The following is a 114,739-nucleotide window of genomic DNA, read 5'->3' on the forward strand; positions in this document are numbered from 1 at the left end:
ACCTTCACCGGATCACCGACCTTGATCCGCGGCAGTTTGGTTTCTTCGAAATACGCCTGTATGTAGAACGTCGAGTCGTCGACCAAGGCCATCACCGATTGACCGGCATTGACGTAGTTGCCTTGGGCCAGGCGCAAATTGGTGATATGGCCGCTGCGCGGTGCGCGGACTTCGCTGCGGGCCAGATTGATTCTCGCCACCTGCAGTTGTGCCTGAGCTTCGTGCAACTCGCCGCGGGCGATGGCGGCATTGATCTGGGCATTCTCGCGCAGCTCGGCGCTGATCGCTTCTGGCCCCAGCGCCACGCGCCGCGCTGCCTCACGCTCGCGCAGGCGCAATTGCTGGGCACGGGTGTCGGTGACCGCGCTGGCCTGGTCGAACGCGGCCTGGAAACGTTCGCGGTCGATGGACATCAGCAGCTCACCGGCCTCGACCGGCTGGTTGTCCCTTACCTTCAACTCGCGCACCCAACCGGATACATCCGGGGCAATCACCACGACGTCGGCTCTGACCCGCGCATCGCGGGTCCAGGGTGTGAGCATGTAGTACTGCCAGAGCCGATAACCGGCGAACACCGCGATGGCCACCACGCACAGGGTGACCAAGGTACGTACCGCTGCACGCATGGATTGACTCCTTACAAAGGTCCTAACAGATGTACCAGCAACGACAGCACGCAGACGAACAGTGCCGCATCGAACAATGCTTCATGCCAGATCCAACGCCCGAGCGAGGTGACCTGAACCAGCAGGCGTAGTGCGCCGGTAAGCGCCAGCGCCAGCAACACGTAGATCAGAAACGGACTGAGCAGCACGCCACCCAACGCCCATTCACGCAAGCCCATGAATCTCCTCCTGCCAGCGGCACCACTGGTGCCAGCTCTTCTGCAATTGCGCCACTGCCCCGATAGCCAGGCGCAAGGGATCACTCGACGGTTGGCCACGCAAGGCTTCGATGAAGACTTCGCTAGGCGCATCCAGGCGCTGCCCGCGACCCGGTGCCGGACCGCTGGCCAACACCGCCTCCAACTGCTGCAGATACTGGCGCTCGGCGCCGGCCAAGGGTGCCTGGGCCACCGCCAGGCACATGCGCAGGTGCACCAGCTCATCGCCGATATCCAGCCCCAGCAGACCATCGTCCCAGCGCTTGCGCTCGACCTCCGGCAGCTCACTGGCATGACGCGCCAGTTGCATCAGACGATCGGCCATGCGTCCGCCGAACCAACTGTCGGCGCCGCGCAGGTCACGGTGGGTCAAGCGCACCAGATCGCTCTGGGTAGCAGAACGCAACCGCCGCCCCAACCACTTCGGATGACGCAGCACCACCAGACGAAAGGCCAGCACCGCCGCCGACACACCGACCAGCATGGCCAGGGCACTGTTGAGCAACGTCGCCACGTCGTAGTGCATGACGTTGGCAGGCCCGACCAGCACGATGAAATGCAGGCAGAACGCGGTGGCCGTGGGTCCGGTGCGCGGATGTGCCATACCCAGCGCAGCGAAGAACAGCGGCAAGCCCATGGCCAGGGCCAGCAGGGCAAAACTGCTCCATTGCGGCAACAGGATCTGCCCGACGAAAAATGCCGTGGGAATCGCCAGCAGAATGCCGCGCAGGAAACTCAGGCCAATCTGGGCACCGTTCTCACGACTGGCGAACAAGCTGCAGACCACACAGGTCAGCACCAGACCACCCGGCGCCGAAGGCCAGGCCGTTGCCAGCCAGAAGCTGCTCATCACCAGAAAGGCCAGCGCACTGCGTGAGCCAAAAAGCAGCGCCAGGGTCAGGTCACGGTGAACGGCGAGTCCCTGGGAGACATCCTTGGGCGTGCGCCCTTGTTCCATATCCAGCAAGGCTTGGGTGGCAGCCATGGCGAAGTCCAGCAGCAGGGCCAGGCGCGCCAGGCAGAAGTGTTCCGCCGAGCTGATCGCCTCGTCCTGGGCCGCATCCCAAATGCGCTGGCGCAACAGCAGCAGACTGGCCAGCTCCGGACTCGCCAGCTGCCTGCGCACCTCCTCTAGCCAGGGCGCCAATCGTGCAGCCTGCGGCGAATCGAGCTGGCGCCACTGACGGCGGACCGAACGCGAGAGCCGAAGCAACACCATCAGTTTCTGGCTCAAGCCACGGATCGCCTTGGCGCGCTGCCGTCCTCGTGCGCCTTCGAACCATGCATGCTCGCGCTGCGCATCGATGGCCACCACCCGACCGAGGATGTCCAGCAAGCCTTTGCGTGCTTCATCCTCGCCGCCCAACATGGCGCTGGCGGTCTGCAATCCACTGCGCCACGCCTGCCGTGCCTGGTCGCCCAACTGCTGTTCGACACGCAGCGGCCAGACCAGCGCACTGCTGAGTGTGGCGCAGACGATGCCCAGGCAGATCTCGGTGCAGCGCGCCACGGCCTGGTCGAACACCTGAAGGGGATGATCGATCGCTGGGAGGGCAATGATCGCCACGGTGTATCCGGCCAGCACAAAGGCATACGCCCAGGCGCTGCGCAGTTGGGTCGAGGCGGCGGTGCACAACGCCAGCCACAGGGCCAAGGCCAACAGGAATAGCCATGGCGTCTGAGCGAACAGCCCTATGAACACCACTGACATGAAGGTACCGACCAGCGTGCCAGCCAGTCGCGCCAGACCCTTCTGCACCACCATGCCCGACAGCGGCTGGGCGACGATGAATGCCGTCATCAATGCCCACGCGGGTTGCTCGAGCCCCCAGCGCAGCGCCAGCCACAGCGCCAGCCCTCCTCCCAGGAGGGTCTTGACGGCAAACTTCAGCGCCAGGCCGGTGGGCGCGAACAGGGCCTGAAAGGTGATGGGCACGAAGCGGACCTTGCACAGACTGTTGAGTGAACGATAGACAACAGCGGCAAGAATAAAGTGTAACCAAACAATTAGCTAGCTAAGCATCTAAGCATTGGACAAAAAAATGGGCGACCGAAGTCGCCCTAAATGCCTTGCGTGCTCGTAGATCGGGAAGGATCAGCGCTACTTGCGCTTGTTCGCATCCTTCCAGATGAAAATCCCTAGACCGGCAAAGAACACCACCATCAATCCGACCGTCACCACACCGGCGATCACCACGTTGTCGAAAAACATGTCGGCCTCCCTGCCCGTTGCCGTTGTCCGATGTGGCCAAGGTAACCAAAGCGACGGCAGGGAAAATTGATCGGGGTCAATGCTGCCCGGGACCGGGCACAGGAGGGGGTGCAGGGTTGACCTGCATCAGTTTTCAGCGCTTCTTGGGCTTGCCTTTGCTTTTCTTCTTTTTGGCCGGAGCCAGGGGCATGGCCTGCTCGAAGGCCTGGCGCATGTCGTCCAGGCGCTTGTCCTTGATGTCGTGAATGCGTTTGGCGCGCTCGGCGCCGAAGTCGATGAGGTTGTCTTGGCTCATGGGCAGGCTCGGATGACAGCGGATGTGTCCATGATGGGGGCTGGAAGCAGCGGGTTTCAAGACAGACACTGCACGCAGGTGTCGTCAGATCTCGATATCCACCAGCAGACCCTGCCGGGGGCGCTCACCCAGCGGCGCGACCGGCACGGTATTGTCGGCGTTGAGTTCATCGCCTGGCATGGCGCTGTAGAGATCGGTCTGGTCGTCCTGGCGGCGCTGCTCACGACGCTGCTGCTGACGGCGCTGTTCTTCGCGCAGCAGGTAGGCCTGCTCCTCGGGATCGCGCTGATGCCGCAGGTCGATGGTGCCATCACTGGAGGCAGGCTGAGCCGGCACCACCGGAGGTATGTCCGGCGTCGGCTTGACCGGGTCGTGTTGCGAGGTCACGGGGGCAGCACTGAGCGGTACGATAGGCAGCAGCATGGGTCGGTTCTCCTGTAGCCCCTTTATCGGCCAACTGGCAATCGCCTTGAGCGCAGCTACACAGGTTTGTGCGGCCTGTCACAGGTCGCGTGTGGAGTGTAGACCGCGCTTACTCGCTTTCGTCATCGGAATCATCGTCGACCGGGCCGCTAGCGTCGCTCCAGGGACGTTTATAGACCTGCTGCCAGACCGCATCCAGGTGCTCACGCAGCACGGGCGGCGCATCCTTGAGCGAGGCACTGTCTTCGCGCTCGCCGCCGATCGGCTCTTCGCCTGCGGGGCTGATCAGCGACTGACCGTGGATACCGTAGACCGCCTGGCCCTGATGCATCTCGATGGTGATGTCGTGCGGGTCGATGCCACCGCCGCAGAACGCGTGGCTGGCCACGGTGACTTCAGCGACACCGTTGTTGTCCAGGTCCGTGACATCGCTGACATCGGTGTAGAAGTCGACATCCAGGTCGAGCCCCGGACAGGTGGTCTGCTGATCGATCTGCCAACGCGGCTTGAACGCCTCACGGTCGTTGTCACGGCCATACAGCGTGGCCTTGAGCACCACCTTGTCCACTTCTTGCTCGCTGCCCGGCTCGACGGCCTGACCGTCGAGCCGACTCAGTACCAGCAGCCCCTCGCCCTCACGGTCGCGGAAATGAACGCTCTTGAGCGGCGACTGCACGTCCAGCGCCTGGAGCTGGTCGACCGGCAACGGGGCCAGGATTTCGAAACTCTTCTTCTGCTCGCAGGCAGCGACCAGGGCCAGGCTGCCCAAGGCCAGGGAAAGATTCAACCAGCGGTGGGTGACAGGCATGTTGGCGCACGGCCCTCGTCGGCAAGACAGGATTCGTCGATGAAGTGGCTGAACGCTTTGGTCCGCCCGGGCGATCCGTTAAGATGGGCCGTTTTTTTCATCGCGGGAGTTCGGCAGTATGGCGCAGCAGTATCAACCGGGGCAACGCTGGATCAGCGACAGCGAAGCGGAGCTCGGCCTGGGAACCATCCTGGCGCAGGATGGCCGCCTGCTGACCGTGCTTTATCCGGCCACGGGCGATACCCGTCAGTACGCCCTGCGCAACGCACCGCTGACCCGCGTGCGCTTCTCGCCGGGTGACCAGATCACCCATTTCGACGGCTGGAAGCTCACCGTACAAGAGGTCGATGATGTCGATGGCCTGCTGGTGTATCACGGTCTGGACGGGCAGAACCAGGCCCGTACCTTGCCGGAAACGCAACTGTCGAACTTCATTCAGTTCCGTCTGGCCAGCGACCGCTTGTTCGCCGGCCAGATCGACCCCCTGTCGTGGTTCTCGCTGCGTTACAACACCCTGCAGCACAACAGCAAGCAGTTGCTCTCCCCGCTCTGGGGCCTGGGCGGCTTCCGCGCCCAGCCGATCGCCCACCAATTGCATATCGCCCGCGAAGTGGCCGACCGTATCGCACCGCGTGTGTTGCTGGCCGACGAAGTCGGCCTGGGCAAGACCATCGAAGCCGGTCTGGTGATCCATCGCCAACTGCTGTCCGGCCGAGCCAGCCGCGTGCTGATCCTGGTGCCGGAGAACCTGCAGCACCAGTGGCTGGTGGAAATGCGCCGACGCTTCAACTTGCAGGTGGCGCTGTTCGATGCCGAGCGTTTCATCGAAAGCGATGCCAGCAACCCGTTCGAAGACGCCCAGCTTGCGCTGGTGGCACTGGAGTGGCTGGTCGACGACGAGAAGGCTCAGGATGCGCTGTTCGCGGCGGGCTGGGACCTGATGGTGGTCGACGAAGCCCACCACCTGGTGTGGCATGAGGAGCAGGCCAGCGCCGAGTATGCGCTGGTCGAGCAACTGGCCGAAGTCATTCCCGGCGTATTACTGCTCACCGCCACTCCCGAGCAACTGGGTCAGGACAGCCACTTCGCGCGTCTGCGCCTGCTCGATCCCAACCGCTTCCACGACTTGGCCGCGTTCCGCGCCGAGAGCGAACATTATCGTCCGGTGGCCGAGGCGGTTCAGGAACTGCTCGACGAAGGCCGCCTGTCGCCCAAGGCCCATGCCACCATCCACAATTTCCTCGGCGCCGAAGGCGAAGCTCTGCTGGCAGCCGTGGCCGATGGCGACACCCAGGCCAGCGCGCGGCTGATCCGCGAACTGCTCGACCGTCACGGCACCGGTCGCGTGTTGTTCCGCAACACCCGCGCGGCGATCCAAGGCTTCCCCGAGCGTCAACTGCACCCCTACCCGCTGGCCAATCCCCTACAGTACAGCGAGCTGCCGGCCGGCGAGCGCGCCGAGCTGTACCCGGAAGTGGCGTTCCAGGCCCAGGGCGAGGGGGGTGAGGACGAGCGCTGGTGGCGTTTCGATCCGCGAGTCGACTGGTTGATCGACACCCTGAAAATGCTCAAGCGCACCAAGGTGCTGGTGATCTGCGCCCATGCCGAAACCGCCATGGACCTGGAAGATGCCCTGCGCGTGCGCTCCGGTATTCCGGCCACGGTGTTCCACGAAGGCATGAGCATTCTCGAGCGCGACCGCGCAGCGGCCTATTTCGCCGACGAGGAATTCGGTGCCCAAGTGTTGATCTGCTCGGAAATCGGCAGTGAGGGCCGCAACTTCCAGTTCGCTCACCACTTGGTGATGTTCGACCTGCCAGCCCACCCGGACCTGCTCGAACAACGTATCGGTCGCTTGGACCGGATCGGTCAACTGCACACCATCCAATTGCACATCCCGTACCTGCAGGACAGTCCTCAGGAACGCCTGTTCCAGTGGTACCAGGAAGGCCTGAACGCCTTCCTCAATACCTGTCCGACCGGCAACGCCTTGCAGCACCAGTTCGGCCCGCGCCTGTTGGCGTTACTGGCCGCTAGTGACAGCAGCACCTGGAATGCCTTGGTCGCTGAGGCCCGCGCCGAGCGCGAGCGCCTGGAAGCCGAGCTGCACACGGGGCGCGACCGCCTGCTGGAGCTCAACTCCGGTGGCGCCGGCGAAGGCGAGGCACTGGTCGAAGCCATTCTCGAGCAGGACGACCAGTTCGCCCTGCCCATCTACATGGAAACCTTGTTCGACGCTTTCGGCATCGACAGCGAGGACCATTCCGAGAACGCGTTGGTCCTCAAGCCCAGCGAAAAGATGCTCGATGCCAGCTTCCCACTGGGCGACGACGAAGGGGTGACCATCACCTACGACCGCGGCCAGGCACTGTCGCGCGAGGACATGCAGTTCCTCACCTGGGAGCACCCCATGGTGCAGGGCGGCATGGACCTGGTGCTGTCCGGCTCGATGGGCAACACCGCGGTAGCGCTGATCAAGAACAAGGCGCTCAAGCCCGGTACCGTGCTGCTCGAACTGCTGTACGTCAGCGAGGTGGTGGCGCCACGCAGCCTGCAGTTGGGCCGCTACTTGCCTTCGGCGGCGCTGCGCTGTCTGCTCGATGCCAACGGCAATGACCTGGCGGCGCGGGTGGCCTTCGAAACACTCAACGACCAGCTCGAAAGCGTGCCCAGGGCCAGCGCCAACAAGTTCATCCAGGCCCAGCGCGAGGTGCTGGCCAAGCGCATCGCCGCTGGCGAAGCCAAGGTACTGCCGGTCCATGATGAGCGCGTCGCCGAAGCGCAACGCCGCCTGAGTGCCGAGGCCGACGAGGAACTGGCACGCCTGACCGCGCTCAAGGCGGTCAACCCGAGCGTGCGTGACAGCGAGATCGATGCGCTGCGCCTGCAGCGCGAGCAGGGCCTGGCAATGCTCGACAAGGCCGCTCTGCGCCTGGAAGCGATTCGCGTGCTGGTCGCCGGCTGACATCCGTACCGCGCTCCCCTCGGCCAAGCTGGCGAGGGGACGCCTCGCCGCCCGTCCATCGTGGAATGAAGATGTTCAGGACCTTTGCCAAACTGTTGGTCATTGCAACGCTGCTGGCCATTGGCTGCCTGGTAGCGGGGTACTACGGCCTGTTCCAGGAAGAACGGGTATTGCGCAACTACCAACTGGCTGTGGAAATGGGCGGCAAGCGTTATTCGCCTCTGTGGCTGAGCGCAGGGCGTACGGCTATCAGCGAAAAAACAGGACACTTTTTCTGCCAAGCCGAAGACCTGAAGTATCTGATCGCCCTCGCCAAGGGTGAAGTGACGTTCAACGACAACCGCGACAACCCCTACCTCGACGGCACGGTCGACTACTCCTCGAACAAGGCTTACGTACTCACCTCCAGGCACTACCTCAACGTGGTAGACAGCGTCACGCGCTACGACATTATCGGTCACGACGCTGAAGTGGCTCATCGCTACGTTCCAGATACCGATGACCCTTACGCACGAGTGCTGATCAATGTGGGCATGACGCGCAGTTCCGCCGGTCGTGGCAGTTCCGTGGTCAAGGATGAGTACCTCGACGCCACGCGCCTGCTGCACGACGTGTACGGCGTGAGCGTGCGGTTCGACAAGGATGATGAGGCCAGGTTGGTCACCTTGCATTTCGACCGTTCCTCCACCATCGACCGATAGCCTGGGATCGTCTCCAGCCTGCTGCTTGGGCTGACATATAGCCATCGGCTATATGGCAAATGCCCAAATAATTGAAATCAAATCGCCATCAATCAGGAACGCGGTCAGCACCTTTCCTATACTCACGGCTCGATGGTCTTCTCCATGAGCGCAGAGGACCCCTGCGTACTCGACGAAGAGACAGGCAATGGAGTGGCTGGGACTTCAATTATTCGCCGAGCTGCCGGCGCACGGACAGGTCGTCCTCGACTGTCACCACAATCCTTTCCTTGTCGTGCTCGCCTACGTTGTCGCCGGCGCAGCCTGTTTCGCCACCCTGGACATGGCTGATCGACAGATCCACAGCGAGGAGCCACGCGCGCGTCGCCAATGGAAAGGCCTGGGCGCCTGCTGTCTGGCCAGCGGCATATGGGCCATGCACTTCATCAGCCTGCTGGCCTACCAGCCACCGCTAGAAGTGCATTACGACATGACGCTGACGGCGCTTTCCTTGTTCATAGCTTTGATCGCCGCCTGGTTGGCAATGAACCAGCTGGATCGGTTGCACATGCAACCGCGCCATTACCTCCAGGCGGCATTGGCCATTGGTTTGGGTATCGGCGTCATGCATTACGTCGGCATGGCGGCCCTGCAGACCAGCGCCCGACAGTACTATCAAACCCCGCTGGTGGTGGCCTCGCTGGGTATTGCCGTGGTCACCAGCCTGGTGGCGGTGTGGGTCACTCGCTACCTGGGCAGCGGCAGTGGTACGCGGCACCTGGCGATGAAGTATGGGGCAGCCCTGATCATGGCGGCAGGCATCGTCTTCACCCACTACACGGGAATGGCCGCACTGTCGCTGGTGATTGCCGAGGGCGACCCTGCCCAACTGCCCTCCGCCGACAACAGCTTGCAACTGGGCCTGAGCATCGGTTTCATCACCCTGCTGATCAGCGCCAGCAGCATCAGCGCAGCACTGGCCGACAAGAAGTTGCAGAGCAAGGAGCACGACCTGCGCAGGGTGAATGTGCTGCTCAGTCAACTCGACCAGGCCCGGGTTTCGCTGCAGCAAGCCGCTCACTACGACGCCTTGACCAATCTGGTCAATCGCAGGGGCTTCAACCAGGTCTTTGCCGAGCGCCTGGCCGAGCACGCGGTCACAGAAAGCCTGCTGGCGGTGATGTTTCTCGACATCGATCACTTCAAGCGCATCAACGATAGCCTTGGCCACGCCGCCGGCGATGAGTTGCTCAAAGTGATCGCCGCCCATATCCGGGCAGCGACCCGCAGTCAGGACTTGGTGGCGCGCTTTGGCGGCGACGAGTTCTGCATCGTCACCAGCCTGCACAACCGTGACGAAGCGCGCAAACTCGGCCAGCGGATCATGCAGCGCATGAAGGAGCCCATCGACCTGGGTGGGCGGCGCATGGTCATGACTACCAGCATCGGCATCAGCATTTTCCCGGATGATGGCCGCAGTGCTGAGGAACTGCTGAAAAATGCCGATCTGGCGCTTTATCAATCCAAGGATGGCGGGCGCAACAACCTGAACTTCTTCAACAGCAGCTTGAAGACCCGGGCCACCCTCGAACTGCAGTTGGAGGAAGAACTGCGCGTGGCATTGCTCGAGGAACGCGGGCTGTGCGTGTACTACCAGCCGATCTTCGATCTGCACGACGCCCGCGTGGCCAAGCTCGAAGCACTGGTGCGCTGGCACCATCCGCAACAGGGCCTGATCGGCCCTGACCGTTTCATCGCCATCGCCGAGGCCAACGGACTGATCGCCGAGCTCGACCAATGGGTGCTGCAGCGCGCCTGCCAGGACCTGGCCGACCTCACTCGGCGTGGCTATGGACATCTGAAGGTCACGGTCAATTGCTCGGCAGTCACCCTTGGCCGTGAGGAACTGGCCAGCGATGTCGAGATGGCCTTGTTGCAGGCCGGCCTGGCTGCCCGCCAACTGGAACTGGAGGTCACGGAAAATGCGCTGATGGGCGACATCCACCGTACCATCAACTTGCTCAAGCGCATCCGTGGCCAGGGCGTGGGACTGTCGATCGACGATTTCGGCACCGGCTATTCGTCGCTCGCCTACCTCAAGCGCCTACCGCTGGATGTGTTGAAGATCGATCGTTCGTTCATCCAGGACGTACCGGGTAGCCAGCAGGACCGCGAGATCGTCCAGGCGATTCTGATCATGGCGCACACCCTGCACTTGCAGGTGGTGACCGAGGGCGTGGAGACCGATGAGCAACTGGCCTTCCTGGCGACCCAGGGCTGCGACTTCGCTCAGGGCTTCCTGCTCAGTCGCCCCGTGGCACTGAGCGAGTTACCGACCGTGCTGGAGCGGCTGGATCGCATGGACAGCACGGTCATGGGCGAGTGCGAAACAGCTCGACCAGGGTTGCAGGGTCGTCCTGCAGATGTCCCTGGCCGCCGTGCAGGCGCATCAATTGCGCGGCGAGGCCGGTGATCGGTGTCGCCGAGCCTTGTTCGCGGGACAGCTTCACTGCCGTATCGAGATCCTTGAGCAAGGTGCGTACATGCCATTTGACGGGCGAATACTGGCTCTGCGCCATTTGTGGCGCGAGTATCTGCAAGGGTCGCGAATCGGCAAAACCGCCGGCCAAGGCTTGGGCGATGAGGCTGGCATCGACCCCGGAGCGTTCAGCCAGCGCCACCACCTCAGCGATCACCAGGGCATTGCAGGCGACGATCATCTGATTGCAGGCCTTGGTCACCTGGCCGGCCCCCACGCCGCCCATGTGCGTGACGCGTTGGCCGAGGGTGAGCAGCACTGCGCGCACGCGCGCCAAGTCGGCCGCCTCGCCACCGACCATGATCGCCAAGGTTCCGGCTTGTGCACCCGCAGTGCCGCCGGACACTGGAGCGTCAAGCCAGGCCATGCCACAGCGCGCCGCCAGTGCGGCGGCCATTTCACGGGTGGCGCCGGGCTCCAGGCTGGACAAATCGACCAGCAACTGACCTGGCTTTGCACCGCAGGCCACACCCTGCTCTGCGAATACGACTTCGCGCACAACCGCCGTGTCGGCCAGACACAGCATCACCACATCGCTGTCACGGCACAGTGCAGCCGGACTTTCGGCCAGTCGAGCTCCTGCTGCGACCAACTCCGCGCACTTGTGCGCGCTGCGATTCCATACCGTCAGCGAATAGCCTGCGGCGAGTAGCCGGTGGCACATCGGCAGTCCCATCAAGCCGATTCCGGCAAATCCGAGGGTTGGCATGGCTGTGCTCATGGACGACTCCTGACATATTCGATATAGACGCAAGGCCGGGCCGGCATTACGCAGGGCGTAAACTGTTACCGCAACGGCGCCGTCGAACCTCTTTTGTTACCGACAGCTACTGTATCGCAACCCGCGCAAGCACCATAAAGGTGCCGATTTACATCCAGCCGCACCAGAATAGATCAGTCGTTTTTCGCTGATTTCACTTGGATGAGGATGAACGGTGAGACCACCACGGCCCAGATCTGCGGATTGCGCGTCTGCATGTCTAGCGCCTGCTCTGCATCGACCGCCGCGACAGCGCCCTGCTCACGCCACGCAGCAACGAGATCACTGCGGTTTTCTGCCATGGCCTGGGCCACGGCGATCAAGTCCAAGGTAGGGTCGACCCAAATCAGGTCACCCTTGGCCCAAAAACGCTCCAAGGCGCTCCATTCGATAATCGCCGTCTCGCCGAGCAGTTTGGCATAGAGGGTGCTTGTGTGATCAGTCATGGGGATTCCTGCCAATGGCATGGCCAACTAAAAAGCCCGCATTTTTGCAGAAAAACCCACGTTTCAAATAAGTAATTTGCGCGACAGGTATTCGTCTCCACCAGAAAACCCGTAAATACAGGCATTTTGATGGCGCTTATCTGTATTTTCATGTCGAGCATGCGACAACCCGCAGAACAGGGACTTTTCGCCCGCTTTTCAAGCGCTCGGAGAGCGCTCTACACTGTACCGGTACAGTTCCGGGACATGTTCCGGGGGAAGGTGGGCTCGCGACATGGCACGAGCGTGCCGCGAATCTCGCCCGGTCTGTAGCCCTGGCCGCCAGGACTCTAAGAATTACAACAGAATGAGTGGAGCACTATGATCAAGATTTCCAAGCTGTTCGCCGCAATGGTTCTGGCCGGGGTAGCCAGCCATTCGATGGCCGCCGACACCATCAAGATCGGTATCGCCGGTCCCAAGACGGGCGCTGTGACCCAGTACGGCGACATGCAGTTCATCGGCGCCAACCAGGCTATCAAGGACATCAACGCCAAGGGTGGCGTCGATGGCAAGATGCTTGAGGCCAAGGAATACGACGACGCGTGCGACCCTAAACAGGCCGTGGCCGTCGCCAACAAAGTGGTCAACGATGGCGTCAAGTTCGTCATCGGCCACCTGTGCTCCAGCTCCACTCAGCCCGCGTCGGACATCTACGAAGACGAAGGCGTGATCATGATCACCCCTGCTGCCACGTCTCCGGAGATCACCGCCCGCGGTTACAAGCTGATCTTCCGTACCATCGGTCTGGACAGCGCCCAAGGTCCAGCGGCCGGCAACTACATCGCCGATCACGTCAAGCCCAAGGTCGTTGCAGTGCTGCACGACAAGCAACAGTACGGTGAGGGCATCGCCACCGCGGTCAAACAGACCCTCGAGAAGAAAGGCGTCAAGGTCGCCGTCTTCGAAGGCCTCAACGCGGGCGACAAAGACTTCTCCTCGATCATTCAGAAGCTCAAGCAGAACAACGTCGACTTCGTCTACTACGGTGGCTACCACCCAGAACTGGGTCTGATCCTGCGCCAAGCTCAGGAAAAAGGCCTGAAAGCCAAGTTCATGGGGCCGGAAGGTGTCGGCAACGACTCCATCTCGCAGATCGCCCAAGGCGCTTCCGAAGGTCTGCTGGTGACCCTGCCGAAGTCGTTCGACGCCGATCCGGAGAACAAGGCCATCGTCGACGCCATCAAGGCCGACGGCAAAGACCCGAGCGGTCCGTTCGTGTTCCCGGCCTACTCGGCCGTCGAGCTGATCGCCGAAGGCATCAAGGCTGCCAAGTCCGAAGACACCACCAAGGTGGCTGATGCGCTCCACGCTGGCTCCTTCAAGACCCCAACCGGCACCCTGTCCTTCGATGCCAAGGGCGACCTGAAAGACTTCAAGTTCGTGGTCTACGAATGGCACTTCGGCAAGCCGAAGACCGAAGTCTCCCCTCAGTAATACGCGTGACTAAATAGCTGACCGTAGAAGCCCACTGTGCGAGCAGTGGGCTTTGTTTTACGAGGTTCATGGGCCCGACTCCCGCGATCCGGGGGCGGGCTCACCTGAAAATCTTAAAACCGTCACCCGCGGTTTCCTGGCCGTTACCCCGGCCAGCGAAATGCACATCAGGTTTTTAGGAGCGCTGTAATGCCTGAGATCTACCATTTCTTCCAACAACTGGTTAATGGATTGACCATCGGCAGCACCTATGCCTTGATCGCCATCGGTTACACGATGGTGTACGGCATCATCGGGATGATCAACTTCGCCCACGGCGAGGTCTACATGATCGGATCCTACGTGGCCTTCATCGCCCTTGCCGGGCTGGCCATGATGGGCATTCACTCGCTGCCGATCCTGATGACCGTAGCCTTCGTCGCCACCATCTGCGTCACCAGCGCCTATGGCTACAGCATCGAGCGGGTGGCGTATCGTCCGCTGCGCAACAGCAATCGCCTGATCCCGCTGATTTCCGCGATCGGCATGTCGATTTTCCTGCAGAACACCGTGCTCCTGTCGCAGGACTCCAAGGACAAATCCATCCCCAACCTGATTCCGGGAGCCTTCTCCTTCGGTCCGGGCGGCGCGGAGGAAGTGCTGGTGTCCTACATGCAGATCCTGGTGTTCGTGGTCACCTTGGTGGCGATGACCTGCCTGACGCTGTTCATCTCCCGCTCCCGCCTGGGCCGCGCCTGTCGCGCCTGTGCCGAGGACATCAAGATGGCCAACCTGCTGGGCATCAACACCAACAACATCATCGCCCTGACCTTCGTCATCGGCGCCGCACTGGCGGCGGTGGCAGCCGTGCTGCTGAGCATGCAGTACGGGGTGATCAACCCCAACGCCGGCTTCCTCGTGGGGCTGAAGGCGTTCACCGCAGCAGTACTGGGCGGCATCGGCAGCATCCCGGGGGCCATGCTCGGCGGGCTGGTGCTGGGTGTGGCCGAAGCGTTCGGCGCAGACATCTTCGGCGACCAATACAAGGACGTCGTGGCGTTCGGCTTGTTGGTTCTTGTCCTGTTGTTCCGGCCGACCGGCATCCTGGGCCGTCCGGAGGTTGAAAAAGTATGAACAAAAATCTCAAACAGGCGCTGTTCAGCGCCTTGCTGGTCTGGGCCGTGGCCTTCCCGGTGCTGGGTCTGAAGCTGAGCATCGACGGCATCAACCTGGTCGTGCACAGCCAGGGCGAATTCACCCTCGCCGTGATCGCCGCGTGCTCGCTGCTGATGTTCCTGCGTGTGCTGTTCGACCGGCAGTGGAGCGCGGTCATGGGTAGCCGCACCGAACGCAAACTGATTCCGCCTTCGGTGAGCAACTTCCTGACCCTGCCCAAGACCCAGCGATGGGTCATCCTCGGCCTGATCGCGGTTGCACTGGTATGGCCGTTCTTCGGCTCACGCGGGGCGGTCGATATCGCCACGTTGATCCTGATCTACGTTCTGCTGGGCTTAGGGCTGAACATCGTGGTGGGCCTGGCCGGTCTGCTCGACCTGGGTTACGTCGGTTTCTATGCCGTCGGCGCCTATAGCTATGCCATGCTCTCGCATTACTTGGGCTGGAGCTTCTGGGTGTGCCTGCCGATCGCCGGCCTGATGGCCGCAACCTTTGGTTTCCTGCTCGGTTTCCCGGTACTGCGCCTGCGCGGCGACTACCTGGCGATCGTCACGCTGGGCTTCGGCGAGATCATTCGCCTGTTCCTGCGCAACCTCACCGACTGGACCGGCGGGCCCAACGGCATCAGCGGCATCGAGAAGCCGACCTTCTTCGGCCTGACCTTCGAGCGCCGCGCCGCCGAGGGGATGCAGACCTTCCACGAGTTCTTCGGCCTGGAATACAACTCGATCAACAAGGTCATCTTCCTCTACCTGGTAGCGCTGGTACTGGCATTGCTCGCATTGTTCGTGATCAACCGCCTGCTGCGCATGCCCATCGGACGAGCATGGGAAGCGCTGCGCGAAGACGAGATCGCCTGCCGTGCGCTGGGCCTGAACCCGACCATCATCAAGCTCTCCGCCTTCACTCTCGGCGCCAGCTTCGCCGGTTTCGCCGGCAGTTTCTTCGCCGCGCGCCAGGGCCTGGTGACACCGGAGTCATTCACCTTCATCGAGTCAGCGATCATCCTCGCCATCGTCGTGCTCGGCGGCATGGGCTCTCAGTTGGGCGTGATTCTCGCGGCCATCGTGATGATCCTGTTGCCTGAGTTGATGCGCGAGTTCAGCGAGTATCGAATGCTGATGTTCGGTGCGCTGATGGTGTTGATGATGATCTGGCGTCCGCAGGGCCTGCTGCCCATGCAACGTCCTCATATGGAGCTGCGTCGATGAGCCGCGAAATTCTGCAAGTCAGCGGCCTGAGCATGCGCTTCGGTGGCTTATTGGCGGTCAATGGCGTGGGCCTGACCGTCAAGGAAAAACAGGTGGTGGCCTTGATCGGTCCGAATGGCGCCGGCAAGACCACCGTGTTCAACTGCCTGACCGGCTTCTACAAGCCCAGCGGCGGCACTATCCTGCTCGATGGCCAGCCCATTCAGGGCTTGGCCGGACATCAGATCGCCCGCAAAGGCGTGGTGCGCACTTTCCAGAACGTTCGCCTGTTCAAGGAAATGACCGCGCTGGAAAACCTGCTGATCGCCCAGCACCGCCACCTGAATACCAACTTCTTCGCCGGGCTGTTCAAGACGCCAGGTTTCCGCCGCAGCGAGAAGGAAGCCATGGAACGCGCCCAGTACTGGCTGGACAAGGTCAACCTGACCGAGTTCGCCAACCGCACCGCTGGCACGCTGGCCTATGGTCAGCAACGCCGCCTGGAAATCGCCCGCTGCATGATGACCCGGCCGCGTATCATCATGCTCGATGAACCGGCCGCTGGCCTGAACCCTAAGGAAACCGAAGACCTCAAAGCCTTGATCGGATACCTGCGCGAATCCCATGACGTGACCGTGCTGCTGATCGAGCACGACATGAAGCTGGTGATGAGCATTTCCGACCATATCGTGGTGATCAACCAGGGTACGCCCCTGGCCGATGGCACACCGGAGCAGATCCGTGCCAACCCTGATGTGATCAAGGCCTACCTGGGGGAAGCGTAAATGCTGAAGTTCGAGAACGTTTCCACCTTCTACGGCAAGATCCAGGCGCTGCACAGCGTCAATGTGGAGATCAACCAGGGTGAGATCGTCACCCTGATCGGTGCCAACGGCGCGGGCAAGTCGACGTTGCTGATGACGCTGTGCGGCTCGCCGCAGGCGCATAGCGGCAGTATCCGCTACCTGGGCGAAGAACTGGTGGGCCAGCCCTCCTCGCACATCATGCGCAAGAGCATCGCGGTCGTACCCGAAGGCCGTCGCGTGTTCGCCCGTCTGACGGTCGAGGAAAACCTGGCCATGGGCGGTTTCTTCACCGACAAGGGCGACTATCAAGCCCAGATGGACAAGGTCCTGGCCCTGTTCCCGCGCCTGAAGGAGCGCTTCAACCAGCGTGGCGGCACCATGTCCGGCGGCGAGCAGCAGATGCTCGCCATCGGTCGGGCGTTGATGAGCAAGCCCAAGCTGCTGCTGCTCGATGAGCCGTCGTTGGGCCTGGCGCCGATCATCATCCAGCAGATCTTCGACATCATCGAGCAACTGCGCCGCGATGGCGTAACGGTGTTCCTGGTGGAGCAGAATGCCAATCAGGCACTGAAGATCGCCGACCGCGCCTATGTGCTGGAAAACGGCAAGGTCGTGATGCAAGGCACAGGCGAAGCCTTGCTGACCGATCCGAAAGTGCGCGACGCCTACCTCGGCGGCTGATGCTCGCGCGACAGGAGTGGCGCTTCGTCGCTCCTGTCCCCCTCTTGTGGACCGGACCTACGCTGGGTAACGTGAGCTCCCTCGACCCACGCGACCCCGGAGTCCACCCGATGCGCTTCACCTCCCCTCTTCTGCTCGCTGCCATGCTGCCGCTGTTCGCCGGCTGCCAGATGTTCGCCGAGCAACCGAGCGATCCCAACGTCGGCAGCACACGCTTGCAGGGCGAATTGAGCGCGGCCGACGGTCAACTGCTGTTCAAACCCTGCAGCGAAGCGCGCCACTTCGTGGTCAAGGACGCGGCCGGCACCGGCATTCTTCAGGAGGCGGCCAACCTGGCCGGCGGGCCAAAAGCCACCTTGTTCGCCGATGTTCGCGGGCGTCTGGCCGGCAGTCGCGCGGCCAACAGCGATGGGCAGTTGGAGGTGACTCGGCTGTACCGCGTAGAAGCGTCGGCCAACGCCTGCGAAGACCCGAACTTCAAGCAATTGACGCTACGCGCCGGCGGGCATGAGCCCGACTGGGACATCAAGGCCAGCGGCAAAGGTATGGTGATCAACCGCGCAGGCAAGGATCCGCTGCCATTGCCGTTCCTCGAAGAGCAGATGCCCGGTGGTGGCTTGAGTCTGTCCAGCGAAGCCAACGGTCAGCGTGTCGAACTGTGGGTGGCGCCGCAACGCTGCGTCGAGCGGGGTACGGGCGCCATGCGTCACCTGCGCGCCGAACTGCGCATCGACGGCCAGACCCTGCAAGGCTGCGCCTACTACGGTGGTGCGCGGGACAAGTGATCGCCGGACACTTTTATCCTGCCAGTCGAGGCGGCGAAGAGCTTATACTTGGCGGTTTGTTTAAAGCCGCCGGCCGCCCATGGCCGCGATACTGGACGTGCCATGCTACGAATCACCGAACTGAAGCTGCCCCTGGACCATCCCGACGAGGCCCTGCGCGAAGCCATCGTCCAGCGCCTGGGCATCCGTGACGATCAACTGCTGAGCTTCAACCTGTTCAAGCGCAGCTACGATGCGCGCAAGAAGAACAGTGAGTTGCTGTTCATCTATACCATCGACCTGGAAACCAGCAACGAAGACGAAGTGCTGCGCCGCTTCGTCGACGATCGCAATGTCGGTGTGGCGCCGGATGTCACGTACAAATTCGTCGGCCATGCGCCTGCCGAACTGGCCGAGCGTCCGCTGGTAGTCGGCTTCGGCCCCTGCGGTATCTTCGCCGGCCTGCTGCTGGCGCAGATGGGCTTCAGGCCGATCGTACTGGAACGCGGCAAGGAAGTGCGCCAACGCACCAAGGACACCTGGGGCCTGTGGCGCAAAAGCGTGCTCAACCCCGAGTCCAACGTGCAGTTCGGCGAAGGCGGCGCCGGTACGTTCTCTGATGGCAAGCTGTACAGCCAGATCAAGGATCCCCAGCATCACGGCCGCAAGGTGCTCCACGAGTTCGTCAAGGCCGGCGCGCCGGAGGAAATCCTCTACATCAACAAGCCGCACATCGGTACGTTCCGTCTGACCAGCATGGTCGAAAAGATGCGAGAGGAAATCATTGCCCTGGGCGGTGAGATCCGTTTCCAGGAAAAAGTCACTGACCTGTTGACCGAGGGCGAGCAACTCACGGGGGTCGTGCTGGAAAGCGGCGAGCAACTGCACTCGCGACATGTGGTGCTGGCGTTGGGGCATAGCGCCCGCGACACCTTCCGCATGCTGCACGCCAGGGGCGTGTTCATGGAAGCCAAGCCGTTCTCGGTGGGCTTTCGCATCGAGCATCCGCAATCGCTGATCGACAAAGCGCGCCTGGGCAAGTATGCCGGACACCCGAAACTGGGCGCGGCGGACTACAAACTGGTCTACCACGCCAGCAACGGCCGGTCGGTGTACAGCTTCTGCATGTGCCCGGGAGGCACGGTAGTGGCCGCCACCAGCGAGCCAGGCCGGGTGGTCACCAACGGCATGAGCCAGTATTCGCGCAACGAGCGTAATGCCAACTCGGGCATCGTCGTGGGCATTGATCCGGAGCGGGACTACCCAGGGGGTCCACTGGCCGGTATCGAGTTGCAGGAGCGTCTGGAGGCACACGCGTACGTGCTGGGCGGCAGCAACTACCAGGCGCCTGCGCAGCTGGTGGGCGACTTCGTCGCCGGGCGTGCGTCCACCGCCTTGGGTAGCGTGGAGCCTTCCTATAAGCCGGGCATCAGCCTCGGCGACCTGGCGCCTAGCCTACCCGCGTTCGCCATCGAAGCGATCCGCGAGGCACTGCCAGCGTTCGACCGGCAGATCAAAGGCTACAACCTGCACGACGCGGTACTCACGGGCATCGAAACACGCACATCCTCGCCACTGCGCATTACCCGCGGGCAGGACTACCAGAGCCTGAACCTCAAAGGGCTGTTCCCTGCCGGTGAGGGCGCAGGCTATGCCGGCGGTATTCTTTCGGCCGGCGTGGACGGCATTCGCATTGCCGAAGCGGTGGCCAGAAGCATGCTGGGTATCGACGCCTGATCGCGCTGTCCTGGGGGCAACGTCGCCCCCGGGGCTGTACCCATTTTTCGGAATTTTCGACGCCACGCAGAGACTTTTCGCTCAGCACTCAGCCTTTAAGACCTCTAGCCTTCCCCTACCCAAACGGCAACACGTTATAACAAAAAAGAATATAGTTTTTATTCTAAAGCATAACGCTGCACGCTAGGGTGTATCCCCTGTTCGCCCAAGTCGTGGAGCCGTTCATCCGTGCGCAGTCTTATCAATCGCTTCCTTCAGTTGGAATCCGCCAGCGGCCTGCTGCTGATCACTGCAGCGGTCATTGCCCTGATCGTCAACAACTCTTCCCTCTCGCACTGGTACGTCAGTTTCCTCGACGTACCGGTGGCCGTGCAGATCAGCGACCTGCATATCGCCAAGCCCCTGCTGCTGTGGATCAACGATGGTCTCATGGCACTGTTCTTCCTGCTGATCGGCCTTGAGGTCAAGCGAGAAGTCTTCCAGGGCCAGCTGTCCAAGCCATCGCAAATCATTCTTCCAGCGACCGCAGCCGTCGGCGGTATGCTGGTGCCCGCCTTGATCTACTGGTTCATCAACCGCGACAACCCTGCCACGTTGGCGGGTTGGGCAATCCCCACGGCGACCGATATCGCCTTCGCCCTCGGCGTGCTGGCACTGCTCGGCAAGCGCGTACCTGTGTCGCTGAAACTGTTCCTGATGACGCTGGCAATCATCGATGACCTGGGCGCGATCATCATCATCGCCCTGTTCTATTCCGGCGCCCTTTCGAGTCTGGCGCTGAGCCTGGCAGGCGCGTGTCTGCTAGTACTGCTGGGGATGAATCGGCTGGGGGTCAAACGCTTGGCACCCTACCTGATCGTCGGCCTGGTGCTGTGGGTCTGCGTGCTGAAAAGCGGCATCCATGCCACGCTTGCGGGCGTCATGTTGGCGATGTTCATCCCGCTGCGGGGCCGCGACGACAAAACCGCCTCGCCGCTGATCACGTTGGAGCATGCACTGCACCCTTGGGTGGCCTATGCGATCCTTCCCTTGTTCGCCTTCGCCAACGCCGGGGTTTCGCTGGTCGGTGTCACGGCTCAGAGCTTCATCCACTCCGTGCCGCTGGGCGTAGCCATCGGCCTGGTGCTGGGCAAAACGGTCGGTGTGTTCGGCCTTACTTGGGTCGCCATAAAGCTGCGCCTGGCTTCGCTGCCAGCAGGCGCCAATTGGGGCCAGGTTTTCGGTGTAGCGATCTTGTGCGGGATCGGATTCACAATGAGCCTGTTCGTCGGATCCCTGGCCTTCCCTTCAGGGGTGAGCGAATATGCGGGCGAGGATCGAATGGGCATTCTGACCGGCTCGTTCTTCGCGGCGTTGATCGGCTACGCCGTCACGGCGGCAGCCAGTCGCCAGCGGGATCCTGCAACGGCCACGCCCTGATCGCCAAGCGCAAAAAAACCCGACCGGCCGTGCCGAGTCGGGTTTTTCATACTTAGCAATCAGTGGGTAACGCGACTGGTGCCATCGACCGTCATGATGCGCACGCGCTCGCCAACGCGGAAGATCTCGTTCTGCTGCACTTGCTGCACATAGGCTCGCATGCTGCCGTCGTCTTCACGCACGGTGATTTCGACACCTTGAGTGCGGGTCAAGCCCTCTTCGGCGGCAGAACCCGCCAGGCCACCGGCCACTGCACCAATCACCGCAGCGACGATGCTGCCGCGACCACCGCCGACTGCGCTGCCTGCCACACCACCGACGATGGCACCTGCACCACCACCGATCGGCGTCTTGCTGCCTTCGATCTTCACCGGACGCAGGGATTCGATGGTGCCCATGCGCACGGTTTGCACACGGCGGGCCTCGTCACGGGAATAGCTGTCGCCGGTCAGGCTCGACTGGCAACCGCCGAGCAGCAGCGCCATGGTGGTGAAGCTGGCCATCAGCAGAACGGATTTACGCATGGGAAATCTCCATAAGTCAGGTGTCCATTAGACTCCGCGCATTGATGGGTGTCACGACACCCAGGCTATTAAATTGTTTTCATTCAGTTCAGGTACAGGCGATAGCCCATCGCCGCGCTTGAATACTGAGACCAATGATAGCCATGGATTACTTCATCGTCGCGGTGACCACCGCCGCCGGCCTGTACTTTCACGGCTGGCTATACCTGCGTATGCGACGCTGGATGGACCGTGACCTGGCGCTGTCACTGGCGGGCCAGGACGCCGCAAAAGTTGCCTATATGCTGCAACGATTGGCACAGGCACGAGAACAGAAGATCGCTCGAGGGCAACTGGCGGACTGGTTGAAGCGTGAGGCCGATGCCTACGCGAAGGAAGCTGCGTGAAGACGAGGGCCTGAACGGCCCTCACCGATTAAGGCGCCAGACGCTCTCGCTGCCACACACCGTCGATCCAGCGATAGTTCAAACGATCGTGCAAACGGCTCGAACGGCCTTGCCAGAATTCGATGCGCTCAGGCAGCAAACGATAGCCGCCCCAATGTTCCGGACAGTGCGGCTGAGTGTCGGAGAAGCGCGCTTCGGTAGCCTTGACCAAGCCTTCGAGCTCGGCACGGTCAGCGATCACCCGGCTTTGCGGCGACGCCCAGGCACCCAGGCGACTACCCAGAGGACGCACCTGATAGTAATCGTCCGACTCCTTCGCCGAAACCTTTTCCACTCGTCCCTCGATGCGCACCTGACGCTCCAGCGCAGGCCAGAAAAAGGTCATGGCCGCAAAAGGATTAACCAGCAGTTGCTGGCCCTTGGCGCTCTCGTAGTTGGTGAAAAAAGTGAACCCGCGCTCATCGAGCCCTTTGAGCAGCAACACCCGGCAATGCGGGCGCCCCTGACCATCGACCGTGGCCAGCGTCATGGCGTTGGCCTCCACTGGCGGCTGCTCGGTCTTCACCGCATCGCCGAACCAATGGTGGAACAAGGCGAAGGGCTCGGCCGGGGCCTGGTCTTCGGCCAGGCCATCACGGGTGTAGTCGCGCCGCATATCGGCCAGGGACTGGGTCATTGCTGCGTTTCCTTGACGATCAGTTGGTCTTCGCAGGGCTATTGGCGGCGACTTTCTTGTCCGTGGTGGTGGTCGCCTTTTTCGCGGCGGGTTTTGCAGCCGCCTTCTTAGCGGCGGGCTTGGCGGCAGCCTTGCTCGCAGTCTTCTTCGCAGCAGGCTTGGCGGCGGCCTTGGTCGCAGGTTTCGCGGCTGGCTTGGCCGCAGCGGCCTTGACTGGCGCTTTGGCATCCTGCGTAGCAACCATGGCCGCCGGAGCAGCCATAGGCGCTGGGGCTGCCTGCTGATACTTGGCGAGCAGCGCCAGCATGGTGTTCTGCGGGGTCAGCAGCATCTCGACACGGCGGTTCAGCGCCCGGCCCTCGACACTGTCATTGGCTGCACGCGGCATGACCGCACCCATGCCCTTGAGGTTGAGGCGATCACGCTGCAGGCCGCTCAAACGGAAAATAGCCGATACCGAAGCCGCGCGTTCCAGGCTGAGTTTCTGGTTGGCGACGGCAACACCGCTGGTATCGGCGTGGCCGAGCACCAGCACTGCGGTCTTGGGATCGCCTTCGACAATCTTGGCCACACGGGTGATGGGGCCGAGCGTGACGGGAAGCAGCATATTGGGTCGATCTGGGTTGTACGAACCGTCGACCGGCAGGATCACGACCAGTACATCTTCACGACGCTCGACCTCCAGCTTGCTGTCCTTGGCGGCCTCGCGCAGCTTGGGTTCGTACGCATCCAGCCAGGCCTGGGTGGCCTTCTGGTCGATCTTCGGTACGACTGGCGCTTCAGCCTGCTTCTCGCTCGAGCCAAACGGCCACCACCAATGACTGCCGCCCTCGGACTTGGCGTCAGCTTTCGCAACCTTCTCGGTGACCGCCGCTTTCACTTCCTGGTCAGCGACCTTGTCCGAACCAAACGGCCACCAGCTCAGGGCCGCGCTCTTGGAGCCATCCGGGGTTTGGCTGGCGCAGCCGGTCATGGCCAGGCACAGGGCGAGTGCTAAGGTTTTGTGTGAAGACATCGGCGATACACCATGAATTAGAAGAAGATTTTGCCCACCCGTGGTGGCGTTGGCATTGAGGATAGTCAAAGGAATCGGGCATTACCCGCATTACCCGATCAAAGGCAACTGGACAGTACCCGCACCAGTTTCTGCGCCCGCGGATCCATCAGCACGTAAGGCCCGAGGGTGTTGGTGACAAAGCCGAACGCCACGTCGTACTCCGGGTCGGCAAAACCGACCGAACCACCTGCGCCGGGATGACCGAACGCCCGTGCGCCCAACCCGAACGTGGCGTTGGCGACCTGGGGCTGGTCGAGCATGCAGCCCAGGCCGAAGCGGGTCTGGGTCAGCAGCGTCCGGTCCTGGCCAAGGCTGTGTTCGCGGGTCAACTCATCGAGCAGTTCCGATTCCAGCAGACTGCCATCGAGCAGACCGGCGTAGAAACCAGCCAGGCTGCGCGCATTGCCGTGACCATTGGCAGCCGGTTGCTGCATGCGGCGCCACTCGGGCTTGTTGGTGCTGGTGAGAATCGCCGGGGGATTGGTGAAAGCGCGGGTGGACAGCGCCTGCGGCTCACGCATCGTCACCTGCAGCAAGCGCTGGGCAGCGGCGTCTCCGGGGTTGCCCTTGCCGCGAGCGATATGCGCGACACGGTGAAATTCGGCATCGTCCAAGCCCACATAGAAATCCAGACCCAGAGGACGCGCTGTGCGGGCCACGATCGAGTCGCCCGGGCCGCGACCGTCGGCGCGCCGGATCAGCTCGCCGATCAGCCAGCCGTAGGTGATGGCGGCATAGCCATGCTCAGTGCCCGGTGTCCACCAAGGCGCCTCGGCCGCCAGGGTATCGACCATGAACGACCAGTCGTAGAGCGCCTCGGCCGGCAGCAGATGACGGATGGCTGGCAGGCCGGCACGGTGACTGAGCAGATGGCGCAGCGTGATGCCTTCCTTGCCAGACTGGGCGAACTCGGGCCAGTAACGGGCCACAGGGGCATCCAGTGCCAGCTTGCCCTCGCCGACCAACTGCAGCGCGGTTACTGCGGTGAAGGTCTTGGTACAGGAAAACAGGTTAGCAAGGGTGTCACTGTGCCAAGCCTGCTGCCCGTCCTTGTCGGCTGTGCCCGCCCACAGGTCGATGACGGTCTCGCCGCCCACCTGAATGCACAGCGCCGCACCACGCTCCTGGGAATCCTCGAACAAGGCGGCAAAGGCGTCGCGCACCGCTTCGAACTTCAGCTCATAGTGACCCTGAATGTGCACCCGCCCGCTCTCCGTACTACTTGCCAGACAAAGGCGGGCATTGTTTCAGTAGTTGGCGGATTTGCCTACTGAATGTGGCCAGAAGGTTGTCGGAAAAAGCCCAAGTTCCCCAACGACGCTCAGGGCGTCTTGGACTCCAGCATTCGACGCACCTCCTCGAGGGTTTCCCGATTGCTCTTGCGCACCGCTTCGACGAAGCCCGGATAGGCGACATCGGTGATGGCCACCAGCCCGAGATGGCCGTTCTCACCATCGAGCAGCCGACCACTGGCGGGCTGATCCAGGTACTGGAACCAATGCGCCCCGACGATCATTGGCTGGGCCAGCGCGGCCTTGAGGAAATTGCCGTAGGCCGGACCTCGATCCTCTTCCCGCGCCACTTCCAGCGGCCCAGGCCAGAACGGACCACGGTCGCGCGAGCCGAACTGGAATTCCGAGACCAGTACCGGCTTGTCCAACTCGGCCAGACGCGCGAAGTCGTAGCCGTCCTGGGGCTTGAGGGTATAGAAGTTGAAACTGATGACATCGCAGAATTCGGCGCATGCCTTGACCGCTTCCGGTGTGCTGATCGCATAGCGCCCACCCAGCAGCAGGTGATTGGGTGCATGCCACTTCAGGGCATCGGAGATGGTCTTGAAGTAGGTCTGGGCGAACACCTGCTGGAAGTACTGATAGTCACGCTCGATCTCCGGATGCTCGGCATTGGGCAGCGGCGCCTCGAAGCCTGGGTCTTCCATCAGTTCCCAGGCCTTGAGTTCGATGCCCCAAGCTTTCGACAGACCCTCCTGGTTGCGGTACTTGTCGCGCAACTGCTTGAGGAACGCGCGCTTAGCGGGCACATCGGTGGTCAGCCGAAGCGTACCGAAGGCCAGGCCATAACGCGCCTTGGGATCGTCGCCAGGCGCGGCCCAGGCCAGCTCGTTGTCGGCGAAATAGCCGATCAGCCAAGGATCGTCGCGGTGGTCGCGGGTCGCGATGGCCACCGCCCGCTCGGTGGCCATGGCAAAGCGCGGGTCGAACGGATCGGGCATGCGGCCCCACCAGTCCATGCCCGTACTAATGCTGGCGTAGTCACCGACAATCGACAGTGGCAGGGTGTAAGGCACCCGCTGTGCTTCACCCAACGCTGGATCGCTCCAATTACCCAAGGTATTGAAACCCCAGGCCAGCAACCGGTCGAGGCTATGGGCTTGCCAGCGCGTCGCATCGAAGGTCGCAGCCGCACAGTCGGCAGGCCCTTGGCTCTCGGCGACCGGCGTGCAGGGCTTGGCGTAGGTGCGCTGCAGGTTGGCCGCGTAGAAGTCGAACCAGCGGCCTTGCTTGAAGCCGCGTCCCTGGGAAGACGCGTTGCCATCGTCATTGCTGCCTTCACCATAGAATGCCGAGCGTGCCTCGCCCTGCGCCGGCAGGCCCTTGAACATCGTTTCCCGTCCAGCGACGTAAGTGCGCCCACCGTCCGCAGCCACGGCATTGACGCCCAGGGAATAGAACGCATGGCCTTGCGGCGTGACCAGATACCACCGCCCATCGCGCTTTTCGGTTCTGAAGAAGCCCTGGGCCTCAAAGGCCGGACCGGCGATCACGCCGCCATAAAGGTCGAGCGACTGTTGCGCGCGCTCGCCCAGCCAACGCTTGAGTTGCTGCTGTTCGCGGACGTCGGCTGCCTTGAGTTGCTCGTCGCTGGCGATCTTTTCTGGCCAGCGGCTGCGAGTGGACTGACCATAGGCATCGATCAACTCGCTGTAGGCCGCACGCACCACGCGGTCGTCGCTCTCCAGGCCGAGCTTTTCCACCAGCAGGTTCTGCGCGACTTTGGGCTGGGGAATGCTCAAGCTGACCGACGCCACCTGTTTGAGGTCCAGCTCGCCGCTGCTACTGGTCAACAGCAGACGTTGGCCGTCGTAACGCCAGGGCATCGGCGGGCCGGCGCGCATGCCCTGGCTGAGCGGCGAACTGGCCTTGAGCGGCACCATCACCGTTTGTGCCGGGCCTGCCGGGAGATCGATACGGCTGACCAGGCTGCGGCCGTCACTGCCCGTGACCGTCACATCCACGGTCAGCGCCCAGTCCTGGGCACTCTGCAGGCGCAGCGTCAGGAACTGCCCAGCCGACCAGTCCCACACGCCAGTCTGGGGACTCAGGCGCAGGGTAGGATGCGCCACCGGGTTGAACACCACACGCCGAAGCACCTCGCCCTCGGCCGTCTGTTCCGCATTGTATTGCGGCATGCCGGTATCTTCGGTGGAGACCGTCACCATCGAGGTCGGACGCACGAAGCTGAACAGCGTCTGCTGCTCAGCGAGCACGCCAGTGCTACACAACAGGGTAAGGACAACGGGCAGGGTGCGGCGGATCATGTGGACGGGGCTCTCCTTCAAGGCCCTCATGGGCCCGTATCGAGTCATGGACAACAGGCCGGAGCATCGTGCTCCAGCCGTTTACTGAATCTCCCGCCGGAAGGGCGGCAGTGCATTGAGGATAGCCTTGCCGTAGCGCTGGGTGACCAGACGCCGGTCGAGCAAGGTAATGACGCCGCGGTCCTGCTCGGTACGCAGCAGGCGACCGCACGCCTGGATCAGACGCAGCGAGGCATCGGGCACGGCAATTTCCATGAACGGATTGCCGCCACGGGCCTCGATCCATTCGGCGAGCGCAGCTTCAACCGGGTCGTCGGGCACCGCAAATGGGATCTTGGCGATGACCACGTGCTCGCAGTAGGCACCTGGCAGGTCGACCCCTTCGGCAAAGCTGGCGAGGCCGAACAGGACACTGTGCTGGCCGTCGTCGACCCGCGCCTTGTGCTTGTTCAGGGTTTCCTGCTTGGACAGGTTGCCCTGGATCAGCACCAGCTTGCGCCAGTCGCGGTCCAGGCCGTCGAACACGTCCTGCATCTGCTTGCGCGACGAGAACAGCACCAGCGCACCGCGCGCGTCTTCGACGATCGCCGGCAGCTCGCGGATGATGGCTGCGGTATGCCCGGCGGCATCGCGCGGGTCGGCGCCCAGGTCCGGTACGCGCAGCAGACCGGCATCGCCGTGCACGAAGGGGCTGGGCACCACGCAGGTGACGGCATCGCGGGGCAGCCCCGAGCGCATACGGAACCGGTCGAACTTGCCGAGCGCCGTCAACGTCGCCGAGGTGACCAAGGCACCGTAGGCGACATGCCAGAGATTGCGCCGCAGCATCTCGGCGGCCAGGATCGGGCTGGCATTGACTTCGATGTCGAACAGCGCGCCGCTTTCGGCGAGGGTCAACCAGCGCGCCATGGGCGGGCTGTCCTGCGGATCTTCAGCAGTGAACGCCGTCCACAGCTCCCAATTACCTTGGGCGCGGGTCACCAGGCTGCCGAACAGCGGGTACCACTCTTCGGCCTGGTGACTGGCGATGCCGATGTTGACCTCGCCATCCATGCCTTCCTTGAGCAGGTCAGCCAAGCGGGTGAACAGGTCATTGAGCCGGGCGAAGCCTTTCTTGAGCTCGATGCCCACCTCGCGGATCTGCTCGGGCACCACGCCCCCCTCGAAGCGATAGCGCGGGCGGTCACGGCCCTCCATGTCTTCGCCCACGCGGAAGTCGGCTACCTGTTCGCACAGGGTGAACATGAACTGCTGCTGGGTGCGGATTTCCCGCGCCAACTCCGGCACCTGCTCGATCAGCCGGCCAAGGTCGCCTGGCAGCGGGTGCTGGGCCAACAGCTTGGCCAGGTTCTTGGCGGTCTGCTCCAGCCAGTCGGCGGTGGAGCGCAGACGCGAATAGTGGGCGAAATGGCCGATAGCCTTGTCCGGCAGGTGGTGGCCTTCGTCGAACACGTACATCGTGTCGCGTGGGTCGGGCAGCACTGCACCGCCACCGAGCGCCAGGTCGGCAAGAACCATGTCATGGTTGGTGACGATGACGTCGACCTTACCCATGCCTTCGCGGGCTTTATAGAAGACACACTGCTGAAAATTCGGGCAATGCCGGCCAGTGCACTGGCTGTGGTCGGTGGTCAGGCGCGCCCAGTCCTGGTCCTCGAGGGTTTCGGGCCAACTGTCGCGGTCGCCATCCCAGCGGTTGCCGGCAAGCTTCTCGATCATGCTGTTGAACAGCTTCTGGCTGCGCTCGTCCACCTCGATGTGGAAACCTTCCTCTTCGAACAACTGAGCGGTGGCCGACTGCGCGTGGCCTTCCTGCAGCAGCACGTCGAGTTTGGACAGGCATAGGTAGCGGCCCCGCCCTTTGGCCAGCGCGAAGCTGAAATTCAGGCCGCTATTGCGCATCAGGTCGGGAAGATCCTTGAAGACGATCTGCTCCTGCAAGGCGACGGTGGCGGTGGCAATCACCAGACGCTTGCCCGCAGCCTTGGCAGCGGGGATCGCGGCGAGGCTGTAGGCGACCGTCTTGCCGGTACCGGTGCCAGCCTCGACCGCCACCACGGCGGGTTCACCAGATCGGCGACCTTCCTCGTCACAAGCGATATCGCCGAGCACCTTGGCCACCTCGGCGATCATCAGGCGCTGGCCGTAGCGAGGCTTGAGGCTCTTGGCTTCGAGAAAACGCGAGTAGGCGCCCTGGATAGTGGCTTTTAGTTCATTGCTGATCATGGTCTGGGCGCGCCCGGCGGGCTGGATATATTTTCAGTGTTTTGCATGGGGCGGCTATCATACCCCGTCATTGCCCTCGATGCCCCATGGAGATCCGGATGCTTGCCTTTGCCCTGCCCTACACACTGCACGTTCTGGCCGCGTTGGTCTGGGTCGGCGGCATGTTCTTCGCCTGGCTGATACTGCGCCCGGCGGCAGTCGTAGCGCTGGAAGGGCCAGCGCGCCTGCGGCTGTGGCTGGAAGTTTTCCGACGTTTCTTCGGATGGGTCTGGCTGGCCGTGGCGGTGCTGGCGATCAGCGGTATCGGCATGTTGCACCTGCGCTTCGGCGACTTCGACGCCGCGCCACGCCACGTTCAGGTGATGATCGGCGGCGGCATCGCGATGTTCGCGCTGTTCATGCGCGTGCAGGCGCTGCTGCTCCCGGAGTTGCGCGCCGCCGTGCAGGCCGAGGACTGGGCCTCGGGTGCTGCGGTGCTGGGCAGGATCCGACGGATGGTCGGCATCAATCTGTTGCTGGGCGTCGCCGTGGTGGCCGTCGCCAGTTCGCGCCTGCCCCTTTGACAGATCGAACAGGGCTGCAATGCAGCCCTGAGCACCGAACTAACGGATCGTTTGCAGAATCAACTCCCCCGCTGCTCCGGCCAGCCCGGGCTGTCCTGGCAAGCCCGCTCGCCCCGCGCTGCCCGCTGCGGTGCGATACACCAGACAGCCCTTGCTGGCTCCGCCCTGCCCCGCTTTGCCCGCCGCGCCAGGTTGACCCGGAGCGCCGCCTTCGACACGGACCTGAATGCGCTCCACCGGGAAATCACCGGGGACGGCCAGACGCACCCGTCCGCCCGCCGCGCCATCGTGGCCGTCACCACCATTGTCGCCATTCGCGCCGCGGCTGGCAGTGCCCCAGGTGCAGCCCCCGGCGCTGCCAGTACCGCCGTCGAGACCGGCAAAGCCAGGCGCTCCGGCCCCACCCCTGGCATCGATCATCAGTTGCTCGGCCTCCAGTGTCTGCAAGCGCAGGTCCAGGTCGCGCCCCGGGCGTGCAGGGCGCTGATAGGTTCCGGCGGCGCCAGGCGCGCTGATCTCGCTACCAGGACCGAGCACTGCGGTACCGGCCTCGATGCTCAGCGCGCTCGGCGCTGGCGCGATGGCGATACGTGCCTCGCGGCCCATGACCAAGTGGTCGATCTTCAGCGCGGTCAGCGTGGCCGGCAGCAGCAGCGTCGCCGAGTCGGCCACCTCGACACGCTCCAGCTGCACGCTGGACGACTTGTTCGGCAACCGCAGCATGGAATGGGCACCCACCTCAAGGCTTTCGGCCTGCGCCAGCGGAGCGGCCAACGCGGCCAACAACATCAACTTACGCATGGCGCGGAGCCTCCAGCGGACGGGGAATGGACATGACGTGAAAGATGCCGGTCAACAGGATTTGCAGGCGATCGAACCAGCGGTGACTGCGCCCGCGAAGACTGGCATTGAACATCAGCACCTCAAGCAGGTGCAGGGCCAGCAAGAACGCACCGGCTGCATTGATCAACAGATTCAATGGCAATGGCTGCGGCAGGGTCAGATTGACCAGCACCACCCACCAGAACACCACCGTCAGGGCCTTGCCCAGACCCAAGATGAATTTCATACCTCGCCCCCGACTGTCTTGCTGTTGGCTTGCGGCCCGTTCGAGCGGACGCTGCGGCCAACAGTAACGCCGTGCCGGGCCGTGCGCCAGGGGCCGGCGACACGGCTTCGCAGCACAAGCCCACGCCCCGACCGGCGACGTGGACGCGGCCCATCAACGCTGGATCTTGATCTCGGTGCGACGGTTCAGGGCGCGGCCCTCGGCCGTGGCGTTGTCGGCCACTGGCTGACGCTCGCCCGCGCCGACCACCGACACGAAGCGGTCACGCGGTATACCGCTGCCGATCAGGTAGTCGGTCACCGAATGGGCACGACGCTCGGAAAGTTTCTGATTGTAGCCATCGGCACCGACACTGTCGGTGTACCCGGTGACGCTCAGGCGGGCGCTGGGCGCCTCTTGCTTCAAGCGGGTGGCCACGCTGTTCAGGCGCTCTTTGTCGGCGGCGGTCAGCCGCGCCGAGTCGAACTCGAAGTGCACGTCGCGGATGACGATGACCTCTTCCTTCTCGACCACCACCACCTCCTCGACCACCCGCTCCTCGACCACCGGCTGCAGTGGGCAACCGTTGGCGTCGACCTGGACCCCACGCGGCGTACCGGGGCACTTGTCGCGGCTGTCCGGCACGCCATCGCCGTCTTCGTCACCGTCGCCATGGGACCAGCAGTAACCGGCTGCCAGGCCACCGCCGAGCAAGGCGCCCCAGCCAGCCCAGCTCGAACTTTCGATGGCGCCCAGGGCCGCGCCCCCTACACCACCGACCGCTGCGCATTTCGGCCAGTCGGTTTTCTGCAGGCCTGCACACCCGGTCAACACACCGGTGATCAGAACCAGGGGTATCGCAGTGCGTACTATGCTCATTTTTGTCGTCTCTCCTGAGGGAATCGGTTCACGACCGATGCTCAGGGAGTAAAGACCGCCCGTGCCCGCTCTGCCAGCAATGGGCCATGACTGCACCACAACCCGCTTTGCCCGCAAAGCCAGGCCCGCTAGTCTAGGGCGACCTGAACGAGGATTGGCAATGACCGACGGTTTTTCCCAGCGCACTCCGCAACAGGCCCTGGCGGCCCTGCTCGAGCGCTTCGCACCCGCCCGCCTGCTGCTGGTGGGCTCGCGTTTCCCGGCCCTGGACGCCTTTGCCGCCGCACACCCGGCGACCCAGGTGCAGGTAGCCGCGCCGGGGCCGCTGCCCACCGACTTGGCCGCGCAGCGTTTCGACCTGGCCGTGCTGGTGGACTGCCTGGAGCACCTGCCCAAGCGCAGCGGCCTGGAACTGTTGGGCGGCATCCGCAATCTCAACGCCAGCAAGGTGGCCGTGTTGGCCGACCTGGCCGCCTGCGGCTGGCACGACACCGACTTCTTCGCCCTGGCGATGTCGGCGAGTGAAAAGTTTCGCCGCCAGGAGCAGGTGCTGAGCCTGTTCACCTATGATCTGCATGACTACAAGCAGGTGCCGGACTGGCTCAATGCCAAGTTCTGGGCCAATCCGCAAAACTTCGGCAAGTACTGGTGGTGACTTCATGAGCGTTACGGTCTGTCCCTGCGGCAGCGGCAATCTTCTCGACGCCTGCTGCGGGCGCTTTCATGCCGGAACGCCGGCAGCCGATGCCCAGGCCTTGATGCGCTCGCGCTACAGCGCCTATGTACTGGGCCTGGTGGACTACCTGGTGGCAACCACGCTGCCCGCCCAGCAAGCCGATCTGGACCGCGCCGCCATGGCCACCTGGAGCGCCCAGAGCACCTGGCTGGGCCTTGACGTCGAAAGCAGCGAAGTGCTCGGCGGACAGCCTGAGCATGCATTCGTCACCTTCACCGCGCGCTGGCACGATCAACAAGGCGACCACCAGCACCGCGAACGCTCGGCCTTCGTGCAGCATGGCGGACGCTGGTACTTCATCGACCCCACCGTGGCACTGCGCGCCGGGCGCAACGATCCCTGCCCCTGCGCCAGCGGGCAGAAGTTCAAGAAATGCTGCGCCAGCTACGTCGGCCACTGACCATGAACTTCATCGGGCGGCTCTGCCTGCTAACTGTCACCTTCCTCTGGCTGGGCGGTTGCGCGGGCTGGGACGCCAGCGAGCGAGCCCGGCCCGAGGTTCATTTGCTGCGGGTGGAAACGGTCAAGGCGCGCCTGCACCAGCAGCAATTCGTCTTGCATGTGCGCATCGACAACCCGACCGACAGTCGTCTGTTCATCCGCACCATCGCCTATACGGTACGCCTGGGCGACCTGCTGCTGGTGCAGGACGAGGCCAGCCTGTGGCGCAGCGTCGGCGCCCATTCGCGGCGGACCTTCAAGATCGATGTGCGCACCAACCTCTGGCAGCACCTCAAACCGCTGGCCAAGCTGCTCAGAAGTGGCAAACCCTTGAACTACAGTTTGCAGGCCGAGCTTGCCACCGGGCTGATCGTGCACAGGGACCTGCACTTGTCGCGCAGTGGTGAGATAATCCGCGGCGATCTCAAACCGGAGTAACCCGCAATGACCCAACAACCCCATGTCCATGGCCCCGACTGCGACCACGGTCACGACCACCACCACGACCACGGCCATGTGCACGGCCCGCACTGCAACCACGGCCATCAGGAGCCGGTGCGCAATGCGCTGAAAGACGTCGGCCGCAACGACCCTTGCCCCTGCGGCAGCGAAAAGAAATTCAAGAAGTGCCACGGCGCTTGAATTAGCCGCGAGCGGCAAGCTTGGAGTGCGGGCATGCCGAGGCGCCGCCCCTCGAAGTCGCTCGCGATGCGTGGGCTCACGCGCCTTTACTTGCAACTTGCCGCTTGCAACTTACCGCTTGAAACTTACCCGCTTGAAACTTACCCGCTTGAAACTAGCCGACTTCCCCTCTTCAGGAGCCTTTGCAATGGCTGCCCCCGTGTTTCCTCCTTTGCGTTTCCGGTTCGGCTCTGGCGCCGTGCTGCTCGGCCTGCTCGGGCTTGCCGGCTGTCAGGTGGGCGGCCATCAGGACAGTGTGCCGCCGAGCACCGGCGTGCAGCCGCTCAAAGGACTGGCGCAGAACGTCTCGGTACGGCGTAACGCCATGGGCGCGCCGCTGATCGAGAGCAGCAGCTTTCACGATGCACTGTTCAGTCTGGGCTATGTGCATGCTGGCGACCGCATCGAACAGATGATCGCCATGCGCTTGCTGGCCCAGGGGCGCCTGTCCGAAATCGCCGGGGCCGAGGCGCTCGATATCGACCGCCTGATGCGCGCGGCCAATCTCAAGCAAAGCGCCGCCCAGCAATATGCCGATGCCTCACCGCGGCTCAAGCGCTTCTTCGAAGTCTACGCCCGAGGCGTCAACGCCTACCTGTTCCGCTACCGCGACAAACTGCCCAGCGACCTCGCCGGCAGCGGCTATCGCCCTGAGTACTGGAAAGCCGAGGACTCGGCGCTGATTTTCAGTCTGTATGCCTTCAGCCAGTCGGTGAACCTGCAGGAAGAGCTGTCCGCGCTCACCCTGGCGCAGAAAGTCGGCAGTGACAAGCTGGCCTGGCTGCTGCCCAGCGCCCCTGACGAGGCCTTGGCCAATGGCGAAGCCGACAAGCTCAAGGGCATCGATCTGACGCGCATCCCCGGCCTGGGCGACGTCACTGCGGCCAGCCAGAAGCTCACCGAGCTGGGCCTGCTGGGCAGCGCCGGCTCGTCCAACCTCGCGCTGGGTCCGCTGCGCAGCCGCAGCGGCAAGAGCCTGCTGGCCAGCGACAGCCGCGCCGCCTGGGCCTTGAGCCCGGTGCAGATCCACACCAGCAAGTATCAGGTCGCCGGTCTGTCGCTGCCCGGTTTGCCCATCGTGCTGGCCGGCTACAACGGCAAGTTGGCGTGGAGCGCCAGCGCGGTCATGGCCGATAACCAGGACCTGTTCCTCGAACAACTGCGCCGCCAGGGCAACCAGCTCACCTATTTGGCCGACGGCAAGTGGCAGGCTGCGCGTGGGCGCAACGAGACCTTCTTCGTGCGCGGTCAGCGACCCGTGCGCGAAGTGCTGTACGACACCCGCCACGGCACCCTGCTCGGCCAGCCCGCCAACGGCTACGGCCTTGCCCTGCACTTGCCGCAGCTCAAGGACGACCGCAGCCTGGACGCGCTGTTCGACCTGACCCGCGCCAGCACGCTGGAACGCGCCTTCGACAGCACCCGCGAAGTCGGCGCCGCGGCCTTGAACTTCGTTTTCGCCGAACCCGAGCATATCGGTTGGCAGGTCAGCGGGCGCTACCCGAACCGTCGTGAAGGCCAGGGCCTGCTGCCCTCCCCTGGCTGGGACGGGCGTTATGACTGGGACGGTTTCGCCGACGCCATGCTTCACCCCTACGACCAGGATCCGCCCAGTGGCTGGATCGGCCACGCCAACCAGCGCAGCCTGCCCAAAGGCTATGGCATGCAGCTGTCGAGTACCTGGTACTACCCCGAACGCGCCGAGCGTCTGGGCCAACTGGCGGGCAGCGGTCGCCACGACAGCCGCAGCCTGATGGCCCTGCAGAACGACCAGGTGACGCTGCTCGCCGACAAGCTCAAGCGCATGTTCGAGGCGCCCGGCATGGCCCAGCCGCTCAAGCAGGCCATCGACGCGTTGCCTGCCGCACAGCGCGACAAGGCCCGCGAAACCCTGACCAGGCTGAAAGCCTTCGACGGTCGCCTCAGTCCGGTCTCGGCCGACGCCGCGCTCTATGAACTGTTCCTGCAGACCGTCGTGCGCCAGACCTTCCTCGACGAACTCGGCCCTGAGTCCAGTGCCGCCTGGCAAGCCTTCGTGAGCAATGCCGAGCTGTCTTATTCGGCCCAGGCCGATCACCTGCTCGGCCGTGAAGACAGCCCGTTCTGGGACGACCGCAGCACGCCGCAGAAGGAAGACAAACCGACCATTCTCGCCCGTAGCCTCGCGGCGGCCATGGACGCAGGCATCGCCAGATTCGGCGCCGACCGCAAGGCCTGGCAATGGGGCAAGCTGCACCAATACCACTGGCCTGCGCCGAACGTACATGGCTTGGGCGACGCCCTGAACCAGGCACCGATGGCAGCCGGTGGCGACTTCAGCACCCTGGCCCTGACGCCCTACGCCTGGGGCCGTGACTTCGATACCAGGCTGCCGGCCTCGGCGCGGATGATCGTCGACTTCGGCCAGGCCGAACCGCTGCAAGTGCTGACCAGCAGCGGTCAGTCCGGCAACGCTGCCAGCGCCCACTATGCCGACGGCCTGGACGCCTGGTTCAAGGGCCGTTTCACTACCCTGCCGCTGCAGCCGCAGAACTTCGCCCGCGCCTACGGCAGCCAGCGCCTGACCCTCACCCCGGGCAAGTAGCCCTATTGCCGAGCGGCCCGCCAGGGTCGCTCGGCGTGCTTCGATCCAGCCGAACTTCCACGCCGACGTCGCGCTCCTAAGCAATAACCCCAGCCAGCGCGAATGCCCATGGATCTCGTGATCGCCCGTCCCGAAGGCCTGTATTGCCCACCCGGAGATTTCTACATCGATCCGTGGCGGCCAGTGGAGCGCGCGGTGATCACCCACGGCCACGGCGACCATGCCCGCACCGGCAACGGACACTACCTGTGCGCAGCCCCCGGCGCCGGCATTCTGCGCAGCCGGCTGGGCCAGGACATCGACCTGCAGACCCTGCCGTACGGCGAGCGTCTGGTGCACCACGGCGTGACCTTGAGCTTCCATCCTGCCGGGCATGTCCTCGGCTCGGCGCAGGTACGGCTGGAGTACGAGGGCGAGGTGTGGGTGGCGTCGGGCGACTACAAGGTCGAGCCCGACGGCACCTGCGCACCGTTCGAGCCGGTGCGTTGTCACACCTTCATCACCGAATCCACCTTCGGTCTGCCGATCTATCGCTGGCCCTCCCAGGCCGAGGTGTTCGCCGACATCAACGCCTGGTGGCGCAGCAACCGCGACCAGGGCAAGGCCAGCGTGCTGTTCTGCTATGCCTTCGGCAAGGCCCAGCGCATTCTCCATGGGCTGGACGCCAGCCTTGGCCCGATCCTGGTGCATGGCGCCGTGGAGCCACTGAACCGGGTCTACCGCGAAGCCGGTATCGCGCTTCCGGAAACCCGCTATGCCGGTGATATCCCGCGCAATGATCCGCTGATGCGCCAGGCCTTGGTGCTGGCACCGCCATCGGCCGGCGGCAGCAGTTGGATGCGGCGTTTCGGCGACTACAGCGACGCCTTCGCCAGCGGCTGGATGTTGTTGCGCGGAACCCGTCGGCGGCGTGGCGTGGACCGCGGCTTCGTGCTCTCCGACCATGCCGACTGGCCCGGCCTGCTATGGGCCATCGGCCAAACCGGTGCCGAGCGGGTGATGGTCACCCACGGCTCGGTCGGCGTGCTGGTGCGCTACCTGTGCGAACAGGGCCTGGACGCCCGCGCCTTCGTCACCGAATACGGCGATGAGGATGACGCCCCCGCTGCGGAGCCTGCACCATGAAGGATTTCGCCGAGCTCTACCTGCGCCTGGACGCGACCACTTCGAGCAATGCCAAGCTACAGGCCCTGCGCGACTACTTCGCCCAGGCACCGGCCGCCGACGCGGCCTGGGCGGTCTATTTCCTGGCCGGCGGCCGCCCACGGCAACTGGTGCCCACCCGCTTGCTCCGCGAGTTGGCCACGGCCATGGCGGGCTTGCCGGACTGGTTGTTCGAGGAGAGCTACCAGTCGGTCGGCGACCTGGCCGAAACCATTTCCCTGCTCCTGCCACAGCACGATCACGACAGCGATGAAGGACTGGCGCAGTGGGTCGAGCAGCACCTGCTGCCCCTGCGTGGGCAACCCGCCGAGGTGATTGGCGAACGGTTACCGCAACTGTGGCTGCGTCTGGACCGTCCCAGCCTCATGCTGTGCCTGAAGTTGATCACCGGCAGTTTCCGAGTCGGGGTGTCGAAACTGCTGGTCACTCGCGCACTGGCCCAATTGTGCGACCTGGACCCCAAGCGTGTGGCGCAACGGTTGGTCGGCTACACCGACCTCAGCCATCGACCGACGCCCGACAGCTACCTGAAACTGATTGCCCCGGAATCGGACGACGAACACGCCCAACGCGGCGGACAGCCCTACCCATTCTTCCTGGCCCATGCCCTGCAAGCGCCGGTGGAAGACTTCGCCACGTTGATCGGCCCGGTCGAAGACTGGCAAGTGGAATGGAAGTGGGACGGTATCCGTGCCCAGGTGGTCAAGCGCGAGGGCCAATTGTGGATCTGGTCGCGCGGCGAAGAATTGGTCACGGAGCGTTTTCCCGAACTGCACAGCCTGGCCGAAACCCTGCCGGACGGCGTGGTACTCGATGGCGAAATCCTGGTGTGGAAGCCTGGCACCACGCAAGACGCGCCCGCGGTGCAGCCTTTTGCCTTGTTGCAGCAGCGCCTGGGTCGCAAGATCCTCGGCAAGAAGCTGCTCGCCGATGCGCCGGTGGTGCTGCAGGCCTACGACCTGCTCGAGTATCAGGGAGAAGACTGGCGCAGCCGCCCGCAACACGAGCGGCGCAGTGGGCTGGAACGTCTGCTGAACGAACACCCGCTGGCGCCGGTACTGCTGTCCCCTCTGCTGCAGGCAGACGACTGGGCGGGCCTGGCCGAACAGCGCGAGCAATCGCGCAGCCTTGGCGTCGAAGGGTTGATGCTCAAGCGGCGCGATGCACTGTATGGCGTCGGTCGCACCAAGGATCTGGGCGTGTGGTGGAAGTGGAAGATCGACCCCTTCAGCGTCGATGCAGTGCTGATCTATGCCCAGCGCGGCCATGGCCGCCGCGCCAGCCTTTACAGCGACTACACCTTCGCCGTCTGGGATGCACCGGCCGGTGCTGCGCAACGCACGCTTGTGCCCTTCGCCAAGGCCTATTCGGGGCTCAGCGACGAAGAAATGCGCAAGGTCGATGCGATCATCCGCAAGACCACCGTGGAGACTTTCGGCCCGGTGCGCAGCGTCAAGCCGACCCTGGTGTTCGAGCTCGGTTTCGAGGGTATCGCCCTGTCCAAACGTCACAAGAGCGGGATCGCCGTGCGCTTTCCACGGATGCTGCGCTGGCGCCTGGACAAGCCCGTGGAAGAGGCCGACGACTTGGCCACCTTGCAGAGTCTGCTCGGTCCGACCTGACGCGTTTGCCGGTGTCCGGTGCTCACGTGCATAGGCACGCAGGCTCAGTTTGTGCTTCTATTTCCAGTCGCCACGATCAACGCCCGCGCAGCCCAGGACTCCCATGCATCACTTGACCCACGACTTGCTCTCTCCGGTTCCCGGTGTCACCCGTCAGTTGCACAGCTTCCACTTTGGCCCGCGAGGCCAAGGCAAAGTCTATATCCAGGCCTCGCTGCACGCCGATGAGTTGCCCGGCATGCTGGTCGCCTGGCACCTGAAGCAGCGTCTGCGGGACTTGCACCAGCAGGGCCTGCTACAGCGCGAGGTGGTGCTGGTGCCCGTGGCCAACCCGGTGGGTCTGGAGCAGGTGCTGCTGGATGCGCCGCTGGGACGTTTCGAATTGCACAGTGGCGAGAACTTCAACCGCAAATTCGTCGACCTGTCGGACAGCATCGGCGATCAGATCGAACCACGGCTGAGCGGCGATCCTGAACACAACCTCGCCTTGATCCGCAAATACCTGCGTCGCGGGCTGGAGGCCCACCCGGCGGTGACGCCGCTGCAGGCCCAGCGCCTGACCTTGCAGCGCCTGGCCTGCGACGCTGAGCTGGTGCTCGACCTGCACTGCGACTTCGAGGCCGTCGAACACCTCTACACCACTCCCGAAGCCTGGCCACAGGTCGAGCCGCTGGCGCGCTATCTCGGCGCCCAGGCCAGCCTGCTGGCCACCGACTCGGGCGGGCAGTCGTTCGACGAATGCTTCAGCCTGGTCTGGTGGCAACTTCAGCAGCGTTTCGCCAAGCGCTTCCCGATTCCCCTGGGCTGCGTGGCGGCCACCGTCGAGCTGCGCGGCCAGGCCGACGTCAACCATGAACTGGCCCGCCAGGATTGCCAGGCGCTCCTCGATTTCCTCGTGCACCGGGGCGTGATCGCGGGCCAGGCGAGCCCCCAGCCCCCGCTTCGGTATCCTGCCACGCCGCTGGCAGCGGTCGAGCCGCTGGCGGCGCCACGTGGTGGCCTGTTGGTGTTCCACGCCAAGCCAGGACAATACCTGGAGCCGGGACAGCAGGTCGCTGAGATCATCGACCCGCTCAACGACCAGGTGACCCCGGTGAGCACTGCCCACGGCGGCCTGCTCTATGCACGCAGTGTGCGCCGCATGGCGACGACCGGTATGGTCATCGCCCATGTCGCGGGCGAGCAGGTGTGCCGTAGCGGCTATCTACTGGCCAACTGACGCGAATCAAACCAAAGCGCACACTGGCGGGTCTGTAGAAGCACAGCCTTCGACGAGACCGGCCACTGATGCCCACCTCACCCGACCTCGCCAACGCCTGGTTCAGCAGCCGACGCTGGAAGCCCTTCGCCTTCCAGCGCACCGTGTGGGCAGCGATTGAGCGCGGCGAATCGGGCCTGCTGCATGCCAGTACCGGCAGCGGCAAGACCTACGCCGTCTGGCTGGGTGCCCTGCGAGCCTTCGCCCGTCCTGTGAGTGGACGTCATCCGGCGCCGCTGCAGGTGTTATGGATCACGCCCATGCGTGCGCTGGCCAGTGATACCGCCCGCGCCTTGCAGGCACCGGTCGATGAGCTGGGGCTGCCTTGGAGCATCGGCGTGCGCAGCGGTGACACGTCCAGCGCCGAGCGCGCACGGCAGACTCGACGCCTGCCCAGTGCGCTGGTGACCACCCCGGAAAGCCTGACCTTGCTGCTCACCCGTGAACACGCCGAGCGCGACTTTGCCGAACTGCGCATGATCGTGGTGGATGAGTGGCATGAACTGCTGGGCAACAAGCGTGGCGTGCAGTTGCAACTGGCCCTGGCTCGCCTGCGGCGCTGGCAGCCACAGTTGGTGGTCTGGGGCCTGTCGGCCACTTTGGGCAACCTGCCGCACGCGCTGGAGGTGCTGCTGCCTGGCGGCGGACGTCTGGTGCAAGGGCGCCAGGACAAACGCATCCAGGTCGATACCTTGCTGCCGGACGAAATCGAGCGATTCCCTTGGGCTGGACACATGGGGCTGAAGATGCTGACCAAGGTCAGCGCCGAGCTCGAGGCCAGCGCCAGCAGCCTGGTGTTCACCAACACCCGCGCCCAGGCCGAATTGTGGTACCAGGCGCTGCTCGATGCCCGCCCTGACTGGGCAGGCCTGATCGCGCTGCACCACGCGTCGCTGGCCCGGCACACCCGCGACTGGGTAGAGCGCAGCCTCAAGCAGGGGACGCTGAAAGCAGTGATCTGCACCTCGAGCCTGGATTTGGGGGTGGATTTCCTGCCAGTCGAACGGGTGCTGCAGATCGGTTCGGCCAAAGGCATCGCGCGCCTGCTGCAGCGTGCCGGGCGGTCGGGACACGCGCCAGGCAGGACGTCCCGCATCACCTTGGTACCGACCCACAGCCTGGAACTGGTGGAGGCCGCCGCGGCTCGACAGGCCTTGGCGGCCGGGCACATCGAGGCGCGTCGCTCGCCGCGGCTGAGCATGGACGTGCTGGTCCAGCACGTGGTCAGCATGGCGCTGGGCAGCGGGTTCCGGCCTGAGCAGTTACTCGAGGAGGTGCGCAGCACCTGGGCCTTTCAGGACTTGCAGGACGCCCAGTGGCAGTGGGCACTGGCCTTCGTGCGCCATGGCGGCAGCTCGCTGACGGCCTACCCGGATTACCAACGCGTCGAAGCTCACCCCGATGGCCTCTGGCGCGTGGCCAGCGAGCGTCTGGCACGCCGCCATCGCTTAGGCATCGGCACCATCGTCAGCGATGCCAGCCTGCAACTGAAATACTGGAGCAAAGGCGGAGGTGGCAAGTCGCTGGGCAGCGTCGAAGAATCGTTCATCGCCCGTCTCAAGCCTGGCGATACCCTGCTGTTCGGCGGGCGCATCCTGGAGCTGGTACGGGTGGAAAACATGACCGCCTACGTGCGTCGCAGCACGGCGCGCAAAGCGGCGGTGGCACGCTGGAATGGCGGGCGCATGCCGCTGTCCAGCGAGCTGGCCGATGCCCTGGTCGAGCGCCTGGATGCCGCGGCCCATGGCCATTACGAGGGCCCGGAAATGCGCGCGGTGCGTCCCCTGCTGGCGCTTCAGGCCAGTTGGTCGGCGCTGCCCACGCAACGCACCTTGCTGGCCGAGACGCTGCATACGCGCCAGGGCTGGCACTTGTTCGTCTATCCCTTCGCCGGGCGCATGGCCAACCTGGGACTGGCCAATCTGCTCGCTTGGCGGGTCAGCCGGCAGCAGCCGCTGTCGGTCTCGATCGCCGTCAACGACTATGGCTTCGAATTGCTGGCCGCCAGCGCGGTGGACTGGGCAGCGTATCTGCCCGCCGCGCTGACGGTCGACGATCTGCTCGAGGATGTGCTTGCCAGCTTGAATGCGGGGGAGATGGCGCTGCGGCGTTTTCGAGAAATCGCCCAGATCGCCGGCCTGGTCTTTGGCGGCTACCCGGCAGCGCAGAAAAGTACCCGTCAGATCCAAGCGTCCAGCGGTCTGTTCTACGAAGTGTTCCGCAAGCATGATGCGGATAACCTGCTGCTGGGCCAGGCGCGTGACGAGGTGTTGATGGAAGAACTGGAAATCGAGCGGCTGAGTCACCAATTGCAGAAACTGGCAGGCCTGAGCCTGGACCTGCATGCATTGCAACGGCCCAGCCCACTGGCTTTCGCACTGCTGATCGAAGGCATGCGCGAGACCCTGAGCACCGAAAAGCTCGCCGATCGAATCGCGCGGATGGTGGCCGACCTGGAGAAGGCGGCGAGCCGACCGTGAATCACCCACACCCTGTCGAGGAGGCCTCGCTGAACGTGCAACATCTGGTCATTGAGCACTGCGGCGAAACCCTCTGGCTATTACCGGACAAGGCGCTTTACTGGCCGGCGCAACGGGCGCTGCTGGTGGCCGATGTGCACATCGGCAAGGCAGCCAGCTACCGTGCCCTGCACCAGCCAGTGCCCCGAGGCACCACCAGCGCGACGCTGGAGCGCCTGGACCGGCTGCTGGAACATTACGATTGCCAACAATTGATCGTACTGGGCGACTTTCTCCATGCGCGCAGCGCCCGAGCACCCGCCACGCTCGCCAGGCTGGCACTGTGGCGCGACAGACATGCGCAATTGAAGATGATTCTGGTGCGGGGTAATCATGATCGCCATGCAGGCGATCCGCCGCACGCGCTGGGGATCGAGGTGGTGGAGGAACCCTGGGTGATGGGCGGTCTTGCGCTGGCACACGAGCCCAAAGCCCATGCGACGCTGCCAGTGATCGCCGGACACATTCACCCGGCCTGCGTGCTCAAAGGTCGCGGTAGGCAACGGCTGAGGCTGCCGTGTTTCGTCTTTGAGAACACTGTCAGCCTGTTGCCAGCCTTCGGCGAGTTCACCGGAGGCTGGACGGTGGACCCTTCTCCAAGCACCCGCCTGTTCGTGGCGGGTGGGGATCGTGTATGGGCCTTACCCAGGTGATCAGGCCATCGGGGTCGGCGGTGGCTGGTCCGGTATGGTGGGTTCGCCGGGCTCCGTGGGCGCTGGATCGGGATCGGGCTGGTGTGGTACACCGCCGGCATGCAAGTGCACCGGAGGGTGTGCAAGGAGGCTCCACGCCAGCATGCCGATCTGGTTCGGCTGCAGGCCAGCCAGTTTGGCACTGATTGCAGGGTCGAGTTTCATGGGCTGCTCCAGACAAGGCCGGCGCGCGTTATGCACGCCGGGGAGTTACCTCGTAGGAGTGTCAAAAGGGAAACTAATTCCCCCGGTTCGTCGGTTCAGGTGCGCGGCAGGGTCACGCCACGTTGGCCCTGGTACTTGCCGCCACGGTCGCGGTACGACACTTCGCAGGCCTCATCGGACTGCAGGAACAGCATTTGCGCCACGCCTTCGTTGGCGTAGATCTTCGCCGGCAGGGTCGTGGTGTTGGAGAACTCGAGGGTCACGTGACCTTCCCACTCAGGCTCCAGCGGCGTGACGTTGACGATGATCCCGCAGCGGGCGTAGGTGCTCTTGCCCAGGCAGATGGTCAGCACGTCACGGGGAATGCGGAAGTACTCGACGGTGCGCGCCAGGGCGAAGGAGTTCGGCGGAATGATGCAGACATCGCTCTTGATGTCGACGAAGCTGCCTTCGTCGAAATTCTTCGGATCGACGGTCGCCGAGTTGATGTTGGTGAAGACCTTGAACTCGTCGGCGCAGCGCACATCGTAGCCGTAGCTGGACACCCCGAAGGAAATCACCCGGCTGTCCTGTTCGCCGCGCACCTGGCGTTCGACAAAGGGTTCGATCATGCCGTGTTCCTGCGCCATGCGGCGAATCCACTTGTCCGATTTGATGCTCATGGCGGGTTGTCCTGAAAGGTCGAGATTGAAAACGAGATGCGCATCTTACCGGTCCTGGCCGACACGATAAAGTTCCCTGCCCTATCCCGCGCCCGGCACGGGCTCGCGCTTCGCCGAGACGAATTTCATCAAAGCCGCTGTTGGCCATTGGCAGGTTGCGGAAAGTGGGGTAAGGTGACGCCACTGTGCTGCACGTGACACCGAGAATCTGTTAGATGCACGATCCTGATCGGCCCATCGCTGAATTTTCCGCTCTCTTTGCACTCAGTCCCGGCCAGGGCGTTTCCTGAGCCGAAATCTACTTTGTCCAAGGAGACAGACACATGTCCAACCGCCAATCCGGTACCGTCAAGTGGTTCAACGATGAGAAAGGCTACGGCTTCATCACTCCTCAGTCGGGTGACGACCTGTTCGTACACTTCAAAGCCATCCAGGCTGACGGCTTCAAAACCCTGAAAGAAGGCCAGGCTGTTACCTTCGTCGCTACCCGCGGCCAGAAAGGTATGCAGGCTGAAGAAGTTCAAATCGCCTAAGTCGATTTAGCTTCCTCGCTTTCAAAAGAACCCGCCTTATGGCGGGTTTTTTTATGGCTGCGAATGGGCCAGCGCTGGATGCATCGCGGGCAAGCCCGCAATGCAATCCTAAATGCCGGATCAGTCCTCGCTGATGGTAATGCTCGGCATCGCCGGTGCTGCGGCCTCTTGCAGCACGATGCGCGCACCGACCTGACGCGCCAGTTCCTGATAGATCATGGCGATCTGGCTATCCGGCTCGGCGATAGCTGTAGGCTTGCCACTGTCAGCCTGCTCACGGATGACCATGGACAGCGGCAGCGACGCCAGCAACTCGACCCCGTACTGGCTCGCCAGCTTCTCTCCACCGCCCTCGCCGAACAGGTGCTCGGCATGGCCGCAATTCGAGCAGATGTGCACCGCCATGTTCTCCACCACACCCAGCACCGGGATGTTGACCTTGCGGAACATCTCGACGCCCTTTTTGGCATCGAGCAACGCCAAGTCCTGAGGCGTGGTCACTACCACAGAACCGACCACCGGCACTTTCTGCGCCAGGGTCAACTGGATATCGCCAGTGCCCGGCGGCATGTCGATCACCAGATAGTCGAGATCGTCCCAGGCGGTCTGGGCGACCAGTTGCTGCAAGGCGCCGGAGACCATCGGTCCGCGCCAGACCATCGGCGTGTTGTCGTCAGTGAGGAACGCCATGGACATCACCTCGACGCCATGGGCCTTGATCGGCACGAACCACTTCTGATCACGGATCTGCGGGCGCGTACCCTCCGGAATACCGAACATCACGCCCTGGCTCGGCCCATAGATATCGGCATCGAGAATGCCCACCCGCGCCCCCTCGCGCGCCAAGGCCAGGGCGAGGTTGGCAGCAGTGGTCGACTTGCCCACGCCACCCTTGCCCGAGGCCACCGCGATGACGTTCTTCACATTGGCCAGCGCCGGCACCTGGGCTTGAGCCTTGTGCGCAACGATCTGCGTGTCGATGCGCACCTGCGCCGACGTCACGCCGTCGAGGTTCTCGATGGCCGTCTGCAGCACCTGAGCCCAGCCATTGGTGAACAGGCCGGCGGCGTAACCCAATTGCAAGCGCACACTGACCTGACCGTCTTGAACGTCGATGGCGCGCACGCAGCCGGCGCTGACCGGATCCTGGTTCAGGTACGGGTCGGTGTACTGGCGAAGCACGCCTTCGATGGCGGCGGGTGTGACGGCACTCATGGAGACTCCCGTGGCATTTTTCGGAAAAGTGGAACAGGCGCCTATGCTAACCCGCGAGCGCGCACAGATGCGTCTGCGGGGTGAAATATCTGCGCCAGCCCTTTATAGTGGCCGATCATCCTCATTTTTACCCGTCGCCAGATAAGTAGCCGAGCCACCATGTCCGAGCCACGTCAGATTCTCGTCACCAGCGCCCTGCCCTATGCCAATGGATCGATTCACCTTGGCCACATGCTGGAATACATCCAGACGGACATGTGGGTGCGCTTCCAGAAGCTGCGCGGTAATCAGTGCATCTATGTCTGCGCCGACGATGCCCACGGTTCGGCGATCATGCTGCGCGCGGAGAAGGAAGGCATCACCCCTGAGCAGTTGATCGCCAATGTTCAGGCCGAGCACAGCAGCGACTTCGCAGACTTCCTGGTCGACTTCGACAACTTCCACTCGACCCACAGCGAAGAAAACCGTGAGCTGTCGAGCCTGATCTACACCCGTCTGCGCGAAGCCGGGCACATCGCCAATCGGTCGGTGACCCAGTATTTCGATCCGGAAAAGGGTATGTTCCTGGCCGATCGCTTCATCAAGGGTACCTGCCCGAAGTGCGCCGCCGAGGACCAGTACGGTGACAACTGCGAAAAATGCGGTGCCACCTACGCGCCAACCGAACTGAAGAACCCCAAGTCGGCCATCTCCGGCGCCACCCCGGTGCTGCGCGACTCCCAGCATTTCTTCTTCAAACTGCCAGATTTCCAGGCCATGTTGCAGCAGTGGACCCGCAGCGGCACCCTGCAGGACGCCGTGGCCAACAAGCTGGCCGAGTGGTTGGACGCCGGCCTTCAGGAGTGGGACATCTCCCGTGACGCCCCCTACTTCGGCTTCGAGATTCCAGGTGAGTCCGGCAAGTACTTCTATGTCTGGCTGGACGCTCCGATCGGCTACATGGCCAGTTTCAAGAACCTGTGCGCTCGCCGTCCGGAGCTGGACTTCGACGCGTTCTGGAATGAAGGCTCGCAAGCCGAGCTGTACCACTTCATCGGCAAGGACATCGTCAACTTCCACGCGCTGTTCTGGCCCGCGATGCTCGAAGGCGCCGGCTTCCGCAAGCCGACCGCAGTGAACGTGCACGGCTACCTCACCGTCAACGGCGCGAAGATGTCCAAATCCCGCGGCACCTTCATCAAGGCCCGCACCTACTTGGATCACCTGCAGCCCGAATACCTGCGTTACTACTACGCGGCCAAGCTCGGACGCGGTGTAGACGACCTCGACCTGAACCTCGACGACTTCGTGCAGAAGGTCAACTCGGACCTGGTCGGCAAAGTGGTGAACATCGCCAGCCGCTGCGCAGGCTTCATCCATAAGGGCAACCAGGGCGTGATGGTCGCTGGCGACGCGGCACCGGAGCTCACCGAAGCGTTCCTCGCCGCCGCGCCGTCGATCGCCGACGCCTATGAAGCCCGCGACTTCGGCCGCGCCATGCGCGAGATCATGGCCCTGGCCGATCGTGCCAATGCGTGGATCGCCGATAAAGCCCCTTGGTCCCTGGCCAAGCAGGAAGGCAAGCAGGACGAGGTCCAGGCCATCTGCGCCCAGGGCATCAACCTGTTCAGGCAACTGGTGATCTTCCTCAAACCCGTGCTGCCGCTGCTGGCCGCCGATGCCGAGGCCTTCCTGAACGTCGCACCGCTGACGTGGAACGACCACCTGTCGCGCCTGGAAAACCATACCTTGAACCCGTTCAAGGCGTTGATGAGCCGCATCGAGCCAGCCAAGGTCGAGGCCATGATCGCCGCCAGCAAGGAAGACTTGCTGAGCGCCGACGCTCAGGCACCGGCGGGCAATGGCGAATTGGGCAAAGACCCGCTGTCGGCTGAGATCGAGTTCGACACCTTCGCTGCCGTCGATCTGCGTGTCGCGCTGATCGTCAAAGCCGAGGCGGTGGCCGGAGCCGACAAGCTGCTGCAACTGACCCTGGACATTGGCGATGAACGGCGCAACGTGTTCTCTGGCATCAAGTCGGCCTATCCTGACCCTTCCAAGCTCGAAGGCCGATTGACGATGATGGTCGCCAACCTCAAGCCGCGCAAAATGCGCTTCGGCGTCTCCGAAGGCATGGTCATGGCGGCTGGCCCCGGCGGCGAGGAAATCTACCTGCTCAGCCCCGACAGCGGTGCCAAGCCAGGCCAACGCATCAAGTGAACCGGCCCCCGGCCTGGGGCGTCTTCCGACGCCCCAGGCTGCAGCGCTGACTCTCCCCTTTCCGTCGCCGAGGAATGCGTGGCCTCATGAATGCCGCCAAACGCCTGGAGATCTTTCGCAGGCTGCACGAAGACAACCCTGACCCGAAAACCGAACTGGCCTACACCACCCCCTTCGAACTGCTGATCGCGGTGATTCTGTCCGCGCAAGCGACCGATGTGGGTGTGAACAAGGCGACCGCCCGGCTGTATCCGGTGGCCAATACCCCTGAGGCCATCTTCGCCCTGGGCGTGGCTGGGTTGAGCGAGTACATCAAGACCATCGGCCTGTACAACAGCAAGGCCAAGAACGTCATCGAAACGTGCCGCCTGCTCATCGAGCAGCACGGTAGCGAGGTGCCGCAGACGCGCGAAGCGCTGGAGGCCCTGCCCGGTGTGGGCCGTAAGACAGCCAACGTGGTCCTCAACACGGCCTTTCGGCAACTGGCGATGGCAGTGGATACCCACATTTTCAGGGTCAGCAACCGCACAGGGGTTGCGCCAGGCAAGACCGTCCTGGAGGTGGAAAAGAAGCTGCTGAAGTTCGTGCCGAAGGATTACCTGCTCGACGCCCACCACTGGCTGATCCTCCACGGCCGTTACGTCTGCCAGGCACGCAAGCCCCGCTGCGGCAGTTGCCGGATCGAGGACTTGTGCGAGTATCGGCACAAGACCTCGGACGATTGACGCTTTAGCAAAAAGTCATGATGTCCGATTGAAAAAATCTTTTTTACCGGTTCTGCGATTCTCGCTATAAGGACGGCCAATGGCCCCTTGGCTTGGAGCGATGCATGAGCACCGATAAAGACGAATTGATCGACGAGGACTTCGTCGCGGACGACGACGCAGAACCGCAGGTGGAACCTGCCAAAACCAACCTGAGCAAACGCCGCACTATCGACAACTTGCTCGAAGAACGGCGCTTGCAGCGGCAATTGGCCGACTTCGATTACGACCTGTAGCCCGCGGCAGGCAGACCTCCTGCCCTAGAGGCCCCAAGTGTTTCAGGCCAGGCCGTGGCGCTGCGCGAGCTCGATCAGGTCCACCAGCGATCGCGCATTGAGCTTGAGCAGCAGCCGGGTCTTGTAGGTGCTCACCGTCTTGTTGCTGAGAAACATGCTATCGGCAATTTCCTTGTTGGTTCGTCCTCTGGCCAACTGCTGCAGCACCATCATTTCGCGCCCTGACAGGCGCTCGACCATCTCGCTCTCGCTGCCGCCACTGACGCCGCTGCGAGTCTTGTGCAGCGCCTGATTGGGGAAGTAGCTATACCCCGAGAGCACGGCCTTGATCGCGCTGAGCAGTTCGGTCAGTTCCTGCTGCTTGCACACGTAACCGGCCGCGCCGGCCTGCATGCAGCGCATGGAGAAGTGCCCCGGGGCCTGGGAGGTCAGCACCAGCACCTTGCTCCCAGGACTCGCCGTCGTCATGCGCGCGATCACCTCCAACCCGTCGAGCTTGGGTATGCCAATGTCGAGTACGACGATATCGGGCAGATAGTCCCGGGTCATCTGCAGCGCATCTACACCGTTATCGGTCTCCGCCACTACTTCATATCCATGACGCTCCATCAACATACGTACGGCCAAGCGAATGACCGGATGATCATCCACGATAAGTACTTTATTCATGGGATATCCATTGATCCGTTCTAAGTTCTGACGCGCCACGATAACCGAGCCATCGCTGTTGTGGCGCGGTGATTCATCAGTAGGACGCAGTCAAAGATGAAACTTACACTGCTAATAGAAACGTCCTACATTTGTGCGACAGATCCGTTCGATTTCCATCACCTGAATGGGCAATCAAGTGAAAGTCCAGTGGCCGCAAAAATGCAAAGTGTGGATAGCACGACCAACGAGTGAGATCTTTCAATCTTTTGGGAGCGAATAGTTATACCGGGCCCATGACAACCGGTAATTTTTTCCTTGAGGGGAAACAGCAAGCGTTTTTCTCGGCGAGGCGACAGGGTACAGATGGACAAAGCCCGAAGGAGGCCCTCGCCATGAACAGCACCGAACAGATGAGTCCCTTGACGATCATTGCCATTTTCTCCGGCATCATCGAGGCGTCGGCGCTTGCTTCGTTGCCGTTCCTGAGCGAGAGCAGTCAATCGATCTACACCTGGTTTCTGGTGGGCTTCCCGTTTTTCCTTACCGTGCTGTTCTTTTTGACGCTGAACTTCAACCACGAGTCGCTCTACACCCCGGACAAGCGCGCTGTGGACGATGAGGAGCCGCTCTACGCCGATACCCAGGCGCCCATGACCATCGCCCTGTCAGGGCCCGGTGCACACAAGAACATCGAGACTCACGTGCTCAATGCACTCGATCGCCCCCCCGGCAGGGAGTGCCGGTGGATCTTCTACAACCTGGAGTGCCGATCACGCATCTTGCTGTCGATTCGAGCGTTGGAGAAAGGCGACAAAATCGACTTGTAGGCGGGCCGGAGCACTACCTGCAGATACAAAAAACCCGGTCGTTGCGACCGGGCTTTGTTCACTGCAACAACAATCAGAGCAGCGAGCGACCCTTGTTCGCAGCAATACGCATGCGCAGGGCGTTGAGCTTGATGAAGCCTGCCGCGTCGGCCTGATTGTAGGCGCCGCCATCTTCCTCAAAGGTAGCGATGTTGGCATCGAACAGCGAGTCGTCCGACTTGCGACCGACGACGGTGACGTTGCCCTTGTACAGCTTCAGGCGCACGACACCGTTCACGTTGACCTGGGAAGCGTCGATCATCTGCTGCAGCATCACCCGCTCCGGGCTCCACCAGTAACCGGTGTAGATCAGGCTGGCGTACTTGGGCATCAGCTCATCCTTGAGGTGAGCGACTTCGCGGTCCAGCGTGATCGACTCGATGGCACGGTGCGCCTTGAGCATGATGGTACCGCCAGGCGTCTCGTAGCAGCCGCGCGACTTCATGCCCACGTAGCGGTTTTCGACGATGTCCAGGCGACCGATGCCGTTGGCGCCGCCAATGCGGTTCAGATCGGCCAGCACGGTGGCCGGCGTCTTCTCGACGCCGTCAATGGCCACGATGTCACCGTTGCGGTAGGTCAGCTCGAGATAAGTCGCCTGGTCCGGGGCATTTTCCGGGGAGACGCTCCAGCGCCACATGTCTTCTTCGTGCTCGGTCCAGGTATCTTCCAGAACGCCGCCTTCGTAGGAGATGTGCAACAGGTTGGCGTCCATCGAGTATGGCGATTTCTTCTTGCCATGACGCTCGATCGGAATACCGTGTTTCTCGGCGTAGTCCATCAGCTTTTCACGGGACAGCAAGTCCCATTCACGCCACGGGGCGATGACCTTGACGCCGGGCTTGAGCGCATAGGCGCCCAGTTCGAAGCGCACCTGGTCGTTGCCTTTGCCGGTGGCGCCGTGGGAGATCGCGTCGGCACCGGTTTCGTTGGCGATTTCGATCAGACGCTTGGCGATCAACGGACGGGCGATGGAGGTACCCAGCAGGTACTCGCCTTCGTAGACGGTATTGGCACGGAACATCGGGAAGACGAAATCGCGGACGAACTCTTCGCGCAGGTCGTCGATGTAGATTTCCTTGACGCCCATGGCCTGCGCCTTGGCACGGGCCGGTTCGACCTCTTCGCCCTGGCCCAGGTCAGCGGTGAAGGTCACCACTTCGCAGTTGTAGGTGTCTTGCAGCCACTTGAGAATCACCGAAGTATCAAGGCCGCCGGAATACGCCAGTACGACCTTCTTTACGTCCGCCATGCCATCACTCCACGGGGTTGTACGGAAAACCCGCGATTCTACCGATCTCGTTGAGGAATTTACAGTGGCGCGACAGCTTCTGATGCCAAAGCGACAGGAAGTGTCGCGGGCGCGACCTTCCGTCGAAATCAGATTTTCTTGGCCGAGGCCGCCGCAGCGGTGGCCGCTGGCGCAGCGGTCGCGGCAGGTGCCGCAGCGGGCTGGGCGGGCGTGGCAGGCGCCGCGTCGTGGGGCTTCTCAACCGGTTTCTCGACCGGCGTGACACGGTCTAGCTGAATGTTCACACGCCGATTGCGCGCGCGATTGGCGGGGGTGTTGTTCTTGACCAGCGGATAACGCTCACCGTGGAAACGTACGACGATCTGCGCCTCCGGCACGCCGTGGGCTTGCAGATACTCGGCCACGGCCAGGGCACGACGCCGCGACGCATCGCGGTTGGCCAGGCGATTGCCGCTGTTGTCGGAATGGCCGTCAAGCTCAATATGGTTGACCGTCGGATCGGCCTTTATGTAGTCGAGGATCACGTCCAGACGCGCCCGTGCCGAGCTGTCCAGCTCGAAACCGGTGCCGGGGAACGGTATCTGGGTCTGACGAATCTGATCGTAATTCATCGGCAACAGCTTGGCGGCGCAGACCTGATAGTCGCTGTAGGCCTTGGCGAAGCTGACCGGCAACACATGCACTTCCATGGGACGGCCGCCCTCGCCGGTATAGTTGCGCACCACGGTACTGCGGCCGTCGAGCAACCCGTTGATCAACCGGCTGGCCTGTCCCTGGGAGGTGCTGAACAGCACGCCGGAGCGGCTTAGACGCACGGCCCCCAGGTTGACGTCGCCACGTCCGGGTTGCCATGGCGCGGCAGCCGCCAACAGGGTGGCCGAGCCGGCGCCCAGCGCGTTGCTGTCAGAACGCAACTGGAACACCGGCTGCTCTCCGGCACGGCGCACGAACTGGCCGCTGCCGAAGCCCTCGATGGGCTGAATCAGCCGACACTCGAACTGATCGCCTTCGACCTTCCACGCAATGTTCTCCATGCGGGTCTGGAAGGTCATTGCACCGGCCGGCAGGCTGGCGCACAGGCTGAGCAGGAGTAGGTAACGCTGGCGCACAGGCGGCTCCACAAATTCTGACGTCTTACCTGCAGGCTATCGGACGCCTGCTGGAAAACTTGATAGCCGTGCCGCTCTCAGGGTTTTCCGGTAGCATTGGCGGCTGAGTTCGAACCGCCTGGAAACCCCAATGTCCGATCGCCTGACCCTCCTGCGTCCCGACGACTGGCACATCCATCTGCGCGATGGAGCTGTGCTGCGACATACCGTCGGCGACGTGGCGCGTACCTTCGCCCGCGCCATCATCATGCCCAATCTGGTTCCGCCGGTACGTACCGCCCATGAAGCCGAAGCCTACCGCGAGCGCATCCTCGCGGCGCGTCCTGCCGGCAGCCGTTTCGAGCCCCTGATGGTGCTGTACCTCACCGACCGCACCCGCCCCGAAGACATCCATGCGGCCAAGGCCAGCGGCATCGTGTTCGCTGCCAAGCTCTATCCGGCCGGCGCCACGACCAACTCCGACTCGGGCGTCACCAGCATCGACAACATCTTCCCGGCGATCGAAGCGCTGGCCGAAACCGGCCTGCCGCTGTTGGTGCATGGTGAAGTGACGCGCGCGGACATCGACGTGTTCGACCGCGAAAAACGCTTCATCGATGAGCATATGCGTCGCCTGGTCGAGCGCTTCCCGACGCTCAAGGTGGTGTTCGAGCACATCACCACCGCCGATGCCGCGCAATTCGTCAGCGAGGCCCCGGCCAACGTCGCGGCGACCATCACCGCGCAGCACCTGCTGTACAACCGCAACCACATGCTGGTCGGCGGCATTCGTCCACACTTCTATTGCCTGCCGATCCTCAAGCGCAATACGCACCAAGTGGCCCTGCTGGATGCGGCCACCAGCGGTAATCCGAAGTTCTTCCTCGGCACCGACTCGGCGCCACATGCCCAGCATGCCAAGGAAGCGGCCTGCGGTTGCGCCGGTTGCTACACCGCCTACGCGGCCATCGAGCTGTACGCCGAAGCCTTCGAGCAACGCAACGCCTTGGACAAGCTGGAGGGCTTCGCCAGCCTGCACGGTCCAGCGTTCTATGGCCTGCCGGCGAACACCGACCGCATCACGCTCATCCGTGAAGACTGGACCGCACCGACCAGCCTGCCGTTCGGCGATACCCAGGTGGTGCCGCTGCGTGCGGGTGAAACCCTGCGCTGGCGCCTGCTGGAGGACAACGTATGAGCGAAGACCTCTACGAAGACGATCAAGACTTGCCGTCCGGTGGCGGTTCGCGCCATCCCATGGCCGAGCGTTTTCGCGGCTACCTGCCGGTGGTGGTGGATGTCGAGACCGGCGGTTTCAACAGCGCCACCGACGCGCTGCTGGAAATTGCCGCCGTCACCATCGGCATGGACGAAAAGGGCTTCCTGTTCCCGGAACACACCTACTTCTTCCGTGTCGAGCCGTTCGAAGGCGCCAATATCGAGCCTGCTGCGCTGGAGTTCACCGGCATCAAGCTGGATCACCCGCTGCGCATGGCCGTGAGCGAGGAAAGCGCACTCACCGACATCTTCCGTGGTGTGCGCAAAGCGCTGAAGGCCAATGGCTGCAAGCGGGCGATCCTGGTCGGCCACAACAGCAGCTTCGACCTGGGCTTCCTCAACGCTGCGGTGGCGCGCAACGACCTCAAGCGCAACCCCTTCCACCCCTTCTCCAGCTTCGACACCGCCACGCTGGCCGGCTTGGCCTACGGTCAGACGGTACTGGCCAGAGCGTGCCAGAGCGCAGACATCGACTTCGACGGGCGCGAGGCGCACTCGGCGCGCTACGACACGGAGAAAACCGCTGAGCTGTTCTGCGGCATCGTCAACCGCTGGAAGGACATGGGCGGCTGGCGCGGCTGAGCAAGCGGCAAGCGTGGACACCGCCGTCCTGGCTTTTCTTGCCGCTTGTCGCTAAAACTCGACGCTCAAAAAAACCGGCCAGGAGGCCGGTTTTTTTTGCATCACACCGTATTACAGCTTGCCGGCGTTCTCGCTCAGGTAGGCCGCAACGCCTTCCGGCGAAGCATTCATGCCTTTGTCGCCTTTCTTCCAGTTGGCCGGGCAGACTTCGCCGTGCTCTTCGTGGAATTGCAGGGCGTCGACCAGGCGCAGCAGCTCGTCCATGTTACGGCCCAGCGGCAGGTCGTTGACGATCTGCGAACGGACCACGCCGTTCTTGTCGATCAGGAACGCACCACGGAAGGCCACGCCGCCTTCGGACTCGACGTCGTAGGCCTTGCAGATTTCGTGAGTGATGTCGGCAGCCAGGGTGTACTTCACTTGGCCGATGCCGCCGTTGTTGACCGGGGTGTTACGCCAGGCGTTGTGGGTGAAGTGCGAGTCGATCGACACGCCGATCACTTCTACGCCGCGGGCTTCGAAATCGGGAATGCGGTGGTCCAGGGCAATCAGCTCGGACGGGCAGACGAAGGTGAAGTCCAGCGGGTAGAAGAACACCAGGCCATACTTGCCTTTGATCGCCGAAGCCAGGTTGAAGCTGTCGACGATCTCGCCGTTGCCCAGCACGGCTGGAACGGTGAAGTCCGGGGCTTGTTTACCAACGAGTACGCTCATTCGTCATCTCCTGATGGGGGTGAAAACCGTTGCCCAGGCGAGTCGACTCGCCCGGCATCCTGCAAAGACCGACCATCATACACGGGATATCATGACAGGCCGAATCGGACCGCCGGTCGCGCGAAGATGAATCATTCTTCAAGTGCTTTGACAAGCATTCTCATTACCATTAGTCTCCAACGCATCGACTCACCCAGCGATGGTCAGACCCTATGTACGTATGTCTCTGCGTCGGCGTCACCGATGGACAGATCCGCGATGCGATCTACGAAGGATGCTGCAGCTACAAGGAAGTCCGTACCGCCACCAACGTGGCCAGCCAATGTGGTAAATGCGCCTGCCTGGCCAAGCAGGTGGTTCGTGAGACCCTCACCGAACTTCAGCTCGCCCAGCAGCCTGCACTGCCCTACCCCGTCGAATTCACCGCCGCTTAAAACACCCCCTTTCAAAGAACCGGACCTCGTGTCCGGTTTTTTTATGCCTGTAATTCAATAAGTTAGCCCACCAACGCGGTTCACAAACATTCTTATTCCTATTAATTTTCACTTATTATTCAACAACTTAGGTTTGACATAGAAAGTTGTCGGGCTCAGACTTCGCCTATTGGCTCACTTCTCAGGGCAGGAACCCGGACATGAAAGGCGACGTAAGCGTCATCCAGCATCTCAACAAGATCCTCGGAAACGAGCTGGTCGCGATCAACCAGTACTTCCTGCACGCGCGTATGTATGAAGACTGGGGCCTGAACGCGCTCGGCAAGCACGAGTACAAAGAGTCCATCGACGAGATGAAGCACGCTGATAAATTGATCAAGCGTATTCTCTTCCTCGAAGGCATTCCCAACGTTCAGGACCTGGGCAAACTGCTCATCGGCGAGCACACCCGTGAAATGCTCGAGTGCGATCTGAAGATCGAAAACAAAGGCCTGATCGATCTGAAAGCCGCCATCGCCCACTGCGAAACCGCTGGTGACTTTGGCTCGCGCGACCTGCTCGAAGACATCCTCGAAGCCGAGGAAGAGCACATCGACTGGCTGGAAACCCAGTTGGGCCTGATCGACAAGATCGGCATCGAGAACTACCTGCAGTCGCAGATGGGCGAAGAGTAAGCCTGTACGCGCTTGCGGCCTCGCCAAGCAATCCAGATCAAACCGATGTCAGCCGATGACATCGGTTTTTTTATGCCTGTCGAGTTCTGCAGGCCCTCTGGCCCCTTCACTGACTGTGTCCCACCGAGTCATCAGCACCCTCGGAACTGCGGCACACGGCGAGCCAGAAAAGCACTGACACCCTCACGAAAATCGGCAGTTTTGGTCGCCGCGCAGAACGCTGCGCGCTCGCGCTGCAGATGCGCGCGCAATGCCTGCGCCGGCCCCCGCGTCAACGCTTTGTAGCTGCCGAAGGCCAGACTCGGCCCATTGAGGATCTCGTCGCACAAGGCCTGCAATCGCAGCTCGAGTTCGGCGGGCGCCACGCACCACTCCAGCATCCCCAGCGCGCAGGCATCGCGCGCACTCAACTCACCCTGGCCGACCATCAGTTTCATCGCCGCCCCGGCGCCGATACGCCTGGGTAGGAAATAGGTGCCGCCGCAATCCGGCGAAGCCGCGACCTTGTTATAGGCCAACAGTAGCCGAGTGTCTTCGGCGGCCAAGACCAGGTCGCAACCGAGCATCAGGCTCAGGCCGGCACCAGCGACCACGCCCTGCACGCAGGCCAGCACCAGCGCCGGCGTGCTGTGCAAGGCCAGGATCGCCGGATGCAGGTGATCGAGCAGTTGATCGACCACCCTGTCGGCCTGGTCGAAGTCGTCGGCGAAGCGCTGCAGGTTGCCGCCGGCCACGAACGCCCGTCCCGCACCGCGAATCACCACCAGGCGCAGCCCCGGCTCGGCCGTGGCGCGCAGTACCGCTACGCCGAAAGCCTCGGCCATGCCCACGTCGATGGCGTTCAACACCTCCGGACGATCGAACGTCAGCGTGGCGCAACGGGTGGCGGGGTCGAACACATAGTCAACATAGGGACGCATCGGCAGCACCTGAAGGCGGTTGTCTTGCCGCCACCCTAGCCTTGCCCGCCACCGCGTACCCCCGCCTTTAGTCTGGTTGTCCGCCTGCCGGATGCATTCGCCAGTGCATGGCCGCGTTTTAGTCCTTTGTGACGAAGCCCCGCAACGCGCGGCTGCGCCATAGTGGCCTCAAGCACGTCGCCCCTATCTCCACCAGAACAATAAATCGGAGAGCCTGCCAGTGTCAGTCCACGCCCCCACCCGCAGCACGACCGCCCCGCTCGTCAATGCCAGCGGCGCCGATATCCAGCGCGTGTTCGCCGCCCAGCGTGAAACCGCGCTGCACCTGCGCACCTCCACGGTCGAGGCGCGAATCGGCAAACTCAAGCGCCTGCGCGCGGCCATCGAGGCACGCCGCGACGCAATCATCCGCGCCGGCGCCCTGGATTTCGGCAAGCCCGACATCGAAGTGGAAATGACCGAACTGCTCACCGTCATCATGGAGATCAGCCACACCTGCAAGCACCTGCGCACATGGCTCAAGCCCAAGCGGATCGCCAGCACTGCGCTGATGCTCGGCACCCGCGCGTCGGTGCGCTACGAGCCACGCGGACGCTGCCTGATCATTTCGCCGTGGAACTACCCCATCACCCTGACCTTCGGCCCGCTGGTGCCGGCCATCGCCTCGGGCAACACGGTCATCATCAAGACCTCGGAGCTGACGCCGCATTTGTCTGCGGTAATGGTCGAGATCATTCGCAGCACCTTCGACGAGCGCGAAGTGGCCATTTTCGAAGGCGATGCCAGCGTCGCCAGCCAGTTGCTCGAGTTGCCGTTCGACCACAGCTTCTTCACCGGGTCGCCGGCCATCGGCAAGGTGGTCATGCGCGCCGCCGCCGAGCACCTGACCAGCGTCACGCTGGAGTTGGGCGGCAAGTCGCCGACCATCATCGACGCCACTGCCGACCTGGACATGGCGGTGAAAACCATCACCTGGGGCAAGTTTCTCAACGCCGGGCAGACCTGCATCGCCCCCGACCATATTTATGTCGCCAGCAGCGTCAAAGCGCGCTTCGTCAGCCTACTCAAACGCCACTTGAGCCATGTCTATGGCGAGGGTGAGCAGGCCCGTGGCGCGCCCTTCGCACGGATCGTCAACGAGCGCCATGCCAGTCGCATCAGCGGTCTGATCGACGACGCCGTTGCGCGCGGTGCCCAAGCCAGCTATGGCGCGCTGGCCGATCCCCAGGCGCGGTTCATCTCACCGACGCTGCTGGAAAACGTGCCGGACGATACACGCATCATGCAGGAAGAGATCTTCGGCCCGGTGCTGCCGATCATCGCGTTCGACACGCTGGACGAGGCCATCGCCCGCATCAACCAAGCCCCCAAACCGCTGGCGCTGTACATCTGGAGTAAGGACCGCCAGGCCATCGAGCACCTGCTGAACAACACCAGCGCTGGCGCGTCGTGCATCAACCACATCGCCGGGCATTTCCTGCACAACAACTTGCCCTTCGGCGGGGTGAACAACTCCGGCATGGGCAGCTATCACGCCGAGTGGGGCATCCGCGCCTTCTCCCACGAGCGCGCGATCCTGGAAAGCCGGGTAATGCTGTCGAGCCTGTTCTTCCCGCCCTACACCCAGACCACACGCCGGATCCTGCGCTGGCTGTTCAAGTTCTTCTGACCCTGACCAAGGAAGCTGCCATGAAGATTGTCGCTGCGGTCATCCGCCCCGCCAGCCCGGCGTTCAGCCTGGAAACCCTCGAACTGGACGAACCCCGAGACGATGAAGTGCTGGTACGGGTCGTCAGTGTCGGCATCTGTCACACCGACCTGGTCGCCGCCGCCGGCGTGCTGCCGATCCAGCCACCGGCCGTGCTGGGCCATGAAGGGGCCGGCGTGGTGTTGAGGACCGGAGCCCGGGTCACTCACGTGCAACCCGGCGACCCGGTCGCCATCAGTTTCAGTGCCTGCGGCCAGTGCCCTCGCTGCCAGCGCCATGATCCGTCGTACTGCCACGCCTTCGGTCTGCTCAATTTCACCGGCATGCGCGAGGGCGGCAGCAACCTGCACGATGCCCAGGGGCATCCGGTGGCAGGCAATTTCTTCGGCCAGTCGTCGTTCGCCAACCACTGCATCGCCAACGCGCGCAACGTGGTCAAGGTGCCCGAGGACATGCCGCTGGCGCTGGTGAGCCCGCTGGGATGCGGTATCCAGACCGGCTTTGGCAGCATCGCCCGCGCGTTGGCCTGCGAAGCCGGCTCCTCACTGCTGGTGCTCGGCGGTGGCGCGGTCGGACTGGCGGCGGTCATGGCGGCGAAGCTGCGCGGCTGCCGCCACATCATCGTCAGCGAACCCCACGCCGCCCGCCGTGCCCTGGCTCTGGAACTGGGCGCGACCTTGACCCTCGACCCGCTGAACGAAGCCCTCGAGGACAGTGTGCGGCGCACACTGCCCAGCGGCGTCGACTACCTCTTCGACACCTCGGGCATCGCTGCTGCCCTGGAAGCCGCCTGCCGCTGCCTGGCACCGCGCGCCAGCGTCGGCCTGGTCGGCGTGCCCCAGGCCTGGGAGCAGAAACTGCCGGGCACGCTCGCCGAACTGGTACAGAACGGCACGGTTTTCAAAGGCATCATCGAAGGCGACAGCGATCCGCAGACGTCGATTCCGGAACTGATCGCCTTGTACCAGGCCGGGCAACTGCCGATCGACAAGCTGGTCACCACCTTCCCCTTCGCCCAGATCAACGAGGCCATCGCCGCCCAGCATGCCGGCACCTGCGTCAAGCCAGTACTGCTGATGGACTGATCGCCTTTCGTCTGCGTTTTTTCGAGGAACCGCTGCATGGCCACTTCCCTGCTCCGCCACCCCGGCTACCACGCCCAGCTCGCACCCGAGCGCCCGGCAGTGGTGATGGCCGAAACCGGCGTCTCGCTCACCTACCGGGCGCTGGATGCCTTCGCCAATCGTCTCGCCCGCCTGTATCACAGCCTGGGCCTGGGCTACGGCGACCACGTCGCCTATCAGTTGGAGAACCGCGTCGAATGCCCGGCCCTGCAATGGGGCGCGCACTATGCCGGCTTGTACTACACCTTCCTCAGCACCCGTCTGACCCCGGCGGAGACGGTCTACATCGTCGAGAATTGCGACGCCACGGTGCTGGTCCTCAGCGCCCGCTGTGCCACTGCGGCGCTGCTCGCCGCGCTGTCCGAACTGCCCTCGCCGCCCCAGGTGTTCATTCTCGAAGCGCCCTGCGAAGGTCGTCCGGCGTTGCTCGAGACCTTGCAGACGTACCTGGCCACGCCGCTGGAGGACGCCCGCGAGGGCAGTGAGATGCTCTATTCCTCGGGCACTACCGGACGTCCCAAGGGCGTCAAGCCGGCCCTCACCGGCAAGCCCCTGGGCAGCACCGAGATCATTGCCCAGCAACTGGAAAAGGCCTTCGCCGTGGACGAGCGCTGCGTCTACCTGTCGCCTGCCCCCTACTACCACGCAGCACCGTTGAAGTGGGTGCGCGGCGTGCATGTGCTGGGCGGCACGGCGGTGCTGATGGAGAAATTCGAGGCGCAGAACGCGCTGGCGGCCATCGAGACCCATCGGGTCAGCCATAGTCAGTGGGTGCCGACCATGTTCCATCGCCTGCTCAACCTGCCAGTGCCGCTTCGCCAGCGTTACGACCTGAGCAGCCAGCGAGTGGTGGTGCACGCCGCCGCGCCCTGCCCCATAGCCACCAAGCAAGCGATGATCGACTGGTGGGGACCGATTCTCTATGAGTACTACGGCAGTACCGAACAGATCGGCATGACCATGTCCAACACCCACGACTGGCTCGCGCACCCCGGCACGGTCGGACGGGCCATCTACGGTCGGCTGCACATCCTCGACGAAAGCGGACGCAGCCTGCCTGCCGGAGAAGATGGTCTGGTGTATTTCTCCGACAGCCTGCCGTTCTCCTACCACAAGGATCCGGCCAAGACCGCCGAAGCCTACAATGACCGGGGCTGGGCGTGCGTCGGCGACATCGGCCACCTCGACGAAGAAGGCTTTCTCTACCTCACCGACCGTCAGAGCAACATGATCATTTCCGGCGGGGTCAACGTGTACCCCCAGGAAACCGAGAATGTGCTGGTCAGCCACCCGCTGGTGCTCGACGCCGCTGTCATCGGCATTCCCGACCCCGACCTGGGCGAGTCGGTGCATGCGTTGATCCAACTGCACGACACAAGCCTGGCCAACGACGCCCTGGCCACCACGCTCCTGCAGTTCTGTCGTGAGCACCTGTCATCGATCAAGTGTCCGCGCAGCCTCGAGTTTCGCCAGGAGTTGCCGCGCGAACCCACCGGTAAGTTGCTCAAGCGTCTGCTGCGGGTCGAGCGGCCCAACGCCAGCGACCAGGAGGTCTGCGCATGAACGCCACCTGCATCATCGTCGGCGCCAGCCACGCCGGCATCCACTTGGCAGTCGGCCTGCGCCAGGAAGGCTGGCCAGGCCGTGTGCTGTTGATCGGTGACGAACCGGGCCTGCCCTACCACCGCCCGCCGTTGTCCAAGGCCTACCTCAAGGGCGACAGCGAGCTGGCGATCATCCATCCGCAGGCGAGCCTGGACAAACACGCCATCGAACTGCTGAGCAACACCCGCGTCACCCACATCGACCGCCAGACCCGCCACGTGGTGCTGTCCGACCACACCCGCCTGGCCTACGACAAGCTGGCGCTGTGCACCGGTGCCCGCCTGCGCCGACTGCCGCTCAAAGGCTCGAACCTGCGTGGCGTGCACTACCTGCGCGACCTGGCCGATGCCGATCGGCTGCGTGCCGAACTGCCCACCGCCCGCAACGCCGTGATCATCGGCGCCGGTTACATCGGTCTGGAAACGGCGGCCAGTCTGCGCCAAGCGGGACTGCACGTGCAGGTGCTGGAGGCGGCGCCGCGCATCCTCGGACGCAGTGTCGACGCGCCGGTCTCAGCCTTCTTCCAGGCCCTGCACGCCGCCCACGGCGTGACCATCGAGACAGGCTGCCACGTGAGCGAACTGCTCGGTCACGACGCCGTTACCGGGGTGCTGTGCAGCGATGGCCGACGCCTGGACGCAGACCTGGTGGTGATCGGCATCGGCGTACAGCCCAACACCGAACTGGCCGAGGCCGCGGGGCTGGAGGTCGAAGACGGCATCCTGGTGGATGCGCACTGCCGCACCCGCGATCCGCACATCGTCGCCGCTGGCGACTGCACCCGCTTTCCCAGCCACCACCTGCAGCGTCACGTGCGCCTGGAATGCCTAGCCAACGCCAGCGACCAAGCCAGGGTCGCAGCAGGAACCCTCTGCGGCGTGCAAAAGCGCCATGATGCGTTGCCTTGGTTCTGGTCCGATCAATACGCCACCCGCCTGCAGATCGCAGGCATGGCAGATGGCTATGATCACGTGATACAACGGGGCGCCATGGACAGCGGCAGTTTCTGTCGTTTCTACCTCAAGGGCGAACGGATGCTCAGCGCGCTGTGCGTCAACCAGGCGAAGGCGTTCATCGCCGGCAAGCGGCTGATCGCCAGCGGCCTGCCGATCGATACGCAGAAGCTGGCCGATGAAGAGTTCGACATCGCTGCGCTCGGGCCTGGATTACCGGCCTGAGCGCGTTCGCCCAGTGGCGCAGGGACGCGCGTGGACCCACCCAAACCGAGAGCCTTGACCACCCCTCCAACTTCGAAAAGAACAACAACGATGAAGACGTGCTCGCTGCCTCAGGATTACCCGCCTGCGGGCTTCATCCCGCGCCATCTCTACCCGCGATTGCTCGATTCGCTGGTGTCGCAGCGCCTGACCTTGCTGTGCGCCCCTGGCGGCTACGGCAAGAGCGTGGCCATGGCCTACTGCATGCAGCACGTGCGGCAGACGTCGGCCCATGGCCTGTGGGTTTCGCCCGAACACACCGACGCCTCGAGCGCACACGCCTTGCTGCAGGCGCTCTGCGCTCAGTTGCCGGGCGTTCACGCCACGCCCGAGGCCCTGCTGCAGCACTTCACCGAACTCAAGGGCCACTGGGTCGTGTTCCTCGATGGCTACGAACAGCTGCAAAACCCGACCAACGATGCCCTGCTCGAGCGCCTGCTGGCACTCCCCCAGCCTCGCCTGCACATCGCCCTGGCCAGCCGCGAGCACCCAGCGGTGAAACTGTCCTGGCTCGAAGGGCGCGGCCAAGTGCACTGGCTCGGCAGCGCCGAGTTGGCATTCAGCGCCGACGAAAGCGCGCTGCTGCTCGGCCAACTGCCCGCTCGCCAGCGCACCCACCTGCACCAGTTGAGCGAAGGCTGGCCGCTGGCCGTCGGGCTGTGCCGCACGCTGGCCCAGGATGTCCGGCGCTCCGCCGAACTGGCCGGCTTCGGCGCCCGTGACCGCTACCTGCGCGATTTCTTCGAAGAGCAGGTGTTATCGCGCCTGACCCCGGCGCAGCAGCAATTTCTGGCGGACTTCGCCGTGCTGGGCAGTGCCGGTGTCGCCCTGTGCGATGAGGTGTTGCAACGCCGTGACAGCCAGGCGCAGCTACAAGCCCTGTACCGCATGCGCGCCTTCATCGAGCCCACCGACCGCAACCTCGACGACTACCGACTGCATCCGCTGTTGCGCGCCGTGCTGCTCGAACGCAACGCAGAACCGGGGCACACCCGTCGACTGTTGATCCGCGCTACCCGCGCCGCGCTGCGCCAGCAACAGTATCGGCGCGCGGCGGACTACGCCAGGGCCAGTGCCCAGCCGCGCATCGCTCGCCTGGTGATCAGCCGGACCAGCGAGATTCTGGTGCGCAACCTGGGGGAACTGCCGACCCTGGTGGAGTGGACCCGTGACATGCCGGTGAGCAGCCTGTCCGGCTGGAACGAACTGGTCTACTGGTCCACCTGGTCGCTGGCATTCTCCTATTGCTGGCCGCAAGCGCACGAGCGCGTGCGGCAATTGCGGGCGGCGCTGCAGCAGGACGCCGAGCTGACGCCCCAGGTGCGCCGTGCGCACGAGTCGAAGCTGGACCTGCTCGACACAGTGCTGGCGGTGTTCGAAGATACCACTGACGGCGTCGCCCAGCGCTCGCTCGACTGGCTGACGCGCCACGCCGACGCCGACGCCTTCGACATCGCCGTGATCGCCAGTGCCCGCCTGCTCGCCTGCAAGCTCGAAGCCGACTGCCTTGGCGCTACCGCCGCCAGCCTGCGGGCAGTGTCGGCGATCCAACGCTCAGGCAGCGTCTACGGCAAGATCTGGGTCAACCTGCTCAATGCGCTCTACCAACTGGAGTTCGGTGACCACCAGCATGCCCGGCTGCTACTCGAAGAGCAGTTCTTCAGTGCCGCCGGGCAGATCGGCGAGCATTCGGCGATCCTCTCGACCTGTGCCCTGCTCCTGGCGCGTATCGCCCATGAACGCGACGAACTGGGTGTGGCCAGCGACTACCTGGACATCGGCTACCGGCACATCGGCAGTCACGGCCTGATCGAGACCGCGATTTCGGGCATTGCCGTGCGTGCCCGTCTGGCAGCACGGGCGGGCATTGGCGAAGCGCTGCAGGTGCTCGATGAGGCGCAGAGCATCACGGCGGTCTATCCGCCGCGCCTGGAAACCCTGGTGCAGCAGACGCGCATCGAGTTGCTGCTGGACCACGGCCGCACCCGCGAGGCACTGGTGGCCGCGCAGGCGCTCGAAGTGTTGCAGGAGCAGCCCGAGCACCACGACACGCGTCGGGTGCCGTGCGTCAATCAGGGTTACATCGAGCTGCTGCTCAGTTGTGCGCGGGAAGATCTGCACAAGGCTGGCCAGCAGTGCCTCGCGCTATTGAGCACGCCGGCCGTGCAGTGCCAACCACCGCTGCATTGCCGTGTGCTGATCGTGCGCAGCGCACAACTGGAGCGCACACAGGACTGCGGCCAAGCGCTGCAGACGCTATGCCGCGCGCTGTCGCTGGCCAGCGAGCACGGTCTGTACAGGGTCTTTCTGGACCTGCGCCGCTTTTGCGAACCGCTGCTACGCAAGCTGCGCAGCACCGCGGCCTCAGTACCGCTGTCGCCCAGTGCCGAGGCGCTGTTCGAGCGTCTGTGCCAGGCGCTGGCACTGCCCAGTCAGCCGAAAAGCCCCGCCGCCCTCCCCGAGCCCTTGTCGCGACGCGAACTGGAACTGCTGGCGCTGCTCGACTCGGGCATGACCTACCAGCAGATCGCCGACCAGGTGTTCATCTCCCTGGCCACGGTCAAATGGCATGTCTACAACATCTACGGCAAGCTCGGCGTGAAGAACCGCTCCGGTGCGCTGGTCGCCGCCCACCAGTTGCAGTTGCTCAGCCGCCCGCATTGAGCGTCCCCGCCATGCGCACGCACGGCGGCATCCTCTGCCCATCGGCAAACCAGACTTTTTCCTAGTCTCGACAGCCATCGCCAGTGCCACAGTGAAGCCACAACAACAACATCGGCATTCGCCGTGGAGGCAGCATGAGCACCGCGACCCAGACGGATAATCCCTTGCGCAACTTGATCACCGCGCCGCTGCTGGCCTGGCCCACCTTGCTGCTATTCTTCGCCGCACTCGGCGTGCTGGGCCTGGTGGACTACCACGCCGTCAAGGGCAACATGCCCTTGTGGGTCGGTACCGTGATCAACGGCGTGACCATCTACCTGCTGTTCAGCTGCGTGCACGACGCCTCCCATGGCGCCATGTCCCGCATCAAGTGGATCAACGAACTGCCCGGCCACATCGGCATGATCTTCTTCGGGCCCATCGCGCCGTTCAACGTTGCCCGCTTCATCCACATGCAACACCACCGTTTCACCAACGACCTCAGCCAGGACCCGGATCATTTCGGGCACAAGATGGACTGGCTGTTCCCCTTGCGCTGGAGCAACTTCGACTATTTCTACACCCAGTATTTCTTCATGCGCGCCCCGGCGGCCATGCGCAAGAAGCTGCTGCCACGCCTGCTCATCCACTTCGCCGTGATCATCGCCGCACTGGTCGGCCTGACCGTCGCAGGCTACGGCCTGGAAGCGCTGATGCTGTGGATTCTCCCGACGCGCATCAGCTCGTTCCTGTTCGTCATGGCCTTCGTCTACCTGCCCCATGAACCGTTCCAGACCACCGCCAAGCAGAACGAGTACCGCGCCTCGAACATCCGCCCCGGCGCCGAATGGCTGCTGACACCATTGTTGGCCTACCAGAACTACCACCTGATGCATCACCTGTACCCCACCGCGCCGTTCTACAACATGATCAAACTGTGGGAGCTCAAGCACGCCGAGCACATGGCCAACTCGCCCCTGGTGGTCAAGACCTTCGGCCTGCAGCCAGTCGATGGACAGCCCCACGACCGGGGGGATGCCGCATGAAGCGCTGGCAATGCCGCTACTGCTCGTTCATCTACGACGAGGCCCTTGGACTGCCTGCCGACGGCATCGCGCCCGGTACGCCGCTCAGCGAGGTACCCGATGACTGGATGTGCCCGGACTGCGGCGCGACCAAGGTCGATTTCGACCCAATCTGACAGTTGGCCCGGCCTGCGACGGCATCGCACGCGTGCAGCCCGGTCCAACGCCACCAGCGTCCCTGCGGCCCGGTCGGCTGCGGGGATGAGGAGTCGCTGATGAACCACCCCGCCCCCCTGCCCGGCGCACCCTTGATCTTGTCCAAGCTGCGTGCGCCACCGCGGCCCGACCAGCAGGAGCCACGGCTCGACCTGCTCGAACGCCTCGCCCATCGCGCACCGCGCAAACTGGTACTGGTGCATGCACCGGCCGGATTCGGCAAGACCACCCTGCTGCTGCAATACTTCGAAGCCTGCGCGCGCGACAAGCGGCGTACCCTGTGGCTGAGCCTGGACAGCGCCGACAACGACCTGGAGCGTTTCGTGCGCCACCTGCAAGCCGGGTGGGGTAGCCACCGCCAGAGCGGTACACGCACTGCCGGGCTGATCGAGCAACTGGCGCTGTGCCAGGAGCCGTTCTCGCTGTTTCTCGACGAGCTCGAAGTGCTCGACTCCCCGGATGTACTGGCACTGCTGCAACAGATGCTCGAATACCTGCCCGCCCAAGGCGAGCTGGTGGTCAGCACCCGGCGCATCCCGCCGCTGCGCCTGGCCACCTTGCGCGCCCATGGGCAATTGCTTGAAATCGGTCGCGAACACCTGTGCCTGAGCCTTGAAGAAACCACGCGCCTGCTTCACGCCCGACTGGCCCGAACGCTCAGCGAGCAGGACATCCAACTGCTGCATGCCCGCAGCGAAGGCTGGGTCGCCGCCATCCAACTGCTGACCCTGTCGCTGCCGTGCCACAACGACCCCGCAGCGCTGCTGGCGCATTTCTCCGGCAGCCACTGCGATCTGGCCCACTATCTGACCGAGGACATCCTGCACCGCCTGGAGCCATCGGTGCAGGAATTCCTGCTCGCCAGCAGCGTGTTCGATCGCTTCGACGCCGCCGCCTGCGACTGGCTGCTGCAACGCCATGACAGCCAGGCCATGCTTGACCGGCTGCTGCGCGACAACCTGTTCCTGGTGCCGCTGGACAGCCAGGGCAGCGACTACCGTTACCACAGTCTGTTCGTCAGTTACCTGCGCAACCAGGCGGTGCGGCGTGGCGCTGATCGCTACCAACACCTGCACCGCAGGGCCGCGCAGTGGTATTTGCAGCAAGATCGCCCCATCCGCGCCATCGATCACTGGCTGCTGGCGGACGACACCGCAGCGGCCCTGGCCCTGCTGGAGGTGCATTCGCAGAGCCTGCTCGAGGCGGGTCGGGTACGCCGCCTGCTGCGCTGGTTCGACCAGATTGCGCCGCAGTGGCTGGTCCCTCATCCACGCCTGCGCCAAGCCCTGGCCTGGGCCCTGATTCTCAATCGGCGCTACGCGCAGGCATTGCCGCACATCGAGGCGATCAAACGCCAGGGGCCGGACGGCGCCGTGCAGGCCCGCACGTTGGAATGCCTGGTTCTGGCGCTGAGCGATCAGGTCGATGCCTGCTTCCAGGCCTGCAGCGCGCACCTGCCGCACGTGCCCACCGACGCACCGCTGCAACACGGGATCCTGGTGAGCATCCTCTGCCATCACCTGATCGCCGCCAATCGCTACGAGCAGGCGCGCGACCTGACCAACCAGGTCATCAACGAACAACGGCAGATCAGCCAGACCTTCATCCGGGCCATCAACGACTACAACGAGGGCTGTATCGACCTGCTTCAGGGGCGCCTGCTGCAAGCCCAGGTCCGCCTGCAGACCAGCTACCGGGCCTCGTGGCGCGACGGTCGCCAGGGCGCCCCAGGCGGGCGGGCGATGATCGGCGTGCCGCTGGCCGAAGTGCTTTACGAGATGAACCGTCTCGACCCGGCGCGGCGCCTGATTGGCGAGTGCCTGCCCTACGCCCGGCACAACGGTCATGTCGATGCGCTGATCCTGTCTTACCTGCTGCTTTCACGCCTGGCCGCCTGCGACGACGACCGGGAAACGGCGCTGCGCCATCTCACCGAACTGGAAAACATCGGCCTGGACTTGAACCTGCCTAGGGTGCGCGCCAGCGCACGTCTGGAACAGGCACGGCTGCATTGCCTGCAAGGCGATCTGTACCTGAGCGAGCGGATCGTGCGCGAGGTCGAGGCCATGCCGCTGTGGCAGGCCCTGGCCGGCTACACCCTGCCAGCCCAGGACATCGAGACGCCGCAACTGATGCGCTGGCGCCTGGCGATCCTCACCGGCCGCGCAGACGAGGCCGAACCGTGCCTGCGCGACGCCTGCCAGCAGGCCCGTCAGCACCTGCGCCTGCGCCGTTGCCTGAAGCTGACCCTGTTGCTGGCCATGGCCCTGCAGGCCCAGGACAAACGCCAAGCGGCGCTGCAGAAGCTCACCGAGGCGCTGAAGATCGCCAGCGACGAGGGTTTCGTGCGCAGTTTCCTCGACGAAGGCGAGCCGCTGTTCGCCGTGCTGCGCCTGTGGCACTGCCGGCATCGACAGGCAGCGCTGCCCGAAGGCGTCAATCGCGGTTTCGTCGAGCACCTGATTCGCCACATCGGTGAAACGCCGAACTCGCCTGCGGCGTCGCCATCGGCGCCGAGCGAGCGTCTGATCGAGCCGTTGAGCAAGCGCGAACTGCAAGTGCTGCATTACATCGCCGAAGGCCTGCGCAATCGTGAGATCGCCGAGCGCATCTTTCTTTCCGAAACCACCATCAAGGCGCACCTGCGGCGCATCCATGCCAAGCTCGATGCCCACTCCCGTACCCAGGCGGTGGCCATCGCCCGCCGCCAAGGCTGGCTGTAAGCCGCTGCTGAGCGGCTGCGCAAACGACAACCGGCCCCTTGGGGCCGGCGCTCAGTGGCTCAGCGGCGTTAGCGGGGGGCCATGCGCAGCGCTCCATCCAGGCGAATGGTCTCGCCATTGAGCATGACGTTTTCGATGATGTGTCGGGCCAGTTGCGCGAACTCCTCGGGCTGGCCCAGCCGCGAAGGAAACGGCACCTGGTCGCCCAGCGCCTGGCGCGCGGGCTCCGGCAGCATGTCGAGAATGGGCGTGGCGAACAGGCCGGGGGCGATGGTGCAGACACGGATGCCGCTACGCGCCAGTTCACGGGCGACCGGCAGCGTCAGGCTGACCACGCCACCCTTGGATGCGGCGTAGGCCGCTTGGCCGATCTGGCCTTCGAAGGCGGCGATCGAGGCGGTGTTGATCAGTACGCCACGCTCGCCCTCCGGGCTTGGCGGATTGCGGCTCATGTAATCGGCCGCCAGTCGGATCACGTTGAAGGTGCCGATCAGGTTGACCTCCAGCACCTTGCGAAAACTGTCCAGACGATGCGGCCGTTCCTTGCCCAGCACTTTTTCCGGATTGCCGATACCTGCGCAACTGATCGCCCCGTGCAAACCGGCGAAGCGCTCGTCGGCCAGGCGGATCGCTGCCTGCACATCATCTTCGCAGGTCACGTCGACGCGAATGAAAGCGCTACGCTCGCCGAGACGGTCGGCCAGGGCCGCACCGCGCTCGCTGTTCATGTCCGCCAGCACCACCCGGGCACCGGCACCGATCAAGTGCTCGGCGGTGGCGGCACCGAGTCCGGAGGCGGCGCCGGTCACCAGGAAAACCTTGTCTTGAATGTGCATGTTCGCTCCTCGCCGGCCGCAGCCGATCACGTTCAGAAGAATCGACCTTCCAGCTCGCAGAGACGCTGTAGCCCGGCCGGGATGGCCAGACCGGCGTCGCGTGCCCACTCGGCCACCTGCCGTGGCCCCAGCCAGTCGATGTATTTCAGCGGCCCGCCGAGGTGGCGCGGGAAACCCAGCCCCAGGGTGACGGCGGTGTCCAACTGCGCGGGGCTTTCCACCACGCCCTCATCCAGGCAATGCACGGCTTCGAGCAGCAACGGCAACATCAACTGACGCACGATCCGTTCGTCGCTAACCGTGAGGCGGGGCGCTGGCAGGCCCAGCACCTCATACAGGTCGGCGCTCGGCGTGTGCTGCGCGCGGTCACTGGCGTGCGGCGTATGGCAATAAAACCCGACGCCGTTCTTGTGCCCCAACCGGCCAGCGGCGACCAGCGCATACAAGTGCTCGCTGAGGTGGGCGTCCATGCGCTGGGGATAGGCGGCGCCGATGGTGCGAAACACATGCGCCGCTGTGTCCAGGCCGACCACATCGTTCAGATAGGCCGGCCCCATCGGCCAGCCGAAACGCTCCATGGCCTGGTCGATCTGCACGAAGTCCACCCCTGCCTCCAGCACGCTCAAGAAGGCGAGCATGTAGGGCGTGAGCAGGCGATTGACCAGAAAGCCTGGGCAGTCGCTGACCACGATGGGGGTCTTGCCCAGCGCCAGCACGTACTGCACCGCTGTCGCCAGACTGGTCGCGTCGCTCTGCGTGCCACGCACCACTTCCACCAGCGGCATCTGTGGCACAGGGTTGAAGAAATGCAGGCCGACCAGCCGTTGCGGGTGCTGCAGCACGTCGGCCAGTGCGCTCAGGCATAGGGACGAGGTGTTGCTGGCGATCACCGTGTCTGCGGCCACCTGTTGCTCCAGCGCGGCCAGCACGCTGCGCTTGACGTCCAGGCGCTCGGTGACGGCCTCGATCGCCAACTGCACCTGATCGAAACCTTCATAGGCCAGTAGCGGGGTGATCCGCGCCGTGACAGCTGCCGCCCCGGCCGGATCCAACTGCCCCGCGACCACGCGCTTGTCGAGCAACCGACGCACCTCGGCCATGGCCGTCTGCAACGCCGGCAGTTGCACGTCCTTGAGCGTCACCTCAAGGCCGGCCAGCGCCGTACCGTAGGCGATGCCGCCGCCCATGATGCCGGCACCCAGCACCGCGCAGCGCGTCACCGGGCGACCCCCGGCGCGCCATTGGCGGATCTGCTTCTTCAGGGCCTGGCCATTGAGAAAGGCTTGCACCAGGCTTGCCGCCGCTTGCGTCAGGGCCACACGGGCGAAGGTGCGTGTCTCGTGCTTCAACGCCTGCTCGGCGTCCAGCGGCGCGGCCGTCTGCAACAGTTGCAGGGCGAGGATTGCCGCCGGCTGGTGCTCGCTGCCGGCGCGCGCGCGTAGCCTCTCGAGCGTCGCCGAGATGAGCGACGTATCGCCAGCCACCGCGCCTTGCCTGCGCTGGCGCAGCGTACGCCAGTCGAGCGCGCCATCGACGGCGCGGCGCAGCAGCTCCAGCCCGGTGTCACGCAGATGCGCAGGCTCGGCCGTGGCATCGACCACACCCGCCTCCCGTGCCGCGTGAGCCCCGACCGAGCACCCGGAGGTGATCCAGTGCACCGTGGTCGCCATGCCCGCAAGCCGTGGCAGGCGCACCGTGCCACCGAAGCCTGGAATCAGACCAAGCTTGACTTCCGGCAAGCCAATGGCAGCGGTGCTCGCCTGCACCCGCAGGTCGGTGCACAGCGCCAACTCCAAGCCGCCGCCAAGGGCATAGCCATTGATCAGCGACAGCGTCGGTAGCGGGAGATTCTGCAGTGCCAGGAACGTCTGGTTGGAATGGCCGACGTCGGCGCAGATCGCGTCGGCGTCGAGGGCGAACAATTGGGCGAACTCGGTGATGTCGGCACCGACCACGAACGCGTCCTTGGCACTGCTGAGCAACAACCCACGCACCTGCTCGGCGGCGGCGATGAGGGCCAAGGCGTCACCCAGCTCGCGCACGGTGAGCTTGTCCAGCTTGTTCACGGCCTCATCCTGGCGGTCGAAGCACAACTCGACCAAGCCGCCGTCCAGTGCGTGCACCGCGAGCGTTTTACCCCGGTACATGGGCGTACTCCTCACTGACCTGATAGCTCGTGGCCAGGCGCAGGCTCTGCCGGCATTCCTCAACCATGCGTTGCAGTAATTGCGCACAGGTCGGGATGTCGTCGATCAGCCCGACCACCTGCCCGGCCCACACCAACCCGGCCTGCAGGTCGCCGGTTTCCAAGGCGGTGCGGCCTTTGTGGCCGGCGACCAGGTGCTGGATGTCCTTGAATTCACAGCCGCCAGGACGCCGTTCGATACCGACCACCTCGTCGGAAACCGGCGTCTTGAGCACCCGTCCGCTGTTGTGCAGGGTGCGGAAAATCAGGTTGGTTTCCCGTTCGCTGGCCCCCACCAGGGCCTGCTTGATGGCCGGATGGATGGGCGCCTCGACCGTCGCGCAGAAGCGCGTACCCATGTTGATGCCCTCGGCGCCCAAGGCCAGCGCTGCGGCCAAACCGCGTCCGTCGGCAATGCCGCCCGAGGCGATCACCGGAATGGTCAGCGCCCGCGCTGCCAGCGGAATCAGCACCAGCCCGCCGACATCGTCCTCGCCGGGGTGGCCGGCGCACTCGAAGCCGTCGATGGACACCACGTCCACACCGTTGCGCTCGGCCGACAGGGCGTGGCGCACCGAGGTGCACTTGTGCAGGATGCGCACGCCATGCTGTTTGAAGCGGGCGATGAAGGCCGTCGGGCTGTTGCCGGCGGTCTCCACCACCTTGACCCCGCTGTCGATGATGGCTTCGACGTACTCGGCATAAGGCGGCGGGTTCACCGAAGGCAGGATGGTGAGGTTCACGCCGAAGGGTTTGTCGGTCAGCCTGCGGGTGCGCTGGATTTCCTCGCGCAGCGCCGCCGGCGTCGGCTGGGTAAGCCCGGTGAGCATGCCCAGGCCACCAGCATTGGACACGGCCGCCGCCATCTCGGCCCGGCCGACCCACTGCATGCCACCCTGGACGATCGGCAGTTCGATACCCAGCAATTCGGTGATTCGCGTCTTCATGGCAGGCTCCTCACAGGCGCTCGACGATGGTGACGTTGGCCATGCCACCGCCCTCGCACATGGTCTGCAACCCATAGCGCTTGCCGCGCAGGTGCAGGGCGTTGATCAACGTGGTCATCAGCTTGGTGCCGGAAGCCCCCAGCGGATGGCCCAGGGCGATGGCGCCGCCATGCACGTTGAGCCGTGCCGGATCGGCATCCAGGGCCTTGAGCCAGGCCAGCGGCACCGGCGCGAAGGCTTCGTTGACCTCGTACAGGTCGATGTCGTCGATGCGCATCCCGGATTTCTCCAGTGCCCGCAGGGTGGCCGGTACCGGCGCCTCGAGCATGATCACCGGGTCATGGCCGAGCACAGTCATGTGATGAATGCGCGCCAGCGGCTCGACGCCGAGCAGCTTCAGTCCGCGCTCGTTGACCACCATGACCCCGGAGGCGCCATCGCAGACCTGACTGGCATTGGCGGCGGAGATCACGCCGTCTTCGTGCAGCAGCTTGACGCTGGCGATGCCCTCGAGCGTAGCGTCGAAACGGATGCCCTCGTCGATGCGATGCAGCGCGTCCTGCGCACCGCCCTCGACAGTACGCACCGGCAATGGCAACACTTCGTTGTCGAACACCCCGGCCGCAACCGCCTGCGCTGCCAGCTGATGACTGCGCAGGGCGAAGCGGTCGAGGTCGTCACGGCTGAAGTGGTACTTGCGGGCCATCTGCTCGGCGCCGCTGAACTGGCTGAAGCGCACGCCCGGATAACGCGCCTGCATCGCCGGTCCGACGTACAGGCCATAGCCGTGCTCGTGCGCCAGGGTGCTGGGCAGGAACATCGGCACCCGGGTCATGCTTTCCACGCCGGCGGCGATGACGATGTCCTGGGTGCCGGACATCACCGCTTGCGCGGCGAAATGCAGCGCCTGCTGGGACGAGCCGCACTGCCGGTCCAGGCTGGTGCCGGGCACGCTTTCGGGCAGCACCGACGACATGACGGCATTGCGGGCGATGTTGTTGGACTGCTCGCCGATCTGGCTGACGCAGCCGACGATGACGTCGTCGATACGCAACGGATCGACATCCACGCGGGCCACCAGCTCATTGAGCACCTGGGCGCAGAGGTCTGCAGGATGCCACCCGGACAGGTGGCCCTTGCGCTTGCCTCCCGCGGTACGAACGGCTGCAACGATATAGGCTTGGCTCATGGCTGTTTTCCTCATCCCGAACGGATTACCCGCGTGCTCGGCAGGTGTCTTGATGCGCAGTGGCGCGTTGCATCACAGCCTAGGAGCTCGCCGCGGGCGCCGCGCCGTTCGTTAGGACTAATCTGCGCCCCGCCGCGCGAACGGGCATCGGCCCGGCAAATTAGTCCGTTCGGACCCATCCACCCACGTGGCAAACGCCTAGCATCGCTCCAGCGCCCTGTGTGCAGGGATCAGGGACTCCAGAACAACAACAAGAGCGATCACACACGATGAACACCACACACGCTGCTTTTCGTTTCTGCGCGCTGGCACTGCCAGTTGTGGCACTGGTCGCCTCGCCGGTCCAGGCCGAGCCAGGCCATTGGTGGCTGCGCACCGGCCCGGCTTTCGTCGACTTCAAGAACGACGTGACGCTCAAGGCGCCCTTGCTTGGAGGCGAGATTCCGGGAGCTGGCGCGCAGGTGAAGGACAACGTCACTGTGGCGGCCGAGATCGGCTACAGCTTCGACGAACACTGGGCGTTGGGACTGACCATCGGCTATCCGCCCACCACCGAACTCAAGGCGCGCGGTTCGCTGCAGGGGCTGGGCAAGCTAGGCAGTATCACCTACGGTCCGGCGGCATTGACCGCGCAATACCGCTTCACCCAGTTCGGCCGCTTCCAGCCCTATGTGGGTGCGGGGTGGTCCTACATGCTGGTGCTCGACTCCAAGGACAAGGCGGTGAGCAACCTGGACGTGGATGACGTCAATGGCGGGGTGTTGCAGGCCGGGTTCGAATACCGCAGCAGCGAGCGCCTGGGCTGGTTCTTCGACGTGAAGCGGTTCTTCCTGGAGGCGCAAGCGACCGGTAATGCGCCCGCTGCGCTGGGGGGCATTCCGGTCAAGGCCGATATCGTGCTCGACCCGACGGTGTACACCACAGGCGTGGTGTTCTACTTCTGAACCGACCGGGGCCGGCAGGCTGCCAGGGCTGCAGGGCAACCCTGGCGCAGGCGCATCAGGCCTCGGAGGCCTTGGCCTTGGCGGCCGCGTCCTTGATCAGGGTCTGCAGTTCACCCTTTTCGAACATTTCCAGCACGATGTCGCTGCCGCCGACCAGTTCGCCGCCCACCCACAGTTGCGGGAAGGTCGGCCAGTTGGCGTATTTGGGCAGGTTGGCGCGGATTTCCGGATTCTGCAGGATGTCGACGTAGGCGAACTTCTCGCCGCACCCCATCACCGCCTGCGAAGCACGGGCCGAGAAGCCGCACTGCGGGGCATTCGGCGAGCCTTTCATGTAAAGCAGAATGGTGTTGTTGGCAATCTGCTCTTTGATTGTTTCGATGATATCCATGGAGCACCTCGGCTGAACTTTCCGACACGGTCGTCGGCACGGTCGGGCATTGTATCGGAAAGCCGAGTGCCGTGCTCGGCCATGGCCCTCGGCTCACGATCGAATCAAGCCGCCTCGACCTGCACCGGTACGCCATTGAGCGCGGCGTTGCCCGACAGTGCATCGCGCAGGGTTTCATCGGTCAGGTCATTGGCACTCACCCCCGGCTGCGCCTGGGCGATCTGCAATTGGACGCCCTGGCGTGCGTGCCCCCACCCATGGGGCAGGCTGACCACACCCGGCATCACCTCGTCACTGGCCAACACCTGGACTTCCAGGCTGCCGGTGCGCGAACGCACGCGTACCCACTGGCCATCTTCGAGCTGCCGCTGCTGCAGATCCTGCGGATGCATGAGCAGTTGATGGCGCGGCTTGCCTTTGATCAGGCGGTGATAGTTGTGCATCCAGGAATTATTGCTGCGGACATGACGCCGGCCGATGAGCAACAGTTGGTCAGGCGCCATGGGCACCTGGCGTGCCAGACGTTGCAAGTCGTCGAGCAGCACCTGCGGCGCGGCCTGCACCGCCTGCGCGGGAGTGCGCAGACGCGCGGCGAGGTTCGCCTGCAACGGCCCCAGGTCCAGGCCATGGGGATGTGCGTCCAGCGCCTGTAACGACAGGTTCCAGGACGAGGCTTCGCCACAGGGTCCTGTGCGCAAGGCCAGGTCGATCATCTGCGCCGGCGGCAAGGTCGGCTTGAGTTCCAGGGCCGCCCGCTCGGCGAAGGCGCGTGCCAGACCGACGAAGATCTCCCAGTCGTGCAGTGCGCCCTGCGGCTTGGCCAGGATCGCCCGGTTGAAACGGGTGACATTGCGCACCGCCAGCAGGTTGAAGGTGCTGTCGTAATGGTCGTTTTCCAGCGCCGAGGTGGACGGCAGAATCAGGTCGGCGTGGCGCGTGGTCTCGTTGATGTACAGGTCGATGCTGAGCATGAATTCCAGCCCCGCCAGGGCGCCGTCCAGCTGGCGGCCATTGGGGGTGGACAGCACCGGATTGCCGGCCACCGTGACCAAGGCTTTGATTTGGCCTTCGCCAGGCGTCAGCATTTCTTCGGCCAGCACCGCCACCGGCAGCTCGCCGCCGTACTCCGGCAAGCCGGAAACGCGGCTGCGCCATTGGTCGAAGTGGCCCCCCGAGGTACTGGCGACCAGGTCCACCGCCGGGTCGGTGCACAGCGCGCCGCCCACCCGGTCAAGGTTGCCGGTGACCAGGTTGATCAGTTGCACCAGCCAATGGCACAGGGTGCCGAAGGTCTGGGTCGAGACCCCCATGCGCCCGTAACACACCGCGCGCTCCGCCGCCGCGAAATCGCGGGCCAGCTGGCGGATCTGCTCGGCCTCTATGCCGCACAGCGCACTCATGGCCTGGGCCGTGAACGGCGCAATGGCTTCGCGCACCTGTTGCAGCCCTTGCACCGGCAGGTGCGAGCCGCGCGCGAGGTCTTCACTGAACAGGGTGTTGAGCAGCCCGCAGAGCAACGCCGCGTCACCACCGGGGCGGATGAACAGGTGCTGATCGGCGATCGCCGCCGTTTCGCTGCGACGGGGGTCGATCACCACCAGACGACCACCGCGGGCACGCAGCGCTTTCAGGCGTTTTTCCACATCCGGCACGGTCATGATGCTGCCGTTGGAGGCTAGCGGGTTGCCGCCGAGGATCAGCATGAAGTCGGTGTGGTCGATGTCCGGTATCGGCAGCAGCAGGCCATGGCCGTACATCAGGTGGCTGGTCAGGTGCTGGGGCAACTGGTCGACCGAGGTGGCGGAAAAACGGTTGCGGGTCTTGAGCAGGCCGAGAAAGTAGTTGCTGTGGGTCATCAGCCCATAGTTGTGCACGCTGGGATTGCCCTGGTACACCGCCACGGCGTTGCGCCCGTGATGCTGCTGGATCTGCCACAGCCGCTCGGCGGCCAGGGCGAAGGCTTCGTCCCAGCCGATCGGCTGCCAGTGATCGCCGACCCGCCGATGGGGCTGACGCAGGCGATCCGGGTCGTCCTGGATGTCCTGCAGGGCCACGGCCTTGGGGCAGATGTGGCCACGGCTGAACGGGTCTTCGCGGTCGCCCTTGATGGAATCGATCGAAGCCAGCCCATCCGGTCCGTGGCTGACTTCGATGGCCAGGCCACAGATGGCTTCGCACAGATGACACGCACGGTAATGCAGGGTCTTGGACATGGCCGCCTCTGCCTTGTTGTTCTGGAGAGCCCAGACTATGCCCGCGCGCGCCTCCCGCCGCCACGGCGCTAAGCGCTGTGAATCGAGCGTCATCAGGCACACGATTCGCGACACGGGGTTTGCAAACGCCCCGATGGCCCGTGTACAACCCTGTAGAAAATAAAAAACAGTCGCTTCACAAGGGTTTACGACACGCCTTGATACAGGCGACCTGTTTCACCTCTTGGTTTCAGGCGACATTTAATTATAGTATTGCGCCTTTCCCCATTCCGTCCGCCCCGCGCGGCTTACGCCGCAGGTCACCGCCGTTGTCAAAAAAAACCTACGGCCGGCCTGCAAAACGTTGCAGATAAGGTAGTCATCTCATGAGCACCAGGCACTTTCTCTCCCTGCTGGATTTCACCGCTGACGAACTGCTCGGCGTGATCCGTCGAGGCATCGAGCTGAAGGGCCTGCGCAAGCGCGGCGTGCTCCATGAGCCTTTGAAGAACCGCGTACTGGGAATGATCTTCGAGAAGTCCTCGACCCGTACGCGGGTGTCGTTCGAAGCCGGCATGATCCAGCTCGGCGGCCAGGCGATATTCCTGTCCCCGCGCGACACCCAACTGGGCCGGGGCGAACCGATCGGCGACAGCGCCATCGTGCTCTCGAGCATGGTCGATGTGGTGATGATCCGTACCCACGCCCACAGCACCCTCACCGAGTTCGCCGCCCATTCGAAAGTCCCGTTGATCAACGGCTTGTCCGATGAATCGCACCCCTGCCAACTGCTCGCCGACATGCAGACCTTCGTCGAGCACCGCGGCTCGATCCAGGGCAAGACCGTGGCCTGGATCGGTGATGGCTTCAACATGTGCAACTCGTACATCGAAGCCGCCCGCCAGTTCGACTTCAAACTGCGCATCGCCTGCCCCGAAGGCTACGAACCCGATCCGCGCTTCCTGGCGTTGGGCGGCGATCGCGTGCAGATCATCCGCGACCCGCAGCAAGCGGTGCGCGGCGCGCATCTGGTGACCACCGATGTCTGGACTTCCATGGGCCAGGAAGAGGAAACTGCCAGGCGCCTGGCGCACTTCGCGCCTTACCAGGTCACCCGCGAATTGCTCGACCTGGCGGCACCCGATGCCCTGTTCATGCACTGCCTGCCCGCCCACCGTGGCGAGGAAATCAGCCAGGACCTGCTCGACGACCCCCGGTCGGTCGCCTGGGACCAGGCCGAGAACCGTCTGCATGCACAGAAGGCCCTTCTTGAATTCCTTGTAGAACCGGCTTACCACACCGCATGAGTCAACCCCTGCTGCTCAACCTGCGCAACCTCGCCTGTGGCTACGGCGAGCAGCGCATCGTCCAGAACCTCAACCTGCACCTGAACGCCGGCGACATCGGTTGCCTGCTCGGCTCCTCCGGTTGCGGCAAGACCACCACCCTGCGCGCCATCGCCGGCTTCGAGCCGGTGCATGACGGCGAGATCCAGTTGGCCGGCGAAGTCATCTCGCGCGCCGGCTTCACCCTCGCACCTGAAAAGCGCCGCATCGGCATGGTGTTCCAGGATTACGCGCTGTTCCCGCACCTCACGGTGGCGCAGAACATCGCCTTCGGCATCGCCAAGCACCCACGCCAGGCCCAGGTGGTCGAAGACATGCTTGAACTGGTCAAGCTCGGCGGCCTGGGCGGGCGTTACCCGCACGAGCTGTCCGGCGGCCAGCAGCAACGCGTCGCGCTGGCCCGCGCGCTGGCGCCGGAGCCGCAACTGCTGCTGCTCGACGAGCCCTTTTCGAACCTCGACGTCGAGCTGCGCAAGCGCCTGAGCCACGAGGTGCGCGACATTCTCAAGAGCCGCGGCACCAGTGCGATTCTGGTCACCCATGACCAGGAAGAAGCCTTCGCCGTCAGCGACCATGTCGGTGTGTTCAAGGAAGGTCGCCTGGAGCAATGGGACACGCCCTACAACCTGTACCACGAACCGCAGACGCCGTTCGTCGCCAGCTTCATCGGCCAGGGTTACTTCATCCGTGGGCAAATGAGCAGCCCCGAGGCCGTCACCACGGAGCTGGGCGAGCTGCGCGGCAACCGTGCCTATGCGTTGCCCGCGGGCAGCGCAGTGGACGTGCTGTTGCGACCCGACGACATCGTGCATGCCCCGGACAGCGCATTGCGCGCGCGCATCCACGGCAAGAGCTTCCTCGGCGCCTCAACCCTCTATCGCCTGCAACTGCCGACCGGTAGCCAACTGGAGGCGATCTTCCCCAGTCATGTCGATCATCAGATCGGTCAGGACGTGGGCATTGCCGTAGCGGCCGATCATCTGGTGCTGTTCGCCGTGCCCGGCAGCGTAGCCGCGCACCTCACCACGCAGGAAAACGGCGTGCGTCGCCACAGTCCAGCCCATTGATCACTGCGGCCGGGCTGTGACGCTCGTCTCAGCCCCGGCCGATGCTGGCGAACACACCCTTGGTATGCTCGGCCAGCACCGCAGCGGCCAGCTCCACCTCCAGGCCGCGCCGTCCGGCACTGACATGGATACTGTCGAACTGCTGCGCTGATGCATCGATGAAGGTGCGCAAGCGCTTCTTCTGCCCCAGTGGACTGATACCGCCTACCAAATAGCCGGTGGCACGCTGCGCGGCGGCAGGGTCGGCCATCTCGCACTTTTTCACCCCGGCGGCATGGGCCAACGCCTTCAGATCGAGCGTGCCGACCACCGGCACCACCGCAACCAGCAATTCTCCCTTCTCGCTGCACGCCAGCAGTGTCTTGAACACCTGCTGCGGATCCAGCCCGAGTTTCTCGGCAGCCTCCAAGCCATAGGACGCGGACTTTGGGTCGTGTTCGTAGCTGAGCACGCGATGTTCGGCGCGCGCGTTCTTCAACAGGTCGAGGGCGGGGGTCATGCACAGCTCCAGTCAGGATCGGCTCGGCGGCTACTGTAGGCCAATTGCCCGGGGCCAGCCAGTGGCCTTCTGCCGCCTGCACCAGCAGTGCGCAAACGACTGCGCGGTCGTGAGTCGAAATGTGGCTGATCGTTCACTTTCGACCTTTGACATCAGCGTTTCTTGTCTATATTTTTTCGTTTTTGAAGAAAACACGCACAGAAAAAGTGCACATTCGTACACTCGCTGATGATTCATGGGGATGGATTACCGGCGAGAACCGCTGAGCGCTCAGCGTCTCACAACAACAAGAACCGAGGTTCATCCATGACCACAGCTCTACGACAACCGACGCTTGGCGGCCAATGCATGGCCGAATTCCTGGGTACGGCACTGCTGATCTTTTTCGGCACCGGCTGCGTCGCTGCGCTCAAGGTCGCCGGCGCCAGCTTCGGCCTGTGGGAAATCAGCATCATCTGGGGGGTTGGCGTCAGCATGGCGATCTACCTCAGTGCCGGGGTATCGGGCGCTCACCTGAATCCGGCGGTCAGCATCGCGCTGACGCTGTTCGCCGGTTTCGAGAAGCGCAAACTGCCGTTCTACGTGATCGCTCAGGTAGCCGGGGCGTTCTGTGGCGCTGCGTTGGTGTATTGCCTGTACAGCACGCTGTTCTTCGATTTCGAACAGGCCCACGGCATGCTGCGCGGCAGTCCGGCGAGCCTGGAGCTGGCCTCGGTGTTCTCCACTTACCCGCATCCCTCGCTGTCCACCGCCCAGGCGGCGTTGGTGGAAGTGATCATCACCGCCATCCTCATGGCCGTGATCATGGCCCTGACCGATGACAACAACGGCCTGCCGCGCGGCGCCACCGCGCCGTTGCTGATCGGCCTGCTGATCGCGGTGATCGGCAGCGCCATGGGCCCACTGACCGGCTTCGCCATGAATCCGGCCCGAGATTTCGGTCCCAAACTGATGACCTTCTTTGCCGGCTGGGGCGATATGGCCTTCACCGGCGGACGCGACATCCCGTACTTCCTGGTCCCGCTGCTGGCACCGATTCTCGGTGCTTGCCTGGGGGCCGCAGGCTACCGCGTACTCATCGCCCGCAGCCTGCCGACGGCCGAAGCCGACCAACCGCAGACAGCGGCCGTCAACCAGGGCGATACTCAGGCCTCCTGACATCGGCACTGAGCCCTCTGGCCCCTTCAAGCCCTGACCCTACCCATTTCGTGCAAGGCAACGACCATGACAGACACCCAGGATAAGCACTACATCATCGCCCTGGACCAGGGCACCACCAGTTCGCGGGCGATCATCTTCGACCGCGACGCCAACGTGGTCGGCACCTCCCAGCGCGAGTTCGTCCAGCACTACCCGCAGGCCGGCTGGGTCGAGCATGACCCCATGGAAATCTTCGCCACCCAGAGCGCAACCATGGTCGAAGCCCTGGCACAGGCCGGCCTGAGCCACGCCCAGGTGGCCGCGATCGGCATCACCAACCAGCGCGAAACCACCGTGGTGTGGGACAAGGAAACCGGGCGCCCGGTGTACAACGCCATCGTCTGGCAGTGCCGACGCAGCACCGAGATCTGCGCCCAGCTCAAGCGTGACGGTCACGAACAGTACATTCGCGAAACCACGGGACTGGTCACCGACCCCTACTTCTCCGGCACCAAGTTGAAGTGGATCCTGGACAACGTCGAGGGCGTGCGCGAGCGCGCCGAGCGCGGCGAACTGCTGTTCGGCACCGTCGACAGCTGGCTGATCTGGAAATTCTCCGGCGGCAAGGTGCACGTCACCGACTACACCAATGCCTCGCGCACGCTGATGTTCAACATCCATAGCCTGCAGTGGGACGACAAACTGCTGGAGATTCTCGGCATTCCGCGGCAGATGCTGCCCGAGGTGCGCCCCTCGTCCGAAGTCTACGGCCACACCAAGAGCGGCATCGCTATCGCCGGCATCGCGGGCGATCAGCAGTCGGCGCTGTTCGGCCAGATGTGCGTGGAACCTGGCCAGGCCAAGAACACCTATGGCACCGGCTGCTTCCTGCTGATGAACACCGGCGACAAGGCCGTGACCTCGTCCCACGGCTTGCTCACCACCATCGCCTGCGGACCGCGCGGCGAGGTGGCTTACGCCCTGGAGGGCGCAGTGTTCAACGGCGGCTCCACCGTGCAGTGGCTGCGCGACGAACTGAAGATCGTCAACGACGCACTGGACACCGAGTACTTCGCCAGCAAGGTCAAGGACAGTAACGGCGTCTACCTGGTCCCAGCCTTCACCGGCCTGGGCGCACCCTACTGGGATCCCTACGCACGCGGCGCGCTGTTCGGCCTGACCCGTGGGGTGAAAGTCGATCACATCATCCGCGCGGCGCTGGAGTCGATCGCCTACCAGACCCGCGACGTGCTCGACGCCATGCAGCAGGACTGCGGCCAGCGCCTGTCCGAACTGCGCGTGGACGGCGGTGCGGTAGCCAACAACTTCCTCATGCAGTTCCAGGCCGACATTCTCGGTACCTGTGTCGAGCGGCCGAAGATGCGCGAGACCACCGCCCTGGGCGCTGCCTACCTGGCGGGCCTGGCCTGCGGGTTCTGGGGCAGCCTGGACGAGTTGCGCGACAAGGCGATCATCGAGCGTGAGTTCAGCCCGCAACTGGACGACGCGCAGAAAGAAAAGCTGTATGCCGGCTGGAAGAAAGCCGTCGAGCGCACCCGTGACTGGGAAGATCACACCGACTGAAGCCTGCTGCACCCTGTAGGCGCGGTGCTTCGCCGCGCCTACAGGGCCAGGACGCAGCGGTGGGATACGCCACTGGCCGACATCCCCGTCCTACGGCATCATTGCAGCATTTGTCCGGCAGCCCCAAAGGACCGCCCATGAATCTGCCCCCCCGCCAACAACAAATTCTCGAACTGGTGCGCGAACGCGGCTACGTCAGTATCGAGGAAATGGCCCAACTGTTCGTCGTCACCCCCCAGACCATCCGCCGCGACATCAACCAACTGGCCGAAGCCAACCTGCTGCGCCGCTATCACGGTGGCGCCGCCTACGACTCGAGCGTCGAGAACACCGCCTATGCCATGCGCGCCGACCAGATGCGCGACGAAAAGCAGCGCATCGCCGACGCCGTGGCCCGGCAGATTCCCGATCACGCCTCGCTGTTCATCAATATCGGCACCACCACCGAATCCATCGCCCGCGCCCTGCTCAACCACAACCACCTCAAGGTGATCACCAACAACCTGCACGTGGCCTCGATCCTCGCCGCCAAGGACGACTTCGAGGTACTGGTGGCCGGCGGCACCGTGCGCCGTGACGGCGGTGTGGTGGGCCAGGCCAGCGTCGACTTCATCAGCCAGTTCAAGGTGGATTTCGCCGTGGTCGGTATCAGCGGGATCGACGAAGACGGCAGCCTGCTGGACTTCGACTACCAGGAAGTGCGCGTCTCCCAGGCGATCATCGCCAACGCTCGACAAGTGCTGCTCGCGGCCGACTCCAGTAAATTCGGGCGCAATGCCATGGTGCGACTGGGTTCGATCAACCTGATCGACTGCCTGGTCACCGACCAGACGCCGACCCCGGCGCTTTCGCAGTTGCTGAACCAGAACAAGGTTCGCCTCGAGGTCGTCTGAGCCCTCCTTGACGGCGCCCGCCGGGGACGGCCCGGCGCGGCCGTCATCTCATGTTCACAAATGTTCATTTAGCCCGTAAGCGATCAGTATTTTCTATTGATCGCGACTGGAAAGGGCCGTTTTGTTGCGCTAATATTTTCGCAAACGAACATCGATGTTCACATTCGCTGTGAGCCGTGCCCAGGAGGCCTTGCCCGTGTCCCAGTCCCCACAGACCCCATCGACCCCCGCAGATTGCTATGACCTTGCCGTGATCGGCGGCGGCATCAATGGCGTCGGCATCGCGGCGGACGCTGCCGGGCGTGGCCTGAAGGTGTTTCTCTGCGAGCGGGACGACCTGGCTCAGCACACCTCTTCGGCCAGCAGCAAGCTCATTCACGGTGGCCTGCGCTACCTGGAACACTACGAATTCCGTCTGGTACGCGAAGCCTTGGCCGAGCGTGAAGTGTTGCTGGGCAAGGCGCCGCATATCGTCAAGCCCATGCGCTTCGTCCTGCCACACCGCCCGCACCTGCGCCCGGCCTGGATGATTCGCGCCGGCCTGTTCCTCTACGATCACCTGGGCAAGCGCAAACGTCTGGGCGCCTCGCGCAGCCTGCGCTTCGGCCTGGGCTACCCGCTCAAGCCCGAGATCAGCCGCGGTTTCGAATATGCCGACTGCTGGGTCGACGATGCTCGCCTGGTGGTGCTCAACGCCATGGCCGCCCGTGAGCAAGGAGCCACTATCCAGACCCGCACCCGCTGCCTGCGCGGCGAGCGCGTCGATGGCGTGTGGCAGGTGGAGTTGCAGCATGCCGACGGTCGTTTGCAGAGCATTCGGGCCCGCGCGCTGGTCAATGCCGCCGGCCCTTGGGTGGCCAGCTTCATCAAGGACGATCTGAAACTCGACGCGCCCTACGGCATTCGCCTGATCCAGGGTAGCCACCTGATCGTGCCGCGCTTGTACGAAGGTGAGCAGGCCTACATCCTGCAAAACGAAGATCAGCGTATCGTCTTCTGCATCCCCTATCTGGACCGTTTCACCCTGATCGGCACCACCGACCGCGAATACAGCGGCGATCCGGCGCAGGTCGCAATCACCGAGGCCGAGACCGATTACCTGCTGCAGGTGGTCAATGCCCACTTCAATCATCAGCTATCGCGTGCTGACATCCAGCACACCTACTCCGGTGTGCGGCCGCTGTGCAACGACGAGTCCGACAACCCCTCGGCAGTCACCCGTGACTACACCTTGGCGCTGTCACGCCACGCCGACCAGGCGCCTCTGCTGTCGGTGTTCGGCGGCAAGCTGACCACCTACCGCAAACTGGCCGAGTCGGCGATGGCCGAACTCAAGCCGTTCTTCCCCCAGATGCGCGGCAGTTGGACCGCTACCTCGGCGCTGCCCGGCGGTGAGGACATGACCAGCGTGCACGCCTTGGTGCAAGCCCTGTTGGCGGCCCACGGCTGGCTGGCACAGGACATCGCCAAGCGCTGGGCGGTCACCTATGGCAACCGTGTCTGGCGATTGCTGGAGGGCGTGCAAGGGCCCGACGATCTTGGCCAGGCCATCGGCGGCGGTCTGTTCGCCCGTGAGGTGGATTACCTGTGCAAGGAAGAGTGGGCGGTGTCGGCCGACGACATTCTCTGGCGCCGCACCAAGTTGGGCTTGTTCACCAACGCCGCCGAGCAGCAGGCGCTGGCTGACTACCTGAAACAGGTGCACCGACTGGCAGCCGCCTGAGTGTCACGGGCCGGGGCGTCAATGCGGCCCCGGCCTCGACACATCATCTGGCGCGGCGCAATGCCTCCTCGGCCAGGGTGCGCAGCAGGCGGTGCTCGGCGATCTCGTATTCGTACTTCAGACCGCGGCTGCGCACCTCGTACGTCCACTCATCGATCGTCTGTCGCTCGACCTGAGACTGCAGCGCCTCCAGACGGCCATGGAACTGCTCCGCCAGGTTGTCGAAACGGATACTGTGCAATTCCCGCGCATGCTTGGCCCAGAACGGTCGCTGAGCGATCGATTCAGCCAGCACACTCGGGGTCTCCACCGCCAGCACTTCGCGCTGCGCCGCCGCCAGTTGGCGGGTGGAGACGTGGGCAAAGCTGTCGTAATGCATCTCGTCATCAGCGATGGGCAGCTCCAGCGGCCGCATCAGCCTGAGTCGGTAAAACAACCGGACCTCGATGTCATCCACCAGCGGCATCGCCTGCTCACGCATCTGGGCAATGTGCCGGGAGGCGATGCGGTCAACCTCGTCGAGTCGAAAAAGGCCGCGACCGAGTTCGACCAGACTTGCTTCGGACCTGGCCCCAGGCCCTTGCGCGAGTGCCCGCTCAGCCAGCACGGCCACTTCCATCTGTTCGAGCACCAGCAACAGCCGATCCTCACAGGTGCCAGGCCCCGCCGCCTCCATGAACAGCCGCTGGCGAAGATCGGCGTGTTGCTCGCACGCCTCGAGAATGCGCCAGACGCGCTTGCGATAGAACTGTGGGTGGGCGTCCATGTCTTCGGTATCGATGAAGTCGGCGAGGAACCTGAACAAGTCCGACGATCCCGGTTCGTCCTGCAGCGTGGCCCAGATGCCGCGGCGACGTTCTCGCAGTTGCGTACTGACGTTTCCGACCCAGGCATCACGCAGCGAGATGTCCACGACCGCATGCCGGAACGAAGGGCTGCCGCGCCCGCCAGATACGTGCCCAGACGCGCTGTCGGCCAGCGCCTCGCTGGCCTCGTCCAAGGGGTTGTCATGCAGGGCCACCTGCTCCATTTGCTCGCGCAGGTTCGCCAGGTCCTGGCGCAATTGGCGAATCCGATTGTCACGCACGTCCACGGTGCCGCGCCAACTGATCCCATCGGGCAGGGACTCCAGGCCGGCATTGCGCAGGCGCACATCGCGCAATCGTCGCAAGTGGGTCAGCACCGGGGCCCTCCCCAGCGGATTGTGACTCAGGTCGAGAAATTCCAGCCCCCGTAGCGCACCCAGAATACGCTCGCTGGCAGCGGTCAGGGTGATTTGGTTATTGGCCAGACGCAGTACACGCAGGTGCGTCATTTGCCCGATAACCTGCACAACGGTGTCCAGCCGATTACCGCTGAGGTCCAACTCCACCAGGTTTTCGAAACGCTGGAGAAATTCATTGTCGATCGTCTCGAGCCCCATGTTGCGCAGGCACAGGCGACGGATGTGGGCGAAGCTGATGTCGTCGGGCAGGCTGGGCAGGCTGCCGACCGACTCGCCATCGATGAGCAGGACGAAGTCGTCCGACCGATCGGTGACCTTGCGCCGCCAACTGCGCCGAATGGCGTTCGCCACGCGACGACGGCGCAGCGCATCGAGGGGGTTCGACCAACTTCGCTGCCAGTTCGCCAGCGCCTCACGCAGGCGATTCAATTGGTCCTGCAACTGCGCATAGTGCTCCCACAAACCCAGTCCCTGCTGACTGAGAGACTCCAGGTACGCATTTAACTGGCTGTCGCCCAAGGTCGGATAGATCTGGTGAATACCCCGGCGCAGCGCTTGGCGCTCCCCACCACCACGCCCACTGAGCGCATAACCCAAGCGGCCATCGGCAAATCGGCGCGGGGGGGCGAACGCCGGTTGGCGTCCTGTCATGCCCAGCAACGAGGCGGCCAGATCGCGATCAACAGCGCTGGCCACTTTCGCCAACAGTGCGGCCTCGCTCGCCGCACTCTGGCCCAGGACGAGTTTCTGTGACTCGCTGAGGCAGTGCTGCAATGCACCGATCAGGTGCGGCGACGCGGCATCCACACTGCTCGGCCGGTATCCGTCGGCAGACCGTACGATGGCGCGCACATCACCGGCTTCCAAACGGCCATGACTGGCCAACAAACGCCCTTCACCGGCTGAATCGCGCACCTCCAGGCGCACCGAATCAGGCCAGGGCGCCAGGCTGTCCAGCAACCCGAGCGCCAGTTGCTCGCTGTCTGGGCCGGCGAGCCACGGCCAGCGCAGGCCGGCACAGGCACGGTCCAAACGGCGCTGGCGCAACGCCCAGCGGGCATGCTCGGCAATGGACAGCGGCACCCGCTGGCGGCGGGTCAGCTGTTCGATATCTGCCGTAGCGGCATGCTCCAGCAACTGCCGAGCGGTGCGCAATGTCAGCCCTGGGAAACTGCCCATCAACACGCGCTCGTTGGCGGCGGCTGAGCCCTGACGCAGTCGTTGTTGCTCCTCCAGGGCCGCAGCCTCCAACCCCGGCTGCGCCTCGTGCAGACGATACAGATCCACCAGATCGGCCAGCCGAGCGGGCGCCGCAGCGCTTTCCAGGTGCAAGCGCCGCAAGTGGTCCTCGCTCAGGCCAGTGATCTGCAGTAGATCCTCGGCAACGCGTTCGGGAATGTCGGCAAAGCCATCGCCGAACCTGCGCAACAACTGGCGCGGGCCTTGCCAGCACTGCGGCCGTTCGAGCTCATGACGCCAGCCGGACGTGCCATTGTCCTCAAGCCGCGGGCTGTAGGCCTCACGGCGAGATGGATGAAGAAGGCGCGCCGAGCCGTCGTGGCTGTCACCGCTCATCACGTAGCGGGTGTGCTCCATGACGATCCCGTCTGCCGCATCGGGCTGGGCGTAGCCGCTCAGTTGCGGATCCATCAGCCGCAGTTCGCCGTTGTCCAGGCGGACCGGTGCCAGCGCGTCGACGAAGTCCAGACGCGGCAGCCGTTTGGCGAGCGCGGCGGCGCCCACCGATACGGCCGCACCGAGCGTCAACTGCTCGGCAATGTTCAGGACGTGACCGATAGCGCCCTGCCGATCCCCGATCTGCCAGTCCTCGAACCCTTCGAAGACTTCGTTGGCAATCTGCATCACGCCAATGGCCAGCAAGGTCTGGCCCAACAGCGGCACGAACAGCCCGGCCATGCCGAGTACATCCATGCCCAGTGACAGATAATTGTCCAGACGCTCACGTCGATCGTCTTCGTCCTCATCACCAGTGGGTACCGCCAGTATTCGCGCATCATCGAACAGCGTGTCGATGTGCTGCTGGCGCAGGTAAGCGAAGAGCTCGTCCTTGATCGGCAGCGCACGGCCATCCAGCTCCACAGGGTCAGCAGCCGATGACGCGGCGAAACGCGTGCGCAGCGCACCGGCGAACACGGGCCGGTCGCGCTGGCTGACGAATCGCAAGAAGAACGTTTGGTAGCTGTCGTCGCGCAGACTCGCGGCTTGCGCGCGATAGAACGCCTCCCAGGACGCGTGACGCTGCAACGGCCGTGCAGGGTCGCCGGGAATCCACAGCAACACCGCCGCGACATCGGAGCCCCCCGGCTCGCGTACTTCGAACCCGACCACACCGCGCAGGCGCTTGCCGAGCAGATAGGGCTGGCACGCCAGCAGCGTCGCCGCCACGGGGGGCACCACGGGCTTGTGGGCGAACACGGGCAGTAACTGCAGATAACTGGTCTCATCCAGGTCGTCCTTGAGCCTGGAGGCGCGAACATCCACCTCCAGGTTCGACCGCAGACTGTCTTCGAACAGGCGGTTCACCGCCTGGCAGCCGACACCGGGCGATTGATCGTCACCCTGATCAGGACGCAGACGCTGTTGCAGCAGCGACTGATACGCCTTGCCCACATCCAGCTGCCGACACAACCCTGCGAACGCTTCGAAGCCCATCGGCAACGCCTTGCCCTGCGCATCGCGCAACAGCCCCGAGCGCAAGAAGTTCGGCCGCGTCTCGGCGACATGAAAGTTGTGCAGTAGCGCCCCTAGCAGTGACTGGCGCGAGACATGTGGATAGAGCGGGCCTGGCAAACTGTTACCGACTGACGGCGCCTTCAACTGTCGAGTGATGCGCAGCGTGGCGCGGCGCACATCCAGGCTGGGCACGCCTCTGGACGCGAGGGCCTGCACCAGGCGCTGCTCGGCGAAGGCATCGAGCGCAGGGATCGAGCGAAGCAGGACCTTCAGCCGTTCGGCATGCAACTGCTGACTGCGCAGAGCGCGGCGAAACGCTGTGAGATGCTCCACACTGGCGCCCATAAGCCAGGGGGGCATGCGCGAGGCGATGAGGGTGTCGATGGACTGAGGTTCTAGGGCGAATGTCATGGGGGTGGCTCGCTGGTGGAAACCTGCAGCACACCCCAGTCGCTGGATAGCAAGGTGGTATCGGGATGGTGCCAGCCACCGGAAAACCATGGAGCCTCGGTCGGCTTTCCGAACGCGAACCCACATAGCAATCGGAATCCCGTACGCGCCTGCACCAAAGTGATCGTCAGAAAAGACTAATTCCAAGCAAATTCGAGGCGTTATGATCGATATCAGAGTTTGGCACGAGTCATGCTCTACACTTGGAAGCCGAACGCATACCACACTGGTGTGTTCGTTGAACGAAGAGTCCGCCAACGGCTCCATAAGAAAAACAAACGTCGAGGAAAATTTGATGCGTATCGTTCGTCAATTGCTGGGCGCTGCAATCGCCGCCGCCGTCATCGCTTCGCCGGTCATGGCCGAAGAGCTGACCGGCACGCTCAAGAAGATCAAGGATTCCGGCACCATCAGCCTGGGTCATCGCGACTCTTCCATTCCCTTCTCGTACCTGACGGGCGGCACCGTTCCTCAGGGTTACTCCCATGATGTCCAACTGGCCGTGGTCGAGGCGCTGAAAAAGCAGCTTGGCACCGATATCAAGGTCGATTACAAGCTCGTCACTTCCCAGAACCGCATCCCGCTGGTGCAGAACGGCACCGTTGACCTGGAGTGCGGCTCCACCACCAACAACGTCGAACGCCAGCAACAAGTTGGCTTTACCGTGGGCATCTTCGAAGTCGGCACTCGCTTGCTGACCAAGGTCAAGGACGGTCAGCCGGCGTACAAAGACTTCCCGGACCTGGCGGGCAAGAACGTCGTCACCACCGCGGGCACCACCTCTGAGCGTCTGCTCAAAGCGATGAACGCCGAGAAAAACATGAAGATGAACGTGATCTCCGCCAAGGACCACGGTGAAGCCTTCAACATGCTCGAAAGCGGTCGTGCCGTCGCCTTCATGATGGACGACGCCCTGCTGGCCGGTGAAATGGCCAAGGCCAAGAAGCCATCCGATTGGACGATCACCGGCACGCCACAGTCGTACGAAATCTATGGCTGCATGGTGCGCAAGGACGATGCCCAGTTCAAGAAAGCGGTGGATGACGCCATCATCGCCTACTTCAAATCCGGTGACGTCGATAAGAGCTTCAAAAAATGGTTCGAGGAGCCGATTCCGCCGAAGGGTCTGAATCTGCAATTCCCAATGAGCGACGAACTGAAAAAGCTGATTGCCGAGCCTACCGACAAGGCTGCGGACGAAAAGAAGTCCTGACCTCCAGTAGCTAGTGGCCTGGTGCTCCAACGCACCGCAATCGATCCGACAGGCCACTCATTAGTGTCTAACCTTTACTTCCAAGGGCGCCTGCGCCCTTGGAAGTTCAAAGGTGCCCGTGAAACAACCGTCTGAGGGGAAATCCCGATGAATTACAACTGGGACTGGGGCGTTTTCTTCAAGTCCACCGGCGTGGGCGACGAAATCTACCTGGACTGGTACATCACCGGTCTGGGCTGGACCATTGCCATCGCCGTTTCAGCCTGGATCATCGCCTTGCTGCTGGGATCGCTGCTGGGCGTGATGCGTACCGTGCCGAATCGCCTCGTATCGGGCATCGCCACCGCTTATGTGGAACTGTTCCGCAACGTACCGCTGCTGGTGCAGTTGTTCATCTGGTACTTCCTGGTACCGGACCTGCTGCCCGAAGGCCTGCAGGAATGGTTCAAGCAGGATCTCAATCCGACCACCTCGGCACTGATCAGCGTAGTCATCTGCCTGGGCCTGTTCACCGCCGCGCGGGTGTGCGAGCAGGTACGCACCGGCATCCAGGCCCTGCCCCGCGGACAGGAATCGGCCGGGCGGGCGATGGGCTTCAGCCTGACGCAGATCTACATGAACGTGCTGCTGCCGCAAGCCTATCGGATCATCATCCCGCCGCTCACTTCCGAATTCCTCAACGTGTTCAAGAATTCGTCGGTAGCATCGCTGATCGGCCTGATGGAGTTGCTGGCACAGACCAAGCAAACCGCCGAGTTCTCCGCCAACCTGTTCGAGGCCTTTACCCTGGCCACGCTGATCTACTTCACCTTGAACATGAGCTTGATGCTGCTCATGCGCTTGATCGAGAGGAAAGTCGCCGTGCCGGGCCTGATTTCCGTGGGAGGTAAATGATGGACCTGGATTTCAGTGAAATCATCCCCGCACTGCCAGCCCTGTGGGATGGCATGCTGATCACCCTGCAACTGATGGTCATGGGCGTGGTCGGCGGTATCGTGCTGGGCACCTTGCTGGCGCTGATGCGCCTGTCCTCGAGCAAGCTGATGGCCAACCTGGCAGGGGCCTATGTCAACTACTTCCGCTCGATCCCACTGCTGCTGGTAATCACCTGGTTCTACCTGGCCGTGCCCTTCGTGTTGCGCTGGATCACCGGTGAAGACACCCCAATCGGCGCCTTCACCTCCTGCGTCGTGGCCTTCATGATGTTCGAGGCTGCCTACTTCTGCGAAATCGTGCGCGCCGGTGTGCAGTCGATCTCCAAAGGCCAGATGGGCGCCGCCCAAGCCCTGGGGATGTCCTACGGACAGTGCATGCGCCTGATCATCCTGCCCCAGGCATTTCGCAAGATGACTCCGTTGCTGCTGCAGCAGAGCATCATCCTGTTCCAGGACACCTCGCTGGTATACACCGTGGGTCTGATCGACTTCCTCAACTCGGCACGCGCCAACGGCGACATCATCGGGCGCTCCCACGAGTTCCTGATCTTTGCCGGTGTCGTGTACTTCATCATCAGTTTCTCCGCCTCCTGGTTGGTCAAGCGCCTGCAAAAAAGGATCACCGTATGATTTCCATCAAGAACGTCAACAAGTGGTACGGGGACTTCCAGGTACTGACCGACTGCACCACCGAAGTCAAGAAAGGCGAAGTGGTGGTGGTCTGCGGCCCGTCCGGCTCGGGCAAGTCCACCCTGATCAAGTGCGTCAACGCGCTGGAGCCCTTCCAGAAGGGCGACATCGTGGTCGACGGCACCTCGATCGCCGACCCGAAGACCAACCTGCCGAAGCTGCGCTCGCGGGTCGGCATGGTGTTCCAGCACTTCGAGCTGTTCCCGCACCTGTCGATCACCGAGAACCTGACCATCGCTCAGCGCAAAGTGCTTGGGCGCAGCGAAGCCGAAGCCACCAAGAAAGGCTTGGCCCTGCTCGACCGCGTGGGCCTGGGCGCCCACGCCAAGAAGCACCCCGGTCAGCTTTCCGGCGGTCAGCAACAACGCGTGGCGATTGCCCGGGCGCTGTCGATGGACCCGATCGTCATGCTGTTCGACGAACCGACCTCGGCGCTGGACCCGGAAATGGTCAACGAGGTGCTGGACGTGATGGTCGAGTTGGCCCATGAGGGCATGACCATGATGTGCGTCACCCATGAAATGGGCTTCGCACGCAAGGTCGCCAACCGGGTCATTTTCATGGACAAGGGCCACATCATCGAGGACTGCCAGAAGGAAGACTTCTTCGGTAAACCCGAAGCGCGTCATGAACGCACCCAGCACTTCCTCAGCAAGATCCTGCAGCACTGATGCGCCAGGCGTGCGCCGTCCGCCAAGGCGGCGCACGCTGGTGGTGACAAGGCCACTGTGATGAAATGCGATCCCTCGCTTCTTCGCCCTGCACAGCCTGCCGTGAAATCCCGCCTGATCCGCCAACTGTTTCTACCGCCTCTGATCATTCTGCTGATGGTCGGCCTGGGGTCGGTCGGCTACATGATCAGCGAGAGCAACGGCATCCGCGCCCTCAGCGAGAACGGCGAACGCCAGCTCGAGCTGCATGCGCGCACGGTCGAGAGCGAAATCAGCAAGTACACCTACCTGCCCAGCCTGCTGGAACTCGAAGACAGCGTTTCGCAATTGCTCGCCGACCCCGAAGGCGGTCCACGCCAGGCGGTCAACGAATACCTCGAAGGCCTGAACCGGCGCAGCCGCAGCCGGGCCATCTATGTGCTGGACACCAACGGCCGGGTCCAGGCCACCAGCAACTGGCGAGACCCCGACTCCTTCCTGGGTGAGGACCTGGCCTTCCGCGCCTATTTCCAGGATGCCGTGCGCGGCCAACCGGGGCGCTTCTACGGCATCGGCAGCACCACTGGCGAGGCCGGCTATTACCTGGCCCATGGCCTGGAGGAGCACGGTCGGATCATCGGCGTGGCAGTGATCAAGGTGCGCCTGGACACGCTGGAGGAGCGCTGGCAGCGCGCGCGCCTGGAGGCCTTCGTCAGCGACGAGAACGGCATCATCATTCTTTCCAGCGATCCGGCGCGCCGGCTCAAATCGGTCCGCCCGCTGACCCCTCAGGTCAAGGAGGACCTGGCGCGCAGCCTGCAGTACTACTGGTGGCCGCTCAACGAGCTGCACCCTCTGGCGCGCGAAGCCCTGGGCGATGGCGTGGAGAAACTCACCTTCCCGGCCAGCCGCGACAGCGGCCAGGACGCCAGCCACGAAGTCACCTACCTGGCACAGACCCGACGTCTGGCCGATACGCCCTGGCACTTCACCCTGCTCACCCCGTTGCAGGACTTGCACCGCGAGTCGATGATCCAGGGCATCCTGGTAGGCGTCGCCTTCGCCCTGCTGGCGATCCTCGGCATCGCCTGGAACGAGCGGCGCAAGGTGATCGCTACCCGCCTGGCGGCCCGCGAAGCACTCGAAGAAGCCAACAGCCAGTTGGAACGGCGGATCGCCGAGCGTACCGCCGACCTGCGCGCCAGCAACGAGCGGCTCAAAGGTCAGATCCGCGAACGCCGTCATGCCGAACAAACCTTGCGTCACGCCCAGGACGAGCTGGTCCAGGCCGGCAAGCTGGCCGCCATTGGACAGATGTCCACCAGCATCGCCCACGAGCTCAACCAGCCACTGGCGGCGCTGCGCACGCTCTCGGGTAATACCGTGCGCTTCCTCGAACGCGGCGCCCTGGACACCGCCAGCACCAATCTGCGCACCATGAACGACCTGATCGACCGCATGGGCCGGATCACCGCGAGTCTGCGTTCCTTCGCCCGCCGCGGCGAAGACAGCGGCCTGGCGTCGCTCGATAGCGCGGTGGAGGCCACCTTGCAGGTGCTGGCCAACCGTATCGGTGCCTGCGGCCTGCAATTGCACCGCGATTTCGACGACCAGGCACTGGCCATCGACCAGACGCGGCTGGAACAGATCCTGGTCAATCTGATCGGCAACGCGCTGGACGCCATGACTGCCCAAGCCCACCCGCAACTGTGGCTGGAGGGCGAACTGGCCGGCGACCGCTACCGCCTGCGGGTACGCGACAACGGCCACGGCATCGACCATGAAGCGCGCAAACACCTGTTCGAACCCTTCTTCACCACCAAACCGGGCGAGCACGGCCTGGGCCTGGGCCTGACGCTGTCGGCCAGCCTGGCCGCTGCGGCCAAAGGCGCCCTGAGCGTCGAACACCCTGCCGGCGGCGGCACCGCGTTCGTCCTCAGCCTGCCGCTGGCAACGCCCGCCACCGACTCGGCCGATACACCATGAACGAAGAGTCCCCATGACCCCAGCTCCCCTGACCGTCCTGATCGTCGAAGACGACCCCCACGTGCTGCTCGGCTGCCAGCAAGCGCTGGCGCTGGAGGACATCGCCTGCGAAGGCGTGGGCAGCGCCGAACAGGCGCTGGAACGTATCGGCGACGATTTTGCCGGTATCGTCGTCAGCGACATCCGTCTACCCGGTATCGATGGCCTGGAACTGCTCAACCGCCTCAAGGCCCGCGACCGCAGCCTGCCGGTGGTGCTGATCACCGGCCACGGCGATATCGACATGGCGGTCGGTGCGATGCGCAACGGTGCCTACGACTTCATGGAAAAGCCGTTCTCGCCGGAGCGGCTGGTGGACGTGGTGCGCCGCGCGCTGGAGCAGCGCGGGCTGTCACGCGAAGTGGTGGCCTTGCGTAAGCAGTTGGCTGGCCAGGGCTCGCTGGAAGCGCGCATCATCGGCCGCTCGCCGGCCATGCAGGCGCTGCGCGAGCTGATCGCCAACGTCGCCGATACCTCAGCCAACGTACTGATCGAAGGCGAGACCGGCACCGGCAAGGAATTGGTCGCGCGTTGCCTGCACGATTTCAGCCGCCGTCAGAGCGCGCCGTTCGTGGCCCTGAACTGCGGCGGTCTGCCGGAGAACCTGTTCGAGAGCGAAATTTTCGGCCACGAAGCCAACGCTTTCACCGGCGCCGGCAAGCGGCGCATCGGCAAGATCGAGCACGCCAATGGCGGCACGCTGTTTCTCGACGAGGTCGAGAGCATGCCCGTCAACCTGCAGATCAAGCTACTGCGCGTACTACAGGAGCGCACGCTCGAACGGCTGGGCTCGAACCAGAGCATCCCGGTGGACTGCCGGATAATTGCCGCCACCAAGTCTGACCTCGACGCGCTGGGCTCCACGGGGCAGTTCCGCAGCGACCTGTACTACCGCCTCAACGTGGTTACGCTCGAGCTGCCGCCACTGCGCGAACGCCGCGAAGACGTCCTCCAGTTGTTCGAACATTTCCTCCAGCAGTCAGCGCTGCGCTTCGATCGTGAAGCGCCGCAATTGGACAGCCAGACCCTGTCGCGGCTAATGGCCCACGACTGGCCAGGCAACGTACGCGAGCTGCGCAACGTCGCCGAGCGTTACGCGCTGGGACTGCCAGCGTTCAAGAAACCCGGCGTCGGCGGCAGCCAGGGCCTGGGCTTTGCCGAGGCAGTCGAAGCCTTCGAGCGCAATTTGCTCAGCGATGCCTTGCAGCGCACCGGGGGTAACCTCAGCCAGGCCAGCCAGGAGCTGGGCATGGCCAAGACCACGTTGTTCGACAAGGTGAAGAAATACGGCCTGGGCTGAGCGCCTCTCACCGACGGCGCGGTTCCAGGCCTAGACGCCAGCCTGCTCAAAGCCCGGCGATGTGCGCCGTTTCCTGGCGATGCGACTTCAGATACGGCAGTACCGCCGCCAGCAACGGCGCCTTGAACGGCTCCTGGAATCGGTGCGCCAAGCCCGGAATCAAGCGCAGTTGACTGCCCTGGATGTGCGCGGCCAGGTGCACGCCGTGCATCACCGGCAGCAACGGATCGGCCGTGCCATGCACCACCAGCGTCGGCACCCGCAGGCGGTTGAGCAGTTGTACCCGGCTCGGCTCGGCCAGAATCGCCATGATCTGGCGCTTGACCCCCTCCGGATTGAACGCCCGGTCGTAAGCCTGCGCGGCCTGCTGCAACAACACCGCGCGGTCATCGTGCACCGCTGGGCTGCCCAGTGCCGCCAACAAGTCGGCCTGCTGCTCCAGCGCGACCTCGCGGCTCGGTGCGCTGCGCCGGGCGAGCAATTGCACCAACGCCGCGCTCGGCGCCGGTAGGCCCTGGGCGCCGGAGCTGGACATGATCAAGGTCAGGCTACGCACCCGTTGCGGCGCCATGGCCGCCAGATGCTGGGCGATCATGCCGCCCATGCTCACCCCCAGCACATGGAACTGCTCGATGCCCAGCGCATCCATCAGCCCGAGGCCGTCACCGGCCATGTCAGTCAGGCTGTAAGGGGCAGCCACTGGCAACCCCAGCTTGTAGCGCAGCAGTTCGACGGTGAGGTTGGCCGAGGCCGGCGGCTGGTTCCAACGCGACAGACCGACATCGCGGTTGTCGTAGCGAATCACCCGAAAGCCCTGGCGGCACAACGCCTCGACCACGTCGTCCGGCCAGTGGATCAGTTGCCCGCCCAAGCCCATCACCAGCAGCAGTGCCGGATCGCCCGGCGTACCGACGCTCTGGTAGACCAGGCTCAATCCCCCCAGCTCGGCGCGCTGCACCGGCACCTGGGCATCGCAACGCCCTGCAGCGAAACCGGCCGGCCCCCCGCACAGCAGCAGAACAATAATCAGAAAGTACCGCATGGACAGAAACACCAGAATGCAAATCCCCAGTAGAGCGCGAGTCTGATGAAATCCGTTAAAGCGCGCTGCCACAGTTGCGTGACAGTTTGATTAAGGTCGCTGAACGGTCATGAATCCTGCAGTCGACACACCGCGCAACATGAGGGAAACTCAACCCCATCTGATTTTCCTCAAAATTTGCTCACGGAGCTGCACGTGCTGGAAATCCGTCACCTGAAAACCCTTCATGCCTTGCGCGAGGCCGACAGCCTTGTGGAGGCTGCCGAGCGCCTGCACCTGACCCAGTCGGCGCTGTCGCATCAGTTCAAGGAGCTGGAGGAGCGCCTTGGCATGCAACTGTTCGTGCGCAAGACCAAACCGATCCGCTTCACCAGCGCCGGCCTGCGCCTGCTGCAACTGGCCGACGCCACGCTGCCGCTGCTGCGCGGTGCCGAACGCGACATCGCGCGCCTGGCCGGCGGCACCGCCGGTCGCCTGCACATGGCCATCGAGTGCCACAGTTGCTTCCAGTGGCTGATGCCGACCATCGATCAATTCCGCGACGCCTGGCCGGAGGTGGAGCTGGACCTGGCTTCGGGTTTCGCTTTCGCTCCGCTGCCGGCGCTGGCCCGTGGCGACCTCGACCTGGTGGTGACTTCCGACCCGCTGGACCTGGCCGGCATCACCTACGTGCCGCTGTTCACCTACGAGGCCATGCTCGCGGTGGCCAATCAGCACGCGCTGGCGACCAAGCCCTACATCGTGCCGGAAGACTTGGTCGACCAGACGCTCATCACCTACCCAGTGGAGCGCGATCGGCTGGACATCTTCACCCGCTTCCTGGAGCCAGCGGACATCGAACCGGCCGCCGTGCGCACTTCGGAACTGACCGTGATGATGATGCAACTGGTGGCCAGCGGCCGTGGCGTGTGCGGCATGCCCCACTGGGCCTTGCACGAGTACAGCTCGCGCGGCTACGTGAAGGGCAAGCGCCTGGGCGACAAGGGCCTGTTCGCCACGCTCTATGCTGCCGTGCGCACCGACATGCTCGATGCGCCGTACATGCGCGACTTTCTGCTGACGGCCAAGGACACCTCGTTCGCCACCCTCGATGGGGTCAGCGCGGTGCGTTGAGGGCGTCGCGCCACAGCGGCAGGATCAGGTCACGGGTCAAGGGCGCGAGGGTCAGGGCGCTGGCCTGGTCGGCGGCCAGCCACTGCACTTCCTCGATTTCCGCCGCAGGCGTCACCGCCTCGGCGCAGTGAACGCGAAACAGCTCGGCCTGGACCTCGAAACCCGGCTCATTGGCCGCTGGCGCGCTAAAACGGCCCAGGTGCACCGCCTGCTCGGGATCGATGTGCAGGCCCAGTTCTTCGTGCAGTTCGCGCGCCAAGGCCTGCACCGCCGTTTCGCCCGCGTCGATCTTGCCACCGGGTTGCATGAAGGCCTGGGTGCCGCGTTTGCGCACCAGCAAGGTCCGGCCGGCCGGATCGATGAGCAGGGCAGCGGCGATATGGATGATCTGGGACATGGGCAGGGCTTCCTCAACGACGGGGCGGGGAGGATACCCGAAAAGGCCCCGTGCGCTTCAAGCCAGACGAATGGCCCCTTGCCAAGCGGGCATTCAGTCGCCATAAACGGGGCATGAACCTGCCCGCCTTGCACCACCCGGCGCTCGACCTGTTCCACCCTGCGGTGGCCCAATGGTTCGGGCAACGCTTCGCCACGGTCACCGCTGCCCAGGCCCGCGCCTGGCCGTTGATCCACGCCGGGCAGTCGATGCTGCTGGCCGCCCCCACCGGCTCGGGCAAGACCCTCAGCGCCTTTCTCGCCGTGCTCGACGAACTGTTCCGCCAAGGCCTGGCGCTCGGCGGCGAGTTGCCCGCGCACACCCAAGTCGTCTACCTCTCGCCGCTCAAGGCGCTGTCCAACGATATCCGCCTGAACCTGCAGGCGCCGCTGGAAGGCATTGCCCAGACGCTCGCCGACCTGGGGTTGCACGCGCCGCAGATCACCACCGCCGTGCGCACCGGCGACACCCCTCAGAAAGACCGCGCCGCCATGCGCCGGCGCGCGCCGCACATCCTGGTGACCACGCCCGAGTCGCTCTACGTGCTGCTTGGCTCGGCGTCCGGGCGCGCCGGGCTGACCCAGGTGCACACGGTGATCGTCGACGAGATCCATGCCCTGGCCGGCAACAAGCGCGGCAGCCACCTGGCGCTGAGCCTGGAGCGTCTGCAAGCCCTGAGCGGACGGGCGCTGCGGCGAATAGGATTGTCGGCCACGCAACGTCCCATCGAGCGGGTCGCGCAGTTCCTGGTCGGGCATGAACGACCCTGCGCCATCGTCGACGTCGGCCATACCCGTGTGCGCGACCTGGCCATCGAGGTGCCGCCGGTGCCGCTGGGTGCGGTAATGGCCAACGATGTCTGGGACCTGGTCTACGACCGCCTCGCCACCTTGGCCCGCGAGCACCGCACCACGCTGGTGTTCGTCAACACCCGACGGCTGGCCGAGCGCCTGACCCGCCACCTGAGCGAGCGCCTCGGCCAGGACCAGGTGGCCGCCCACCACGGCAGCCTGGCCAAGGAGCACCGGCTGGCGGCAGAACAGCGATTGAAAGCCGGCGAGTTGCGGCTGTTGGTGGCCACCGCCTCGCTGGAGCTGGGTATCGATATCGGCGAGGTCGACCTGGTGTGTCAAATCGCCTCGCCCGGCTCCATCGCTGCTTTCCTGCAACGCGTGGGCCGCTCGGGGCATCAGGTCGATGGCATTCCCAAAGGCCGATTGTTCGCGACCTCCCGCGACGACCTGATCGAATGTGCGGCCCTGCTCGACTGCGTACAGCGTGGCGAGCTCGATGCCCTGCACCTGCCAGAAGCCCCGCTGGATGTCCTGGCCCAGCAGATCATCGCCGAAGTCAGCAACCAGCCGTGGCCCGAGCAGGCGCTGCTGGACTGCCTGCGCGCCGCCACGCCGTACGCCGCGCTCAGCGATGAACGCTACCAGGCGGTGCTGCGCATGCTCGCCGAGGGCTACAACGGCCGCCAGGGTGTGCGCAGCGCGTACCTGCACCGCGACGCCGTCAGCGGCACCTTGCGCGGTCGGCGTGGCAGCCAGCTGGTCGCCTTGACCAGCGGCGGCACCATTGCGCAGACCGCCGACTACGCCGTGCTGCTCGAGCCCCAGGCGCTGAACATCGGCAGCGTCAACGAGGATTTCGCGGTGGAGAGCCTCGCCGGCGACATCTTCCAGTTGGGCAACGCCTCCTACCGCATTCTGCGAATCGAGCCAGGCCGCGTGCGGGTCGAAGACGCCCAGGGGCTGGCGCCGAACATCCCGTTCTGGATAGGCGAAGCGCCGGGACGCAGCGACGAGCTGTCGGCGGCGGTGGCGCGTCTGCAACAGGGCCTGGATGCGCAGTTGCAACGCCAGGCCGACGACCCCGACGCCGCCCTGAACTGGCTCATGACGCACTACGCATTGGGCGAGGACAGCGCCCGTCAGTTGCTCGACTACCTGGGGCGGACCTGGCACGTGCTCGGCGCCCTGCCCTCGCAGCAGACGCTGGTGATGGAGCGCTTCTTCGACGAGTCGGGCGGCACCCAACTGATCATTCACGCCCCCTTCGGCAGCCGCATCAATCGCGCCTGGGGCCTGGCCCTGCGCAAGCGCTTCTGCCGCACCTTCAACTTCGAGCTGCAAGCGGCGGCCAGCGAAGATGCCATCGTGCTGTCGTTGTCCACCAGCCATAGCTTCGAACTGGACGAGGTGTGGCGCTACCTCTCCAGCCGCAGCGCCGAGTCGATCCTGATCCAGGCGCTGCTCGACGCGCCGCTGTTCAGTGTGCGCTGGCGCTGGAACGCCGCTACGGCGATGGCGCTGCCGCGCTACGTCGGCGGGCGCAAAGTGGCCCCGCAGATCCAGCGGATGAAGAGTGAAGACCTGGTGGCGTCGGTCTTTCCCGACCAGATCGCCTGCCTGGAAAACCTGGTCGGCGAACGCCAGGTGCCGGACCATCCTCTGGTGCAGCAGACGCTGGACGACTGCCTGCACGACGCCATGGACAGCGAGGGCTGGCTGGCCTTGCTGCGGCGCATGGAGCGCGGCGAAGTGCGCTTGCTCGCCCGTGATCTGCCAGCCCCGTCGCCCCTGGCCTCGGCCATCCTCAACGCGCGGCCCTATGCCTTTCTCGACGACGCGCCGCTGGAAGAACGGCGCACCCAGGCGGTGCTCAATCGACGCTGGAGCGACGTGCACAGCGCCGATGACTTGGGCGCCCTGGATGCCGAGGCGATTCAGGCCGTCGCAATCGAGGCCTGGCCGCAACCGCGTGACGCCGATGAACTGCACGAAGCGCTGATGAGCCTGGGCGTGGTCACCGCCGAGGAGGTGCAGGCCAACCCAGGCTGGGACGCCCTGCTCGCGGACTTGACCCGCGGGGGGCGTGCCTGTCGCCTGGAGACGGCCGACCTAGGCCTGTGGCTGCCCCGTGAGCGACTCAAGGCGCTGACCACCCTGTACCCCGGCGCCGTCCTGACGCCTGCGGTGCAGGCGCTGCCGGGCTTCGACCAGCCTGTCGCTGCCGACGACGCCCTGTGCGAGTTGCTGCGCGCCCGCCTCAGTGGCTTCGGCCCACAGACGCTGGCGCAGATCGCCGAGCCCTTGGGTCTGCGCGAAACCCAAGTGGAACAGGGCCTGGCACGACTGGAAGGCGAAGGCTATCTGCTGCGCGGACACTTCAGCCCTGCGCAACCGGCCTTGCAGTGGTGCGAACGGCATCTGCTGGCGCGGATTCATCGTTATACGGTCAAGCGTCTGCGTCGAGAGATCGAGCCGGTCAGCCTGCAGGACTTCATGCGTTTTCTGTTCGACTGGCAGCACCTGAGCGTCGACGAACGCTTGCGCGGTCCTCAGGCCGTGACCGTGGTACTGGCGCAACTCGAAGGCTTCCCTTGCGCGGCCGGGGCCTGGGAAGCGGACGTGCTGCCCACCCGTATCGGCGACTACAGCCCACATTGGCTGGATGACGCCTGCCGCAGCGGTCAGTGGGCCTGGACCCGGCTCACCGGTAGCGTGTCGAGCAGCACGCTGTCGAGCACGCCGCTGGTGTTGCTGCCACGCGAACGCCTGGGCCTGTGGCGCAGCCTGACCTGCGGCGCCGATCCCGATACGCTGGGGCCACGGGCGCAGCGCGTGCACCAGGCCTTAAAGGCGCACGGCGCCTTGTTCTTCGACGAACTCGTCGATGAGGCGCGCCTGTTGCCCAGCGAATTGGAGACGGCGCTGCAGGAACTGGTCGGCTCAGGACTGGCCGCAGCCGACGGCTTCAGCGGCTTGCGCAGCCTGATCACGCCCGTGGGCAGGCGCACCGCGCGGCATGGCCGGCGCAGTCATGTGGCCTTTGCCAGCCCCATGCTCCAGGCCGGGCGCTGGTCATTGCTGCGCCGTGGCAGCCTCGAACAGGACAACGACGAGCGCCTTGAGTACATCGCCCGCGTGTTGCTGCGCCGCTATGGCGTGATCTGCTGGCGCCTGCTGGAGCGTGAAAGCGAACTGCTGCCGCCCTGGCGCGATCTGCTGCGCTGCTACCACCGACTGGAAGCGCGCGGGGAAATCCGTGGCGGTCGCTTCATCGCAGGGCTCGCTGGCGAACAATTCGCCCTGCCCGAAGCCGTGGCCTCGTTGCGCCAGGTACGCCGGCGCGAGGCGAAGGGTGAGGGGGTGATGGTCAGCGGCAGCGACCCGTTGAATCTGCTCGGCACGTTACTGCCGGGCACCAAGCTGCCAGCGCTGAGCGCCAATCGCCTGCTCTACCGCGACGGCGTACCGGTGGCCGTACGGGCAGGCGGTAAGTTCCGCTGCCTGGTCGAGGCCACCGGCGAGGAGCAAAACGCATGGCGCCAGCACCTGCTGCGCGGCGCCCCGATACGCAATCCCTGACCGGCTCGACGCGGCGGCGGGTGCGCGCTTATTTCGCCTGCCCGGCAAACCCGGCAAAGCGCTTGTTGAACCCGGCCACACGCCCCTCGACCGTGGTCTTGCGCTGCTGGCCGGTGTACACCGGGTGCGATGCGCTGGACACATCCAACGCCACGTAGGGGTAGGTCTGGCCATCGGTGTGCCGATGCGTGCGGTCGGTCTCGACCGTCGAGCCAATCAGGAAGAATGCGTCCGCTGCCGTGTCGTGGAACAGCACGGGGCGGTAATCGGGATGGATGCCTGCTTTCATGGAAGTACCCTCGGATCGAAAAAGATACTTTATAACATAATATTTTGAGAATGATTTTTGATACCGAAGATTTCATTTGCTCGTGCTACCTCAGACTGGCCAATGCTTGCCGCGGCGGGCTAAGGTCGAGGTTCGACCGAAGCATTCGCAAGGGAATTTCGCATGAGTCTGTCACTTCTGAGCCGTTACGCTGTGTTCGCCGGGTGCGTGCTGTTCACCCTGGCCAGCCTGCCCTTCCTGCATCACGAATGGTTGTGGCCCTTCACCCTGACCACCGCCGTGCTCAGCCTGCTTGGCCTGTTCGACCTGCTGCAGACGCGCCACGCGGTGCGCCGCAACTACCCGATCCTTGGCAACATCCGTTACCTGGTCGAGGGCATCCGCCCCGAGATCCGCCAGTACCTGTTGGAATCGGACAGCGACGCGCTGCCCTTCTCCCGCGCCCAGCGTTCGCTGGTCTACGCCCGGGCCAAGAACGAGGCCTCGGACAAACCCTTCGGCACGCTCATCGATGTGTACGAGTCCGGCTTCGAGTTCATCGGCCACTCGATGCGTCCGGCACCGTTGGCCGATCCGGCGAGCTTTCGCATCGACATCGGCGGGCCGCAGTGCAGCCAACCCTACTCGGCGTCGATCTTCAACATCTCGGCGATGAGCTTCGGCTCACTGAGCGCCAACGCGATCCGCGCCCTCAACCAAGGCGCGCACCTGGGCAACTTCGCCCATGACACCGGCGAGGGCAGCATCAGCCCCTACCACCGCGAACACGGCGGCGACCTGGTCTGGGAACTGGGCAGCGGCTACTTCGGCTGCCGCAGCGCCGACGGGCAGTTCGATCCGGCGCGCTTCGCCGAACAGGCGGCCAACCCACAGGTGCGCATGATCGAAATCAAGATGAGCCAGGGCGCCAAGCCCGGTCACGGCGGCATCCTGCCCAAGCACAAGGTCACCCAGGAAATTGCCGACACGCGCGGCATCGCCATGGGCGAGGACTGCATCTCGCCCTCGCGCCACAGCGCCTTTTCCACGCCCATCGAGATGATGCAGTTCATCGCCACGCTGCGCGAGCTGTCGGGCGGCAAGCCGGTTGGATTCAAGTTCTGCCTGGGCCATCCGTGGGAATTCATGGGCATCGCCAAGGCCATGCTGGAGACCGGCATCCTGCCCGACTTCATCGTCGTCGACGGCAAGGAAGGTGGCACCGGTGCAGCGCCGGTGGAATTCACCGACCACATCGGCGTGCCGTTGCGCGAGGGGCTGCTGTTCGTGCACAACACCCTGGTAGGCCTGAACCTGCGCGACAAGATCAAGCTCGGTGCCAGCGGCAAGATCGTCAGCGCCTTCGATATCGCCAGCGTGCTGGCCATTGGCGCCGACTGGGCCAACTCGGCACGCGGCTTCATGTTCGCCATCGGCTGCATCCAGTCGCAGAGCTGCCACACCAACAAATGCCCCACCGGCGTCGCCACCCAGGACACCTTGCGCCAACGCGCGCTGGTGGTGCCGGACAAAGCCCAGCGTGTGCTCAATTTCCACCACAACACCCTGCGCGCGCTGGCCGAAATGCTGGCCGCCGCCGGCCTCGAGCATCCGGCGCAACTGGAGGCCAAGCATTTGGTACGGCGCATCAGCGCAACCGAGATCAAGCTGTTCTCGCAGATGCACGTGTTCCTCAAGCCTGGCGAGTTGCTGACCGGCGAAGTGGACGGCCAGTTCTATTCGCGGATGTGGCAGCTCGCCCGTGCCGACAGCTTCGAGCCGCACAGCGAAATCGCCGCCTGAGGCATACCCGTCCCACGCCCCATGACAAATTTTTCACCAAACCCGGTCAGCGTCTAAGCTTCAGACAAGCAAGACGAAACTACCTGGCCGGACTGGAACACTATGGGCGTACTGTGGCACTCGGAACAGAGCAGCACCCAAGCGACCGAACCACCTCTGGCCGATGCCCCCCAGCCGAAGACGCCTCGTCAACGCCGCCTGTGGTGGCGCCTGATCGTTCTGATCGTGCTGGTGGCCTTGGTGGCAGCGGGCTTGGCCGTGCGTGAAGAGGTGCAGACTTCGCACCTGCAATCGCGCGAGTTCAGCGCGCTGGCCAGTACCCTCACCTATTCGCTCGAGCGCGGCCCGAGCGACGCCATCGTCTACCCAGGCGACGGCCCGTTCGACAAGCGCCTGGGCTACAGTGCCCTGGGCCAGTTCCTGCCAAGGTTGCTCAAGCGCGACTACCTGATCAGCGAACAGGTGCGCTTCTCCCCGGCACTGATGCGCTATGTCGATCACGGCCTGTTCGTCCCCTACGTGGAAAAGGATCAGGCCGGATTGTCGATCACCGACTGCCGTGGCGATGCCCTCTACCAGTACCGTTATCCCCAGTACCTGTACGATCGCTTCACGGACATACCGCCGGTGATCGTCAACAGCCTGCTGTTCATCGAGAACCGTGACCTGCTCGACCCTAGCAACCCGCGCAGCAACCCGGCGGTGGACTGGCCGCGTTTCGCCAAGGCCGCCTACAGCCAGGTGGCCAAGCACCTGGCCCTGCCGGGGCAGTCGGCCGGTGGCAGCACCTTGGCTACGCAGTTGGAAAAGTACCGCCATTCACCGGACGGTCTGACGGTCAGCGGGGCGGAAAAAATTCGCCAGATGATTTCCGCGAGCGTGCGCGCTTATCAGGGCGGTACGGACACCACCGTGGCGCGCCAGCGCATCGTGCGCGACTACCTCAACAGCGTGCCGCTGTCGGCAGTGCCTGGGCACGGCGAGGTGCATGGTCTGGCCGAAGGACTGCGGGTCTGGTACGGCGCCGATTTCGCCGAGGTGAACCAGGCGCTGGCCGCCAGCGCCACGGACGCGCAGAGCCTGGCTGCACGCGGCCTGGCCTTGCGCGAGGTGCTGTCGCTGATGATCGCCCAGCGCCGGCCCTCCCATTACCTGTCCAAGGGTCGAGAAGAACTGGCCGAACTGACCGATGCGCACATCCGTGTGCTCGCCGCCAACGCCATCGTCGACCGCCCGCTGGCCGAGGCCGCGCTGGCGAGCAAGGCGGTCTACCGCGACTGGGTGGCGCAGCCGACCATCGTGCCAATCGTCACCAACAAAGGCATCAGTCTGGCCCGTAACCGCCTGGCAGCCATGCTCGATCGGCCGCTGTACGACCTCGACCGCCTCGACCTGTCGGCCACCAGCACCCTGCAGGCCGAGTTGCAGACCCAGGTCAGCCAGTACCTGAAGAACCTCGCCGACCCCGCGTTCGCGGCGCAGATGGGCCTGATCGGCGAGCGCCTGCTGACCAGTCGCACCACCGACCAGGTCAGCTACAGCTTCACCCTGTTCGAGCGCACCGCCGATGGCTCGCGGGTCAGGGTGCAGACCGACAGCACCAACCAGCCGTTCGACATCAACGAGGGCAGCAAGCTGGAACTCGGTTCCACCGCCAAGTTGCGGGTACTGACCACCTATCTGGAAATCATCGCTGAGCTGCACGACCAGTACGCCGGCAAGTCAGTGGCCGACCTGCGCAAAGTGCCGGTGGCCGATCTGGACCGCATCAGCCAGTGGTCGCTGCAGTGGTTGATGCAGAACAACAAGGATCAGAACCTCGACGCCATGCTCGATGCGGCGCTGGAGCGCACCTATTCGGCCAACACCGGCGAAGCCTTCTTCACTGGCGGCGGTCTGCACCGCTTCAACAACTTTCGCCGCGAGGACAACGGTCGCAACCCCAGCCTCAAGGACGCCTTGCGCGAGTCGATCAACCTGCCCTTCATCCGCCTGATGCGCGACCTGGTGCGTTACGTCACCTACCAGCAGCCCTACAACCGCGAGCCGCTGCTCAAGGATGATGCCGACCCACGTCGCCAGGAATACCTGGCACGTTTCGCCGACCGGGAAGGCACCAACTACCTGATGCGTTTCTGGCGCAAGTACCAGCGCAAGACCTCTCAGCAGCGCCTCGACACCTTCCTCGATGGCATGCGCGTGACCCCGCAGCGCCTGGCCGCAGTGCATCGCTACCTGTTCCCCGACGCCAGCCAGGACACCTTCAACGCCTTCGTGCGCGCCCATGCCACCAAGGACAAGGCCGCCATGGCCAGGCTCAACGACGGACGCCTGGCCGAGATGTACGCGGCCTACGGTCCCGGCAAATTCGACCTGCCCGACCAGGGTTTCATTGCCAAGGTGCACCCACTGGACCTGTGGCTGCTGGGCTATCTGCTGCGCAACCCAGGTGCGAGCGCCGCCGACATGGTCAAGGCCAGCCGCTTCGAGCGCCAGGAGGTTTACAGTTGGCTGTTCAAGAGTCGCCATCAGGGCGCACGCGACAGCCGCATCCGCACCATGGTCGAGATCGAGGCATTCCTCGACATCCATCAACGCTGGAAACGCGTCGGCTACCCGTTCGATCACCTGGTGCCGTCGCTGGCCACGGCCATCGGCAGCTCGGGCGACCGGCCTGCCGCGCTCTCGGAGTTGGTGGGGATCATCCAGAACGATGGCGTACGCCTGCCGACCCTGCGTATCGACACCCTGCATTTCGCCGCCGACACCCCCTACGAAACCCAGCTTGTCAGCGATCCGGACAGGGGCCGGCGCATTCTTAAGGTGGAGGTGGCGCGCGCCCTCAAAGGCGCCATGTCGCAAGTGGTCGATGCCGGTACCGCGCGGCGCATCTCCGGCAGCTTCAAGCTGCAAGACGGCACCTCGCTGGTGATGGGCGGCAAGACCGGCACCGGCGACAACCGTCTGCAAAGCTACGGCGCGGGCGGGCGACTGATCGCCTCGCGCTCGCTCAACCGCACCGCCACGTTCGTGTTCTTCCTCGGCGATAACCACTTCGGTACGCTCACGGCCTTCGTTCCCGGCCCCAGCGCCGAAGCCTTCACGTTCACCTCGGCCCTGCCGGTACAGGTGCTCAAGGGCATGGCACCGATCCTCATGCCTTATCTGGAGCCGGGAAACCCCAATGAATGCAAGGCGCCTCGGTTAGCCCTGCGCTGAACGGCCTTACGCATCGAAAAAACAGATGATAATCATCCGCATTTAAGGCTTGAGCCTGGATATCGGTGGCGTAAGCTGTCGCGACGTCTCTCTACCCAGGGTCGTTCTCAACGGGCGTGAACCCCACGATCCTTTTCAGCCCCACTGAGCTGGGGGCGCGCCGAGAGCGACCGGAACGCCGAGGTCCCCATGAGCGATACCATCCACCGCGTCAACCACGAAATCCGCCAACGCCACCTGCATGTGCTGCGGGTCACCGACCTGACCCCACGCATGCGCCGCATCACCCTCGGTGGCCCGGAACTGGCTGGTTTCACCAGCCTGGGCAGTGACGACCACGTCAAGGTGCTGTTCGGCTGCACCCCCGAGCAACAGCAGGCGATCGACACCCGCAGCCTCGGCCGCGACGGCAGCGTGCGGCCGACCATGCGCGAGTACACCCCGCGGCGCATCGACCTCCAGGCCCTGGAGCTGGACATCGATTTCGTCCTGCACGGCGACGGCCCCGCCTCCACCTGGGCCGCTCAAGCTGCACCCGGCCAGACCCTCGACATCGCTGGTCCGCGCGCGTCGATGGTGGTGCCGGACATCTTCGACAGCTACCTGCTGATCGGCGACGAGACCGCCATTCCCGCCATCGCCAGGCGCCTGGAAACCCTGCCGGCCGGGCGTCAGGTACTGGCGGTGATAGAAATCGAGAATGAACAGGAGCGCCAGGCGCTGCCGAGCCAGGCCCAAGTGGAGGTGATTTGGCTGCGGCGCCAGGCAGAAAACGTGGCTGATTTCGTCGAGCATCTGGCACTGCCGCAAGGCCGGCTGTATGCCTGGGTGGCACTGGAGAAAACGCTGACCCGCCAGGTCAAGGCGCTGTTGCTGGACAAAGGGGTTGCAGAAGACGCGTTGAAAGCGGCCGCCTACTGGCGAGCGGATGGCGCCGCGGACGATGAATGAGGCGGCTGATCAGGCGTGTCGCCGTGACCACAGCCGGTCCACGCCCAGTAACGCCAGCCCGATCGCCCAGAACCCTGCCAGCACGCCCGACGCGTTGAGCATCACCTGGGCGTAACCGAGGCTGGCGACGTCGACGAAGGGATAGGGATAGACCCCGATCTCATGCCCGCGCCACAGGATGAACAGGAAATACAGCAGCGGGTAAAGCGTCCAGGCGCCCAAGTGCCAGAGCCGCAAGTGCCCCTTGGGCACCGCCAGGCACCAGTACAACGCGAACACCCCTGGCATCACATCGTGCAGCAGCTCGTCGGCCAGGCGCTGCCAGCCTTGCGGGTGCCAGAGGTTGCGCAGCAGCAGGCTGTAGGCCAGCGCCACCAGCACGATACTCACCAGCACACCGGCACTCACGGCCGGGCGCAGGAACCAGCGCCGCGCCGGCGACTCGCGGCCAAAGGCGGCATAGCTCAACACCGTCGCCACCAAGGTGTTGCTCAGCACGGTAAAGAAACCGAACAGGTTGATCAGGCCGCCGATCAAGCTGGCCTGCTCCTGCCAGCGCGACCACAGCACCAGATACAACTGCACCGCCAACCCTGTCCAACCCAGCCAGGCCGCCACGCTCAGCCAAGGACGCGGCCACCTCAACTGCGGCGCTGCAGCGTGACGTACAACTGCTCGACCTTTTCCCGCGCCCACGGCGTCTTGCGCAGAAACGTCAGGCTCGACTTGATGCTCGGATCGCTTTTGAAGCAGCGGATATCCACACGCTCGGCCAGGCCCTGCCATTGGTAATGGGCCACCAGTTCGGTGAGGATCTGCTCCAGTGTCTTGCCGTGCAACGCAGTGTGTTGGGCCGTGCTCATGCAGCGCTCCTGTCCAAAGATGCGCACCTTACACCAGTGTAGGCGGCCGGTGGCGGTCGATTCGGCGCCAAACGCCCGCGCGCCGACACTTTCACACACGCCTTGACGAAGGCGTGCACAAATTCCTGGCCAGAGACAATACGGTCGTGATGAAATGGCAATGTTATATTGTATCAATTCATATCCTCTGCCAAGGAACGTCACTTCACCATGCTGTCCAAACCTCTGCACCTATCCCCTCTCGCCATCGCCCTGTGGCTGGCTTCATCGCCTGGCCAGGCGGTGGAACTCGCTCCCCAGGTGATCACCGCCAACCCGCTGGGCAACAGCCAGCTCGCCGCCCCCAGCACCGTGCTCGAAGGCGACACCCTGCTACAGCAGCAGCAAGGCAGCCTGGGCGAAACCCTGAACAAGCAGCCTGGCGTCGCCTCCACCTGGTTCGGTCCGGGCGCCAGCCGTCCAGTGATCCGCGGTCTTGACGGCGACCGCATTCGCATCCTGCGCAATGGCGTCGGCGCGCTGGACGCCTCGTCGCTGTCCTACGACCATGCCGTGCCGCTGGACCCAGTGAACGTCGAGCGCATCGAGATCGTCCGCGGCCCCGCGGCGCTACTGTATGGCGGCAACGCCATCGGCGGGGTAATCAATACATTCGACAACCGCATCCCCGATTCGCCCATCGACGGCATCCACGGCGCAGGCGAACTGCGCTATGGCGGCGCCGACACCACACGCAGCAGCGCCGGCAAACTGGAAGCGGGCGATGGCACCTTTGCCTTGCACCTGGATGCCAACAGCCGCCAGTTCAACGACCTGCGCATTCCCGGCTACGCGCGCAGCAGCAAGGTGCGCGATGCCGACGAACCCGGTTCGAAACACCGTCTGGAGAACAGCGACGGTCGTCAGGACGGCGGCGCCATCGGCGGTTCCTACCAGTGGGATCACGGCTATGCCGGCCTGTCCTACAGCCGCTATGACGGCAATTACGGCTCGGTGGCCGAGCCCGGCGTGCGTCTGGACATGGAGCAGGACCACTATGCCTTCGCCTCCGAACTGCGCGACCTGCAAGGGCCGTTCAGCTCGATCAAGGTCGACGCGGGATACACCGAGTACCAGCACCGCGAGATCGAGGACGGCGAAGTCGGCACCACCTTCAAGAACAAAGGCTACGAGGCCCGCATCGAAGCGCGTCATCAGCCGCTGGGGCCGGTCGAAGGCGTGATCGGTGCCCAAGTCAGCCGTAACGAATTCTCGGCCCTGGGTGAAGAGGCGTTCGTACCGCAGACCGATACCGACAGTTTGGCCGTGTTCATGCTCGAACAGTGGCAGGCCACCGAACGCCTGAACCTGAGCCTGGGCGCACGCTTGGAACACACCCGCGTGGATCCGGATGGCAAGGGCAACGAGCGTTTCGTCGATGCCGACAGCACCAACAGTTTCAATGCGGCGAGCTTGTCCTCCGGCGCGGTCTACCAGCTCGATCCGGTCTGGGCGCTGGCCGCCAGCCTGGGCTACACCGAACGCGCCCCGACCTTCTACGAGCTGTACGCCAACGGTGCTCATGTGGCGACCGGCACCTATGAAGTCGGCGACCCCAACCTGAACAAGGAAAAGGCCATTTCCGGCGATCTGGCCCTGCGTTTCGACAACGGCACCCATAAAGGCAGCGTCGGGGTGTTCTACAGTCACTTCCGCAACTACATCGGCCTGATCGGCAGCGGTATCCAGCGCGAAGGCGAGGACGACGAGACCATTCCCGAATACCTCTATTCGGGCGTGCGCGCACGCTTCTACGGCGTCGAAGCCCAGGACCACTGGAAGCTGCTGGAGAACCGCTACGGCAGCTTCGCCCTGGAACTGTCCGGCGACTATACCCGCGCCAAGAACCTCGACACTGGCGAGCCGCTGCCACGCATCGCGCCGCTGCGGGTCAACAGCGGGCTGCTGTGGGAGTTGGACCGCTGGCAAGCGCGCGTCGATGTGCAGCATGCCGCCGCGCAGCACCGTAAACCGGCCAATGAAACCAGCACCGACGGCTACACCACCCTCGGCGCCAGCGTGGGTTACCACTTCGATATCGGTCAAAGCCAATGGTTGGCCTTCGTGCGCGGTGAAAACCTGACCAACCAGACCGTGCGCTACGCCAGCTCGATCCTGCGTGACATCGCCCCGGCACCTGGGCGCAGCGTCGAAGTGGGCCTGACC

98 protein-coding genes (2 of these 98 only partly in view) are annotated in these 114,739 nt (G+C 64.0%); 59 read left to right on the forward strand and 39 right to left on the reverse strand.

Annotation, left to right across the window (positions count from 1 at the left end; genetic code table 11):
* The 7 genes from ACK2SD_RS18540 to ACK2SD_RS18570 all read right to left on the reverse strand — a co-directional run.
* Positions 1-626, reverse strand: the 5' portion of a protein-coding gene (locus ACK2SD_RS18540) for an HlyD family secretion protein (RefSeq protein ID WP_295481373.1). The gene continues 244 nt to the left of window position 1, outside the view; 626 of the gene's 870 nt are visible here — the first part of the coding sequence; it begins with the start codon at positions 624-626; the stop codon falls past the left edge of the window.
* An 11-nt stretch (positions 627-637) separates the two neighbouring features.
* The gene (locus ACK2SD_RS18545) at positions 638-844 is read right to left on the reverse strand and encodes a DUF1656 domain-containing protein (RefSeq protein ID WP_029613197.1); all 207 of its coding nucleotides are present in this window, start codon (positions 842-844) and stop codon (positions 638-640) included.
* Positions 831-2,819: an FUSC family protein gene (locus ACK2SD_RS18550; RefSeq protein WP_412460539.1), complete on the reverse strand. Its 1,989-nt coding sequence runs from the start codon at positions 2,817-2,819 to the stop codon at positions 831-833. Before ACK2SD_RS18550 ends, ACK2SD_RS18545 begins: the two co-directional genes overlap by 14 nt.
* A 165-nt stretch (positions 2,820-2,984) precedes the next feature.
* The gene (ccoM, locus tag ACK2SD_RS18555; protein ID WP_029613199.1) at positions 2,985-3,095 is read right to left on the reverse strand and encodes a cytochrome c oxidase subunit CcoM; all 111 of its coding nucleotides are present in this window, start codon (positions 3,093-3,095) and stop codon (positions 2,985-2,987) included.
* Between the two features lie 133 nt (positions 3,096-3,228).
* A complete protein-coding gene (locus ACK2SD_RS18560; RefSeq protein WP_162889493.1) occupies positions 3,229-3,390 on the reverse strand; it encodes a hypothetical protein in 162 nt (53 codons plus the stop codon).
* A gap of 84 nt (positions 3,391-3,474) precedes the next feature.
* Positions 3,475-3,813 carry a hypothetical protein gene (locus tag ACK2SD_RS18565; protein ID WP_039576006.1) on the reverse strand — a complete coding sequence of 113 codons (339 nt, stop codon included), beginning with the start codon at positions 3,811-3,813 and terminating at the stop codon, positions 3,475-3,477.
* 109 nt (positions 3,814-3,922) lie between these two features.
* Positions 3,923-4,621 (reverse strand): M949_RS01915 family surface polysaccharide biosynthesis protein, encoded by a 699-nt coding sequence (locus ACK2SD_RS18570; protein WP_039576004.1) that lies wholly within the window; start codon positions 4,619-4,621, stop codon positions 3,923-3,925.
* 118 nt (positions 4,622-4,739) lie between these two features.
* Between ACK2SD_RS18570 and rapA the strand changes: the two genes are divergently transcribed.
* The 3 genes from rapA (at position 4,740) to ACK2SD_RS18585 (ending at position 10,739) form a co-directional block, all read left to right on the forward strand.
* The gene (gene rapA / locus ACK2SD_RS18575) at positions 4,740-7,586 is read left to right on the forward strand and encodes an RNA polymerase-associated protein RapA (RefSeq protein WP_412460540.1); all 2,847 of its coding nucleotides are present in this window, start codon (positions 4,740-4,742) and stop codon (positions 7,584-7,586) included.
* A 71-nt stretch (positions 7,587-7,657) separates the two neighbouring features.
* The gene (locus tag ACK2SD_RS18580; RefSeq protein ID WP_116887715.1) at positions 7,658-8,287 is read left to right on the forward strand and encodes a hypothetical protein; all 630 of its coding nucleotides are present in this window, start codon (positions 7,658-7,660) and stop codon (positions 8,285-8,287) included.
* A gap of 187 nt (positions 8,288-8,474) precedes the next feature.
* A complete protein-coding gene (locus ACK2SD_RS18585) occupies positions 8,475-10,739 on the forward strand; it encodes a putative bifunctional diguanylate cyclase/phosphodiesterase (RefSeq protein WP_412460541.1) in 2,265 nt (754 codons plus the stop codon).
* Here the strand turns inward: ACK2SD_RS18585 and ACK2SD_RS18590 are convergent.
* Complete coding sequence (locus tag ACK2SD_RS18590; RefSeq protein ID WP_412460542.1) at positions 10,639-11,526, reverse strand: NAD(P)-dependent oxidoreductase; 888 nt, start codon at positions 11,524-11,526, stop codon at positions 10,639-10,641. The genes ACK2SD_RS18585 and ACK2SD_RS18590 overlap by 101 nt on opposite strands.
* Positions 11,527-11,699: 173 nt before the next feature.
* Positions 11,700-12,011 carry a DUF2288 domain-containing protein gene (locus ACK2SD_RS18595; protein WP_039575994.1) on the reverse strand — a complete coding sequence of 104 codons (312 nt, stop codon included), beginning with the start codon at positions 12,009-12,011 and terminating at the stop codon, positions 11,700-11,702.
* A gap of 360 nt (positions 12,012-12,371) precedes the next feature.
* Between ACK2SD_RS18595 and ACK2SD_RS18600 the strand changes: the two genes are divergently transcribed.
* The 8 genes from ACK2SD_RS18600 to nhaA all read left to right on the forward strand — a co-directional run bounded on the left by ACK2SD_RS18600 (position 12,372) and on the right by nhaA (position 21,239).
* On the forward strand, positions 12,372-13,487 hold the full coding sequence (locus ACK2SD_RS18600) for a high-affinity branched-chain amino acid ABC transporter substrate-binding protein (protein WP_029613204.1): 1,116 nt from the start codon (positions 12,372-12,374) through the stop codon (positions 13,485-13,487).
* A 189-nt stretch (positions 13,488-13,676) separates the two neighbouring features.
* Positions 13,677-14,600 (forward strand): high-affinity branched-chain amino acid ABC transporter permease LivH, encoded by a 924-nt coding sequence (gene livH, locus ACK2SD_RS18605; RefSeq protein ID WP_039575990.1) that lies wholly within the window; start codon positions 13,677-13,679, stop codon positions 14,598-14,600.
* Positions 14,597-15,853 carry a high-affinity branched-chain amino acid ABC transporter permease LivM gene (locus ACK2SD_RS18610; protein ID WP_039575988.1) on the forward strand — a complete coding sequence of 419 codons (1,257 nt, stop codon included), beginning with the start codon at positions 14,597-14,599 and terminating at the stop codon, positions 15,851-15,853. Before livH ends, ACK2SD_RS18610 begins: the two co-directional genes overlap by 4 nt.
* Entirely contained in the window at positions 15,850-16,617 is a 768-nt protein-coding gene (gene livG, locus ACK2SD_RS18615; RefSeq protein WP_029613207.1) for a high-affinity branched-chain amino acid ABC transporter ATP-binding protein LivG, read from the forward strand. The genes ACK2SD_RS18610 and livG overlap by 4 nt, the downstream gene beginning before the upstream one ends.
* Positions 16,618-17,319, forward strand: a complete 702-nt coding sequence (locus ACK2SD_RS18620) for an ABC transporter ATP-binding protein (RefSeq protein ID WP_029613208.1) — start codon at positions 16,618-16,620, stop codon at positions 17,317-17,319.
* 110 nt (positions 17,320-17,429) lie between these two features.
* Positions 17,430-18,104, forward strand: coding sequence for a COG3650 family protein (locus tag ACK2SD_RS18625; RefSeq protein ID WP_029613209.1), 675 nt, complete (start codon positions 17,430-17,432; stop codon positions 18,102-18,104).
* A gap of 102 nt (positions 18,105-18,206) precedes the next feature.
* Positions 18,207-19,820, forward strand: a complete 1,614-nt coding sequence (locus ACK2SD_RS18630) for an NAD(P)/FAD-dependent oxidoreductase (RefSeq protein WP_412460543.1) — start codon at positions 18,207-18,209, stop codon at positions 19,818-19,820.
* A gap of 228 nt (positions 19,821-20,048) precedes the next feature.
* Complete coding sequence (gene nhaA / locus ACK2SD_RS18635) at positions 20,049-21,239, forward strand: Na+/H+ antiporter NhaA (RefSeq protein ID WP_412460544.1); 1,191 nt, start codon at positions 20,049-20,051, stop codon at positions 21,237-21,239.
* 59 nt (positions 21,240-21,298) lie between these two features.
* Here nhaA and ACK2SD_RS18640 read toward each other — a convergent pair whose 3' ends face one another.
* The gene (locus tag ACK2SD_RS18640; RefSeq protein ID WP_029613212.1) at positions 21,299-21,763 is read right to left on the reverse strand and encodes a glycine zipper 2TM domain-containing protein; all 465 of its coding nucleotides are present in this window, start codon (positions 21,761-21,763) and stop codon (positions 21,299-21,301) included.
* 143 nt (positions 21,764-21,906) lie between these two features.
* Here ACK2SD_RS18640 and ACK2SD_RS18645 point away from each other — a divergent pair, with 143 nt between their 5' ends.
* Complete coding sequence (locus tag ACK2SD_RS18645; protein WP_029613213.1) at positions 21,907-22,149, forward strand: hypothetical protein; 243 nt, start codon at positions 21,907-21,909, stop codon at positions 22,147-22,149.
* A 28-nt stretch (positions 22,150-22,177) separates the two neighbouring features.
* On the opposite strand, the gene pdxH is transcribed toward ACK2SD_RS18645, so the two are convergent.
* The 5 genes from pdxH to dinG form a co-directional block, all read right to left on the reverse strand.
* Positions 22,178-22,825 (reverse strand): pyridoxamine 5'-phosphate oxidase, encoded by a 648-nt coding sequence (gene pdxH, locus ACK2SD_RS18650; RefSeq protein WP_304484043.1) that lies wholly within the window; start codon positions 22,823-22,825, stop codon positions 22,178-22,180.
* A 19-nt stretch (positions 22,826-22,844) separates the two neighbouring features.
* Complete coding sequence (locus tag ACK2SD_RS18655; RefSeq protein ID WP_295481381.1) at positions 22,845-23,840, reverse strand: OmpA family protein; 996 nt, start codon at positions 23,838-23,840, stop codon at positions 22,845-22,847.
* A 98-nt stretch (positions 23,841-23,938) separates the two neighbouring features.
* A complete protein-coding gene (locus tag ACK2SD_RS18660; protein WP_412460545.1) occupies positions 23,939-25,084 on the reverse strand; it encodes a serine hydrolase domain-containing protein in 1,146 nt (381 codons plus the stop codon).
* A gap of 119 nt (positions 25,085-25,203) precedes the next feature.
* A complete protein-coding gene (locus ACK2SD_RS18665) occupies positions 25,204-27,441 on the reverse strand; it encodes a beta-galactosidase (RefSeq protein WP_412460546.1) in 2,238 nt (745 codons plus the stop codon).
* An 81-nt stretch (positions 27,442-27,522) separates the two neighbouring features.
* Positions 27,523-29,667, reverse strand: a complete 2,145-nt coding sequence (gene dinG, locus ACK2SD_RS18670) for an ATP-dependent DNA helicase DinG (RefSeq protein WP_116887709.1) — start codon at positions 29,665-29,667, stop codon at positions 27,523-27,525.
* Positions 29,668-29,765: 98 nt separating this feature from the next.
* Between dinG and ACK2SD_RS18675 the strand changes: the two genes are divergently transcribed.
* Positions 29,766-30,230: a CopD family protein gene (locus ACK2SD_RS18675; RefSeq protein ID WP_412460547.1), complete on the forward strand. Its 465-nt coding sequence runs from the start codon at positions 29,766-29,768 to the stop codon at positions 30,228-30,230.
* Positions 30,231-30,269: 39 nt separating this feature from the next.
* On the opposite strand, the gene ACK2SD_RS18680 is transcribed toward ACK2SD_RS18675, so the two are convergent.
* The 3 genes from ACK2SD_RS18680 to ACK2SD_RS18690 all read right to left on the reverse strand — a co-directional run bounded on the left by ACK2SD_RS18680 (position 30,270) and on the right by ACK2SD_RS18690 (position 32,157).
* On the reverse strand, positions 30,270-31,031 hold the full coding sequence (locus ACK2SD_RS18680) for a collagen-like protein (protein ID WP_412460548.1): 762 nt from the start codon (positions 31,029-31,031) through the stop codon (positions 30,270-30,272).
* Complete coding sequence (locus ACK2SD_RS18685) at positions 31,024-31,299, reverse strand: DUF1145 domain-containing protein (protein WP_029613218.1); 276 nt, start codon at positions 31,297-31,299, stop codon at positions 31,024-31,026. Before ACK2SD_RS18685 ends, ACK2SD_RS18680 begins: the two co-directional genes overlap by 8 nt.
* A 153-nt stretch (positions 31,300-31,452) precedes the next feature.
* Entirely contained in the window at positions 31,453-32,157 is a 705-nt protein-coding gene (locus ACK2SD_RS18690) for an OmpA family protein (RefSeq protein WP_342649495.1), read from the reverse strand.
* A gap of 160 nt (positions 32,158-32,317) precedes the next feature.
* Here ACK2SD_RS18690 and ACK2SD_RS18695 point away from each other — a divergent pair, with 160 nt between their 5' ends.
* The 10 genes from ACK2SD_RS18695 (at position 32,318) to pdeM (ending at position 43,815) form a co-directional block, all read left to right on the forward strand.
* Positions 32,318-32,812 (forward strand): DUF6231 family protein, encoded by a 495-nt coding sequence (locus tag ACK2SD_RS18695; protein WP_304484034.1) that lies wholly within the window; start codon positions 32,318-32,320, stop codon positions 32,810-32,812.
* 4 nt (positions 32,813-32,816) lie between these two features.
* On the forward strand, positions 32,817-33,293 hold the full coding sequence (locus ACK2SD_RS18700; protein ID WP_412460549.1) for a YchJ family protein: 477 nt from the start codon (positions 32,817-32,819) through the stop codon (positions 33,291-33,293).
* Positions 33,294-33,295: 2 nt separating this feature from the next.
* Positions 33,296-33,772, forward strand: coding sequence for an LEA type 2 family protein (locus ACK2SD_RS18705; RefSeq protein WP_029613222.1), 477 nt, complete (start codon positions 33,296-33,298; stop codon positions 33,770-33,772).
* A gap of 6 nt (positions 33,773-33,778) precedes the next feature.
* Positions 33,779-33,976 carry an SEC-C metal-binding domain-containing protein gene (locus ACK2SD_RS18710; protein ID WP_029613223.1) on the forward strand — a complete coding sequence of 66 codons (198 nt, stop codon included), beginning with the start codon at positions 33,779-33,781 and terminating at the stop codon, positions 33,974-33,976.
* 187 nt (positions 33,977-34,163) lie between these two features.
* Positions 34,164-36,599 (forward strand): penicillin acylase family protein, encoded by a 2,436-nt coding sequence (locus ACK2SD_RS18715; protein WP_412460550.1) that lies wholly within the window; start codon positions 34,164-34,166, stop codon positions 36,597-36,599.
* A 108-nt stretch (positions 36,600-36,707) separates the two neighbouring features.
* Positions 36,708-37,724, forward strand: a complete 1,017-nt coding sequence (locus tag ACK2SD_RS18720) for a ligase-associated DNA damage response exonuclease (RefSeq protein ID WP_039575969.1) — start codon at positions 36,708-36,710, stop codon at positions 37,722-37,724.
* Positions 37,721-39,385 carry an ATP-dependent DNA ligase gene (locus tag ACK2SD_RS18725; RefSeq protein ID WP_412460551.1) on the forward strand — a complete coding sequence of 555 codons (1,665 nt, stop codon included), beginning with the start codon at positions 37,721-37,723 and terminating at the stop codon, positions 39,383-39,385. Before ACK2SD_RS18720 ends, ACK2SD_RS18725 begins: the two co-directional genes overlap by 4 nt.
* 103 nt (positions 39,386-39,488) lie before the next feature.
* Positions 39,489-40,604, forward strand: a complete 1,116-nt coding sequence (locus ACK2SD_RS18730; RefSeq protein WP_412460552.1) for a succinylglutamate desuccinylase/aspartoacylase family protein — start codon at positions 39,489-39,491, stop codon at positions 40,602-40,604.
* A gap of 68 nt (positions 40,605-40,672) precedes the next feature.
* The gene (locus tag ACK2SD_RS18735) at positions 40,673-43,123 is read left to right on the forward strand and encodes a ligase-associated DNA damage response DEXH box helicase (protein WP_295481353.1); all 2,451 of its coding nucleotides are present in this window, start codon (positions 40,673-40,675) and stop codon (positions 43,121-43,123) included.
* Between the two features lie 35 nt (positions 43,124-43,158).
* Positions 43,159-43,815: a ligase-associated DNA damage response endonuclease PdeM gene (gene pdeM, locus ACK2SD_RS18740; protein WP_412462340.1), complete on the forward strand. Its 657-nt coding sequence runs from the start codon at positions 43,159-43,161 to the stop codon at positions 43,813-43,815.
* Here pdeM and ACK2SD_RS18745 read toward each other — a convergent pair whose 3' ends face one another.
* Positions 43,816-44,019 carry a hypothetical protein gene (locus tag ACK2SD_RS18745; protein ID WP_029613226.1) on the reverse strand — a complete coding sequence of 68 codons (204 nt, stop codon included), beginning with the start codon at positions 44,017-44,019 and terminating at the stop codon, positions 43,816-43,818.
* A gap of 95 nt (positions 44,020-44,114) precedes the next feature.
* Entirely contained in the window at positions 44,115-44,681 is a 567-nt protein-coding gene (dcd, locus tag ACK2SD_RS18750) for a dCTP deaminase (protein ID WP_029613227.1), read from the reverse strand.
* 323 nt (positions 44,682-45,004) lie between these two features.
* Between dcd and ACK2SD_RS18755 the strand changes: the two genes are divergently transcribed.
* On the forward strand, positions 45,005-45,214 hold the full coding sequence (locus ACK2SD_RS18755; protein ID WP_016488765.1) for a cold-shock protein: 210 nt from the start codon (positions 45,005-45,007) through the stop codon (positions 45,212-45,214).
* A gap of 120 nt (positions 45,215-45,334) precedes the next feature.
* On the opposite strand, the gene apbC is transcribed toward ACK2SD_RS18755, so the two are convergent.
* Positions 45,335-46,429 carry an iron-sulfur cluster carrier protein ApbC gene (apbC, locus tag ACK2SD_RS18760; RefSeq protein ID WP_412460553.1) on the reverse strand — a complete coding sequence of 365 codons (1,095 nt, stop codon included), beginning with the start codon at positions 46,427-46,429 and terminating at the stop codon, positions 45,335-45,337.
* Positions 46,430-46,588: 159 nt separating this feature from the next.
* On the opposite strand from apbC, the gene metG reads away from it, so the two are divergent.
* From metG to ACK2SD_RS18775, 3 genes are all read left to right on the forward strand, one after another.
* Positions 46,589-48,628 (forward strand): methionine--tRNA ligase, encoded by a 2,040-nt coding sequence (gene metG, locus ACK2SD_RS18765; protein ID WP_412460554.1) that lies wholly within the window; start codon positions 46,589-46,591, stop codon positions 48,626-48,628.
* A gap of 86 nt (positions 48,629-48,714) precedes the next feature.
* A complete protein-coding gene (gene nth, locus ACK2SD_RS18770) occupies positions 48,715-49,353 on the forward strand; it encodes an endonuclease III (protein ID WP_039575953.1) in 639 nt (212 codons plus the stop codon).
* A 104-nt stretch (positions 49,354-49,457) separates the two neighbouring features.
* Entirely contained in the window at positions 49,458-49,628 is a 171-nt protein-coding gene (locus ACK2SD_RS18775) for a PA3496 family putative envelope integrity protein (RefSeq protein WP_342649503.1), read from the forward strand.
* A 42-nt stretch (positions 49,629-49,670) separates the two neighbouring features.
* On the opposite strand, the gene ACK2SD_RS18780 is transcribed toward ACK2SD_RS18775, so the two are convergent.
* Positions 49,671-50,297, reverse strand: coding sequence for a response regulator transcription factor (locus tag ACK2SD_RS18780; protein WP_342649504.1), 627 nt, complete (start codon positions 50,295-50,297; stop codon positions 49,671-49,673).
* 374 nt (positions 50,298-50,671) lie between these two features.
* Between ACK2SD_RS18780 and ACK2SD_RS18785 the strand changes: the two genes are divergently transcribed.
* A complete protein-coding gene (locus ACK2SD_RS18785) occupies positions 50,672-51,106 on the forward strand; it encodes a hypothetical protein (protein ID WP_304484016.1) in 435 nt (144 codons plus the stop codon).
* A 73-nt stretch (positions 51,107-51,179) separates the two neighbouring features.
* Here the strand turns inward: ACK2SD_RS18785 and ACK2SD_RS18790 are convergent, their stop codons facing one another.
* Positions 51,180-52,397 carry an argininosuccinate synthase gene (locus ACK2SD_RS18790; RefSeq protein WP_029613234.1) on the reverse strand — a complete coding sequence of 406 codons (1,218 nt, stop codon included), beginning with the start codon at positions 52,395-52,397 and terminating at the stop codon, positions 51,180-51,182.
* Between the two features lie 128 nt (positions 52,398-52,525).
* Complete coding sequence (locus ACK2SD_RS18795; protein WP_412460555.1) at positions 52,526-53,506, reverse strand: flagellar protein MotY; 981 nt, start codon at positions 53,504-53,506, stop codon at positions 52,526-52,528.
* Between the two features lie 130 nt (positions 53,507-53,636).
* On the opposite strand from ACK2SD_RS18795, the gene pyrC reads away from it, so the two are divergent.
* Positions 53,637-54,683, forward strand: coding sequence for a dihydroorotase (gene pyrC, locus ACK2SD_RS18800; RefSeq protein ID WP_412460556.1), 1,047 nt, complete (start codon positions 53,637-53,639; stop codon positions 54,681-54,683).
* Positions 54,680-55,345 carry a ribonuclease T gene (gene rnt, locus ACK2SD_RS18805; protein ID WP_029613236.1) on the forward strand — a complete coding sequence of 222 codons (666 nt, stop codon included), beginning with the start codon at positions 54,680-54,682 and terminating at the stop codon, positions 55,343-55,345. Before pyrC ends, rnt begins: the two co-directional genes overlap by 4 nt.
* Positions 55,346-55,456: 111 nt before the next feature.
* On the opposite strand, the gene ACK2SD_RS18810 is transcribed toward rnt, so the two are convergent.
* On the reverse strand, positions 55,457-56,059 hold the full coding sequence (locus ACK2SD_RS18810; protein ID WP_295481347.1) for a peroxiredoxin: 603 nt from the start codon (positions 56,057-56,059) through the stop codon (positions 55,457-55,459).
* Positions 56,060-56,271: 212 nt separating this feature from the next.
* Between ACK2SD_RS18810 and ACK2SD_RS18815 the strand changes: the two genes are divergently transcribed.
* Positions 56,272-56,493 (forward strand): bacterioferritin-associated ferredoxin, encoded by a 222-nt coding sequence (locus ACK2SD_RS18815; RefSeq protein ID WP_029613237.1) that lies wholly within the window; start codon positions 56,272-56,274, stop codon positions 56,491-56,493.
* A gap of 200 nt (positions 56,494-56,693) precedes the next feature.
* Positions 56,694-57,167: a bacterioferritin gene (bfr, locus tag ACK2SD_RS18820; protein WP_029613238.1), complete on the forward strand. Its 474-nt coding sequence runs from the start codon at positions 56,694-56,696 to the stop codon at positions 57,165-57,167.
* Positions 57,168-57,298: 131 nt separating this feature from the next.
* On the opposite strand, the gene ACK2SD_RS18825 is transcribed toward bfr, so the two are convergent.
* Positions 57,299-58,087, reverse strand: a complete 789-nt coding sequence (locus ACK2SD_RS18825) for an enoyl-CoA hydratase/isomerase family protein (protein ID WP_412460557.1) — start codon at positions 58,085-58,087, stop codon at positions 57,299-57,301.
* Positions 58,088-58,307: 220 nt separating this feature from the next.
* Between ACK2SD_RS18825 and ACK2SD_RS18830 the strand changes: the two genes are divergently transcribed.
* The 8 genes from ACK2SD_RS18830 to ACK2SD_RS18865 all read left to right on the forward strand — a co-directional run bounded on the left by ACK2SD_RS18830 (position 58,308) and on the right by ACK2SD_RS18865 (position 70,348).
* Positions 58,308-59,756 (forward strand): aldehyde dehydrogenase family protein, encoded by a 1,449-nt coding sequence (locus tag ACK2SD_RS18830; RefSeq protein ID WP_412460558.1) that lies wholly within the window; start codon positions 58,308-58,310, stop codon positions 59,754-59,756.
* A 20-nt stretch (positions 59,757-59,776) separates the two neighbouring features.
* Positions 59,777-60,880 carry an NAD(P)-dependent alcohol dehydrogenase gene (locus ACK2SD_RS18835; RefSeq protein ID WP_412460559.1) on the forward strand — a complete coding sequence of 368 codons (1,104 nt, stop codon included), beginning with the start codon at positions 59,777-59,779 and terminating at the stop codon, positions 60,878-60,880.
* A 36-nt stretch (positions 60,881-60,916) separates the two neighbouring features.
* Positions 60,917-62,482, forward strand: a complete 1,566-nt coding sequence (locus tag ACK2SD_RS18840) for an AMP-binding protein (protein WP_412460560.1) — start codon at positions 60,917-60,919, stop codon at positions 62,480-62,482.
* Positions 62,479-63,702, forward strand: coding sequence for an NAD(P)/FAD-dependent oxidoreductase (locus tag ACK2SD_RS18845; RefSeq protein ID WP_295481341.1), 1,224 nt, complete (start codon positions 62,479-62,481; stop codon positions 63,700-63,702). Before ACK2SD_RS18840 ends, ACK2SD_RS18845 begins: the two co-directional genes overlap by 4 nt.
* A gap of 90 nt (positions 63,703-63,792) precedes the next feature.
* Positions 63,793-66,405, forward strand: coding sequence for a LuxR C-terminal-related transcriptional regulator (locus ACK2SD_RS18850; protein ID WP_412460561.1), 2,613 nt, complete (start codon positions 63,793-63,795; stop codon positions 66,403-66,405).
* Positions 66,406-66,539: 134 nt separating this feature from the next.
* Positions 66,540-67,430: a fatty acid desaturase gene (locus ACK2SD_RS18855; protein WP_412460562.1), complete on the forward strand. Its 891-nt coding sequence runs from the start codon at positions 66,540-66,542 to the stop codon at positions 67,428-67,430.
* Positions 67,427-67,585 (forward strand): rubredoxin, encoded by a 159-nt coding sequence (locus ACK2SD_RS18860; RefSeq protein ID WP_295481338.1) that lies wholly within the window; start codon positions 67,427-67,429, stop codon positions 67,583-67,585. The genes ACK2SD_RS18855 and ACK2SD_RS18860 overlap by 4 nt, the downstream gene beginning before the upstream one ends.
* Positions 67,586-67,684: 99 nt before the next feature.
* A complete protein-coding gene (locus tag ACK2SD_RS18865; protein WP_412460563.1) occupies positions 67,685-70,348 on the forward strand; it encodes a LuxR C-terminal-related transcriptional regulator in 2,664 nt (887 codons plus the stop codon).
* Between the two features lie 68 nt (positions 70,349-70,416).
* Here the strand turns inward: ACK2SD_RS18865 and ACK2SD_RS18870 are convergent, their stop codons facing one another.
* Genes ACK2SD_RS18870 through ACK2SD_RS18885 form a run of 4 tightly spaced genes read right to left on the reverse strand, consistent with a single transcriptional unit; the run spans position 70,417 to position 75,505 of the window.
* Entirely contained in the window at positions 70,417-71,184 is a 768-nt protein-coding gene (locus tag ACK2SD_RS18870; RefSeq protein ID WP_412460564.1) for a 3-hydroxyacyl-CoA dehydrogenase, read from the reverse strand.
* Positions 71,185-71,216: 32 nt separating this feature from the next.
* Complete coding sequence (locus tag ACK2SD_RS18875) at positions 71,217-73,331, reverse strand: 3-hydroxyacyl-CoA dehydrogenase NAD-binding domain-containing protein (RefSeq protein ID WP_412460565.1); 2,115 nt, start codon at positions 73,329-73,331, stop codon at positions 71,217-71,219.
* Positions 73,318-74,316: an NAD(P)H-dependent flavin oxidoreductase gene (locus ACK2SD_RS18880; RefSeq protein WP_295481334.1), complete on the reverse strand. Its 999-nt coding sequence runs from the start codon at positions 74,314-74,316 to the stop codon at positions 73,318-73,320. Before ACK2SD_RS18880 ends, ACK2SD_RS18875 begins: the two co-directional genes overlap by 14 nt.
* A gap of 10 nt (positions 74,317-74,326) precedes the next feature.
* Positions 74,327-75,505, reverse strand: a complete 1,179-nt coding sequence (locus ACK2SD_RS18885; protein WP_295481333.1) for an acetyl-CoA C-acetyltransferase — start codon at positions 75,503-75,505, stop codon at positions 74,327-74,329.
* A gap of 269 nt (positions 75,506-75,774) precedes the next feature.
* On the opposite strand from ACK2SD_RS18885, the gene ACK2SD_RS18890 reads away from it, so the two are divergent.
* Positions 75,775-76,449 (forward strand): OmpW/AlkL family protein, encoded by a 675-nt coding sequence (locus tag ACK2SD_RS18890; protein WP_412460566.1) that lies wholly within the window; start codon positions 75,775-75,777, stop codon positions 76,447-76,449.
* A gap of 55 nt (positions 76,450-76,504) precedes the next feature.
* Here the strand turns inward: ACK2SD_RS18890 and grxD are convergent, their stop codons facing one another.
* On the reverse strand, positions 76,505-76,840 hold the full coding sequence (grxD, locus tag ACK2SD_RS18895; RefSeq protein ID WP_039575941.1) for a Grx4 family monothiol glutaredoxin: 336 nt from the start codon (positions 76,838-76,840) through the stop codon (positions 76,505-76,507).
* 104 nt (positions 76,841-76,944) lie between these two features.
* Entirely contained in the window at positions 76,945-79,053 is a 2,109-nt protein-coding gene (locus ACK2SD_RS18900; protein ID WP_412460567.1) for a molybdopterin oxidoreductase family protein, read from the reverse strand.
* A 365-nt stretch (positions 79,054-79,418) separates the two neighbouring features.
* On the opposite strand from ACK2SD_RS18900, the gene argF reads away from it, so the two are divergent.
* Both argF and ACK2SD_RS18910 read left to right on the forward strand, forming a co-directional pair.
* Positions 79,419-80,339, forward strand: a complete 921-nt coding sequence (gene argF, locus ACK2SD_RS18905; RefSeq protein WP_412460568.1) for an ornithine carbamoyltransferase — start codon at positions 79,419-79,421, stop codon at positions 80,337-80,339.
* Complete coding sequence (locus ACK2SD_RS18910; protein ID WP_412460569.1) at positions 80,336-81,445, forward strand: ABC transporter ATP-binding protein; 1,110 nt, start codon at positions 80,336-80,338, stop codon at positions 81,443-81,445. The genes argF and ACK2SD_RS18910 overlap by 4 nt, the downstream gene beginning before the upstream one ends.
* A gap of 28 nt (positions 81,446-81,473) precedes the next feature.
* Here ACK2SD_RS18910 and ybaK read toward each other — a convergent pair whose 3' ends face one another.
* The gene (gene ybaK / locus ACK2SD_RS18915; RefSeq protein WP_039575937.1) at positions 81,474-81,944 is read right to left on the reverse strand and encodes a Cys-tRNA(Pro) deacylase; all 471 of its coding nucleotides are present in this window, start codon (positions 81,942-81,944) and stop codon (positions 81,474-81,476) included.
* A 306-nt stretch (positions 81,945-82,250) separates the two neighbouring features.
* On the opposite strand from ybaK, the gene ACK2SD_RS18920 reads away from it, so the two are divergent.
* From ACK2SD_RS18920 to glpD, 4 genes are all read left to right on the forward strand, one after another.
* Complete coding sequence (locus ACK2SD_RS18920) at positions 82,251-83,102, forward strand: MIP/aquaporin family protein (protein ID WP_412460570.1); 852 nt, start codon at positions 82,251-82,253, stop codon at positions 83,100-83,102.
* 66 nt (positions 83,103-83,168) lie between these two features.
* The gene (glpK, locus tag ACK2SD_RS18925; protein WP_116887698.1) at positions 83,169-84,668 is read left to right on the forward strand and encodes a glycerol kinase GlpK; all 1,500 of its coding nucleotides are present in this window, start codon (positions 83,169-83,171) and stop codon (positions 84,666-84,668) included.
* A gap of 137 nt (positions 84,669-84,805) precedes the next feature.
* Positions 84,806-85,561, forward strand: coding sequence for a DNA-binding transcriptional repressor GlpR (gene glpR / locus ACK2SD_RS18930; RefSeq protein WP_029615293.1), 756 nt, complete (start codon positions 84,806-84,808; stop codon positions 85,559-85,561).
* A 154-nt stretch (positions 85,562-85,715) separates the two neighbouring features.
* Positions 85,716-87,284, forward strand: coding sequence for a glycerol-3-phosphate dehydrogenase (glpD, locus tag ACK2SD_RS18935; protein ID WP_412460571.1), 1,569 nt, complete (start codon positions 85,716-85,718; stop codon positions 87,282-87,284).
* A gap of 43 nt (positions 87,285-87,327) precedes the next feature.
* On the opposite strand, the gene ACK2SD_RS18940 is transcribed toward glpD, so the two are convergent.
* A complete protein-coding gene (locus ACK2SD_RS18940) occupies positions 87,328-91,614 on the reverse strand; it encodes an NEL-type E3 ubiquitin ligase domain-containing protein (RefSeq protein WP_412460572.1) in 4,287 nt (1,428 codons plus the stop codon).
* Positions 91,615-91,948: 334 nt separating this feature from the next.
* Between ACK2SD_RS18940 and ACK2SD_RS18945 the strand changes: the two genes are divergently transcribed.
* The 6 genes from ACK2SD_RS18945 (at position 91,949) to ACK2SD_RS18970 (ending at position 98,466) form a co-directional block, all read left to right on the forward strand.
* Positions 91,949-92,866: a glutamate/aspartate ABC transporter substrate-binding protein gene (locus tag ACK2SD_RS18945; protein ID WP_317871224.1), complete on the forward strand. Its 918-nt coding sequence runs from the start codon at positions 91,949-91,951 to the stop codon at positions 92,864-92,866.
* A 147-nt stretch (positions 92,867-93,013) separates the two neighbouring features.
* A complete protein-coding gene (locus ACK2SD_RS18950) occupies positions 93,014-93,760 on the forward strand; it encodes an amino acid ABC transporter permease (protein ID WP_039575926.1) in 747 nt (248 codons plus the stop codon).
* Positions 93,760-94,431, forward strand: coding sequence for an amino acid ABC transporter permease (locus ACK2SD_RS18955; protein ID WP_029614093.1), 672 nt, complete (start codon positions 93,760-93,762; stop codon positions 94,429-94,431). The genes ACK2SD_RS18950 and ACK2SD_RS18955 overlap by 1 nt, the downstream gene beginning before the upstream one ends.
* On the forward strand, positions 94,428-95,162 hold the full coding sequence (locus tag ACK2SD_RS18960) for an amino acid ABC transporter ATP-binding protein (RefSeq protein ID WP_039575924.1): 735 nt from the start codon (positions 94,428-94,430) through the stop codon (positions 95,160-95,162). Before ACK2SD_RS18955 ends, ACK2SD_RS18960 begins: the two co-directional genes overlap by 4 nt.
* 60 nt (positions 95,163-95,222) lie before the next feature.
* The gene (locus ACK2SD_RS18965; RefSeq protein WP_412460573.1) at positions 95,223-97,127 is read left to right on the forward strand and encodes a sensor histidine kinase; all 1,905 of its coding nucleotides are present in this window, start codon (positions 95,223-95,225) and stop codon (positions 97,125-97,127) included.
* A gap of 64 nt (positions 97,128-97,191) precedes the next feature.
* Positions 97,192-98,466, forward strand: a complete 1,275-nt coding sequence (locus tag ACK2SD_RS18970; protein WP_412462341.1) for a sigma-54-dependent transcriptional regulator — start codon at positions 97,192-97,194, stop codon at positions 98,464-98,466.
* Between the two features lie 46 nt (positions 98,467-98,512).
* On the opposite strand, the gene ACK2SD_RS18975 is transcribed toward ACK2SD_RS18970, so the two are convergent.
* Positions 98,513-99,508: an alpha/beta fold hydrolase gene (locus ACK2SD_RS18975; protein WP_039575918.1), complete on the reverse strand. Its 996-nt coding sequence runs from the start codon at positions 99,506-99,508 to the stop codon at positions 98,513-98,515.
* Between the two features lie 195 nt (positions 99,509-99,703).
* On the opposite strand from ACK2SD_RS18975, the gene metR reads away from it, so the two are divergent.
* Positions 99,704-100,621: a transcriptional regulator MetR gene (gene metR / locus ACK2SD_RS18980; RefSeq protein WP_039575916.1), complete on the forward strand. Its 918-nt coding sequence runs from the start codon at positions 99,704-99,706 to the stop codon at positions 100,619-100,621.
* Here metR and ACK2SD_RS18985 read toward each other — a convergent pair.
* Entirely contained in the window at positions 100,605-101,018 is a 414-nt protein-coding gene (locus ACK2SD_RS18985; protein ID WP_039575915.1) for an NUDIX hydrolase, read from the reverse strand. The genes metR and ACK2SD_RS18985 overlap by 17 nt on opposite strands.
* Positions 101,019-101,131: 113 nt before the next feature.
* Between ACK2SD_RS18985 and ACK2SD_RS18990 the strand changes: the two genes are divergently transcribed.
* Complete coding sequence (locus ACK2SD_RS18990; protein WP_412460574.1) at positions 101,132-105,430, forward strand: DEAD/DEAH box helicase; 4,299 nt, start codon at positions 101,132-101,134, stop codon at positions 105,428-105,430.
* 28 nt (positions 105,431-105,458) lie between these two features.
* Here the strand turns inward: ACK2SD_RS18990 and ACK2SD_RS18995 are convergent, their stop codons facing one another.
* Positions 105,459-105,719 (reverse strand): type B 50S ribosomal protein L31, encoded by a 261-nt coding sequence (locus ACK2SD_RS18995; protein WP_039575910.1) that lies wholly within the window; start codon positions 105,717-105,719, stop codon positions 105,459-105,461.
* Positions 105,720-105,881: 162 nt separating this feature from the next.
* On the opposite strand from ACK2SD_RS18995, the gene ACK2SD_RS19000 reads away from it, so the two are divergent.
* The 3 genes from ACK2SD_RS19000 to ACK2SD_RS19010 all read left to right on the forward strand — a co-directional run bounded on the left by ACK2SD_RS19000 (position 105,882) and on the right by ACK2SD_RS19010 (position 111,671).
* Positions 105,882-107,501 carry an FMN-binding glutamate synthase family protein gene (locus tag ACK2SD_RS19000; RefSeq protein WP_039575906.1) on the forward strand — a complete coding sequence of 540 codons (1,620 nt, stop codon included), beginning with the start codon at positions 105,882-105,884 and terminating at the stop codon, positions 107,499-107,501.
* A gap of 102 nt (positions 107,502-107,603) precedes the next feature.
* The gene (locus ACK2SD_RS19005) at positions 107,604-110,720 is read left to right on the forward strand and encodes a transglycosylase domain-containing protein (protein ID WP_412460575.1); all 3,117 of its coding nucleotides are present in this window, start codon (positions 107,604-107,606) and stop codon (positions 110,718-110,720) included.
* A 189-nt stretch (positions 110,721-110,909) separates the two neighbouring features.
* Positions 110,910-111,671 carry a siderophore-interacting protein gene (locus ACK2SD_RS19010; RefSeq protein ID WP_317871233.1) on the forward strand — a complete coding sequence of 254 codons (762 nt, stop codon included), beginning with the start codon at positions 110,910-110,912 and terminating at the stop codon, positions 111,669-111,671.
* Between the two features lie 9 nt (positions 111,672-111,680).
* On the opposite strand, the gene ACK2SD_RS19015 is transcribed toward ACK2SD_RS19010, so the two are convergent.
* Complete coding sequence (locus ACK2SD_RS19015; RefSeq protein WP_412460576.1) at positions 111,681-112,316, reverse strand: Pr6Pr family membrane protein; 636 nt, start codon at positions 112,314-112,316, stop codon at positions 111,681-111,683.
* Positions 112,313-112,534: a VF530 family DNA-binding protein gene (locus ACK2SD_RS19020; protein WP_116887687.1), complete on the reverse strand. Its 222-nt coding sequence runs from the start codon at positions 112,532-112,534 to the stop codon at positions 112,313-112,315. Before ACK2SD_RS19020 ends, ACK2SD_RS19015 begins: the two co-directional genes overlap by 4 nt.
* Positions 112,535-112,744: 210 nt before the next feature.
* On the opposite strand from ACK2SD_RS19020, the gene ACK2SD_RS19025 reads away from it, so the two are divergent.
* Positions 112,745-114,739, forward strand: partial view of a TonB-dependent receptor gene (locus ACK2SD_RS19025; protein WP_412460577.1) — the 5' portion only. It continues 12 nt past the right edge of the window; 1,995 of the gene's 2,007 nt are visible here — the first part of the coding sequence; the start codon lies at positions 112,745-112,747; its stop codon lies beyond the right edge, outside the window.

Source organism: Pseudomonas sp. SC11 (genome assembly GCF_047039205.1).
Taxonomy (GTDB): domain Bacteria; phylum Pseudomonadota; class Gammaproteobacteria; order Pseudomonadales; family Pseudomonadaceae; genus Aquipseudomonas; species Aquipseudomonas boreofloridensis.

What these genes read in the sequence shown, in the direction of transcription:
- grxD (WP_039575941.1), bottom strand. Translation starts at nt 76,840, where the DNA reads ATGGATATCATCGAAACAATCAAAGAGCAGATTGCCAACAACACCATT.
- ACK2SD_RS18990 (WP_412460574.1), top strand. Translation starts at nt 101,132, where the DNA reads ATGAACCTGCCCGCCTTGCACCACCCGGCGCTCGACCTGTTCCACCCT.
- ybaK (WP_039575937.1), bottom strand. Translation starts at nt 81,944, where the DNA reads ATGACCCCCGCCCTCGACCTGTTGAAGAACGCGCGCGCCGAACATCGC.
- nth (WP_039575953.1), top strand. Translation starts at nt 48,715, where the DNA reads ATGAATGCCGCCAAACGCCTGGAGATCTTTCGCAGGCTGCACGAAGAC.
- ACK2SD_RS18850 (WP_412460561.1), top strand. Translation starts at nt 63,793, where the DNA reads ATGAAGACGTGCTCGCTGCCTCAGGATTACCCGCCTGCGGGCTTCATC.
- apbC (WP_412460553.1), bottom strand. Translation starts at nt 46,429, where the DNA reads ATGAGTGCCGTCACACCCGCCGCCATCGAAGGCGTGCTTCGCCAGTAC.
- ACK2SD_RS18745 (WP_029613226.1), bottom strand. Translation starts at nt 44,019, where the DNA reads ATGAAACTCGACCCTGCAATCAGTGCCAAACTGGCTGGCCTGCAGCCG.
- ACK2SD_RS18595 (WP_039575994.1), bottom strand. Translation starts at nt 12,011, where the DNA reads ATGACTGATCACACAAGCACCCTCTATGCCAAACTGCTCGGCGAGACG.
- metG (WP_412460554.1), top strand. Translation starts at nt 46,589, where the DNA reads ATGTCCGAGCCACGTCAGATTCTCGTCACCAGCGCCCTGCCCTATGCC.
- ACK2SD_RS18960 (WP_039575924.1), top strand. Translation starts at nt 94,428, where the DNA reads ATGATTTCCATCAAGAACGTCAACAAGTGGTACGGGGACTTCCAGGTA.
- ccoM (WP_029613199.1), bottom strand. Translation starts at nt 3,095, where the DNA reads ATGTTTTTCGACAACGTGGTGATCGCCGGTGTGGTGACGGTCGGATTG.
- ACK2SD_RS18995 (WP_039575910.1), bottom strand. Translation starts at nt 105,719, where the DNA reads ATGAAAGCAGGCATCCATCCCGATTACCGCCCCGTGCTGTTCCACGAC.
- ACK2SD_RS18625 (WP_029613209.1), top strand. Translation starts at nt 17,430, where the DNA reads ATGCGCTTCACCTCCCCTCTTCTGCTCGCTGCCATGCTGCCGCTGTTC.
- livH (WP_039575990.1), top strand. Translation starts at nt 13,677, where the DNA reads ATGCCTGAGATCTACCATTTCTTCCAACAACTGGTTAATGGATTGACC.
- ACK2SD_RS18835 (WP_412460559.1), top strand. Translation starts at nt 59,777, where the DNA reads ATGAAGATTGTCGCTGCGGTCATCCGCCCCGCCAGCCCGGCGTTCAGC.
- glpD (WP_412460571.1), top strand. Translation starts at nt 85,716, where the DNA reads ATGTTCACATTCGCTGTGAGCCGTGCCCAGGAGGCCTTGCCCGTGTCC.
- ACK2SD_RS18585 (WP_412460541.1), top strand. Translation starts at nt 8,475, where the DNA reads ATGGAGTGGCTGGGACTTCAATTATTCGCCGAGCTGCCGGCGCACGGA.
- ACK2SD_RS18645 (WP_029613213.1), top strand. Translation starts at nt 21,907, where the DNA reads ATGGATTACTTCATCGTCGCGGTGACCACCGCCGCCGGCCTGTACTTT.
- pdxH (WP_304484043.1), bottom strand. Translation starts at nt 22,825, where the DNA reads ATGACCCAGTCCCTGGCCGATATGCGGCGCGACTACACCCGTGATGGC.
- ACK2SD_RS18720 (WP_039575969.1), top strand. Translation starts at nt 36,708, where the DNA reads ATGGATCTCGTGATCGCCCGTCCCGAAGGCCTGTATTGCCCACCCGGA.
- ACK2SD_RS18840 (WP_412460560.1), top strand. Translation starts at nt 60,917, where the DNA reads ATGGCCACTTCCCTGCTCCGCCACCCCGGCTACCACGCCCAGCTCGCA.
- ACK2SD_RS18855 (WP_412460562.1), top strand. Translation starts at nt 66,540, where the DNA reads ATGAGCACCGCGACCCAGACGGATAATCCCTTGCGCAACTTGATCACC.
- ACK2SD_RS18565 (WP_039576006.1), bottom strand. Translation starts at nt 3,813, where the DNA reads ATGCTGCTGCCTATCGTACCGCTCAGTGCTGCCCCCGTGACCTCGCAA.
- ACK2SD_RS18570 (WP_039576004.1), bottom strand. Translation starts at nt 4,621, where the DNA reads ATGCCTGTCACCCACCGCTGGTTGAATCTTTCCCTGGCCTTGGGCAGC.
- ACK2SD_RS18735 (WP_295481353.1), top strand. Translation starts at nt 40,673, where the DNA reads ATGCCCACCTCACCCGACCTCGCCAACGCCTGGTTCAGCAGCCGACGC.
- ACK2SD_RS19000 (WP_039575906.1), top strand. Translation starts at nt 105,882, where the DNA reads ATGAGTCTGTCACTTCTGAGCCGTTACGCTGTGTTCGCCGGGTGCGTG.
- ACK2SD_RS19010 (WP_317871233.1), top strand. Translation starts at nt 110,910, where the DNA reads ATGAGCGATACCATCCACCGCGTCAACCACGAAATCCGCCAACGCCAC.
- ACK2SD_RS18715 (WP_412460550.1), top strand. Translation starts at nt 34,164, where the DNA reads ATGGCTGCCCCCGTGTTTCCTCCTTTGCGTTTCCGGTTCGGCTCTGGC.
- ACK2SD_RS19020 (WP_116887687.1), bottom strand. Translation starts at nt 112,534, where the DNA reads ATGAGCACGGCCCAACACACTGCGTTGCACGGCAAGACACTGGAGCAG.
- ACK2SD_RS18755 (WP_016488765.1), top strand. Translation starts at nt 45,005, where the DNA reads ATGTCCAACCGCCAATCCGGTACCGTCAAGTGGTTCAACGATGAGAAA.
- ACK2SD_RS18655 (WP_295481381.1), bottom strand. Translation starts at nt 23,840, where the DNA reads ATGTCTTCACACAAAACCTTAGCACTCGCCCTGTGCCTGGCCATGACC.
- ACK2SD_RS18880 (WP_295481334.1), bottom strand. Translation starts at nt 74,316, where the DNA reads ATGAAGACGCGAATCACCGAATTGCTGGGTATCGAACTGCCGATCGTC.
- ACK2SD_RS18680 (WP_412460548.1), bottom strand. Translation starts at nt 31,031, where the DNA reads ATGCGTAAGTTGATGTTGTTGGCCGCGTTGGCCGCTCCGCTGGCGCAG.
- ACK2SD_RS18640 (WP_029613212.1), bottom strand. Translation starts at nt 21,763, where the DNA reads ATGCGTAAATCCGTTCTGCTGATGGCCAGCTTCACCACCATGGCGCTG.
- ACK2SD_RS18965 (WP_412460573.1), top strand. Translation starts at nt 95,223, where the DNA reads ATGAAATGCGATCCCTCGCTTCTTCGCCCTGCACAGCCTGCCGTGAAA.
- ACK2SD_RS18685 (WP_029613218.1), bottom strand. Translation starts at nt 31,299, where the DNA reads ATGAAATTCATCTTGGGTCTGGGCAAGGCCCTGACGGTGGTGTTCTGG.
- ACK2SD_RS18710 (WP_029613223.1), top strand. Translation starts at nt 33,779, where the DNA reads ATGACCCAACAACCCCATGTCCATGGCCCCGACTGCGACCACGGTCAC.
- ACK2SD_RS18875 (WP_412460565.1), bottom strand. Translation starts at nt 73,331, where the DNA reads ATGTACCGGGGTAAAACGCTCGCGGTGCACGCACTGGACGGCGGCTTG.
- livG (WP_029613207.1), top strand. Translation starts at nt 15,850, where the DNA reads ATGAGCCGCGAAATTCTGCAAGTCAGCGGCCTGAGCATGCGCTTCGGT.
- ACK2SD_RS18845 (WP_295481341.1), top strand. Translation starts at nt 62,479, where the DNA reads ATGAACGCCACCTGCATCATCGTCGGCGCCAGCCACGCCGGCATCCAC.
- rnt (WP_029613236.1), top strand. Translation starts at nt 54,680, where the DNA reads ATGAGCGAAGACCTCTACGAAGACGATCAAGACTTGCCGTCCGGTGGC.
- ACK2SD_RS18790 (WP_029613234.1), bottom strand. Translation starts at nt 52,397, where the DNA reads ATGGCGGACGTAAAGAAGGTCGTACTGGCGTATTCCGGCGGCCTTGAT.
- ACK2SD_RS18580 (WP_116887715.1), top strand. Translation starts at nt 7,658, where the DNA reads ATGTTCAGGACCTTTGCCAAACTGTTGGTCATTGCAACGCTGCTGGCC.
- ACK2SD_RS18785 (WP_304484016.1), top strand. Translation starts at nt 50,672, where the DNA reads ATGAACAGCACCGAACAGATGAGTCCCTTGACGATCATTGCCATTTTC.
- glpR (WP_029615293.1), top strand. Translation starts at nt 84,806, where the DNA reads ATGAATCTGCCCCCCCGCCAACAACAAATTCTCGAACTGGTGCGCGAA.
- ACK2SD_RS18870 (WP_412460564.1), bottom strand. Translation starts at nt 71,184, where the DNA reads ATGCACATTCAAGACAAGGTTTTCCTGGTGACCGGCGCCGCCTCCGGA.
- ACK2SD_RS18630 (WP_412460543.1), top strand. Translation starts at nt 18,207, where the DNA reads ATGCTACGAATCACCGAACTGAAGCTGCCCCTGGACCATCCCGACGAG.
- dinG (WP_116887709.1), bottom strand. Translation starts at nt 29,667, where the DNA reads ATGATCAGCAATGAACTAAAAGCCACTATCCAGGGCGCCTACTCGCGT.
- glpK (WP_116887698.1), top strand. Translation starts at nt 83,169, where the DNA reads ATGACAGACACCCAGGATAAGCACTACATCATCGCCCTGGACCAGGGC.
- ACK2SD_RS18600 (WP_029613204.1), top strand. Translation starts at nt 12,372, where the DNA reads ATGATCAAGATTTCCAAGCTGTTCGCCGCAATGGTTCTGGCCGGGGTA.
- ACK2SD_RS18780 (WP_342649504.1), bottom strand. Translation starts at nt 50,297, where the DNA reads ATGAATAAAGTACTTATCGTGGATGATCATCCGGTCATTCGCTTGGCC.
- ACK2SD_RS18610 (WP_039575988.1), top strand. Translation starts at nt 14,597, where the DNA reads ATGAACAAAAATCTCAAACAGGCGCTGTTCAGCGCCTTGCTGGTCTGG.
- ACK2SD_RS18865 (WP_412460563.1), top strand. Translation starts at nt 67,685, where the DNA reads ATGAACCACCCCGCCCCCCTGCCCGGCGCACCCTTGATCTTGTCCAAG.
- ACK2SD_RS18810 (WP_295481347.1), bottom strand. Translation starts at nt 56,059, where the DNA reads ATGAGCGTACTCGTTGGTAAACAAGCCCCGGACTTCACCGTTCCAGCC.
- ACK2SD_RS18730 (WP_412460552.1), top strand. Translation starts at nt 39,489, where the DNA reads ATGCATCACTTGACCCACGACTTGCTCTCTCCGGTTCCCGGTGTCACC.
- ACK2SD_RS18985 (WP_039575915.1), bottom strand. Translation starts at nt 101,018, where the DNA reads ATGTCCCAGATCATCCATATCGCCGCTGCCCTGCTCATCGATCCGGCC.
- argF (WP_412460568.1), top strand. Translation starts at nt 79,419, where the DNA reads ATGAGCACCAGGCACTTTCTCTCCCTGCTGGATTTCACCGCTGACGAA.
- ACK2SD_RS19005 (WP_412460575.1), top strand. Translation starts at nt 107,604, where the DNA reads ATGGGCGTACTGTGGCACTCGGAACAGAGCAGCACCCAAGCGACCGAA.
- ACK2SD_RS18695 (WP_304484034.1), top strand. Translation starts at nt 32,318, where the DNA reads ATGACCGACGGTTTTTCCCAGCGCACTCCGCAACAGGCCCTGGCGGCC.
- ACK2SD_RS18590 (WP_412460542.1), bottom strand. Translation starts at nt 11,526, where the DNA reads ATGAGCACAGCCATGCCAACCCTCGGATTTGCCGGAATCGGCTTGATG.
- ACK2SD_RS18545 (WP_029613197.1), bottom strand. Translation starts at nt 844, where the DNA reads ATGGGCTTGCGTGAATGGGCGTTGGGTGGCGTGCTGCTCAGTCCGTTT.
- ACK2SD_RS18620 (WP_029613208.1), top strand. Translation starts at nt 16,618, where the DNA reads ATGCTGAAGTTCGAGAACGTTTCCACCTTCTACGGCAAGATCCAGGCG.
- ACK2SD_RS18775 (WP_342649503.1), top strand. Translation starts at nt 49,458, where the DNA reads ATGAGCACCGATAAAGACGAATTGATCGACGAGGACTTCGTCGCGGAC.
- ACK2SD_RS18885 (WP_295481333.1), bottom strand. Translation starts at nt 75,505, where the DNA reads ATGAGCCAAGCCTATATCGTTGCAGCCGTTCGTACCGCGGGAGGCAAG.
- ACK2SD_RS18560 (WP_162889493.1), bottom strand. Translation starts at nt 3,390, where the DNA reads ATGAGCCAAGACAACCTCATCGACTTCGGCGCCGAGCGCGCCAAACGC.
- ACK2SD_RS18955 (WP_029614093.1), top strand. Translation starts at nt 93,760, where the DNA reads ATGGACCTGGATTTCAGTGAAATCATCCCCGCACTGCCAGCCCTGTGG.
- ACK2SD_RS18910 (WP_412460569.1), top strand. Translation starts at nt 80,336, where the DNA reads ATGAGTCAACCCCTGCTGCTCAACCTGCGCAACCTCGCCTGTGGCTAC.
- ACK2SD_RS18690 (WP_342649495.1), bottom strand. Translation starts at nt 32,157, where the DNA reads ATGAGCATAGTACGCACTGCGATACCCCTGGTTCTGATCACCGGTGTG.
- rapA (WP_412460540.1), top strand. Translation starts at nt 4,740, where the DNA reads ATGGCGCAGCAGTATCAACCGGGGCAACGCTGGATCAGCGACAGCGAA.
- ACK2SD_RS18700 (WP_412460549.1), top strand. Translation starts at nt 32,817, where the DNA reads ATGAGCGTTACGGTCTGTCCCTGCGGCAGCGGCAATCTTCTCGACGCC.
- ACK2SD_RS18945 (WP_317871224.1), top strand. Translation starts at nt 91,949, where the DNA reads ATGCGTATCGTTCGTCAATTGCTGGGCGCTGCAATCGCCGCCGCCGTC.
- ACK2SD_RS18705 (WP_029613222.1), top strand. Translation starts at nt 33,296, where the DNA reads ATGAACTTCATCGGGCGGCTCTGCCTGCTAACTGTCACCTTCCTCTGG.
- ACK2SD_RS18890 (WP_412460566.1), top strand. Translation starts at nt 75,775, where the DNA reads ATGAACACCACACACGCTGCTTTTCGTTTCTGCGCGCTGGCACTGCCA.
- pyrC (WP_412460556.1), top strand. Translation starts at nt 53,637, where the DNA reads ATGTCCGATCGCCTGACCCTCCTGCGTCCCGACGACTGGCACATCCAT.
- ACK2SD_RS18815 (WP_029613237.1), top strand. Translation starts at nt 56,272, where the DNA reads ATGTACGTATGTCTCTGCGTCGGCGTCACCGATGGACAGATCCGCGAT.
- ACK2SD_RS18825 (WP_412460557.1), bottom strand. Translation starts at nt 58,087, where the DNA reads ATGCGTCCCTATGTTGACTATGTGTTCGACCCCGCCACCCGTTGCGCC.
- ACK2SD_RS18940 (WP_412460572.1), bottom strand. Translation starts at nt 91,614, where the DNA reads ATGACATTCGCCCTAGAACCTCAGTCCATCGACACCCTCATCGCCTCG.
- bfr (WP_029613238.1), top strand. Translation starts at nt 56,694, where the DNA reads ATGAAAGGCGACGTAAGCGTCATCCAGCATCTCAACAAGATCCTCGGA.
- ACK2SD_RS18725 (WP_412460551.1), top strand. Translation starts at nt 37,721, where the DNA reads ATGAAGGATTTCGCCGAGCTCTACCTGCGCCTGGACGCGACCACTTCG.
- ACK2SD_RS18860 (WP_295481338.1), top strand. Translation starts at nt 67,427, where the DNA reads ATGAAGCGCTGGCAATGCCGCTACTGCTCGTTCATCTACGACGAGGCC.
- ACK2SD_RS18675 (WP_412460547.1), top strand. Translation starts at nt 29,766, where the DNA reads ATGCTTGCCTTTGCCCTGCCCTACACACTGCACGTTCTGGCCGCGTTG.
- ACK2SD_RS18950 (WP_039575926.1), top strand. Translation starts at nt 93,014, where the DNA reads ATGAATTACAACTGGGACTGGGGCGTTTTCTTCAAGTCCACCGGCGTG.
- ACK2SD_RS18900 (WP_412460567.1), bottom strand. Translation starts at nt 79,053, where the DNA reads ATGTCCAAGACCCTGCATTACCGTGCGTGTCATCTGTGCGAAGCCATC.
- ACK2SD_RS18975 (WP_039575918.1), bottom strand. Translation starts at nt 99,508, where the DNA reads ATGCGGTACTTTCTGATTATTGTTCTGCTGCTGTGCGGGGGGCCGGCC.
- dcd (WP_029613227.1), bottom strand. Translation starts at nt 44,681, where the DNA reads ATGAGCATCAAATCGGACAAGTGGATTCGCCGCATGGCGCAGGAACAC.
- ACK2SD_RS18920 (WP_412460570.1), top strand. Translation starts at nt 82,251, where the DNA reads ATGACCACAGCTCTACGACAACCGACGCTTGGCGGCCAATGCATGGCC.
- ACK2SD_RS18665 (WP_412460546.1), bottom strand. Translation starts at nt 27,441, where the DNA reads ATGATCCGCCGCACCCTGCCCGTTGTCCTTACCCTGTTGTGTAGCACT.